This is a genomic window from Limnothrix sp. PR1529 (assembly GCF_002742025.1).
In the GTDB taxonomy this organism is placed as follows: domain Bacteria; phylum Cyanobacteriota; class Cyanobacteriia; order CACIAM-69d; family CACIAM-69d; genus CACIAM-69d.
This window is the reverse complement of sequence record NZ_LIRO01000091.1, coordinates 1-115,343: the sequence shown is the minus strand read 5'-3', so window position 1 is coordinate 115,343 and position 115,343 is coordinate 1. Positions and strand designations below refer to the sequence as shown.

Sequence of the window (115,343 nt, the reverse complement as noted above, 5' to 3'; positions counted from 1 at the left end):
AAGGGGTGATGGGCTTGATTGCCACCATTGTCGGCTCCTTAACGGGCGGTGCAATTCTCAGCCAAATTGGCATTGGGCGATCGCTCTGGGTCTTTGGTGGATTACAAGCCCTGAGCAATGTTGCCTATTTAATTTTGGCTTGGGTGGGGAAAAATGCTACCGCCATGGTGTTAGCAATTAATGTGGAAAATTTCTGTGGTGGATTAGCAACAGCAGGATTTACAGCATTTTTGATGAGTCTTTGTAATGCTCGTTTTTCCGCCACCCAATATGCTTTGCTGTCCAGTTTGATGGCTGTGAGTCGTGATTTGTTTTCGGCTCCTTCTGGTGCTTTAGCCCAACAGTTGGGTTGGCCTGGCTTCTTTTTGCTCACGATCGGGGCGGCGCTGCCGGGGTTGGCATTGTTGCCCTGGTTTGCTCCTTGGCATCAATCGAATTCCCCATCGGAGCTTAACCAATAGAATGCAGCCCCGGTCAACTTCAGCCTGAATGATTGGGCAGCCTTCCGCTAGGGCACGGTGCTGGCCAGGCGATCGACCAAATTCGCCACATAATCTAGCGCTTGGGAAATGGTCGCCGGATCTTCCAAATCCACACCCACATAATGCTTAAGGGCGGCCATTTGGTTTTCGCTGCCCCCACTGGCCAGCAGTTGTAAATAGCCGGGTACAAAATCTCGGCCTCGTTGGCGATATTGTTGATAGCAAGCCAGGCTCACGATGTCCGAAGCGGCATATTGATAGCAGTAAAAGGGCTTGAAGAAAATGTGACCAATTCGGGCCCAGTCGTATTGGTGCTCTGGCAGAATTTCAACCGCATCGCCACACAAATCTCGGTAGAGACTATCCCAAACTTCATTCAAAAATTCAGCATCAAATCGCCCCTTTTCGGCTCGATCGTGCAGGGCCAATTCTAAGCGGCTGATGGTGGTTTGTCGGAAAAGCAAACTCAGTTGAGCTTCTAGCTGGCGCGTAATTAAACTGCGCTGCATATTCGGATCGGAATGGCGATCGAGCAAATAATCCAACAGCAGCAGTTCATTAAAGGTGGAAGCCACTTCCGCCAACACCAAAGGTGGATTGCTGTTGAAATAGCGTTGATGATCGTCAATCCAGGCAAAGTGCAAGCCATGACCCATCTCATGGGCCAAGGTGAATAGAGAGCTGTAATCGTCGGTGTAGGACAAAAACAAATAGCTATGTTTGCCGTGGGTGTAGTTGCAAAATGCGCCGCCTCGTTTGCCCGGCCGCACGGCAGCATCAACCCAACGGTTTAGGAAAAACTCTTCGGCCCGGCGGGCATAGGTTGTGTCGAATTGTTCCAGGGCCGCCAGCAGGATTTGAGTGCCTTCTGAGAACGGGAGCGGGGCGATCGGTTCGGTGCTCCAGGGAGCATAAACATCACAGGTGCGAATGGCGGCTCCGGTGGCTTTTGCTTTGATGCGGTAATAGTTTTGCCAAATTTCGGTGCGATCGCGCGTGCCATTCATCACGGCCCAAAACACCCCTTCGGGCACTTCGTCGCTAATTAACTGTTTTTCCAGGGTCGATCGATAGCCGCGCATTTGGTTTTCGATCGCGTGATCCTGGGCGATCGTGCTCAGGATGTAGGCATAGAGGGTGTTGTGCTGTTGGCTGACGACTCGCACCGAGTGATAGGCCTGTTCGCGCACGGTGCGATCGCCCTGAAACAACAGAGCCGCAAGTTCGGCTTCCGTGGTGGCGGTTTTGCCATCGGCCGTGGTGACGGGGGTGTAGGTCTGTTCGCCCAAGTGGATCGATCGCAACTGAATAAAGGCCTGCCGCCCGGTCAGGCTGTCTCGGTTGCGCGTTTGTTCCACCACTTCCGGCAACCGAAACGGCGCAAATCGCCCCACGGATTCCAGGTAATGGGCATAAAGCCGCAGCTCTGGGGCCTGTCGCAACTCCGCCAAGTGGTCGGCACTCATGGCCTGAAGTTCCAAGTCAAAAAAGACCAGCTCGTTATTCACGGTGGTCAAGGCCGTTTGGATTCGATCGACCTCCCCTTGGGCGGTGGTGTCTCGGGTGTTGGCCGCAAAGGTGAGTGAGGGAAAGCTCCAAAGATAGCCCACCGCTTGGTAGATGCCTTCTAGTTCTTCCAAAGCCTGGGCCAACTCCTGCGCTGTCAGCAGGGCCACGCGATCGCGGTAGGTGATCCGAAAATTCTCTGCTCGATCGCTCACCCAGTGCAAATCAGCCTCATAGCGGGGATCATCAAATCCCGCATATAAATCGGCTAAATTCCAGGTTAATGGGTCGTTTTTGTCGGTGGTTTGGGCCGTCCCGATCGCACTTGCTACCATAGCTCCAACCTTCGCCTCAACCTTGGGTTCACGCAGCACTTTCAGACAGTCACATTCAATTCAAGCCGGTTCAATTCAAGCCGGTTCAATCAAGCCAGTTCAAGCAAGCCAGTTCAATCAGGCCGGTTCGAGTGAGCCAGCTCGATCGATTTGGCTTGATCAAGTCGGTTCGATCGTAAAACAATCCAGGGTACAGGAGTTGAACCTGTCTGAGGCGAATTATGAGTTCGCTGCCTAAACCGCTCGGCCAACCCTGGAAAATGTCGGAGACTCAATGCTCAGCGATAGGTTGTGGGGGCGGTCTATCGCTTTTGGAGAGTCGTGTGAGTTGACACTCGTCATTAATTTTGCCATTGGCCGCTAGTTTGGGCAATATTCTTGGATAGAGTTTGAATGGCTTGAGTGATCAGCCAGCCGCCATCTGTTCTGGATCTCTCAACCTCTCTCAAGTAATCTTCATCAACTGCCGTGAATCCCAGCGCTGGTTTGACCATTCTGTTGTTGTTGTTGATGGCGGGCACGGGCATCGCCAGCACCTCCTGGGGCTATAACCTCGGACGGGAGGCGCTGAAGGGCATTGTGCAACCGGACTTTCGCCCCACGGCGGACTCCTCAGGACGAGGCGGCAAGCGACCGGAACCGGCTCCCCTGAAACTGCTGAATGAGCAACAGTTGCTGGCCAAAACCAAGGCCATCACCCAAACGGCTCCCGTGGGCAATGCGCCGCCCAAGCCGGTGGATCCGGCCTTGACCCAAACCCAACCTCAGGCCAAGCCTTTGTCACAAACGGCGGTGGCCAAGTTGCCCATTTCGGCCAAGGCGGAAGGTGTGACCCTGACGGTGGTGGGAGCCAGCCGGGTGGGCGATTCGTTGGTGCTGGAGTTGACGCTGCGCAATCAGGGCGATCGGGCGGTGCAGTTTCTCTATAGCTTTTTGGAAATGGCGGACGATCGGGGCGATCCCCTGAGCGCGATCGTGGAAGATTTGCCCAGTGAGCTACCGGCCGACGGAGCCACCGTTCGGGGCAAGGCGATCGTGCCGACGGTGTTGCTGGATGGCGTGAAGTCGTTGCAACTGTCCCTGACCGATTATCCCGATCAGCAATTACAGCTTCAAATTCAGGGCATTCCCGTGCGTTAGGGCCGATCGCCCTTGGCCACAGCTTCATCAGCCATTGATTTCAAGATCGGATTGATAGATTTGATTGAGAAATTCCTTTTGAAAAATCCCCGCCAGCAAGATGGCCGAGTCTTGGTTTCTGAATAGAACCCAGCAAAATTCCGCAAAATCCAGCAAACTTAACCAGGATCAAGCAAACTCAATCAAACTCAATTAAACGGAATCTAGTAGCGGTGGATAGTCAAGGCTGGACGTTGAGCTTGTGGGTGCTGCTGTTGCCCATCACGCTGAATGCGTTTTTTGTGGCGGCAGAGTTTTCCATGGTGGCTGTGCGGCGATCGCGCATTGATCAACTCGTTGCAGGCGGGGATCCGGCGGCTCGCAGCGTCCAGTATTTGCAACAACATGTCGATCGGTTGCTGTCCACAACCCAGTTGGGGATCACCCTGGCGGCCCTCACCCTGGGTTGGTTGGGTCAGTCGGTTTTGGCCGCGCCCCTGGTCAGCGGTGCAATTCACTACTGGCCCGCTGCGGCCGATCGCCCTTTGGTGCAGGCGGTGGCCGTGGGAACCGCGTTCCTGTTGGTGGCCTATCTGCAAATCGTGTTTGGGGAATTGGGCCCCAAGTCGATCGCCCTGCGTCATGCGGAACAGGTGGCCTTGGTGTTGGGGCCGCCCAGCGTCACGATCGGGCGATTTTTACAGCCGATCGTTTGGTTTTTGGAACGCTCCACGCGGTGGGTGTTGCGGGCCTTGGGGTTGCGGCCCAGCGATCGCCATTGGGCCAGCCCGATCGCCCTTTCGGAGTTGCAACAAATTGTTGGGAATTCCACAGAGTCCCCGGACTTGGAAGCCGATGAGCGCCGCCTGCTGCAAAATGTTCTGACCTTTCGAGCCGTGACGGCCCGGGATGTGATGATTCCCCGCACCCAGATGGTGGTGCTGGAGCAGTCGGATTCCGTGACGGACTTGCTGGCGGCCGTGGGCCAAACCGGCCACCTGCGTTACCCGGTGATGGGTGACTCGATCGATGACATTGTGGGAATGGTGCGGTTTAAAGACTTAGCCACGCCCCTGGCCGCTGGGGAATTGAGCCTGGATACGCCCCTGAGCGCTTGGATTCAGCCCGCCTGTTTTGTGCCGGAATTTGCCAATACGGCGGACTTGCTGCGATCGCTCCGGCGATCGGGACAACCCATGGCGATCGTGGTGGATGAATTTGGCAACACGGCGGGTTTGGTCACGCTCACCGATGTGGCGGAGGAAATTGTGGGGCCCCTGGCCGCCGACGACAGCTCGATCGAGGCGATCGACGAACAAACCGCCTGCGTGCCCGCCCAAATCACGATCGACGAGGTGAATGGCCGTCTGGGGCTAACCCTGCCGGAAGCCGACGATTACCAAACCTTGGCCGGGTTTGTGCTCTGCCACCTGCAACGAATTCCCCAAGTGGGCGAAAGCTTTCGTTACAACGGTTTGGAATTTGAAATTGAAGCGGCCAATGGGGCCCGACTCGATCGGATCCGCATTCGCCGCCTTCACTAGATCCTGACTAGATCCTTAAAAATCCTTCGTCAGTTCTTCAGATTCCCCACTGGAGAATCTTGCAGCCGTGACCCAAATCAGGCCCTAAACACCTACCAAGTGGTGGTGATAGGCTGCCCCAAGACCGGCCGCCATTTCAGCGGGGGTGATTTTGCCATCTCGATTGGAATCTAGGGCATCAAAAACCGCATCGCTCCCAGCCCATTCTTCACGGGTAATGAAGCCATCCCCATCCAAGTCGTAGACATGGAAAATGTCATCGGCCGCATGGCTGAGGGCTTCTTGGCCTTCCAATTGAGCCAGACGATTTTTTAACAGCAACTCCAGAGATTCCAGCGCTTTCGAGAAGCCTTCAATCCCCTCCGTGAGCTTTTCGGAAGCCATTGGATCGTCTTGGTGCATTTGATCGAAAACTTCGCGATTCATCTCGATTTTTTCGATCGGCTCTGCACCGGCCAAGTCAGGACTCAGCTTTCGCACTAGCTCGCCCTGATTGCTTTCCAGCTCGTCCAAAAGGGCCGGCGAAATGGTCAGCAAATCACAACCGGCCAGTTCCACAATTTCGCCCATGTTGCGGAAACTCGCCCCCATCACCTCCGTTTTGTGGCCGAAGGTTTTGTAGTAGTTGTAAATCCGCGTGACGGACAACACACCGGGATCCTCTGGGGCTGGAAACGAATCGCGACCGGTCTTTTTCTTGTACCAATCCAAAATTCGACCCACGAAGGGCGAAATGAGGGTCACGCCCGCCTCTGCACAGGCGATCGCCTGGTGCAACCCAAACAACAGGGTGAGATTACAGTGAATGCCTTCCTTTTCCAACACTTCGGCGGCGCGAATGCCTTCCCAAGTGGCGGCAATTTTGATCAGAATTCGATCGCGTGAAACACCGGCTTTTTCGTACTCCGAAATCAGATAGCGACCCTTGGCGATCGTCGCTTCCGTGTCATAGGACAGGCGCGCATCGACCTCCGTGGAGACCCGACCGGGAATAATTTGCAAAATCTTTTTACCAAAGGCCACTGCCAAGCGCTCAAAGGCCAGGGAAGCCACCTCCTCCGCGCTGGCTTGCTTGCCCTTTTCGGTGCGGGCCTCCAGCAGGGTTTGATCCACAATTTCCTGGTATTGCGGCATTTGGGCCGCGGCGGTGATCAATGAAGGGTTCGTTGTGGCATCGCGGGGCTTGAGTCGTTCGATCGCCTGAATGTCGCCGGTATCGGCCACCACGATCGTCATTGTGCGTAATTGTTCAAGCAAGGTCTGAGCCATGATCACTTCTCGCTGAGAGCGTTGCGAGTGTCCCGCCCTCTCGGTTGGGCCGGGAAATGTGCTTCCAGTGTGGCCGATCCCACCGGGAATGGTGACGCTCCCGATGAGAACTTCAACAAAATCACAGAAAAGTTCAAAGAGAGCGGGAGTTCCTGGTAAGTGTTCAATCAGCGATCGATAAGAAACCTCATCACTTGATCACAATTGCTTATCAGGCTCCCTGGCCTTCTCTAGAGTATTAGCAGGGCTGGTGGCTGCTTCCTGTATGCCGGCCCAAGGCGATGCAGGCGACATGACTGGACTAATCGCAACATCTCGGTTGTTGTTGGATGATCTGGCTCGACAAGGAGCGCGATCGGGCATCAGTGGCTACTTGCCAGACTACGTGCCCGCTTTGGCCAAGGCCAATCCGCAAGAGTTTGCGGCCGCCGTGCAGGCCGTGGATGGCCGCAGTTGGGATCGATCGCCCCCGGGGCGGCGGGTGGTGTTGATGAGTGTGATGAAACCCCTGCTGTTGTTTTATGCCCTTGCGCTTCTGGGCCCCGAGGTTGTGAGCGGCTTGGTGGGCTGTCAACCATCCGCCAAGGCCTATAACGACTTGGATCAACTGCTGGAAGATGCGGGCCATCCCCGCAATCCCATGCTCAACAGTGGGGCCCTGGCCCTGGCGGGGGCCCTGCCTGGAACCACCGCACGCGATCGGGTGCGGCGGTTCCAAGCTTGGTTATATCGGGAAACGGGCTGCCTCATGCCTGTGAATGAGACGGTGCTGGCTTCGGTGCAAAGCCTGCCCAACGGCCGCAATCGTGCTTTGGTGCAAACCTTGGTGGATTCTGGCCGGGTGGCAGAGCCGGAAATTGCCCTGGAGATTTACAACCGGCTTTGTTGCTTGGGGATCACGATGCCTGAGTTGGCGGCTTTGGGCTGTTGGTTTGCCAACCCGCCGTCCCAATGGGCTGAATTGGTGCAGCAAACCCTAGCGGCGATCGCTGTGGGGGGTCTCTACCAAGATTCGGAAACCTGGATGGCGCACGTGGGCTGGCCCACCAAGTCCGGCGTGAGCGGCGTGGTTTGGTCAATCCAGCCCGGCCAAGGATCGATCGCCTGTTACAGTCCTCTGCTGAATCCCCAAGGCCATTCGATTTTGGGGTTGGACTTTGTGGAAGGGGCTATTCGCTGGTTTTGATTCACCCTGAACCCAATAGCCTGAATCCAATCAATCACTTCAAATAATCCAATAATCACTTCAAATCCCGTTGAAAGGTTATTGAAGGGTTGTTGATTGTCAAGATTGTGATTGTCAAGATTATTGATTGGGCCATGGTTCAGGAGGCAGACTCGGGGCGATCGGCTTGATTTTTGCGGCGACGACAGCGATCGGAGCAGTATTTCACTTCGTCCCAGCAGTCTGCCCATTTTTTGCGCCAGGTAAAGGACAGGCCACAAACGACACAAACTTTGGTGGGAAAGTCGGCTTTCTTGCGTTGTTTGGGCATGGAATCTTCAGGCGGATGGGGCGCACAATTCAATATTCAATTGGCGCAAGCATTCTAACGAATTTTCACCCCGAATTCTTGGCAGGTTCCCAAAGGCCTTTGGTCTCCAAGACCTCTGGCATCAAAGGCTTCTGGTATCAAAGGCCGCGGGCATCAGGTGAATTCTTGCCTCCGGCGGGAAACCAAAGGTGTCGATCGGCATCAATCTCGATTCGGCCTTGGGCTTGAAACAGTTGCAACAGCCGAGTCACGGTGACCCGGGTGGTTTGGGCGGCGCTGGCCAATTGCCGATGGGTGAGGCGCAAGTTCAAACGACGCGCTGAGCCAAGGGGTTGCCCAAATTCCCGATCGAGCAGTTGCAGCAATTGCCAAAGACGCTCATCGGCGCGCTTCAGGGTGAGCAAGGATTTCAAATCGCTGGCCTGATCCAAACGGCGCAGAGCATGGAACAGCAGGTTGCGGGCCAGGATCGGGGATCGTTGCACCTGGTCGATCGAGAGGGGCAACAGATCCGTGGGAGCCAAGGCCGAGGCCCGGTAAGGATTCACCGCGCTCAGAACCTGTCCAAAAAATGTCCCCGTGCTCGCAAAGCCCAAAATTGCTTCGGAACCGTCCGGCAGCAGGGTTTCGAGGGCCACGGCCCCGCGATAGACAACCCAGAGGCGATCGGGTTGGAGGGGAATGGTTTGGTTGGTGCGAAAAGATTCGAGGTTTTGGCTGCGGTATTGGGCTTCGAGCAACCGGCGCAGTTCCAGGTCGGTGCTACTGGCCAGGGGCGATCGGATCATTTTGGGCATGGGAGGGGAAGCAGAGGGCGATGGGGTGCGATCCCAGGACGCAAATTGCGGGTGCTGAGTCTTGGGAGTTGGGACTTGAATGATCTGTGCTCGATGACTGCCAACTGAGATCGTATCAGTTTTTGATCAATTGACAGTAATTTTCAATAAGCAATAACCAAATCATCGGCAAAACCCTAGTGATTGCGAGGCTGGAGGTCTCAGCTTGTCAATAGCCTCTGCAATAACTGGGTCAAAACTGTAGTGCCCCACACCAACTCAGGCTAATGGTGACCGTTTAACCCCTTGCCAAGGGAATGTTAACGATCCATGAAGATTGTGCCGCAGCGCTTAGGGATGATCCCCCCTCTCCGAGGATGTCTGAGCAGCATCTTTCAGTATGGGCCAAGCATCAATTGCCGTGGGGACAAGGGGCTTAAGCCCCTTGTCTGCGTCGATCGCTGGAGCTTACAGGGTGGCAATTTTGGCTTTTCAGACATCCTCTCACGGCAGGCGGGCCAGTTCCGTTTGCAGGATTTGGCAGAGTTCCCGATGGTTGGGGCCGTTGCTGGCAATGCGGCCGCCCCACTGGTTCAGATCGCCCGTGGCATAGCGCAGGGGTTGGCCGTCAAAGTGGGTGAACTGGCCGCCCGCTTCCGTCAAGATCAATTCCGGGGCCGCCATGTCCCAATCCTTGGGGGCCGATTTGCCCGAAAGGGAGAGGTATAAATCTGCTTTTTGCTCCACGATCGCGGCAATTTTGCCACCAACGCTGCCCACGGCGTGCTGATTTTGGCAGGGCAGGGCGGCCAGCAATTGGTTAAACCGCTGGTCTCGGTGCGATCGACTGACCACCACGGTCAGCTCCGACAGTTGGGCACAGGCCGACACCCGGGGCGATCGGGTTTGGCCAGCGCGATCGAACGCCACCGTTCCCGACCCTTTCACGGCCGCATACAACCGTTCCGCCTCTGGACAAGCCACGATCGCCAGTTCCGGCCGTCCTTGATAAACCAGCGCCAGGTGAATGGCATATTCGCCGGTTTTTTGAATAAAGTCCTTGGTTCCATCCAGGGGATCGATGATCCAAATCCAATCCCGATCGGCTGGAATGCCTTCTGATTTATAGGTTTCTTCGCTGAGGTAGCCAAATTCGGCGTTCCCCAATTCCTGCTGCAAATGACTGAGGATGGTTTGATTGGCGGCCAGGTCGGCGGCCGTGACGGGCCCGTCGCCTTGGTCTTCAATCGCCAACTGATCGCCTCGGTAATAGGCCCGCAGCACGTCGCTGGCGGCCCAGGCGGCTTGACGGGCGATCGCGCACAAATCCTCAAGGGGTCGCATGGTGGCTTAAATGCAGGATGGGAGCCTTGATGGTATCAGTTGATTAGGCTATTGGGGGATTAGGCTATTGGGTGACCAAAATTCAGGTCGCTTTCGGGCGATCGGGTAACTCGGGTTAACTGTCGATCGATTCCAAATTCAAACACCCAATCGGCAACCCCGGCAGCTAGCAACGGATCAACAAATAGCTTCGGGTGCAAAGCTTTCCAAAAGTAATCCACAAAATCAGAAATTTCCGCCTCACTCAGCCCCTGCCCTCCGGCGGCAATTCGATCGCGCTCGGCATGTTGTCGCCACTGTTTTGAAAAGTGGTAATCGGTGGGTTTCAAAATCAAGAGCCGATCGCACCATTCCCAAAGGGGTAAATAGTCCCGTAATCGTTGATTGCAATCCTGGGCGAAGGCGCGATCGGCTTCCGAAAAAATGGGTGCTGGCCAATCAACAAGGGTCGTGAAATCAATTGGCTTCACGCCCACAAACCATCCTTCAAACAACACAATATCGACCGGCTGAATCATCTCCGCCGCCACGCGATCGCCCTGTCCCCCATGGCAGGATTTATCGAATCGCGGAATGGCGATGGTGGAAGACTGGGGCGATCGCAAGGCCCGTAACGTTTCCAGCCCCAGATCAACATCATGGGTTCCCGGCGGCCCCCGCCAAATGAGCCGAGGATCTTGTGTTTGCAACCGTTGCCGATCGGCGTAGGTTTTGTAAAGGTCATCGATTGACCAACTGAGGGTTCGCCACCCCAACAGTTCCAAAGCCACCGCCATCGCTTCACAAAGGGTGGTCTTTCCTGCGCCTTGCACACCCAAAATTCCCAACACGATCGGGCGATCGCTCTGGGCGCGTAATTGCCCTAACTCCAAGGCCAAAGGCCACCAAGCTTGCTCAATCATGGCCCGATTGCTGGGGTGATTAAGCAAAAAGGCCAAGCGCGATCGCTGGCCCAAGGCGACACAAAATGCTTCAAAATCCGGCATGAATTCCAAAGTTTTTAGGAGCAATTTTCCCGTAAGCAATCAGTTGATAACAGCCCCTAAGCAACCAACATTGTTTCTAGGGTGTGTTGATTCCAAAGGTCACGATATAGCCCCGGACGCGAGAGCAATTCATCGTGGGTTCCCATATCCACAATGGAGCCTTGATCCATTACTAAAATCCGATCTGCAGTGGCGGCGGCGGACATTTGATGGGAAATAAAAATCACGGTTTTCTTGGCGGTTCCGTCCGTCAGATTGCGCAAAATTTCTGTGGCGGTTTTGTTATCCACGCTCGACAGGGCATCATCCAAAATCAAAATTGGGGAACTGATCAACAGGGCGCGGGCCAGGGCGGTGCGCTGGCGTTGGCCGCCGGAAAGGGTGATGCCCCGTTCGCCCACCACCGTTTCGTATTGCTGGGGGAAGGTGAGGATTTCGTTGCGAATTTGGCTGGTGTCGGCGGCGGCTTCCACGGCCCCCAGGTCGATCGCGGGATTGCCGTAGCGAATGTTGTTGGCGATCGAGGTGCTGAACAGAAAACTATCTTGGGGCACATAGGCGATCGCCCCGCGCAGGTCTTGGATTCGCAGTTGGGTAATGTCAATTCCATCCAGCCACAGTTGCCCCGGCTTCAGATCCAGCAGGCGCGGCAGGGCATTGGCCAGCGTGGACTTGCCGCAACCCACGGGGCCCACGATCGCCACCATTTCCCCCGGTTTAATCTCGAAGTTCAGATCGTTCAAGGCCAGCCGATCGCTCCCCGGATAGCCATAGCTGAGGTGGGTGGCTTTGAGGTGGCCCACCACTTGATCCAGCGGCAGGGCGATCGATTCGCTGTTGTCGATAATCTTCGGCTCCGTTTGCAAAATCGCTTCCACACGATTGATGCTGACTTCGCCCCGTTGATAGGTGCTGATCGTGAAACCCAAAAGCGCCGTGGGGAAAACCAATCGCTCCACATAAATCAGCAGCGCCACAAAATTCCCGATCGACAATTCCCCTTGGGCGATCGCATCGGAACCAAACCACAACAGCACCAGCAAGCTGACACTCGCCAGCCCACCCAGCAATGGAAACAGCACACTGCGGGTTTTGGCAAAACTCAAATTCACCCGCAGCAACTGATCATTAACCCGCCGAAAAGCTTGCCGCTCATTCTCCTCTTGGGCATAGATTTTGATCGGAGAAATGCCGCTCATATCCTCTTGAATGAGGTCGCTCATTTCCGAGAGCCGTTCTTGCACTTCCAACTGTTGGGTTCGCAATTGATTGGCAAACAACTGCACCAACACCAACATCAAGGGATAAACCAACAGAGCCAACAGCGTTAACCGCACGTTGATACTGAGCATAATGGGCAGGGTTAACGCATAGGCAAATAGGGTATTGGCCAAGCTTAAAACGGCGAACCCCATTAACCGACGAATGTTGTCCACGTCGCTGGTGGTGCGGTTAATGAGATCTCCAGCCGTGTTCACCGCAAAATAGGCCGGCTCCAGGGTCAATAGATGTTGAAAAATGCGTTGTTTCAGGTCAAATTCCACCTGACGACCTACCCCAAACACCAGCACCCGCGACACCATCCGAATCACCCACATCACCGAGGCCAAAACCATCACGGTCACGGCAAAGGCAAAGACGCGATCGAACGAAAAGCTCGCTTGCAATTCATCAATTCCATTCCGAATCAGCAGGGGAATATAAACCCCCAACACATTCACCAGCAGTAATGTGCCAATCCCGATCGAGGTTTTTTTCCAATAGGGTCGTAAATAACTGCCTAAAATTTTCAGGTTCGATCGATTGGAGCCAGCCATAAATTAGACCATCCTGATATAGGAATTCTTTGGAGGAATTTGTTGAACCAATCAGCTTCGCCCGCAAATTGTCCCCCAGGTTTTCACCTCGGAGTTTTGGTTCTTTTTGGGCCTTGATTCTTGAATCTTGAGCCTTGAATCTTGAGCTTTGAATCTTGAGCCTTGAATTTTGAGCCTTGAGCCTTAGAGGCCGTTTGAAAAGCCAAAATTGCTACTCAGTAAACCCTAGCGATCGACACAAACAAGGGGCTTAAGCCCCTTGCCCCCACAACTATCGGTGCTTGACCCGTGCCACAAGATGCTTGTTAGACACCCTCTTAGGTTTTCAGAATCCTGCGCTTTAGTCTTGAGTTGAGCGCCGTTGGTTCAGAGTCTTAATTTAAGGCCGTTTCCGCTTCTCCTGCGCCGGGCCCATCAAAGGATTCACCCAAATAAATCGCCCGAATATCCGGCGGCAAGGCTGATTCCAAGGCGCGGTAACTTTGGCGCAACTTGGCCCGAACAGCGGCCGGCGACAAGGATTCCCCTTCCGCTTGCAAATAGGCGGCGATCCGTGGCTCGCTCCAATGCAGGGTTTGGGCCATCAACACCATCAGACGTGCCGTGGGATCTTGCCGATCGAGCGCCGATTGCAGGTAGCACCAAAGGGGCGGCGGGGCGGCCGTCAAGGAATAGTGAATGGATTCCACAGGGGGCAATTCCGCCTGATTCACCATCAAAGCGGTCATGTTAATGAGCCAGTTTTGCAAGGTAAATTCATCAGCGCGATCGATGCGAGTTGCCCGGGCCCGCTCCAAATCTAAAGTGGGTAATTCGCGAAAAATTCGGAACCAAATTTGGGCAAATAAATAATCCGCCTGGGCATCAGACGGAGCAGAATGTTGTACCAGGGAATAGACGATCGGGCTATAGCGACAAAACAAGGCTACAAAATAGCGGCCGGAGTCGGGATAGCGTTTAAATAAGTCCAATAATTCTGAATCACTGTATTGATTGAGTGATTGAACGATCGGATGGCGACATTCATGAAAACTGGGTGCATCCATGGGCAATCAAGCAATATCCGTTGCGGTGGCAAAATTCGGCCAAGAGGCTTCATCCCCTCGTTGGGATTAGGCATAGGCACTGGCCGAAACCATCAGCCTACCTTCGGGGGCTAATCATCCCCCAAGGAAGCCACATCATGCAGGGCATCTTCCATCTGCATTCGCTGTTCCATTTGCCGTAAAAAATAGCCCGTCATCATGGCCGAGGCCAACAATCCGGCCAGGTTTTCTCGATCGGTCACGATTTGGATGCTGAAATGTTCACCGGGCAAGGAACCGACCAAGCCTTGAACATTTTGGGAAACAATTTGCTTCACATCAGGGGTCACCGCCCGGGCCACACGGGCCAACACTTCCGGCGATTGACGCTGGAGGTATTGCAGCAGCGGATTGACGCGATCGTCATTCGATGCGTCATCAAACCAGTCAGCCGTTTCGGGGTTAAAAACCATAGCGTCGATTCAGTCGGAAGGACGATCGGACTCTTGGAGAATCCTACAGAAATGCTGGTTAGCGTTCTGGTTGGCGTTAACGATGTTGTTGAGTTCACCTGCAACCTTATGCAACAACGATCTGCCGCACATTGCAACGGTTGGTGATTCAAGAATTACCCAGAACGGGACTGGAAAGGTGCAAAGGGCAGTTGAGGGGACGGTGAATGAATTTGCACGCATTCCCGATCGAGTGGGATAGCACCAACGGAAGCACAAATAGAAGCACTAACGGAAATTAACGAACATTGCTCAACAATCTGGCCCTATTGTGACATTTTTGTTCAAGTCTGCAACGGAAGTTGATGGGCGGTGATTTTTCTTGCCGAATCCTTTTCCCACTGATCCTAAGTTGAGGATGCCCGGTTCAGGTGTCGATCGAGCAGGCGATCGAGCCAGTGCAACAAGCCCAACACCAGTCCCACACTCAACACGGGCCAAATCCAGAACCCCCGGGCGATCGCTGGGGTGGCATCCAGGGCCAACCCACCCAACGGCGGCCCCACCGCATAGCCCACGGCCCAACAGAGGGAATTAATCGAAAGGTAAGTGCCGCGCAGGGATTCCGGAGCCAAATCCACCACCAGGGCCGAGCCAGAGGGCGTATAGGCCACCATGGCCAGGGACAACAGGGCCAAGGCCCCGATCGCCCCGGCCAAGGCCCAGGCTCCGGGCTGAATCCACCAAACGGCGACAAAGCCCGCCCCAAATAGCCCAGCGGCGATCGCCAGCGATCGGGCATGGCCATAGGGGCGCAGCAGCCGGGACATGGGCAGTTGGGTCACGGCGGCCAAAATAATATGCCCCGAGAACAGCACGCCAATTTGCGCGGGAGCCAAGCCCACGATCCGTTTGAGATAAAGGGGCAAGGTGGCTTCCACCTGGGCCAAATAGGTGGTGAACAAAATATTAGCAATCACAAACAGGCCGAGGAGTCGATCGCTCAGGGTTTTGCGCCAGCCGGCCCAATGGCCGATCGCCGTTTGGACTGCGGGCCGGCGATCGGGAACCAAGGCCACCACCGCCACCGCAAACAGCACAAAAGACAGGGCATCGCCCAAAAACAGCAATCGATAGAGACCCGTTTGGCCCACCAGCAATCCCCCGATCGCCGTACCCAAGCCCAACCCCACCACATCCGCCAGCCGCGTGACCGCAAAGGCTTCCCGCCGATGTTCTTCCGGGGTAAAGTCCGCCACCAATGCTTCCATGGCCGGCCAATATAGCCCTACGCCCAAGCCCATCAGCAGATTGCCCACAATCAGCAACGGAAACCCCGCCGCAAACCCCAACACCCCATCTCCCAGGGCCGAAGCCACCGCCGACAACAGCAACACATTGCGCCGGCCCACCCGGGGTGAATCAGACCAAGAACCGCTGGCCACCCGGCCCAGCACCCCCGACAACTGACCCAACCCCAGCGCCGTGCCCACGGCGGTGGCCGACAGGCCCACCTGTTCCACAAAGTAGATTGCTCCGTAGAACATGACCAAGCCAGTGCCCAGGTGCAGCAAAACGCGCCCCAGGGTCAAAATCCAAACCACGCCGGACAAGGGGGGTAACCACTGTTGGCCAGTGGATTGAGTTGTGACTTGATTTGTGGATTGGACTGCGGCTTGAATCGTGGATTGGACTGTGGAACGGAGCGATCGGCCTTTGGGAAACAGCCACTGTTTCAGTCGTTTTTTGGTGTGACGCAACGCGGCCATGAACAAACCCCACCCCGCAAGGATTTAATCGACCGTTTCCGAAACCGGGAAGCGATCGAGCAGGGCCCGCGCTTCGCTGGCCCGATCCTTCAAGTCTCCCGCCAAATAGGGCACATGAATCACCTGGGAGAGCAAATCCAGCGTTCGGCGCACCATCCGCACCACATCCCCATCATCCAAGCTGGTGCGGGCCGACAAGTCCGACCACTCCGCCCCCAAGGCCCACTGCTCCACCAAACCGATCAGCTCGTCTTCCAGCAAAATCGGCAACATTACCCGATAGCGCCGCTGAATCTTGAACAGTTCTCGCCGCTGATCGCTCAGATCTTCCAGGGTGGCCAACACGCCATCCGTGGGGAGTGCGTCCGTCCAAGTGTCCGGGCGGGGTTCTTCAATCAGCAGGGCAGCACAGGCAGCGGCCAGTTGCGGCGGCTCCAGGCGATCGAACTCGCCAGACATCAGAGCCAACCCCAGCCACAGTTCATTTTCCCCGCGCAACGTGGCGATCGCCTGGCCCAATTCTGTGGGCTTGTGGTTTTCGTCCAAACACTCGAAATATTGCAGGATTTCAATCAGATTCACGAACTCCTGCCAATAGCGCTCAGACATGCGCCCCAACTGGCCGCGTTTTTCCGCCAGGGTGGCCGCCAACGCATCCAAGTTGTGCAACGCCTTGAACAGGTACTTGCGATTAGTCCATTGGGAAACGGGATGCTCCTCCAATTGGGCCGCCACCGCTTCCACCCGTTCTCGCTGCTCAATCACTTCCGGCGCATCCTCCGGATCGGGCAGCACAGGAATTCGATGGATGATGGCCAGGGTTTCTTCGTCGCCGGCCAGGTGCTGGCCGGGTCGCAGGGGCAAAGCCACCGGGGGTTCCAGGCGATCGACCGCTGAAATGCGCGGAAATTCACCGTAAAGGCCCGCCACATCCTCGGTTTTCACCACATGCCAAGCATTGTCAATCCCCAAACAAACCAGATAGGGGAATCGACCGGAGCCAGCCACCTTCAGCACCAACACCGCTGGCAAAGGTTCCTTCACCGGCATTGACGGCCCCTTAAGGGCCAGGACAGTCCCCGCCACGGCAAATTGCAAAGCGGGAGCCAAGTCCTTGCCGCGCACCACCTCCGCTTGTTCTTGCAAGGTTCGCAGCAACCGTTCTTCGGCCTTGAGACGCTGATTGAGCTTTTCGTATTGGGCCACTTGGGCCAAGTCTACCTCGGCCGTTTGGGCTTGCAGTTGCTCCAGCTCGGTCGCCAGTTCCTCCACTTCCTCTTGGTAGGGAATCAGATGAATGGTGGAGAGATATTGGCCAAAGCTGCGTTCCACCAGGCTGCGTGCTTCCTCTAGGGAGTGGGTTTGCAGCAGGTTCAGCACCATGCCATAGGTGGGGGTGAACTGGCTAACGAGGGGATCCGGTTGGGAGGTGGCCAGGTGGGCCGCTTCCTTGGCTCCTTCAAAGGGCGTTTGCAGGGTCACCACATAGCCTTGAATGTCTTTGCCCCGGCGACCGGCTCGGCCAGCCATTTGCAAAAACTCGGAGGCGTTTAACAGGCGATGTCCCCGATCGGTTCGCTTAGACAGGCTGGAAATTACCGTGGTGCGGGCGGGCATGTTGATGCCAGCGGCCAGGGTTTCCGTGGCAAACACCACCTTAATCAGGCCGTCTTGGAACAGTTCTTCAACGAGGCTTTTCCAGGCGGGCAAAATTCCCGCATGGTGAGCAGCAATCCCCCGATAGAGGGCGGCCAGTTGGCCATCGCGGGCCGCGCCGGGATTTTTGACCAAAAAACTATCGATGCGGGTTTTCAGCAGCGCGGCTTCGCGATCAGACACCAAGGAGAGGCCGGCCGCATTGGCCACGGCTCGATCGCACCCTCGGCGGCTGAAGATGAAATAAATGGCCGGGAGCATGTCCCGCTGCTGGAGTTGGGCCAGCACAAAGGCAATATCCGGCGTTTCGGCCCGCAGATCCCGCTTCACCTGGTCACGGGGCTTGCGACGGTTGCGGCGCTCCGACTTGAACTGAGGATGCAGCCGTTTGCCTTCGTCATCCAGCAGTGGAAACAGTCCTTTGTAGTTGCCAAAGCTGAACCGCAAGGGCACTGGGCGGAAGTCAGAATAAATTAACTCTGTGGGCCCATGGACATAATTCAGCCAATCCGTGAGCTGTTGGCTGTTGGCCACGGTGGCCGACAGGGCCACCAGTTGAATTTCAAAGGGGCAATAGATGATCGACTCTTCCCAAACGGTTCCCCGCTGGGAGTCGTTCATGTAGTGACATTCATCGAGCACCACCGTTTGCACATCGGTCATGGAAGTGCCGATTTGCCCGATCGGGGTGCCATAGAGCATGTTGCGAAAAATCTCCGTGGTCATCACCACCACGGGGGCATCGCGGTTAATGGACACATCCCCGGTCAATAACCCCGCTCGATCTTCGCCAAACTGCTCTTTAAAGTCGCGGAATTTCTGATTGGAAAGGGCCTTGAGGGGCGTGGTGTAAAACACCCGTTTGCCTTGGCTGAGGGCGCGATAGATCGCATATTCACCCACCAGGGTTTTGCCGGAACCGGTGGGGGCACAAACCACCACGGACTTGTTGGCATTCAACGCCTCGATCGCTTCCAATTGAAAGCGATCGAGGTCAAAGGCAAAAACATCGGCAGGAGGCGGCCCTTGAGCGATCGAAACTGAGCCGGCCTGGGGCGAAATGGGGGAAACAGTCACGCGCGGCAGTTACTCAAACGGGGTGAAGGGGCGATCGACCCTAACCTGTTGGATGGGTGATGCACAGGCTAGAACCGTCTTCAATAGTAGAGCGAATTGGAAAACCCGTGCCACCACACCCCCATCCCCCAACCGGCTCCACGGTCATTCCTAGGCGGGTACTTCCGCCACCAACTTGTGGCCACTGAGGGCAGACTTGCGGCTGTCAAAGAGCTTGCCCAGCCCTTCCGTCACGTCCGCCACAATCTTTTGGGGACATTCCGCAATGAAGGCCTCGGCGGATAGTTCACCGGCAAAGAAGGCCTTGCCCCGATCGCGCAGTCGTGACATTTCGTCATAGCCCATGGCCTTCACCATGTAGGTCGTGAGGGGCGAGTTTTTGATGTCGTAGTCAAAATCCTGCAACCGGCCCACTTCCACCAGGGTCAACACCTCCTCTTCAATGGTGTTGCGGGGGTAATAGACATGATCCAGCGCGGGCAAAAAGTCCGCCAAGGAGGAAACATTGAACCCTTCGCTTGGCATTTCACCCATCAACATTGACAGGGGAATATCCTTGCCAAAGCGCATGGACAGGGCCTCTAGAAAGGCGATCGTAAATAATTTTGTGCCCAGATAAAGGCGACCAATTTCCAAGTTGCTGCGGGCCTGTTCCACCAAAGCATTAAAGGTGGCATCATCTGGCTCATCGCGAAACTGATGAAAAATGCGCTCCGGTTGCAGGGAATTCATGAAGCCTTCCATTTTTTGGAGGGCAACTCGGTATTGATAGACCGTGTAGGAGGTGGAAAACTTCAGATTGTGGTTGGTTTCCGGCAACAGGCTCCAGGTGTTGTCCAAGAACCGAGCGGCGCTGGGGTTGGCAAAGCTGCCCACATCCCGATTGGCCAAGCGCACCGATCGCTTGACGGTTTTTTCAATTAACGCCTCATCTAGCCCCAAATCATATTTTTCATTGACCGAGTTCAGGCGCTGATACAGAACATCACAGTTACTGAACCCCTCGGCACTCTTGGGCCGAAATGGAATCGTTCCCTCAATGCAGGCGGTGATTTGGGCAATCAGGGCAGCGGGGGCATAGTCTTCTAAAATTTTGCCGGCGGCCAGGGCACTGAGATACTCATTCATCCCGGCATAGGGAGAGAGGGTTTGCCCCGGTTCAAAGCCAAAAATATCGGTGACCAACGCAAAGGTTTGGTCTTTTTCCAAGAGTTCAGATTGATCGCGAATAATTAAAGCTTCGCCCTCTTCGCGCACAAAGGGGGTGATGAAGTAGCTGAGGTTGAAGTTAACGCTGCGATCGACCTGGACATAAACCAAGTCATGGAACAGGGCCGAGAGCACCTCGATCGGGTCTTCATGGCCCCCCACTTCAAAGATGTGCTCCGGCGTGTGGAAATAGCGCCACGGGCCGGTCATGGTTTGCACGATCGTGGCGGCAATCTTATCGAGCGGGGCCCGATCAATCGACAGCCCCGATGCCTGAGTCGCCCACACAAGCTTCTCAAGGCATTCTTCTCGATCGCGTTCTCGGCTCATCGCGTTGCCCCCGATAGGTTTGCCTGATGGTGATTAGACAGCCTCCCCACCGTTGGCGGTTGGGAATCTCAATGTCTAGGTTGGTTGAGGTTGAATCTTCCGAATCTTAACCGACATTCTGAGCGAGGCGGTCGGAATCATCACTTTTGAGCTGTTTGGCTCCCCGCCCAGCGGTCTGGCTCTGTCCGATGAGCTAAACACCAGTCCATGGCATCTAGTCAATGGCATCCAGCGACATTCCTCTCAATGGCATTTATAGCGCATGGGATGGGGTCTAGGCGTGATTTTTGACACCAGTACCCATGAGGTCGATCGGTCAGAAGTGACGCTTCGGGGCCAGCGCTGGGGGAAATCGGCGGGGAAAACCAATGATATTTGCCCTAAGGGCATTCTAGCGATTCTCGAGTATCTGCGCCGGTTTGGGGATTGGTGCCGGCCGCATATTCACAGAGCCGGGCCGCTTGCAGGCGATCGAGCGCTGCGTAGGTAAAATCGGCCCCCTGTACCTTGGCCCCTTTGAAGGTCGATCGCAGCAGCATCGCATCGGACAGCACCGCATCGGTTAAATCCGCGCCGTTGAAATTGCTCAGGTAGCCAATTCCGTTGCTGAAATCCACGCCTTGCAGGTTTGCGCCGCTGAGATTGCTGCCATTGAAAACGGCTCCTCGCAAGTTGGCCCCATGGAAGTCGGCTTGCTCCAGGTTTTCGCTGGCAAATTCAGCCCGCTCCAGGTTTTGGCCGGCGAAGTTGCGGTTGCTCACTTCCGCATCGTCAATGGCCCGGATGGCGGCAGAGCTGGCAGCCCAAGCGGGAGCAGCGATCCCCAGCCCACTCACCATTAGCAGGGCCGTGAGCGCGATCGCCCCCACGGCGGCCCGCAGCCGGGAAAACACGAAACCACGAGGCAAAAAAACCAAAGACAGAAAACCGCAGGACAGGATCGATCGAGCTGATCGTGAGAGTTGGGAAGAATGGTGGGAAAAAACGATCATGACGGCGATCCCCGAAAGACAGCTTGAGAAACGGCTTGAGGCTATAGGCATTTTGCCATGAGCCTTTTCGAGCCGATCCGTCGGTGGTGATTTTTCCAGTGGTGATTTTTTCGGTGGTAATTGTCGAAGAAGGACTTTAGGGAAAAAATGCTTGGGGAATGACTCTTGGGGAATGATTCTTGGAGAGTGATGCTTGAGGAAATTTTGAGAATCATCACCGTTGATTACCCCTAGGGCAGCACGATCGCCTCACGGGCCCGGCGATCGCGTTGTCGTCGGTAAGCCCACAGGCTCGATCGCAACAGTAACCCCAAGGAAGCCAACTCCCCGGGCGATTCCCGAGACTGCCACTGGCCCGGCTGGCAATAGAGCCATTCCACCAGTTGCCGTTGTTGGGTCGGGGTCAGGGGTTCCCAGGCCACTTCCAAAAGCGCTTCCTCGGTTTGGGGATCGCGATCGGGCTGCTGGAGCAATCGCACCGGCAAAACCAAGGGCTGACCAAAGGCGCGATCGATGAGGTGTAATTGCCCCTGCTCCGGGTTCTCGGGGGTGATACTCAGCGGCGAGCAATCCGCAAGCATCGAAGCGGTCTGGGTCACTGGGGATGGTTGCGCTTCTCCCAACAGGATCCGGCGCACCGTTGCCCAACGGGCCCCAATCCCCGATTTCGGCGTGGGTTGGGGCGACCGGGTGAGGGCCACAATGGCTCCCGATTCGGAAGCCAGACGCAGCGTCACTCCCATGGGCCAGGGGCGATCGGCTAGTTGCAGCAACCCCGGGCGATCGCGCCGGAACCACTCATGCCGATTTGGCTTCGGAGCATCCACGGAAGCCAACACCGCCGCTCCCACCAACAGCAAGTTATAGGTCAACCAAGCCAAATTCAGCTCACCGCCGCTTTGGCCCGCTGGCAAGGGCAACCACCCCAACACCTGCGCCAAAGACCAGCCCCAAGCCATGGCCGTCAATCCCCAAATGCCAAGCAGCGGCAGCCCCGGCATGGGGTTGAACACCGCCCGATCGCGGGCAATGCCCTTGGGAGTGACCCGAAAGGCGCGGCCAAAGGGCCGCCAAAGCGTGTGCAACACCGTGAGGGCGATCGGGAAGCAATTCACAATCGCATAGACATCGCCCAAGGTGGCCGAACACGATCGCCGGTTCAACCAATTGCAGGTGGCCAAATGGGCCACATAAAGCGGCAAAAACCACAGTAACCACTCCATCACATCCGCCTGCATTGGCGAAATGCCCAGCAGGGCGATCGGCAACGGAGCCATCAAAAACAACAGCCGAATGAGCGACAAGCCCCAGTAAAACCAACCTTGGGCATAGTGCAACCGCTGCACCAACGTCAGCCCCCGAATGGTCAGCGGATTTTCCGGAATGAAAAAGCCCTGCATGGTTCCCGCCGCCCATCGCTGTTGTTGGGCAATGTAAGCCGACATGCTCTCAGGCGACAGCCCCGCACTCAAGGCCTCATTCAAGTAGCGAATTTGGTAGCCACTGGACATCAAGGCAATTCCCGTGAAGTAGTCTTCGCAAAGACTGCTGGTGACAAAGCCGCCCACCTGCTCTAGGGCACTGCGACGCACCACAAAGGACGAGCCATAGCAAATGCTTGCGCCCACACCGTCCCGCACCGATTGGATATAGCGGCTGAACACGTCACGGTTTGTGGTGAAGCGATCGCCCAGCCCCAGGTTATAAACGATCGGATCTGGGTTAAAGAAATGCTGGCGAGTTTGCACCAGACCCACCGAGGGATCATGGAAAAACCCAACCGTTCGTTGCAAAAAGTTGCGAGTGGGTACAAAGTCCGCATCAAAACAAACGATTAATTCCCCCTGGGTGCAACCCAAGGCATGGTTTAAATTACCGGCCTTGGCATGGGTGTTATTCGCCCGCGTCAGGTAATGACAGCCCAGGGTTTGGGCCAGGTCACGCACTTCAGGCCGCCGTCCGTCATCTAATAAATAGATTTGCTTGGGGCCGTAGTTCAGCGCTTGGCAGCCAATGACCGTGCGGCGCAACACGTCCACCGGCTCGCCATAGGTGGGGATCCAAATATCCACGGTGGGTTGATAGCCCGTGGCGACCAACGCGGCGGCTCGGGCCGCTTCGGCCCGGCGATCGCCCGATCGCAACATCAGCGCCAAATCCAAACCACTATTCACCCAAAGGGCAATTTCACAAACCAACAGCAAGCCACTGGCCAGCCCATCGGCCACCGTGCTGAAATTCAGCGTCATGGTGACCCGCCACACGATATAGCGCAGGGTCAAAGCACCCACGATCGCCACCACCAAGGCGCGCGATCGTTGGCTGGGCATTCGTCGCCAGCGAGGTACGAGGGCCACCGTCGCCACCAACCCCACCACCATCGCCACTAACCAACTGCGATATTCGGGCTGGTCGGGCGTTTGTCCCAACAGTTCCAACCCCCAAAGGGGCAGCATCAAAGACGACTGGGCAAATTCCGTTAGGCCAGTGCAACGAGCCAGGGATTCCGCCAGCAGCAGCATTAGTCCGATCGCCCCAGCCAAAATGCCCAGCCAACGCCCCGTCAATCGCCGTGGTTTTGAACCATGCGCCCGGGCCGGCGAGGTACGACGTAACCAAGAAAGAGTCATAGGTTCAGAATCGTTACAACCGTCAAAACGCCATTCCGTTTCGCTATTTCATGTCACCGTCAGGACTCGATCGGATCTAACTCGATCGCTGGTCACTTGGTCGCCTCTGCCGTGCTCATCCCCAAGTCCAAGCTCACTCAGCCATTCCAGCCTATGGACTCCGGATTGATTCGGCGGTGACCCCCGATCGAGCAAGATGCGTCGTTCATCACTCCCTCTGCCAGAGTAACAATTCTTTGTAAAAATATCTTTACAAAATAACGGGCACTAATGGGCGCTATCAGCAAAAGCGATCGCCATCTTCAACAGGGCTGAAATATAGGGTTACAACGGCGATCGCCCCGATCCATCACAATTCACCAACGGCATCGGGGCGATCAAGCTATATTCTGATCAGAATTTTGATCAGGGGTTACGGGGCTTGAATCAGTGCTTGGATCGGCCACCTAAAGGCGATCTAAAAGCCGCCCAAAATCGGACTTCCTCGATCGTGCTTGAGCATCCTTCAATCAGCCCGAATACCTAGAGAGACCCATGACAGCCGTAGACATTTTGGGGATTTTGCATCCAGGGCTAGCCGTTGTCCTTGTCTTCCCAATGATTGGCATTGTGTCGCGGGCCGCTTGGCAGGTTCGCCAACGTCGGCTTGCCAACGCCGCCGGTCAAAAATCAAAGATCCCGCCCAGCGTTGGCCTCGAACATGTGGAGATTGGGCGCTGGCTGACGGGATCCATTGTTGGCATTATTTTGGTTGCATTTGCCTACATTTTATTTGCAGACAAAACCAACCTGTTGGATGCGGCTAATTGGAGCCAAAAGGGTGGGCTATTGGCAACCCAGTTAGCATTTTTTGGCGTAACGATCGGCTCATTAATTTGTTTATATCGCTCCAGCAGCAAACAGTGGCGAGCCACATTTGCCACCCTGTCCGGCATGGGTCTAACCATCATTGCAGCCCAAGAAGGAATCTATCGCCGCGATCATGAATGGTGGGTTTCCCATTTTTACTATGGAACCCTGGCTGGCCTATTAATGATTTTTGCCCTGGCAATTTTGCCGGAAATTTACCGCAACAAGACCTGGCGCAAAGCCCATATTGTGGCCAATGTGGTTGCCCTGTTGCTGTTCTTAGGTCTGGGATTTACCGGCGCAAGGGATTTGTTGGAGTTGCCCCTCAGTTGGCAGAAGAGCTTTGTGTATGGTGGCTGCAATGCCGAAACTCAAACCTGCCAAGCGCCTGCCCCGCCAGCTCCATAGTTTGTAAGGGTGATCGTCCAAGCGATCGAGCCAAGGTCAGATATTGGGGTTACAACCCAATCGACTGTAGCCAAATCGACTGCAACCGAATTAACCGCAAGGAATTAGCCACGCGATCGGGTAATTTCCACCGCAATTGTGCCTGCAAATTCTGGAATCGGCGCGGCTGGCTTCGTTACCCGCACCACCACCCGCTCCACCCCCTTCAGGGTCAACAGCCCATCAGCAATGTTTTGGGCCACCCGTTCAATTAAGTCCACCTTGGATTGGGAAACGGTTTGGCGGATATGCTCGATCGCCGCGCGGTAGTCCAACGTATCTTCAATGCGATCGCTCTGGCCCGATGGAGCCAAGTCAATATCCAGCGTCGCATCCACTTCAAACCATTGCCCCAGAACTTTTTCCTCTGGCAAAAGTCCCGTGTAGCCGTAGCATCGCACTTGCGAGATATAGATCCGATCCAAACTCTGAGCCAAGTTTTTTCTCCCTACCATTTCAATTCAGCAGCGATTAAGCGGCATTGTTGGCAGTTTCAAATTTCCGCAGCTCCGATGCTTACGGCACGGAGACACCAGGGGCTATAACTTTGCCCCTTGCCTAGACCTATCTAGACCTGCCTAGAACTGCGTTGAGTCACTGCGTTGAGTGGCGGAAACTTAGTTGCTGAGGGTGCTGGGTTCCAACCGCTGACAGGCTGATAACCCCAAGCCGGGATCCGTTCGGTAGGCATCCGTTGGCACCCACACTGTCACCGAGCGATCGCCCATCACTTGGTAAAGATATTGCACCGTGGCATCAAACAACGGCCCCACCCGCAAGTTGGAAAAATCATCTTCGGCGCTTTCAAACCCAAACCGCACTACGATTTGTGCCAACAGGCAACCGGGAGTGTCGATCGACTCGCCTGAAATTTCCCGTTCCTGCCAAAACTTGTCTAGAAATGGCTCCAAAACCGGCAAAACCTTTTGAGGTTGACCATTCCGACTGGAATAGACAACTGCGGAATTGCCCTCAACAAGAATGTGACACGCCGTACCCATAACCGCGCCCAAAGACTGGTGAAAAGACCCAAATGCTTGCGACACATCCATCAAACCATCAAAACCGTCTTCATCTCGAAAAATTTTGAGTAGGATAGTCTGCGAGACCGCCCCAGCCCCGATCGCCCCGTGGATGTTGGCTGAAGCTTATGACCGAAGAAGGCCCCTAGCCTCCTTTCCTGAATTTGGCTCTTGGGCTAAACCGTTCAGGAAAGGGCCCGGCAACCCGGTTAGGAGATAACTAAGCGTTGCGGTAACACCATGACCGCCGCCACAATCCCCTAGACTTGGAAGCCAATGGGTTCCTCGCCCCAGCCCCCAGCCACCGTACAGGGTGCAACGGTGCGATGCAGTCCAACCGGCCGCCGATTTTCGTCGGGCCACCCTGGCCGTTGGCACGATCGTCCGTGGGGTGCTGAAGTCGCGCGAACGCAGAGTTAACCTCGTTAGATTTTTTCGATGGCAACGACGAACCCGCAACTGGAACGCGCCAAACAAGGCGACCCGGAGGCGATTGCTGCCTTGATGCGGCGATCGCTGGAACCCAAAGGCATCAACGTCCAAGCCGAAAGTGGTGGCGATGTGCTGCGTGTGGTGTTGGAAGGCTCCCAGCCTGTCAACCGCGAAGCACTGCTGGCCTTCATCCGTAAGGGGATGCTCCAGTTGGGGGTGAAGGGTCTCCGCTCGATCGCCGTGGAATGGCGGCAGCCGGGCAGCTTGCTAACCGATTGGACTGATTCGATTTCCCTCGACGACGACGAACCCTACGGCCTCGATGCGCTGAGCATGTCGCAAATCGAAGCGCCCAACACGCCTCCCGTGGATATGGATGCGCTATCGGATGACGACAGCTACGGCGGCGGCTATGGCGCGCAGTACGGCATGGAAGATGACTCACTGCCCATGGATGACGATGAGTCCTTGGAGTCGGAAGACAGTTCCGAGCCGGCCAAGCCTGCCAAAAAGGGCGGTGGCGGCGGCCTGATTGGGTTGCTGCTGGGGTTGATTGCCATTGGGGGCGGGTTGTATTACCTCTACACCAAAGGGCATCTCAACGAGGTGGTGGCCAGTTTGCCGCCGGAAGTGCAAGTTTATTTGCCACCCGTCACCCCAGAATCAGCGGAACCGGCGATTACGGCCGATGGCACTGAGGCTCCGGCGACCAGTCCGGCCCCGGCGGCCGAATCTCCCGCCGCCAGCCCGGCCCCGGCGGAAGCGCCCGCTGCTAGCCCTGCGCCGGCCAGTCCGGCCCCGGCGGCCGAGTCCCCCGCCGCTGAAGCTCCGGCAGCGGTTCCCGCCAGCCCTGCGCCGGCCAGCCCCGCCGCCGAAGCCCCAGCAGCGGCTCCGGCGGCCAGCCCCGCTCCGGCCGCTTCGCCCGCAGCCAATCAACCGAATCCGGATTTTGCGGAAGCGGTGCGCAAGGCCACCAGCGCGGCCAAGTTAGCCCAAACGGCCAAGACCAAGGCGGAATGGACAACGGTGGCGGCAGAGTGGCAGGCGGCTTCGGCTCTGATGCAGAAAGTGCCGGCCGACAGCCCGAATGCTTCCATTGCTCAAAATCGGGCCCCGCAATATGCCCAAAACGCGGCGATCGCCCGGGCCAATGCCCAGGCAGCACCGCAGTAGCATGGCGGGCTGATTTCGATTCCGAATCAGCTTCGATTCAGAATCAGCACAACGAATTCCCCCTGCCTAACGATCCTTCCTGGGTCGCTTGGGTGGGGGGAATTGATTTGGAGCCTGTCAATCTTGGGCTTGGGGATTGGGCGGCTGGCGCTTGCGCTAGGGGGTCGATTGTTGCGCGATCGCCCAAGTTTCTAACGCTTCCGCCAATCCATCGAGGGTATATTCCCGCGCTTCCGCATCGACACGATCGAACAGATCACGGCAAGTTTGGGAGGTTTGCGGCCCGATCGAGGCTAAGCAAGCCCCCGCCACCTGATCAATTTCAAAGCCTGCTCGTTGCAGCAGGATCAGGAAGTTTTTGACGGTTTTGGAGCTGGCAAAGGTGATGGCATCCACCCGCTTGGCCCGCAGCAGGGCGATCGCCTCGGGGGTGAGGGCCGCCGGACAACGGGACTCGTAGGCGGGCACTTCCCAGAGGGTGGCTCCTTGGTCGCTGAGTTCCTTGACCAGCACATCGCGCCCGCCGGTTTCCACGCGCGGAAACAGCACGGTGCGATCGCGCAGGGATTCGGGAAAATGGCTCACCAGCGCATCGGCGATGAAATCCGGGGGGATGAAATCCGGCACGATGCCGAACTGCTGAAGACATTGGGCGGTTTTTTGACCCACCACGGCCACTTTGCAATGGGCCAGGGCGCGGCTGTCTTTGCCAGCGGCCTGGAGGCGGCTAAAAAATGCCTCAACACCGTTGGTGGAGGTCAAAATTAGCCAATGACAACGTTGGAGGTCGGCAATGGCCTGATCGAGCGGTTCCCAGGTGCTGGGCGGGCCAATTTCCAGGGCGGGCACTTCCAGCACTTGGGCCCCGGCGGCCTGAAGCCGGCCGGTGAAGCTGCCTGCCTGGTTGAGCGATCGGGTCACGAGCACGGTTTTGCCCACTAAGGGTTGGGCGATCGAGGGTTGGGGCATCGAGGGCTGGAGCATGAACGGTTGAACCAAGGGAGGATGATCCACCGGGTCGATCGCCCCGGCTGGCCCCAACTCATGCAGCTCAGGCAGTTGGGGTAGCACAAACCCTTGGCCCCAAGGAGCCAGAAAATCCCGCAGTCGCACCACTTCCCCCACCACCACCACGGCCGGCGAGAGGGAAACGCGCTCCGTTTGCAGGGCGATCGATTCCAGCGTGCCCGTCCAAACTTGTTGCTGGGGAGTGGCGGCGGCGCGAATGACGGCCACGGGAGTGACGGACGATCGACCGTGGCGAATCAGTTGGCGGGTAATTTCCGGGAGCGATCGGCCCGCCATCAAAAACACGAGGGTTTCCAGTTGGGCCAGGGCTTCCCAGTGCAACTCATCGGGTTCATGGGCACTGGCCACCGCGAAGCAACGACTCAGCACCGCATCGGTGAGGGGAATGCCCGCCAGCAGCGGCCCCGCCAGGGCACTGGACAGACCGGGAATCAGTTCAAAGGTTGCCCCCGCCGCTTGCAGGGCTTGGATTTCGCTGCTGGCACGCCCAAACACAAAGGGATCGCCCGCCTTGAGACGCACCACCCGCTTTCCCGATCGCCACTGTGCCACCAGCAAGCGATCGATCTCCGGTTGACTGGGGGAGGGCTGGCCGCCCCGTTTGCCCACGTCGATTCGTTCACAGGTGGCGGGAATCCAGTCCAACAGCGCCCGATCGACTAGGGCATCATGCACCAACACCTCCGCTTGGCGCAGCACCTGAGCCGCTTGCAAGGTGAGATAGGCCCCATGGCCGGGCCCGGCCCCCACCAAGGCCACGGGCGGGTTCACAACGGACGGGTCGATCGGATTGGGCGAGGCGGTGGCCATGGTTGGCTCCTATACGCAACGTTATTTCCAACTTCGCATATCTGCGGCCCGAGGCCGCCGACCCCCAGGGCTGCACCACTGCCTCCCGCCGAGTAGCCCAACCGATCGCCCCACCGATCCGGGTTGAGATACCTTTTGAGCGATCGATGGAGTGAATCGATCGGTTAGATTGATTCAACCTGCTGCATCCCCGGTCTTGGTTATGGCCAAAGTTCGCCACACAGTTTCGCCCGCTGCACCCTGGAAACGGGCGGCTTCCCTGTCCCTGTCTGTGGCGGCGCTGTTGACCCTGGGCGGGGCGATCGCCCTGGTAACGACGGGCTTTGCGGTGGGAGTTCGCTCAATTGTTGATCCCGAGGCGGCTGCTTGGTTGGATCAATGGTTGCCCGCCACCGGAGGCATCACGCCCCGCGACCTGAAAACCGTGGCCCAACTGCGGGCGGAATTGACCAAGGGCAACCAACGGATGGGGGAAATTGTGCCGCTGGGTCGTCAATGGTTGGTGGCCACCGTGCGGCAACAGCAACCCAACTGCACGGCGGGGCCCCAATGTTGGCCGATCGTCCAGTTGCGGGCCTACCAGGCCCCGAACCCGGAACCCCAGGGCGATCGCCCCTTGGCCTATCGGCTCACCACGACGCTCGACTTGGAGGGGCCGCCGGAATCCTTGGTGCTGGCTCCCCTGGTCAAGGCCGGCGTGGCCACCAGCGGTTCCACGGATCCCTTGCCGCTCATGGCGGTGCAAGGCCTGAAAGGCGGCCCAGCGGGCGGCGGTTGGTTAACGGTGAGCGGGCAATTGCCCCGATCGAACCAGCAACTTCGCTACGGCGTGATTGTGCATTTGAACATTAGCCGTTTGGGGCGACCGGGCCACCTGAGCGTCCAAGGCCAGTGGAGCAGCCCCAAGGATCGATCGCCCGTTTGGGAATCGATCACCGGCAATCGGGAACCGGAATTAATTGTCGATCAATCAGCCACCGATGCACCGGACTTAGCAATTTACCGAGCGATCCCCTCCGGGTTTGCGCCGGATCCCGTTTCCTTGGAACCGATCGTGCTGACGGAACCGTTGCTGCGATCGACCGATTTAACCGACTTGGCCCAATACCAAGAGGCCCTGAAGCTGGTCAAGCTGGAACTTTGGTCGCCGGCCTTAAGCAAATTGCAGCCCCTGCGCGATCGGCTGGTGAATCGATCGCTGGTTTGGGACGATCGGGTACAGGCCCAATACGATGCCCTGCGCTACCACGCGGATCTGGCCCGGGTGCGAGCCGACTCACCCCAAAAAGATATCCCCAGCCAGATTTTGGCCGACCTAGGCGACAGCCGTTGGCAACGGGCACTCGATCGCTTTGCACAAGCCTCCCTGGGGGATCAGACAACGGTGGTGCGGTGGTTGCGTTCCGCTGAAGGGGAAAAACTGGAGCGACAGGTTAATTTGGTGCTGCAATTTGCCCCAAACCAAGCCTCTGTGATGTTTTGGAAAGCCACCACCCTGGCGGCGCGGCAAGGTCGTCCGGCGGCGATCGCCTGGTATCGCTCCCAGCCGGGCCAGTCCGTGGAGTGGGATCAACGGATCGATCGCTGGTTAGCCCAGGTTGCCACCGTCCCGCGTTAGGGCCACGGCCAGCCGGCCGCCCCCATTTCCGATAAGCTAGTAGACTGCAATTCAGTCCCAGCCACCCCGCCCGATCGACCCATGCTCCGAGCCGGAATCGTCGGACTGCCCAACGTGGGCAAGTCCACCCTGTTTAATGCCCTGGTTGCCAACGCCAAAGCGGAAGCCGCCAACTTTCCCTTCTGCACCATTGAACCCAACGTCGGCGTGGTTTCCGTGCCCGATGAACGGTTGCAAGTGCTCAGTGATTTGGCCAAGTCCAAGCAAATCGTCCCCACGCGGGTGGAATTTGTGGACATTGCCGGCCTGGTGAAGGGAGCCAGCAAGGGCGAAGGGCTGGGGAACCAGTTTTTGGCCAACATTCGGGAAGTGGATGCGATCGTCCATGTGGTGCGCTGTTTTGAGAATGACGACATCATCCACGTGTCCGGCTCGATCGACCCGATCCGCGACATTGAAGTAATCAATCTGGAATTGATCCTCTCGGACTTAGCCCAGGTGGAGCGCCGAGCCGATCGCGTCCGCAAACAAGCCCGCGCCAACAAAGAGGCTCAAGCGGAGCTGGTCGTGCTCGAAAAGATCCTGGCCGTCCTTGAAGATGGTCGCCCCGCCCGCCAAGTCAGCCTGACCGAAGAAGAGGAACCCCTGATCGCCACCTTGGGCCTGCTGACCCGCAAGCGGATGATCTACGCCACCAACGTTTCGGAAGATGACCTGGCCACCGGCAACCCATGGGTGGAGCAGGTGCGGGAGCTGGCCAAGACCGAAAACGCCCAAACGGTGATTATTTCCGCCCAAGTGGAAGCGGAATTGATTGAACTATCCGATGAGGAACGGGCGGACTTCCTCGATTCATTGGGCGTGACCGAAGGGGGGCTGAAGTCCCTAATTCGCGCCACCTACGACCTGTTAGGCTTGCGCACCTACTTCACTTCTGGCGAAAAGGAAACCCGCGCCTGGACGATCCATGCGGGCATGACGGCCCCCCAAGCGGCTGGCGTGATTCACTCGGACTTTGAGCGGGGCTTCATTCGCGCCGAAACCGTGGCCTACGCGGATTTGGTGGCGACCGGCTCGCTTTCTTCCGCCAAAGAAAAGGGACTCGTCCGCAGTGAAGGCAAAGAATATGTGGTGCAAGAGGGCGATGTTATGCTGTTTAGATTTAACGTCTAGCCCTGCCCCGAATCGCCGTAGCGCGGGCATCTTGCCCGCCGGTCGCCCGGTTATTTGGCCCGTTTGATCCCATCGAATCGCAATTCCGCAGCAACCCGCCATGCACCAAAATTTCATGCCGATCGCCTACTACAAAGGCGAATTTATTCCCTTCGAGAATGCCAACCTGTCGATCGCAACCCACGCGCTGCACTACGGCACGGGGGCCTTTGGCGGGTTGCGCGGGATTCCTGACCCGGCGGATCCGAACACGATTTTGCTGTTCCGGCTCGATCGCCACAGCAAGCGTCTTAGCCAAAGCGCCAAATTCCTGCATTACGATTTGCCCGCCGACAAAATTCTTTGGGCGATCGAAGAATTTGTCCGCCAAAACAAACCAACCAAATCGTTTTATATTCGCCCCTTTGTTTACACCTCCGATTTAGGCATCGCGCCCCGGTTGCACAGCGTCGAAAAGAGCTTCTTTATCTACGGTTTGGAAATGGGCGATTACCTGTCCCAAGAAGGGGTGGCTTGCCGGATTAGCTCCTGGGTGCGCCAAGAAGATCGCAGCCTGCCGTTGCGCGGCAAAATCGCGGGTGCTTACATCACCTCATCCCTAGCCAAAACCGAAGCGGTAGAGTCGGGTTTTGATGAGGCAATCATGATGAATTCCCAAGGCAAGGTGAGCGAAGCCTCGGGGATGAACGTGTTTTTGGTGCGCAATGGCACGTTGATTACACCTGGTTTTGAGCAAGACATCCTGGAAGGGATCACCCGCGACAGCATTTTGACGATCGCCCGCGATCGGGGGATTCCCGTTGAAATTCGTCCGGTGGATAAAACCGAATTGTTCATCGCGGATGAGGTGTTCCTCAGCGGCACGGCGGCCAAAATCGCCCCGGTGAGCAAGATCGAAAACTACACATTGGGGAGCGATCGCCCCGTCACCCATCTGTTGCGAGACACCCTCACGGCGATCGTCGAAAATCGCGAACCGGCCTACGCCGATTGGGTTCACAAAATCGCGCTGTAATTTCCCACAATCTCGACAGAATTGGTCAATCTCGTAAGGGCGTACGGCCGTACGCCCCTACCTGGAATCTCGACTATAAACCACTGGACTATAAGCCAACGGCATCAGCAGCTTGGCTTTCTTGGCGCAAATAGCTTTCGATGAATTGCCCCAAATCACCATTCATCACCGACTGAATATCGGTGGTTTCTAATTCCGTGCGCAGGTCTTTCACCAACTGATAGGGGTGAAACACATAGTTACGGATTTGGGTTCCCCAGGCCGCTTCCACCATGTCGCCGCGAATATCCGCGATTTCTTTGGCCCGCTGTTCTTGGGCAATCACCAACAGTTTGGCCTTCAACAGAACCATCGCTTTTTCTTTGTTTTGCAGTTGCGATCGCTCCTCGGTACAACGCACGGCCAACCCCGTGGGTAAGTGGGTAATCCGCACGGCCGTTTCCACTTTGTTCACGTTCTGGCCGCCTTTGCCGCCGGCCCGCGAAGTGGTAATTTCTAAATCTTTGTCTGGGATATCCAGTTGAATGGAATGATCCAAAATTGGCATCACTTCCACGCCCGCAAAGCTGGTTTGGCGCTTGCCATTGGCATTAAAGGGCGAAATTCGTACGAGACGATGGGTACCCTTTTCCGATCGCAAATAGCCATAGGCGTAGCGACCTTGAATTTCTAAGGTAACGGATTTAATCCCCGCTTCGTCACCTTCAGAAAGCTCGCTGATCGCTACTTTATATTGTTGTTTTTCTGCCCAGCGGGTATACATCCGCATCAACTGCTCGGCCCAATCTTGGGCATCGGTTCCCCCAGCCCCAGCGTTAATGCTTAAAACGGCTCCTTTGCTGTCGTAGGGGCCAGATAATAAGCGTTGCAGTTCCCAGGCATCCAGTTCCGCTGCCAATTGATTTAAGGAGGTGAAAGCTTCCTGAAGGAGACCATCATCGGGTTCTAATTCCAGTAGCTCCAGGGCGGCGCGGCTGTCGTTGAGGGTGTTTTGCCAGCGATCGATCTGTTGTAGATCTCCCTTGGCATCATTTAAATCTTGCAAAACTTGCTGGGCCTGGCTTTGGTCGTCCCAAAAGTCTGGCTGGGCGGCTAGGTTTTCCAAGTCGGCCACTTTGGCATTCAAAGCAGCTTGGTCAAAGACAGTCCTGAGCGTTGCCCAGGCGATCGCACAGCAAATCAATTTGGCGTTTCAGGTCTGAGGCATCAAGCATAGGGTCAAATTAGCAATTAAGGCGATGAAACAAGGTAATGAAACGGGCTAAGCGCTGGGATTTGCGCTACTCATTTCTGTACATTTTCGTACAGGTTTGTGCGTTTTCGTTGGTCTTGGATCGGTCTTGGATCGGTCTTTGTGCGTGCTTACACATCTTGTTTTGCATATCTTTGCAGGCCGCTGTCATTAGCACGATCAGCAAAGGGTGATTAGCAAACAGGATCAGTAAACAGTTGGCAAGGTCACAGCCTAAAGACTATAGCAATCCTGTGGCATTCTACCTGCCTGCTTTTGCTGATGCGGAAGTGGAAGTGCGATCAAATTGCGATCGACCGGGCTGGGCTGGGCTGCGGCGACAATCGAGCCACCCCTGTAAGTTCTAGGCGAGCTGTGGGCACAATAAGGCTGAGTCGTGGCCGTTTCAGAGGAGATGATCTCCAAAATTGATGCTGCGCCGCGACCGATTGCAGGGACTCTATAACCACCGAGCGATCGCTCACTGATGGGTTTCATCCCCTGTGGGGTGCTCGGGTGTTTCTGATAAGCTATCTGCCCAAATGGGTTTGTTTCTGAATGGCGATCTTTTTGAGTTCCATGCTTCAGAAAGGTGGCAGACTCGATCGCCAAATCTTAGAGGATGTCTGAACAGCGCCCTTAGGGACTTGCCGAATCCCGATGAGGACGAGGGTAAGGGGCTTAAACCTCTGATTTCGTTGATCGGCAGGGCAAGGACGTCTCAATTTTGGCTTTTCAGACATCCTCTCAGGAGACAGCGACAGGTTCAAAGTTGCAATTCAGTGTGGTTGGTGCGCGATCGCTCCTAGGAGCTTGCAAACGCACTTTTCTGACCCAACGTATAATGAAACCGTTTAGGAATCATCAGTGGGCGTTGGCCAAACTTGCTCCTGATATGGCCTAATGGGTGGGCTGATTAATGGTTCAAGGGTAACGACCGAGCGGTTATTCCTAACGAGGCGATCGGGAACTTGAGAGATATGGAAGTGCAAATCCAAGATCGTGGTTGGTTTGCTAACCGTCATTTCTCGACATCGCCTATGTCGAATCCTGCCGGAGACTCTGGGGACGATATGGATTCGGATGAAACAATCACGACCAATGCCGACTTGCGAGAAGCGGAAACCACCATGGCCAAGCTGCTCCATGACGGTTTTGAGGCCTATCGAGAACGGCAGTTCAATCAGGCAGAACAGTTATTTGAGGCGTTGTTGACCTTGGCGATCTCGGTGAAGGATCACCATCGCGAGGAACGGGCCTATAACGGTCTGTTTTTGGGCTACTATGCCCGCCATCAGTATGAGCAAGCCCTGGACTGTGCGCGTCGCTGGCTGGCCACCACCCGGGCCCATGGCAATTGGCAAGGCCAAACCCACGCCTTGGCCCATTGGGGCAATGCTTGCCGTCACTTGGGCCAGTTCGATCGCGCCATTGTGTATCAACAGGAGGCCCTGGCGATCGCCCGAGACATGGGGGAGCTAGATAGCCAAATTGCCATCCTGAATAATTTAGGTCTGACCTACAAAGCCGCCGGGGACTATCCCAACGCGATCGTATATCAGCGCCAAAGCCTGGATGCAGTGCGACAGGTGGGCGATCGGGAAGCCGAGCGGCAAGTGCTCAAGAATTTGGGCAATAGTTACTATGCCTGCGGCGACTACATCAGCGCGGTGGAATATTATGACCAACTGCTGCGGCTGTCCTACGCCAATGATGACTATGCAACGGCGAACCAGGTTTTACGCAGTTTGGCGAGTGCCTGTCGGCATCTGGGCAATATGCAACAGGCCATTAATTACTGCAAGCAGCGGCTAACGGTGACGCGGGCCCTCAAGGATTTGCGAGGTGAAGAGCAAACCCTAGGAGCGTTGGGTGTGGCCTACGATGCCCAGGCTGACTATGGCACGGCGATCGAGTATTACCAGCAACGGTTGACCGTTTCGCGCCTGATTCCTGACTTGGATGTGGAATTACAGGCGCTAGCGAGTTTGCGAGTGGCCTATTACTCGTTGGGAAATTATGCCAAAGCCAATGAGTATGCTCGGCAGCGGGAGGCGCTGGTGGGTCACTCGCCCGATGACTCGGAGGTGGATAGCAGTGCGGTGGAAACCACGATCGGGATGCTGAGTGATGAGGCGAAGAGCTAGGGTCGATCGTCATTTCCCGGAATCAATCGCCTGAAACCCTGATGACCTCGTTCTGCAAACCAATCAGCCGTAGGGGCAAGGTCTCCTCGCCCATTCCCGTGATCCCTGGTTGTTCCCAGGGGTGGACAGGGTTGTAGCGATCGCCCGGGTTAGGGGTGGGAGACCCAACCCCTACGGCGATGGCAATGACGACAGCCCCTAAGCCGTCTGATCGCCGGTTTGCAATCGCCACAATTCAGCATAGATTCCGTTGCGATCGAGCAGGTTTTCATGGCGGCCCGATTCCACTAATTGCCCCTGATCCATCACATAGATACAGTCCGCATTGCGGATGGTGGAGAGGCGATGGGCGATCGCGATCGTGGTGCGATTTTGGGTGATTTTATCGAGCGATCGTTGAATCGCCGCTTCGGTTTCGTTGTCCACCGCCGACGTAGCCTCATCCAAAATGAGGATGGGGGGATTTTTCAGAACCGCCCGGGCGATCGCGATCCGTTGCCGCTGCCCACCCGACAGCTTTTGACCCCGCTCACCGACAATGGTTTCGTAGCCCTGGGGAAGTTGCTGAATGAAATCATCAGCTTCCGCAATTTTGGCCGCCGCTAGAATTTCATCCGGGGTAGCGTGAAATGTGCCATAGGCGATGTTTTCAGCCACCGTTCCATGGAACAGAAAAACATCTTGACTCACCAAACCAATGGCTCCACGTAAGCTTTCTAGGTCGATTTCACGGGTATCAATCCCATCAAGCAAAATAGCGCCATCGTTAATTTCATAAAGACGCAGCAGCAGCTTCACCAAGGTGCTTTTGCCGGAGCCAGTGGCCCCCACAATTGCAATCGTTTGACCAGCGGGGATCGTGAGGGAGAGATTTTGCACCACGGGCGATCGACCTCGATAGGCAAAGGCCACGCGATCGAGCACAATTTCACCGCGAATCTCCGAAGGGGCAAAGGTTTTGGTTCCTGAATGGGCATCAATGGGCGTATCCAACAAATTAAAAATTCGCCGAATAGAAGCCATGGCTCGCTGATAGTTATCCAGGGTTTGACCCAAAGTGGTGAGGGGCCACAAAAGCCGCTGAATAATGAAAATTGAGGTGCTGTAAACCCCGATCGACATGCGCCCCGCCGCCGCTTCCAAACCGCCCACCACCAAAGTGGCCGTGAACCCACAAAGGATCACCATCCGAATCAAGGGCACAAAGGCAGCGCTATAGGCGATCGCCCTTCGGTTAGAACGACGGTAGGCATTGCTATCGATCATTACCCGATCGTGTTCATAGCGCTCCGCCGTGAAACTTTTGATGGTTAAAATGCCACCCAAATTATTCGCCAACCGGGCACTGAGCAAGCCCACAGTTTCTCGCATTTCGGAATAGCGAGGGGCCAAATTTTTCTGAAAGGCGATCGATCCCCACAAAATAAATGGCATGGGCAACATCGACAGCCAGGCCACCTGAGGCGCAACCGCAAAAAAGCTACCCCCAATGATCAAAACGGTCGTGGTCACCTGCAAAACATCATTTGCACCCGTGTCTAAAAAACGCTCCAACTGATTGACATCATCATTTAAAATCGAGAGCAATTCTCCGGTGCTGCGCTCTTCAAAATAAGCCAGCTCCAGGGATTGCAAATGGTCATAGACCTCCAATCGCAAATCATGCTGAATAGATTGGGCTAAATTGCGCCAAACGCGCTTGTAGGCATATTCAAAAACAGACTCCAAAATCCAAATTAGCCAGGTTAAAACCGCCAGCACCAGGAATTGCTCTGTGATTCCCTGAAGCCCCCAGGAAGCCAACCAGGAATCCTGCCGCTGCACCAATGTGTCAACGGCTAAACCCAGCAAAGCTGGTGGAGCCAGGTCAAAAATTTTATTCAAAACCGAATAGGCTGTCGCTTGCCAAAGCTGACTGCGATATTGCGGCAGGTAAAGAAATAAACGACGAAGGGGATGCAAAGCCTGAGTCATGGGAAGGGGCAACGTAAAAACAGTAATTAATTAACTCATCTTTTTTTCAGAGCGCGATCGAGAACTCCAAACTTCCGCAATGATGATAATTGCAGAAGCCATTAGGGTGCTGCCAAATAACCCTAGGGCTAAAACCTTGACCTTGCCACCAGAAGATGGCTTACGAGGCACAGTCGCTGGCTCCAAAATTCTGGTGCTGTTGTTGCGCTGTTCTTCCTTGACCAGGAGTGTTTGCAAATTGGAAAGTAGGGTTTCATAGGTTCCTTGGGCGGCCTTTAGCTTGCGTTCCAAATAACGCTGCTCTTGTTCAATTTTGGGCAAGCTACGGCTCCGTCGGAGATATGTCGATCGGCTGTCTTCAAAGGACCTGAGTTTATTGACTGCGCTCACTCGCTCCGTTTCGGAGTTGAGGTATTGCTGAATTAAAGTCACCCGCAATTCCCCAGCCTGCAAGAAGCTGGGCGGAACCGCTTGCCGATCGCCCAAAGTTTCTTGAATTCGCTTTTGCAAAATGTCTTGCAACTGCCGCTCCCGTTCCATCAACCGGGAAACCGTGGGGCTGCTGTCCGTAAAGCGCGATCGTTGCTCTGCGAGTTCTTTTTGGGTGTCTTGCAGATCTACCAAAACTTTCTGAACACTGGGGGACTGGCTGACGGCTGCCACCACCACAGCTTCCTGGGGAGAAAGATTGAGTTGACGGCGCAAGACTGTGGCTTTGGCCGCCGCTTCCATTGCTGCGGCTTCTGTGTTGGTAATTTGCTCATCGAGCAACCGCAGAGCCAGCACCGAAGTTCGCGCTTCCTCTTCTAAATTAATCACCTGATTTTGTTCTTTGAATCGCTGAAGTCTCAGTTCTAAATTTCGCAGTTGCTTTTCCACCTGTGGCAACTCACGAGACAGAAAAATGCGAGCCTGAACGGTGTCTTCTCGGGCGATCGCCACGTTGTTATTGCGATAGACCTCAATCACGGAATTCACAACCGCCGCCGCCAACTCTGGAGACTCATTGACATACGTAATGCTGACCACATCCGTTGCGCCAATGATCTTGACTTCCAGCGCTGTCTTCAGCTCCCCTGGCCCTAAGGGTTCGCCTTTTTTATCTCGCAAGTCCAGCTTTTTGATGGTGCGCTCTAGTAATGGTTCCGAGAGCAAAATTTCCATCTGATTACTGATGGGACTCTGGTCAACCAACAGCGATCGCAGCGGATTATCCGACTCATCCCGTGCAAGACCCGTCAGCTCTTGAGTGGAGTCAATTCTGAAGAGAATCTTGGCTCCAGCCTCATACACAGGCTTCACGCGCCGAGCCGCCAACACAGAACCACCCATGCCCAAAATAAAAACACAAGCAGCCGGTAGCCAGGCCCGTTGACAAGCCTTAAGGATAAGCCCTAGGGGATTGAAGTCGATCGCCTCGCGGGATGTCTGGGACTGCATAGGGTTCAGGTAATGAAATCGAAGGCCGAGGGCTAGGCAGTTTATTGAATTACTGAAAATCGGGAACGCTGGGGGCCAACAGGCGACGCAGGTTCGAGAGATTATCCACAGGCGACAGCAACACCCGCAGGAAGTCCGTAATCCGGGTCACGCCATTGGTGTTAATCACCACGATGTCGTTGTTCAGCAACAGGGGATTGGTTTCCTCATTCAGGCCGGCTTGCAGGTCAATGGGGATGCGGCGGGCGGTGGCTGACCCATCGGGATTAATCCGAATCAGGTCAACTTGGCTGGAGACGGCGCGGGGGCGCAGGAATCCGCCGGCCGCCAAGACGGCCTGATTGAGGGTGGCGTTGGGTGGCAGCTTGATGAGGCCGGGGGCTTTCACTTCGCCAACCACGTTCACCCCGATCGTTTCGGGGGCAAAGCTAGCCCGGGCCACGCGCGAAACCTCCTCAGAAGAAAAGGTGCTGGCCTTTGGAATCATCAGCATGTCTCCATCCCGCAGCAGGATATTTTGGCTGAGGTCGCCACTTTCCAGCAGTTGCCAAAGGTTAAGGGTTTGGTCTTGGGGAGTGCCGCTGGGATCTGAGCGCCGGAGGCGGATGTTACGAATATCGGCGAGGGGGGTGATGCCGCCGGCCGCCACGATCGCCCGGGTCACGTCTGGCCATTGAAGGGGTAACTGATTGGGCGCTACGTCCCGATTGCTGACCTCGATCGCGTAGGAGCCGGGCCGATTCACTTCCCCAGAAACGCCAATCCGAACCGGGCGGGGCGTTAAAACATTGACGGTGATGATCGGGGTCTTGACGAAGGGGCGATAGGCCTGGCTGAGGGCACTGGCCAATTGCTGAGGAGTTAAGCCTCGGGCCCGCACAGAACCAATCCAGGGCACGGAAATCGTGCCATCAACCAGCACCAGGTAGATACGGTTGCTGAATTCGGGCACATCAAAAATTTCCACCTGTAGCCGATCGCCCGTATCCAGTTGATATCCATCGATCGGGGGCTGAAGCGTTGGATCAAGCACGGAACCCGCCGAGGTGGACGTGGGAGCCAGCAGCAACCGGGGCAAAGGCTGAAGGGTTGCAGAATTCGGCGCGGAGTTTGGCGCGGAATCTGGCGTGGAATTGCCGGAGGTGGAGTTAGCCGATGGATTAAGGGTGGAATCGGGTGCTGCAACGCTGGAGGGGCCGTCGGGCGCACTGAGGGCCGGTTCATCAAAAGGGCCAAGGGGTTGGGCCGCCACGGGCTGGGCGATCGATCCCCAACAGCAACCACCCAAAATGCTAACAAGCAGTGCAGTTATTCGACTCGACGGCCGAGGGCTTTGAAGCAGGGCTGACATAGACAGCAGAGGATTGAGCAAATGCGCGGGCAAGGGTTTAAGTGACCATAGAACGGTAACTGCGCTGCAATGCACCCGATTCTTGAATGAGTTGCGTCAATGGAGCGATCGCACTGGTTGAGGGGTCTTGGTGGGTGACCTGCGCCCCAATCCCAGTCACGATCGGGAATTGGGGCATTTTGAGGAATTTCCCAAGATTTGCCCAAGATTTGCCCAAGAAGTGATCGTTTCCAGGGAATCAACTACCATCGCGACCATCATAATCTGACCGATAGCGAGGATGGTGCTCAGGTTAACTCATCCATTACTCCCCCTGGGGATCGGCTGCAAGGAAACTTGCCCATCGCAGAATCCGGTTATTCTTCACGGGGCGATCGGGATCAATCGCAATCAATCCCCAAAAATTCAAGGGTTTCAGGGTTACTGCAAGGGAAACCGAGGGGGGTTGCGATCGGGATCCCTCGGCAACGGCTCGATCGATGGCGGGTCAGATGCCCCTTTAGATTGCACTAGTGATGATCAAGATTTGGTAGCAATTTTCACGAGATTCCCCGTAATCTTGCAGGGTTGACTCAAAATTCATCTTGCATAAAACTTCTCGCCCGAAATTGACTAAATTTTCGGCCTTTTCCTATTTTTCCATCAATTCTTAATGTTGCCAGATTTGTTGTGACTTGGTGAATATTTGACCAAGATTTCGAGAAATACTTTGGCAAATACTTGGCGAACACCATAGGGCAAACATCACCGGTCAACCCCTTCCGAACACCCTCCTGGAAAATGTACCCATGGTGCTTCCCTGACCGAACGGCGATCGAGGAAATCGATTAACACCGATCCCAGAACCGATCGCCCCGATCGCAACCAAACCCAATCCGCCACAGCCCCATCACAGCTTTAGAAGATGGCTCGGTGATCTCTTGAGACACTCACCAATCACCACCCGATTTGCGGGTCAAGCGGCTTCAGCTTCCTGTTTTCGTCGGTTGGTGCGCTGAATTAGGCATCCGTTTTGGCCTTTCAAACCCCCTATCGGGTTGAGCAAACCGGGAAAAGAGTCTTGAAAAAAAGCCAAGAACCGTCACCCCTTGCCTGAATCCGGTTTAGGGTCGTGAGAGATTGATCCGCGTTGGGATTGATTCCCTCACCCCTTGGGTCAAAATAACTGCCGGGGCTGACCCTGTGGGTTCAAGCCCGTTTGATTCATGACTTCGCAAGCAGGAGAGTTTTGATCATGGCCCCGATTAAGGTTGCCATTAACGGTTTCGGACGCATTGGCCGATTGGTGTTTCGCGGTGCGATCGCCAATCCCGACATTGAAGTTTGCGCAATTAACGACCTGTTCCCCCCCGAGAGCCTCGCGTACTTGCTGAAATATGACTCCACCCACGGCCGGTTCAAGGGCACGGTGGAAGCGGCCGAAGGCGGCCTGGTGGTGAACGGCAAACTGATTCCCTGTTTTGCTTGTCGCAACCCGGAGGAGTTGCCCTGGGGTGACCACAATGTGGACTTTGTGGTGGAAGCCACCGGAATTTTCATTGACCATGCGGGAGCCAGCAAGCACCTGGCCGCTGGGGCGAAGCGGGTGATTATCTCCGCACCCACGAAGGATCCCGATCGCGTGCCGACCCTGGTGGTGGGCGTGAACCACAGCAGCTTTGACCCGGCCAAAGATTTCATCGTGTCCAACGCCAGTTGCACCACCAACTGTTTGGCCCCGATCGCCAAGGTGATTCATGACAACTTCGGTCTTGCTGAAGGGTTGATGACCACCGTCCATGCCGCCACCGCCACCCAGCCCACCGTGGACGGCCCCAGCCGCAAGGATTTGCGCGGCGGCCGCAGTGCCATGCAAAACATCATCCCCGCCTCTACCGGAGCCGCCAAGGCCGTGACCCTGGCTCTGCCGGCCCTGAAGGGGCGCTTGACTGGCATGGCGTTCCGCGTGCCCACGGCCGATGTGTCGGTGGTGGATTTGACCTTCCGCACTGAGCAAGCCACCAGCTACCAAGCCATTTGTGCCGCCATGAAGGCCGCCGCTGAAGGAGAGCTGAAGGGGGTATTGGGCTACACGGAAGATCCGGTGGTTTCTACGGACTTCACGAGCGATGCCCATTCGAGCATCTTTGACGCAACGGCGGGCATTGAGCTGAACTCGAATTTCTTCAAGATTGTGTCTTGGTATGACAACGAGTGGGGCTACTCGATGCGGATGGTTGATTCGATCGTGGCGATGGCTGCCAAAATTAGCTAATCATTCGCTAGTCACTGGCTAATTGATTGACGCAGTAGACAAGGGGCTTAAGCCCCTTGCTCTCGCACTTTCGTAATGGTGGAAGGCTTGATTCGACCCATCACTTTTAGCCTGTGATGCTGTTATGAAATTGCATCCCAAAACACTCTGAAGGCACTGTGGAGGAAAAAATGGAAAAACCCTACAGCACCGATGAGTTACTACAAATTTTGGCGGAAGAACAGCGGGCCTGTATGCAAGGCCAACGCCTACATTTGACGGCGAAAGTATCAGGAATTGCGCCGCTCGATCGCCTGATTGACCCCAAAGGGATTCAAAAATTTACGGCTTATCAAAACTTCCGGGCCCAAATTCATGCCTACCAGCGTGAACAGGGGGTGTCGGGCTTGGTGTGGCGATCGATTGCCCTGGGCCCCCACCGGCTGAACTATCCCGAATTACATGATCAATTAGTTGCGCTGCCGGAGGATATCCATACCCTTCAGCGCTTTAAGGATGATGCGATCGAATTTTGGCGATCGGTCACGGTGGGGTTCGATCGCCACTTGAGCGTGGCCGGGGGGCGAGACTTTTGCACCCTCACCCCCAGTGATGAGCAGCGCTTGATTGATCGCGCTGAGTGGGTCAGTTTGGATCCGCGCGGCCAAGCATTGCCCTGCGAGGTGGTGTTGCAGTTGGGTTGGGGCGATCCGGCCGGCGCACGCTACCGGCGCGACTGGCCCCAATCGGGCAGCGAGTTGGTTCATGCCGTGCCGCCCGGGGGTTGCCCCATGCCCTAGCCGCCGGCCGCAAAAATGCCCATCACAATGGCCGACAGCAACAGCCCGGGACTCAGCAGCAATACCAACGTGCCTAGATCATGCCAATTCATAGTCTTAATCCTCGTTTCAGTCCTCGATCGCGACGATCCTTCAAAACAACCCTTCAAAAACCGAACCATTCCAGAATGGCTTGACAGTTTTTGGGGCTTTGGAAGTTTTTGGGGCCAAACCGTGGCCTGCTCCCGATCGTAGCGGCTCTTTTTGATCCCGTCCCGGAAGATCAGCTTTGACTTCAGGTTTCACAGCCAATTGCCCACCAGGATATAGGGGGCCCAAAAGAAGGGATGGCGAAAGTTGGGGTTTTTGAGCAAGGCAAGCTGAGCCTGGCGCAGGGATTCGGCCTTGGTGGCTCCGGTGCGCAGGCTTTGGTAAAAATCTCCCATCAGCAAAGCGGTGGATTCGTCGCTAACCTGCCACAGGGTTCCCAACACGCTGCGAGTGCCGGCCTGGATGGCAATGCCCGTGAGACCCAGGGTGGCGCGATCGTCCCCTCGGGCTGTTTCGCAGGCACTCAACACCAAGAGTTCGATCGGGGGGCGGCTGGCCGGTCGGCGCAACAGTTGGTCAAAATCTGCCAACTCAATGCGGCGATCCCAAGCCAACAGAAAGGTGCGATCGGCTCGGGAACTGAACTGGGCATGGGTTGCCACATGGACGATCGGGGCGTTGTTTTGTTGCAACGCTTGGCGCAGGGCCTGCTCCGTCAGGGCCTGATCGCGCAAGACGGCCGCCGGTAACTCCTGGGCCAAAATATCTAGCTCATCGGCCACAAAGGGCAAGGCTCCCAATTTTTCCGCCTGGAAACTGGGGGCCACTTCCGAAACACCCGCCGCCAAGACGTTGAGCGATCGCGGGTTCAGGGCTTTGGGGGCAAAAAGCTGCAAACCCAAGGCCCTGGTGGTGTTGTAGCGCTCCAAGAGATATTGCTCTCCGTCATGGAGGGCGGCGATCGGGATATTCGCCAAGGGCCCATCCAGCACAAACACCAGGGTTTTGACTCCCGATTGGGCTAATTCTGGGGCAATCGGAGCCACTAGCCAGTCATAAACCTGCTTGGACAGGCGCAAGCGCTCCCGGTTGGGAATAGTCGGGTCTTGGACGGCCTGTTGCACCCGTTGCAGGGTTTGGAGAACGGTGGCTCGGGGCACAGGAACCACGGCATAGCGCAACGGTTGGCCCGGTAATTTGGTGAGGGTGGCCACGCGATCGCTTAAAACAATGGCCTCCACGGCGGCCGTGTCCGATCGCCCGTCAATGGCCCGATCGAGCGGTTCCGGTTTGGCATCCAAACAAGCTTGGCGAAAGAAGTTTTCCAATTCCACCAACTGCAAAGCTTCGATCGCCGATCGGGCCGCTTGCAAGTCTTCCTGGCTGGGGTTGCCCCGCAGCAACTGATCCACAAACTCCCGATAGACCGGCTCCACCCGATCGCGGAAGGAAAACTGCACCACGGAATCCATCCCGGCCAGATCATTGCGCAATTGCCCGATCGCTTGGGTGGCCAGGCGATAGGCCGCCAGGGAACCGGTGCGATCGCCCCCTTGGGCCCGCAACTGCCCGAGGGAACGGGCCGTGCGATAGGTCACCTCCGGAGCCGCCAACCCTTCCACCAGCGCCAGGGATTGCTCCAGCCAACGCGCCGCCAGGGCAGTTTCCCCCCGTTGCCGATAGGTTTCGCCCAACTGACCCCAAACCGCCGCCGTCAAACGGTGATCGCCCAGGGCTTGGGCCGCTTGGGCCGCCTGTTGCAACCCTGCCAGGGCCAAGGCCGGTTCATTCACGGTTGACCACCAGCGAGCCAGGCGCATTTGGGCCGCAATCCGATCGCGCCCGATCGGGAGCTGTGCCACCTGGGTGGCCAACGCTTGCAGTTGAGCCTTGCTGACGGTTTCTCCGGGTGAGCTGCCCGTTTCCAAACCCAGAAACACCATCTCCCAGCGCTCCAACTGACCCCACAGCCGATCGCGATCGCTCCCGGCTGCCGCTGCCGCCACCCTTGCTCGATCGAACGATGCCATGGCCTGTTGTCGAAGAGTCGTCCATTGGGGATCATTGCGATCTAACCCTTGGCGAGCCAACAGGGCCCGGGTGCGGGCCAGGGCCAGGGCGGCGGTGCTGCGATCGGCCGGGGTTCCCGACTGTTCCAACACCGTTGCCGCTTGACTCAACCAAGTTTCTGCTCGGGCCAATTGCCCCAGCGATCGCAAGGCCTCCCCAGCCGACAGCAGGCCCAACCCTTGCAAGCGCGTGGGTTCGCGGGGGGCCTCCGGGGCAGTGCCAATTTGCCCTTCAATCACCATCAGAGCACGCCCGTAGAGTCCCAGGGCTTGCAGGGCCTGGGCCCGATTCAGGCTGGCTCCCAATTGCCCATCCCGATCGCCCGCCGATCGATACAGGGATTCCGCCTGCTCCAAAAGTTGAATCGCTCGGGCCGCCTGCCCTGCGGTCAGCTCCAACCGGGCTTGCTGATTCAAGGCCGCCGCCCGCAACCGCACGACTCCCTCGCCGCGCAACGCCGCCAACAGGCCCAAACTCTGTTGCACTGCCTTCAAGGCCGCTGTTCGATCGCCCAATTGCCCCCAAGCCAAGCTGATACCATGCCAGGCGGCTCCTTGGGCCGCGCGATCGTCCCGTTGGGCCGCCTGTTGGGCCGCCCGCTGCCAATGGTCGATCGCCTCCGTAAACCGGCCCGCTTCGTAGGCCTGGCGTGCTTGTTCAAACTCCGGAGCGCCGGCCGGGGCGGCCAGGGGGGCTGGGGCTGGCCCTTGGGCGATCGCGGGGAACGCAGCGAAGGAAACCGTTCCCAACACCAACCCACAACCCACCCAACCCAACCATCGGAGCGATCGGCCCCATTGCCCCCACGCCCGCTCGTTACCTTGCCCCATGCCCATCAATCACGCTCGCTGTTGTGGATCAATTTCCTTTCTCCACTATCACCGACCAATCCAGAATTCCCGGTCTCTTCCCGGGTCTTTTAACGGTGCTTTGAGCGTGATTTCGATTGTTTTGACCGGTTTTTGACTGGTCTTTAACTGGTTTGATGGCCAGTCATTAGACCTCTTGCGTCAATCAAGACCCTCACCCTAAATCCCTCTCCCAAGTCGGGAGAGGGACTTGATCACCAGCTACGAGATCGCTGTAACGCAATGGTTCTGGCCCCCCTTCGCCCCCCTTGGGAGAAGGGGTTGGGGGATGAGGGCTTCTGGTCGATTCGCGTAAGAGGTCTATTCAAAACCGATAGCGATGGTGCTCCTCTAGCCAGCTCCGGAGTTCCCGCTCAGCCGGGCTAGAGAATCGATCGCCCGTGCGTGGATCCCAACCGTAAAAAATTTCCTCACCGGTTGGCAATGTCCGCGACCAAATTCGGATCTGATCAGGCGTGCTGAGCCGCATCACTGCTTGATGACCCCAATGGGCCAGCCGTTGCCCAAAATTGCCTAGGATGGTGTTTTCAGCACAGCAGTCCGCCAACCACCGCAGGGGCGATCGGGTTGCAGAGGTAAAGTGCATGACTCGGTTCTCCTGAAGAAACAAATCTCCTGGCCATCGTTGTGGAAGGCGGTAGCCAGGAGATTTGCTGTGCCTTCACCCTATCAAGGGTCGGCGGTTCGATCGACCGATGGCTTGCATGGGAGGTATGAATGAAATCGATGGATGTCTTGGTTGATCCTCCAAAGTGCCGGTATAGCATGGAGAGCAATTCGGCGAGCGCAATTCGGCTCCGGGTTCTGACGGCACTTTTCTCAATTTGCCGGATTTGGCCTGTCAAATTTAATCTGCTGAATTTGCTGAATTTGCTGAATTTGCCGAATCATTTGCTGAATCTTTAGATCGCTTTCCAGTCGATTCAACATCGACTCAGCTATGGGCGAAATTGCTGCAAAACTCAAGTTGTCTCAACTACGAACCCTGGTGGCGATCGCCGATCGGGGAAATTTCAGCCAAGCCGCCCTGGATCTCGACATTTCCCAATCCGCCGTTAGCCACGCGATCGCCACCCTCGAAGACGAACTGGGGGCCATTTTGCTGAATCGCGGCCGCCACGGCGCAACCCTCACCGACACCGGGCGCGAAATTGCCGACAGTGCCCGCAAAATTTTGGAACTGCTCAACGACATTGAGCGCCAGGCCAAAAGCGCCCGCGGCCTCGATTCGGGCCATGTGCGCGTGGCCTGTTTTCGCAGCGTGGCCACCCACCTGTTGCCTAAGGCGATCGAGCATTTGCGCCACCGCTACCCCGGCATCGCGATCGCCATTGATGAATACGACACCAGCCAGGATATTGAGGAAGAACTCCGCGCCGGCCGGGCAGATGTTGGTTTTGTTCTGTTGCCCGCAGGCAGTGAGTTTGAAACCTGGAACGTGATGATGGATGAATATTGGGCGATCGTCCCCAGCAGCGATCGGTACGCCACGGAGGTGATTGCCTGGGAAGATTTATTTTCTCGCCCGCTGATTTTGCCGCCCCGGCGATTTTTGTGTGCGCAAATTGTGCTCGATCGCTTCGCCAAGCTGGGCTTGAATGTGGAACCCAGCTACGAAGTCCGGGAAGATTCCACCATCCTGAGCATGGTGGCCCAAGGATTGGGCGCAACGGTCATGGCCCGGCTGGCCGCAGAACCGATCCCAGCCCAGGTGCGGGCCTATCGGCTGCCCGTGCCCTTTCACCGACACATCGGTCTGGCCATCTTGGCCAATGCGCTGCATTTGCCGCCCGTGTTTGCGGTGCGTGATGCGCTGAAGGAAACGATCGCCCATTTAACGCTGCCGGGCCAACCCCGACCAGAACAGCCCTGGCCCAATCTCAGGAGATCGGGACGGCCTGCCTAATCGGTGTTCCATTGATACGGCCCGACACACCAGCCCAATACACCAAACCAATACACCAGACTAATAAAATAGCCCCCCGATCACACCAGGGCGATCGGGGGGCTATTTGTTGATGTGTTGATGTTGCTAACCACCAGGTGGCCCTAACCCCAAGCTCAAGGATTCAGCTTGAAATTAAAAACCACCGGAGATTAAAAACTGATTGAAATTACTTGTTGGGCTGGGGAGTCAGGCGCAGGTAAGGCTTGATTTCCGTCACGCCCTTGGGGAATTTCTGGCGAGCTTCCTCGGTGGGGATCGAGGGAACCACCACGCAATCGCCGCCATCTGTCCAGTCAGCGGGCGTAGCCACACTGTAGTTATCGGTCAGTTGCAGCGAGTCAATCACGCGCAACAGCTCATCAAAGTTGCGGCCGGTGCTGGCGGGATAGGTGATCGTCAAACGCAGCTTTTTGTTGGGATCGATGATGAAGACCGATCGCACCGTCAGGGTGTTACCGGTGCTGGAATTGGGGTGAATCATCCCGTACAGCTCCGACACTTTCTTATCTTCGTCGGCCAGAATCGGGTAATTCAGCGTCGTGCTTTGGGTTTCTTCAATGTCGGCCGTCCAGCCATGGTGCGAATCCACGCTGTCAACGCTCAGGGCCAGCGCCTTCACATTGCGCTTGTCAAATTCACCCTTCAGTTGGGCAACGCGGCCCAGCTCGGTGGTGCACACGGGGGTATAGTCCGCCGGGTGCGAAAACAGCACCACCCAGCTATCACCAGCCCAAGTGTAGAAGTCGATCGAGCCGTGGGTGGAAGCCTGCGTGAAATCGGGGACGGTATCGCCAAGTCTGAGAGTCATGATTCTTCGTTGGTCAATGATTAATTGATTGACATCCTCCTCGCCCCAAAGGGTGAGGATTCCTCACCGCGCCTGAACCCAGCGAATCGGGCCGAGGTCGCTGAATGGGGTTGACGCTTCACAGGCCACCACTGGCGAACCAGTCTGACGCTGGCCTCCACGTCCGTTTAAAGTCTCGGACTGCCCGCCCGCGACGATGCATCAAACCAGTCAGGAGTGAATTTGCGGGCTGATGGGTCTGGGGGGCTAGAGGGGAGAGCGCCCGCAGATCATGATGCCACGAAACCCCAGTTTTCCGACCGGATTTTCGATCTTTTTCACCCAACAGGCCCGCCAGCGGAATTCCAGGCGACAAATGCGGTTGATTCGGCTTGGCAGTTCCGCTGTAGCTGGGGCTTGTACTGCTGGAAAAATTTAATGAAGCGCTTTAACGATTAGGCGTTCAGGTCATCCTAATCACGGCCCGGAGTAACGATCAGGCGTTCAGGTCATCCTAATCACGGCCCGGGATGCGAATCTTGCGATCTGGATGTTCAGAATAGCAGGACTCTGTAGCGAAATTATCAGTCTTCGTGAATCTGCAATCCTTCTGGGGACAAACCGTAAAGTTCCGCAATGATCCTGAAAGGTTCGTCATGCGGTCTTGAATCCTCAGCAATGCTGGATTGTCAGCAATGCTGGATTGAACGATCCGCCGTGCTTGCTTAAACCATCATTTCGGACAGGATGCTGAAATGCAGGCGAGGGAGAAGGTGCGCAGGGCGGAAATTTGGCTCATTTGGATTTCATGGCCCCCATCGAGTTCCAAATAGGTGACGGTGGCATCGCGGGCTTGGAGATCGTCGCGCACTTGCCAGGCGGCTTGGATTGGAACGACGAGATCTTGGCGGCCGTGGGTCACCAGCACTTGGGGCCCCTGTTTGAGGGAGCTGACTTGCGGCAGGGTGTGAAAATAGCCACTGAGGGAAGCAACGCCGGCCAGGGGTAGCGCTAACCCCACGTCTAGGGCCATGGCTCCACCTTGGGAAAATCCACAAAGGATGGTTCGATCGAGCGGGATGCCCGATCGCTCCGTGGTGGCCAACAGCCAGTTTTGGAGCTGGTCTCGGCTGGCCTGCAAGCCTGGATAATCGGACGATTCCAAGTCGTACCACATGCGCCCTTCATTGGAGTAGGGATAGGCCATGGGGGCTTGGGGAAATTCCATGTGCCAATCTGGCAAGTTCAGCAACGGAGCCAACGCGGCCACATCATTTGCATTTGCCCCCCAACCATGAAGCGCGACCAGCATTGCCGCTGGTGTGCGGTTCGCCTCGGGGGAAATCGCGATCGCCTCTAATAAAGCCACGCGACAACTCCTCGGTAGAATGAACCCGTTAAGCCTCAATCCTAACGGACTCTTCCATGACGCGGACAGCCCTGCTTAGTGTTTCTGACAAAACTGGTCTAATCGAACTGGCTCGCCAACTGGTGGAACGGTTCGGCTTTACCCTGGTCAGCAGCGGTGGCACGGCTAATGCCATCAAAGCCGCAGGACTCCCCGTGACCAAGGTTTCGGACTATACAGGCTTCCCGGAAATTTTGGGCGGCCGGGTCAAGACACTCCACCCGCTTGTGCATGGGGGAATTTTGGCCCGCACCGATTTGGAGGGCGATCGCGCTGATTTAGCTGCCAATGAGATCCCCGCGATCGATTTGGTGGTGGTGAATCTTTATCCCTTTGAGCAGACGATCGCCCGGGAAGGGGTGACGCTGCCGGAGGCGATCGAACAAATTGATATCGGTGGCCCCGCCATGATCCGCGCCGCTGCCAAAAACCACAGCCGCGTAACGGTGCTGTGCAACCCAGCTCAATACGATCGCTACTTACATGAGCTGAGCAGCAATGGCACACCATCCCTGGAATTCCGGTTGCAGTGCGCCCGCGAAGCCTTTTGGCACACCTCCACCTATGACAGCGCGATCGCCACTTACCTGAGCCAACAGGCCGACAATCCCGCCGATTTGGATCGACCCGCCTTAGCAACGCCAGTGGAATGGGCGATCGCGGGTAAGCGGGTGCAAAGCCTGCGCTATGGCGAAAATCCCCATCAAAGCGCCGCTTGGTATCGCAGCGGCTCCACCCCCAGCGGTTGGGCGGCTGCGGAACAACTCCAGGGCAAAGAACTGAGTTACAACAACTTGGTGGATCTGGAGTCGGCCCGGAGTCTGATTGCGGAATTTGTGGCCGCCGATGCTCCTCCGGCGGCGGCTATTCTGAAGCACAACAATCCCTGTGGTGTGGCCCTGGGATCGTCGGCTGATGCGCCCCTGTTGGAGGCCTATCGCAAGGCCCTGGAAGCGGATTCGGTGTCAGCATTTGGCGGCATCGTGGCCCTGAACCGCCCGATCGACGCAGAAACGGCCGCCGCGCTCACGGAAACCTTCCTGGAATGCATTGTGGCTCCTGGCTGTGATGAAGCAGCTCGCGCCTTGTTGCAGAAAAAACAAAACCTGCGAGTCTTGGTGCTGCCGGATCTGTTAGCGGGGCCGGCGGCCACGGTGAAGACGATCGCGGGCGGCTTTTTGCTCCAGGCGGCCGACGACGAACCCAGCGACCCGAACACCTGGCGCGTGGTGACGGAAAAGCAACCAACGGCGGATCAGCTCGCAGAGTTGGCCTTTGCCTGGCGGGTTGTGAAGCATGTGAAGTCCAATGCGATCGTGGTGACCAGCAACCGATCGACCCTGGGGATCGGTGCGGGCCAAATGAATCGCGTGGGTTCCGTGGCAATCGCCCTCAACCAAGCGGGCGACCAAGCCCCGGGCGCTGTTTTGGCCAGCGATGGGTTCTTTCCCTTTGATGACTCGGTGCGGACGGCGGCGGCGGCGGGCATCGGGGCGATCGTCCAGCCCGGTGGCAGCGTGCGCGATGAAGACTCGATCAAGGCGGCCAATGAACTGGGTTTGGTGATGCTGATGACCGATCGCCGCCACTTCCTGCACTAACGATTGTGCAGTTTGCTCTGAAGCCATCCCCACGTCCGGCCGATCGCTGACTGCACTGATCGCTGACTGCATGATCGGAGGCAAGGGGCTTAAGCCCCTTGTCTAGCCATGGTTAGCGTTGATTGACGGGTTCAGGTTGGGGATATTTTGTCCCTACTGAGTTGGTTCCTACTGAGGTAGCGGGGCCACATTGTTATTGGCCGCGATCCGATTCCGAAGCATGGTCACAGCCCGTGTGTATTGGGGATCGCTCTCGGTGGCCAACAGCCGCCCGCCATTGGAGAACAGATAATATTCCTGCTCATCCGATAGCTTGATTTCCACATCGGGGCTGATACCGGTTTTGTTAATGTCCGTGCCAGCGGGGGTGTAGTAATGGGCGATCGTGACGGCTAAACCCGAACCATCACCCAAGCTATGCACCGATTGAACCAGGGCCTTGCCAAAGGTTTGGCTTCCCACCACGAGCGCCCGGCGGTTATCCTTCAGCGCCCCGGTCAAAATTTCGCTGGCACTGGCGGAATTGCCATCCACCAACACCGCCAGCGGCAAGTTCGTGAGGGATGTGCGGTTAGCCCGGGCGGCTTGGCTGTTTCCTGCGCGATCGGTCGTGCTGACAATGCTGCCGGCATCGAGCCACATGCGCGCAATCTCAATGCTGGCGTTCAAGAGACCGCCCGGATTGCCGCGCAGATCCAAGACAAACGCTTCGGCCTGCTTGCCTTTCAAATCCTCGATCGCCCGCTCCATCTGTTCGGCCGCATGGGCGCTGAACTCATTAAGGCGGATATAGCCTACCCGAATGCCCGATTCCGTTTGCAGGCTCGATCGAACGATCGGCACTTCAATTCGGGCGCGGGTTAAGGACACCGAAAACGGCGCACCGCCTGCCCGCTGAATTTCCAGCTTCACCGCCGTGCCTGCCTGGCCCCGAATCAAGCTGGAAGCCTTGTCGGGAGACATGTCCTTGGTGGCTTGCCCATCGATCGACAGGATCAGATCTCCCGTCTTCAAACCGGCCCGCGCAGCCGGTGAGTTGGGCATTGGCTCCACCACTTGCAAGTGCTTCGTCTTGTCATCTACCCCCATCCGAATCCCAATCCCAGACAGTTCGCCGGCCGTTTGGTTGGTCAGCTCCTCAAACTGCTCAGGAGTCATGAAGCGCGTGTAGGGATCGTTCAGCAGCTTAATCGCCTTGCGCAGGGCTTCGTAGGCTTCATCCCGCGACGTATATTGGCGGCTCAGGAGGTCTTGGCGGATGGCTTGCCAATCATTTTGGTTAAACTGCCCATCCACATATTCACGGTTGATGATTTGCCAAGCTTCATCCACGATTTGCTTGGGGCTGTCCTGGAATTGGCCGGGTTCCGGGGCGGGCGGTTCCCGGTCTTGGCTGAAGGCCGGCAAACTCAGGGCTGGATGAAGCAGGGCAACGCTGGCCGCCGCGATCGCCACCTTTACGCCCAGGCTCTTGGGCGATCGCCGCCAATCAAACCAATGACGCGAAACCGACGAGACAGCGGGCATAGATTTGGGATCAACCTGGGGCATACGGCCAACGTTTTTGAATGAAATCAAGGGAATGCAAAACTAGCACCCAACCAGCACCCAGCAATTTTGGGAGTTATGGCAGGATGGCTGATAGATGATTGCTATTCATCATAGAGCGCCGATCGGGAACCGTGGGTGACTCCAGACACCGATCGAATCGCCACATTCAATCCCGAATGGATCTCTAACGGGCAGTTGACCATGATTTGGAAACGTACTCAGCCCCCCGAATCGCCATCCCCCCAGGTTGCTCGATCGACCCCATCCCCTTCATCGTCCCTATCCAGTTCGCCCGCATCAACCACAACATCAACAACATCAACCGAAACATCAACCGCAGCCCTGAGCCGATCGCTCCGGCGGCTGCAATGGTTAGGCCACTTCACCAATGGGGCGATCGCCCTGATCGCGATCGGGGGAATCGTCCTCCTGCAACAAGCCACCATCAAACGCGCTCCCCAGGGATTGGAAGATCCCGTTTTGGCTCAGGATCGCACCCGCACACAATTGCAATTGGCGGCCCGAATGCCCAGCCTTGGGTTTGATAATTTGCTGGCCAATTGGGCGTTTTTAAGCTATTTGCAATATTTCGGAGACACGGAAGTTCGCCAGGCCACGGGCTACACGGCCAATGAAGATTACTTTGAGCTGATGACCCTGCGGGATCCCCGATTCACCACGCTGGCTCCTTTCATTTCGGCAGGTGTGGCGTACTATGCGGGCAAGCCGGAAAAATCCGTGGCCCTCATGACCCGCATGACCGATGTGCTGGATCCCAAGCACCAACCCGATGCCTTTTGGGTTTGGCGCTTCAAGGCGTTTGATCAATACCTGTTGCTGAATGACATTCCGGCCACCGTGGCTTCCCTGGAAATGGCGGGTCGCTGGGCAGCCATGACTTCAAAATATCGGCGGGTGGCTCCGTTTTTCCAAGAAACAGCGGACTTTTTGCGCCGGGATCCCAACACGTTAGCGGTGCGGTTTTACTCCTGGAATGAGGTGTATCAAGCGGCAGTCGATCGCCTAGTGATTCAGCGGGCTGAACAGGAATTGTTAGCCATGGGAGCCAAGCGGGGCCCACGGCTGCCCAATGGTCGATCGCAGTTTTTGCCGCCGCCCGGTGTCGCTGCGCGTTGAATCGAGTGTTAATCAGTTCATCGTTTCAGTCGCCTCAGTCGCCTCAATCATTAGATTCCCCTCAATCACCCTATGCAGCCATTTCATCGAAAAATTGGGCTGATGACCGCTGGTCTGCTGGCCTTGGGGGGCCTGTGGTGGGGCGGACGGTTGATGGTGGCGGCTTCGGGCCCGCCGGAAGTGCTGTGGGTCTTGGGGGGCAGCATTCGGCGCGAAATGGCGGCGGTTCAGTGGGCGGCGGCCCATCCCCAACAGCGGGTGCTGATTTCCGGGGGTTCCAAGCCTCCCTGTGTCAAGGCGTTGTTCGATCGCGCTGGTGTGAAGGGCGATCGCGTTTGGCTGGAGCAATGCGCCCAATCCACGTTTGGGAACTGTTATTGGAGTCTGCCGATCTTGCAGCGTTGGGGTGCAAAACGGGTGATTTTGATGACTTCCGGTTCCCACCAATGGCGAGCCGGGGCCATGGCTCGGCTCATTCTGGGCAGTCACGGTATTTGGGTTGATGTGGTGACCGTGCCGGAAACGGGTGTGCCTGCTAATCAAGAAAACCCGCTGAAAACCGTTTTGGATGTGGGGCGTGCGGGCGCTTGGGCGATCGGCAGCCAGTGGAATAGTCCCCAATGCCAACAGGTGGGGCGTTTAGAGCAGGTGAATATGGCCACTTGGTGTCAGCGAGCGTTTCGCTGTGAATATCAAGCGGGGCTATCTAAAATTTGTGCGCGATCGAGCCAGGGATTGCCCCAGCCCGATCGCGCACCTTCAGCGACTTCTCAAGCACCATCAACCCGCTAGGGATCCGCACGGCTCAACAACCGATCGATTGAGGCTTGTTGAGGCTTGCTGAATCCAGCCGATCGGGATCGGATCGAGATCGGCTGGAGATTAGCTAGAGATCGACAGCTAGTTGGACTGCTGATTCAGGTAAGCGGCGATCGCCTCATTGATCAGCGCAGTGGCCGACTGTCCCCGATCGGCAGCCAGGGCCTGCACCGACTTGTACAGCTCATCGCGAATGCCAATGCGATGGCGGGGAGCAGCGCTGCCGTTGCTGGCTCGCTGGCCGTCCTTCTCCGCCTTGGCATCGATCGGGCGATAGGCCTGCATAAAGTGCCGCAGCGTATCAAACCCGACCCGATGGCAGAAATCGCCAAAGCTTTCGCCCGGTTCGCGCGATCGCTTGAAGTAAACCAAAATCGGTTCCAGGAACGATTCCAGATCCGTATCCTTCATCCGTTCCGTAAACGTTTGGGCCAAGCGGGTTTGGCTAGGAGAACCCCCGAGCCAGACTTGGTAGGCATTGGGCGCGCTGCCCACAAAACCCAACTCAGCCATGTAGGGCCGAGCACAACCGTTGGGGCAACCGGTCATCCGAATCACGAAGGATTCATCACCCAAGCCCAAGCGCTCCATCAGCGATCGAATGCGCTCCACAAAGCCCGGCAGGGCCCGCTCCGATTCGGTGATCGCCAAGCCGCAGGTGGGCATGGCCGGGCAAGCCATCGCCAGCCGCTCCAGGGGATCAATTTGCTCGATCGCCCAAACCCCGCAGTCGGTCAGGATTTTTTCAATGGCGGCTCGATCGCCCGGCTTGATGTCATAGAACAGCACGTTCTGATGGGGAGTCAGCAGCATTGGCAACTGGAACCGTTCCACAATTTGCCGCAGAGCCGATCGCAGCTTGAAATCACCCTGGTCACGCACCCGCCCATTTTGGATCGACAGGCCCAAGAACAAATGGCCATCGCCCTGTTCGTGCCAGCCCAAGAAGTCCTCATAGCGCCAAGCGGGCAGGGGGCGCGCTGGTTCCAGCTTTTTGCCCAAGTAATCTTCCACATGGTCGCGGAACTTGGCCACCCCCCAATCATGCAGCAGGTACTTCATCCGGGAGTGACGACGATCGAAGCGATCGCCATAGTCCCGTTGCACCGCCACGATCGCCTTCACCAGTCCATAGACATCCGCCGCCGCCACAAAGCCAATTTCGTCGGCAATGCGGGCGAAGGTTTCTTCCTTGTTGTGGGTACGGCCCAAACCGCCACCGGCATAGACATTGAACCCTTCCAACTCCCCTTGCTCATTGGTGATCACCACCAAGCTCAAGTCCTGGGAAAACAGATCCACGGAGTTGTCTCCCGGAACCGTCACCGCGCATTTGAACTTGCGGGGCATGTAGGTTGCGCCATAGACCGGCTCTTCCGTGTCCAGGCGCATGGGCGTGGAGCCGTTGCTTTGGCGGGCCGCCTTCACGGCCGGGTCTTCTTCGGCGGAAATGGCCTTTTCCCCATCCAGCCAAATTTCGTAGTAGGCCCCCGTTTGCGGCGTGAGCAAGTCCGCAATGTTGTTGGCATAGGCCAGCGCCAGTTGATACTCGGGGCGGTTTTTGTAGGGCGCTGGTGGGGCCATCACGTTGCGGTTCAGGTCGCCGCAAGCGCCGAGGGTTGACCCCATGCTGTTGACGATCGCGGCGATCGTGGCTTTCAGGTTCTTTTTCAGAATCCCGTGCAACTGAAAGCCCTGACGGGTTGTGGCGCGCAGGGTTTCGTTGCCATATTCACTGGCCAGGCGATCGAGCGTCAGGTATAGTTGCGGCGGGATGAACCCTCCCGGACTGCGGGTGCGCAACATCATCTGATAGGGCTTCTCCTGGCCCGGCTTTTGCAGGTCTCGATCGACCTGTTGATAGGAGCCGTGGAATTTCAGGATTTGAATCGCATCATTGGAAAAATAATTGGTGTCCAGCAACAGTTCCGACGCAACGGGTTCCCGGAGAAAGTTGCTTCGTTCTTTGAGTCCTTCAACTTTCGAGAGACGAGTTTCGGTGGGTGCAGCAACCGGCGAGCTAGCAGATTTGGCCATGAGTCCAGCAGTGGCAAATAAGGGGGGGATTGAATGCCCCGTAAGTCGATCGAGATATCGGAGAATTGATACTCCATCCTACCATTGGCTCGGTAGGATCCACGATTCATCACTATTCACTGTAGGGCTTAGGCGGGTTGAGTTGCGCGGATGTTAACGGAAAAACTCAGTTGGGGTCTGTCGATCGCGCTGAAACTCCTGCCAACACCAGTTCACAAACCCAAAGTAACGATCGCGAAACACATCGGGACTGAAGGACTGGGCATGGCGGTGAATCGCCTCAGCACTCAGGCGCGATCGATAGTCTTCAAAGGCCGTCACCGCCGCCGCGATCGCCTCGCTGGTTTGTTGCTCAAACAGCAGCCCCGTGCCCGTTTTGGGATCCTGGCGACAGTCGCGCACCGTTTCGCCGGTTCCCCCCTGAGCAAAGGCAATTACGGGCGTACCGCAGGCCTGGGCTTCCACGGGCGCAATCCCAAAATCTTCAAACGCCGCATAGACAAAGGCCCGGGCCTGGGCCATGGCTTGGGCCACCACTGCGTCCGGCTGCTCGCCCAACAGTTGCACGTTGGCCCCAGCCTGTTCGCGCAAGGATTCCAGCATTGGCCCGCCCCCAATCACCATCAGGGGCAATCCCAACTGATTGAACGCCTCCACAATCAAGTCCACCCGCTTGTAGGGCACTAGCCTGGTAACGCAGAGGTAATAGTCATCCTTGGTGGTTTGCAGGGGGAATCGATCGACCTGTACCGGCGGGTAAATCACCTCCGCCCGCCGTCGATAGCAGCGCCAAATTCGATTGGCCGTGGTGCGGGAGTTGGCCGCAAAAAAATCGACCCGATTCGCCGCCAGCACATCCCACAACCGCAACCGATGCAGCAAATAGCGGGTGAGCCAGCCGATCGGGCCACGACCCGATCGACTGCCCGCCAAATAATCATGGGTCAAGTCCCAGGCATAGCGCATGGGCGCATGGCAATAGCAAACATGCAACTGATGGGCCGCCACCAGCACCCCCTTCGCCACCGCATGGGAAGAGGACAGAATGATGTCATAGGCTCGCAGGTCTAATTGCTCGATCGCCAAGGGCCAAAGGGGTAAATAGCGCTGCACTCCACGAATGGCTCCCGGAAAGCGCTGCAAAAAGGTATGGCCGATCGCTCGGCCATACAAGTAACTTTCAGAATTGCTAGACTCGAAATCGATCAGCGCGTGCAAAGCCACCGGTTCCGGCAACCAGCGATCGAGCTGGGTCACCATTTCCCGCACCACCAACTCAGACCCCCCCGTGGCCAGCGGAGTTAACCATTCATGCACCAGGGCATAGCGGCGATCGCATGGAATCATGGGGTGATGCATCCTGACAGAGGCTGAGTTAATGGGTTGACGGGGCGGGAATCATGCCCGTTGCTGCCTAGGGGCGCTGGCTTTGGTTGAATTGATCACACCGATCAAACGCCGCTCAAGAGCCGATCGAATGCCGATTCAACACTGATCGATCAAGCCTTGGCCCCGTGGCGCGAAGCCCCGCAACAGGCGATCGCGTCAACACCCACTCAAGGGCGCTGGGGCGGTGCTGGCCAGTGAAAAGCAGTACCAGACAGCGTTAAACGGCGCAAAATGGCCCCAACATCCGCACCTCCGGCTCCAGAAGCACATCCCAACGGCTGTACACCTCATTTCGGACACAATCAATCAGATTAAAAATGTCCGCAGCTGTGGCGTTATCGCGGTTCAAGATGAAGTTCGCGTGCATTTGGGCCACTTCCGCGCCCCCAATGCGATGCCCCTTCAAGCCCGACTGCTCAATCAGCCAGCCGGCCTTACGGGGTTCCGGATTGCGGAACACGCTGCCGCAACTGGGCAGATGGTAGGGCTGGGTAGCGTGGCGGCGCTCCAGGTGCTCGCGAGTTTGGGCTTGCAGGGCTAGGGAGTCGTGGCCGGGCTGGAGTTGGAAGGTGGCTTCCGTGACCAGTTGGCTGTCTCCTTGCAGGCTGGAAGTGCGATAGCTGTAGCCCAAATCCGCTGCCGATCGGTGTTGGATTTGACCCGTTTGGGGAGCCAAAACGGTGGCTTGCAACAACACGTCACGAATTTCGCTGCCATGGGCCCCAGCGTTCATGACGATGCTGCCGCCGATGCTGCCGGGAATGCCCACCGACCATTCCAGACCGCCCCAGCCCAGATAGGCCGCTTTCCAGGCCAAGGCAGCCATGGATACGCCAGCGCCGGCCGTGATCCTGGCGTTTTCTCGATCGATCTGAATCCGCCGTAGATAGCGTGTGCCGATGGTTAAACCCGAAATGCCCCGATCGCTGATCAAAAGGTTGGATCCCGCCCCCAAAAGGGTCACGGGAACACTATTGCGATCGGCCCACTCAAAGCACTCGTATAAATCATCAAGGGTTTTGGGAGCGGCATACCATTCGGCTGGCCCCCCAACCCGAAAAGAGGTAAACCGCGCTAGGGAGACATTGGACTGAATCAGGCTACCCGTCTTTGTGGCGGGTGAGTGCAGTTGAGTCACCATAGGTTCAAAATTGCAACAAACAGATTGCGACAAGGGATTGCAACAAACGAATTGCGAATTGCGATTAGAAACTGCAACTAGGGAGGATGCAGTGAACTGGTGCAAGGAAGCCGAGAGGCGGAACCGAACCAGGGAACTAGGAGCTGCAACCAAGACCCGCAACCCAGATCCAAAATCGAAATCCAGAATCAAGATCCAAAATCAAGATCCAGAATCGAAATTCAAAATCAAGCTCCAGAGCCTAGATGAGCCTAGATATAGAGAACTGGAATGCGATGGAGCGCATCCAAACTCTAAAGGTCGATTCAAAACGGTTCAGTCAGCGAAGTAGCAACAGCACCCGATCGGGCAATGCACCCGCAGATTAGAGAGCGCTGCTGGTTTTGCAATCATCTGTGGCCCGATCGGCCCGGGCTGCCAAATCCTTCAGCACCGAAGGCACGATTTGATTGAGATTTCCCGCACCCAAAAAGAGGGCCAGGTCACCCGGTTGAAGAGCCGCAGACAGAAATTGGTGTGTGTTGTCGAGCGAGCCGCAATAGGACACTTCGGGATGGTAGGCCGCCACCCGATCGGCCAAGGTTTGGCCGCTGAGTCCTGGAACCTGTTTCTCACCAGCGGCATAAATATCCGCAATGGCCACTAAATCTGCATCCTGAAATGATTGGGCAAACTCCTCAAGAAAGGTTTGGGTGCGACTGTAGCGGTGGGGCTGAAAAATTGCCACTACTCGCGATTGCCCTGCTTGGGCGCTCAACCGTTGGCGAGCCGCGGCCAAGGTGGCGCGAATTTCGCTCGGATGGTGTGCGTAGTCGTCATACAGGGCGATTCCCCCCTCGGTGCCCCGATGCTCGAAGCGACGCTGGGCCCCCTGAAAGCCCGCCAATCCTTCGGCAATTTGGGCAAAGTCCAACCCCAAGTCCCGACCCACGGCCACGGCAGCCAGGGCATTGCTGAGATTGTGTTGGCCCATCAGTTGCAGTTGGATTTCCCCGAGCACCTCCCCACGTTCTAGCACTGTGGCTGTCACACCCTGGGCCGTATATTGGGGGTTCAGCACGGTGTAATCGGCCACGCGATCAGGATCAAGGCTGTAGGAAATATCGGGTTTGAGGCGATCGCGCAGCGTGGGACAGTCCAAACACCCCACCCAGCGTTGGCAATTGTGGGTAAACTGCTCAAAGATTTCGACCACCCCATCAAGCGACTGGTAGTGATCGGGGTGGTCGAGTTCAATGTTGGTGATAACGCCGAGTTCCGCAGAAAGCTTAATCAGTGAGCCATCGGACTCATCCGCCTCCGCCACCAGGTAAGGGCCCTGACCTAAGCGTGCATTGCCCTCCCAAGCGCCCACCTCGCCGCCCACAATGATGGTGGGATCAATGCCTGCCTGGAGCAGCATGTAACCAATCAGGCTGCTGGTGGTGGTTTTGCCGTGGGTTCCGGCAACGGCGATCCCCCGCGATCGGCTGATCAACGCCGCCAGCAGGTCTGAACGATGCAAAATTGGACAACCCAGCTCCACAGCCGCTTGATATTCCGGGTTTTCTGCCTGAATCGCCGTTGAACAGACAACCTGCGGCAGGGCTTGCGGTGCGGTGGAGTGCGCTTCGGTCTCGGGAACCGTGGCTAGGGCCGTTGCCGCCAGGGGAACATCCGAGGCCAGCGCGGGAGGAGTTGCAAAAGGCACACCGGAACGAAAGGCATCAAAGTTCGTTGCGGATTGTTGCCAAAAGATCTGAGCACCTAGTTGTTCCAGGCGTTGGGTAATATGGCTCGATCGCGCGTCCGATCCAGAAACGGGGATCTTCTGCTTGACCAGAATATACGCGAGAGCCGACATGCCGATGCCACCGATGCCAATAAAGTGGAAAGGCCTTCCGCTAAAATCCACAAGATTCGGCATTGCCGCTCCTCAAAACACCACACCAACAATCACGCCATATCATATCAGCAACGGTCAAATTGCCGCAGAGAAGCGTTGATCCTCCTGAAACCAGCCTGGGCTGTGGGTTTCGGCGAACGATTGCGGCCTGAAATCTGACGAATTTCTTGCGAATTTGACCCATTTTGATGGGGAACAGCCCAATTGGCCTGATCGACCCAGAAGGGTGTTTGAGGGGTCTTAGCCAAGCCTCCAGCAGACCTCCATCAGACCTTAACCAAGCCCAAACCCAGTGTTTTGCGATCGCCCCACCGGGTCTCATTCCCAGCGGCCATCACTCACTTCGAGGCCAAACAGCAACCAGCGATCATGATCCCCGCAAAAATTCTGCAAAATCCGTTGCGATTAGTTTGGGATTGGGCCGGGATCGATGGTTAAATGTGGGCACATTGCTGGCATGATGGCTTGGCACTTGTCAGGCGATCGCTTGGGGCAGCTTTTCGTGTGCTCGCCCTCTGTTTTGGGGGGATCGATCGACCCGATCAACCCCGCCTCAGTTCCCAGAATCAGATCGTGCAGTTAGCCTGTAACATATGATTTTGGGTACAATCAACGCCTTCAAGTCGCGGGCGGGCAGTCCGAGACTCGAAACAGACGCAGAGGTCAGCGCCAGCCTGGTTCGCCAGCGTGCCGCCGACGAAGCGTCAACCCGTGGTCTAGTTGAGCAACTTCAGTGGTTGCTGAATTAGGGCTGGCAATCCCGCTCCGAAAATGTGGGAAAAACGTCAACTATTTCCTTAATACACCCTAAAGCACGCGAGGGCATAGCATAGTGATTAGAGTCGCCATTAACGGTTTTGGCCGAATCGGTCGTAACTTCTTAAGATGCTGGTTGACCCGCCAAGATAGCCAGCTCGAACTGGTGGGCATTAACGATACGTCCGACCCCAAGACGAATGCCCATTTGCTCAAGTACGACACGATGCTCGGCAAGCTAAATGCCGACATTCAGGCTGACGAAAATTCCATTACCGTCAACGGCAAAACGATCAAATGCGTGTCCGATCGGGATCCGCTCAAGTTGCCCTGGGCCGAGTGGGGCATTGACCTGATCATTGAATCGACAGGCGTATTTGTTAGCGAAGAAGGCGCTTCTAAGCACATCCAAGCCGGTGCTAAGAAAGTCCTGATCACCGCTCCGGGCAAGGGTGACGGTGTTGGCACGTTCGTGATGGGCGTGAACGACAGCGACTACGACCACGACAAATTCAACATCGTTAGTAACGCGAGCTGCACCACCAACTGCTTGGCTCCCGTGGTGAAGGTGTTGCATGAGAACTTTGGCATCATCAAAGGCACCATGACCACCACCCACAGCTACACTGGCGACCAACGGTTGCTGGATGCCAGCCACCGGGATGTGCGTCGGGCCCGTGCTGCGGCCATGAACATTGTGCCCACCTCCACGGGTGCTGCCAAGGCTGTGGCCCTGGTGTTGCCGGAAATGAAGGGCAAACTGAACGGGATCGCCATGCGCGTGCCGACCCCGAACGTTTCGGTGGTGGACTTTGTGGCCCAAGTGGAAAAGAGCACGATCGCCGAGCAGGTGAACGAAGTGCTGAAGGCCGCTGCTGAAAACGGCCTGAAGGGCATTTTGGAATACAGCGATCTGCCCTTGGTTTCGTCGGACTACAAGGGAACCGATGCTTCCTCGATCGTGGATGCTAGCCTGACCTTGGTGCTGGGCGGCGACATGGTGAAGGTCATCGCTTGGTATGACAACGAGTGGGGCTATAGCCAGCGCGTTGTGGACTTGGCAGAACTGGTTGCCCGCAAGTGGAAGTAGTTTCCCAAGGCTTCAGCTAGCTACTCGATCTTGCAATGTTCTGTAGCTAGTCTTTGCTAGTAGTTTTTTGAATCATGCGGGAGGCAGGATGTTATATTCTGCCTCCCTTTTTTGATTGTTGATGGATCTATTTTGGAGTCTTGACTTAGAAGAGGTCTGAAAAGCATTTTTTGGCACAGGTCAAGCAATAATCATCATTTAGCCCAAAACCCTAGATCTGCTGTTAGTGGATCGTGGGGAGCAAGATGCTCAAGCTCCTTGTTACGACGACTGGGGCACGGAACCTAAGCCCCTTGTCTTTGCTGGCTTGCAAGATCTGAAAGGTTAGCCATTTAGGCTTTTCAGAGATCCTCTAAAATGTCACGACTTAGCCTGAAGAATACCCAGCAAAATGGCGATCAGGTCGTCTAGATTTCCAGGAATTGTATAGGCATTCAGGTCTTTATAAATCGCTTGGCTAGCGCGATCGAGTTGGCCAAAAACCCAAACATTCCCGATCGTCACGGCTCCGTATAACCAGGGTTGGCCAGGGGCGATCGCCCGATCTAAGGCAATTAATTCAACGGCTAATTGGTTAAAACCGCGCTCTAAATCGCCCTTTTTCGCTTCAATAATCAGCATTTGATCCGCTGCCTTGAGGCAATAGTCTACGGTTCCACTGAGGTTTTCACCACCATTGAGGCTATATTCCACTTCAATTTCGATCGGGGCGTAGTCGAGTAATTCCAACAACAGGGGTGCAATATAAAATTCTCGTTTGGCCGTTTCCGAAGTCAACGAAATGAAGGGCAGTTTTTGAGTATAGGTGGCACGGAGGCGAGATTGCTCCGTCAGGCTTACGCCATCACTCGGCCGGAGGGTTTGCGTCGCAGTCGCACCGCTGGATTGCGGCCAGCGGGGGAGATTGAGGGGCTGAAGATGGTAGGAACAACCAAAATATTCAACCAGCTCGCGGGTAGAAATATTGAGGTCGAAGTAGTCGGAAAAGGTATATCGACGATCGGGGTTTAAGAGGGGGGCTAGGCGATTGGGCATGGTGTTTTGGCAACCAAGTTAGGAGTGATCCAATAGCCCGATCGTCGCACGACCGACGAAGGACAATTACTGTTCAACCATTGAGGTTTCATTGGATTGGGGTTGGGGAATATTCAGCAAGGGCAACCGATCGCCCCGAAAGATTTCTTCCGCTAATTCTCCTAATTCTGCCGTTGCCGTTGCCAACATCCGAATCCCCACAAAACCAGTCAAAACGGGCAAGACGGCCATACTCAACATCCATTCCGGTGTCGGTAAACAACGGCTCAGGGCCTGGCTGCTCCAAGTGGGGCGATCGGGTGTTGGTTGAGAACCGGGGGAATTGGGATTGGTTGCAGGCATAGGACAATATCTAGGACAATATTTCTGAGTTATCTCTGAGTTCAAATCAACCGTCAGACAAGCCAGAAACGCTGAAAATCGAGCAATTTCCAACGAAAGCGCTAGGGCGTGACCCGTTCATACACCAGCCATCGCAGAGAAACTGGGGGCCGTTGTTGATCTCCCAGGGGGAAGAGTCGATCGCCCGTGGCCCAGGGATCCAACCACTCTCGGGCCGCCAAGGCTTCCGGGGGCAAGTGTTCCCGCTCATAGGCCAAGGCCGGCTCATCGGACACCACCCGCAGGGGCAACGAGGCGATCGCTCGGGTTAGCTCCGTTGGCTGCAACAGAAAACTATCAGTCACGTAGGATAGTTGCCGCGCCAGCGGCGTGGGGTCATAGCCATCGGTGGTGACAAAGCAATCCATCACAATTTTCCCGCCGGGCCGCAACGCCGGAGTCAGCTTGGCCAACAGATGCGCCAGTTGGGCCGGATCGCTGAAATATTGCACCACACCGGTCAGAACAATCAGACCGTAGCGATCGGGCTTGGGGGTAAAGGCAGGATCGCGAATATCTTGCTCAATCAGGTCGATCGCCACACCCGCATCCTTAGCCAGTTGGCGAATGGTGTCGAGCATTTCGGGGGTGAACTCGATCGCATCCACCAGGTGGCCTTGTTGGGCCAGGGCGATCGCGTTGCGCCCCGTCCCGGCTCCCACATCCAACACCGGAATTGTGGCGGCGGGGGCTTGGGCCCTGAGGGCCGCCGCCAAATCCAACACCTTGGCATCGGGATAGCGATCACTATCCTTAGGCGGGCGATATTGCAAAAACAATTTGGCGCGATCGCTGTAAGAAATAGCCACCGGTCGGATGTCCCAAACCAGACCCCGATGGGGAGGCGGAGCTGGCGAATAGCGCACCAGCAGTTGCGAATAGGGAGAAGCCGCAAACCCTTCCTGCACGTTTTGGGTCACCGTGGCTCGCACCCGTGCCATTTCCTCCGGTGAAAAGGGATAGCCCAACACGGCGGCCAACATCTCCAGCCGCCGCACATGCAAATCGATCATCCCCGGCACACAAAGCAGGGCCAGCTCCCCACGGGAGGCCTCCCAGGCGTGGGCCCCTTGCAGCAGGGCGCGATCGAGCCGATCGGGATCCGTAACCACAGTCGGCTCGAGCAGCCCTTCAGGAGCGCTGGTTTCTGCCGAATTCGGGAGCAAGGGTGAGTTAGGAGATGAATCAATCACGCAGCCAGATTCCAAAAATTGTGCAAACGCAACCCGTCGGTTCCCAAGGTGTCCTGATTTTCCCAACCAGATCAACAGAACTCGGCTGAATTGGGTTGCCGTAGCTGTTGAGGAACCTCGGTTGATTGCGATTGTACTGTTGATCAACCCTTGTCAGGAAAGCTGATGGGGCAATCTTTTGGCGCAATCTTGGGGGAGCGATCGGGCCAGGGCAACCGGAAAGCAATTGGCTTGCGATCGCGATCGCACCACTCACCCCCACTCGATCGCATCTCGCCTAGGGCAATTTCACAACTGGCTACGGATGGCGATCGCCGCAAAACCATCTGAAAACCACGATTCTTTAGACGAACCAGTCGCGACAATTGCTAACCCCGATGCACATGGGGTGAATTTCGCGGCTCGGTGAAATGATTTTTGGTTGCATCACACAGGTTGGAGTTGTCGTCATGACTGAAGTTCGCATGGGTAAACGCATTCAGTACACTTTGACTGAAGTGGAACGAGAAATTTTGGCCCTGGTGCAAATGCTGGCCCACAACTCCACCGCCATCAGCTCCGCCACCATTTCCGCCTGCTCTCGATACACACGCCCGGAAGTGGAACAGGCCCTGTCTAGCTTGATGGCCGCTGGCTTGATTTGTCAGCGTTAGGGAAAGTTACCGGTTCAGCCTATATGTCTTGGGCTAGGGTGGGCATCGGGGCCAGGCCAGGGGCGATCGCCGTCAGCAAACCCAGCCCAAAATTCAGCCAAAGTTGGCAACGGCTTATCCGTTTGGTTGGGGAGGTGATGGGTTGGGCATGGGGGCGCTCATTATAAGTTGCTTAAGTGCCAGAAAAGAAGGCAAAGAATGGGGACTGAAACACGCTTGGCGATCGGGGTTTAAGACGGGTGATAGGCGGTTCTGCATGGCATTTTGGCAGCTAGGTGGAGATCAACTAGCACGATCCTAAGTAAAAACCTTGCATATCGTTCCCATGCTCCGCGTGGGAATGGTGGAGGGATGTTCTGCGTCCCGTGGGTATGGGAAAGTTAACAGGACGCAGAGCGTCTGAAACATATTCCCACGCTCTGCCTGGGAACGATGGAATCGCCATCAGCAAACCTGACAAGCCGCCGAATCATACGACACAACACCACACAGCGCCGCCGCCACAACCCGCTGTCCCCAAGCTCCGGGTGCAAAAAAGTTACCCAGGAACGCTGAGAAGAAACCAATTAAAGCAAGAATTGCTAGACGGAGGGGGCGCATAGCATAGACCCAAAAGTGAGATAAAAGCGAGACAAGTGATGAGATGCCAACGAAGAACCAACCTTAAAAAGGCAATCTTGGGAGATTCAACCGGGGAATTACTTCATCTCGAATGATATTGTCAATGATTTGACCTGCACCTGGACTACAGGTTAGCTCCAGTGATGCTTGTGAACTCCTCCCTGCGTTACTAGAATTGCGCGACAAAGATGCAGTCATTCTAGAAGTGGTGGTAGAAGAGCATTGACTACCACTCCCAGTACATACACATTTGACAGGTGCTTCAATTTTTCCTGTTGGAGCAGGATTAGACACTACACCATTTGCTTCAGGACTACCGATTGTATATCCATACACAGTCCATTTTAAGTCATAGCTGCTGGGACTCTCATATTCAATTATGAGTTTAATAGATTCTCCAATGTTGGCTTGACATGAGGTAGATCCATTTTCACAGTAAAACTTTGTGATTTTTGGATCTCCTCCAGAGTTAATAGCGTTTGCAGCTTCGTTAGCTGCTTGATTAGCAGCGTTGTAGTACGGACCAAAGGGAACCCATGAACCACGGTGATCCAAGGTGTCTGCTCGGGCCTGATCCCATTCAGCAGAGCAAGGCATTGTAGCTTCAGTTGAAAACGGATTGATGCGTGACAAGTCTTGGCCAGGAGCATAGCCACTACATGCAAATCCACTGGGATAATCTAAGCAACATCTATCATGTGCCATACTACCTGGTGAGACTCGCACATGAACCATACAACTTTCCCAGTCATACTTGGGCTGTGAATCAGTTAAGGCCAAAATCGTCCAGCCCATAAAACTGTTCCCCGCTCCTACGCATTGATTGCCAGTACCTTGGTAGCATTTTTGATCTTGTGGGCGTTGTCCAATCGTCGAAAAATCACATTTATCAGAAATAAGAGAAGTTCCTGGCAAAGGAGAACTTGAAGTATTGCCGGGCCGATTGTTATCAAAACCTTCCCAAGCATCAGGCCCAATACGATTATCGATTGTTGGGTTAGGGGGAGGGCTGTTGGGAGAGCTAAATTCTGGGCGCACCGGAAAGTTTGGCCCAGGGTCATTTGGGAAAGCAGGGGCTTGGGGGTTGGGGCCAGAAGGCGATGGGTCATCAAATTCGTTTGTTCTCGCAAGTAAAACAGAAGAACTATCGAGCGCAACAGCCTGATTCGAGAGCAAAGGCAAATTGACCTGACAAGCCGCCGAATCATACGACAAAACACCACACAGCGCCGCCGCCACAACCCGCTGTCCCCAAGCCCCAGGGCCAAAGAAATTCGCCAAAAACGCCACCGCAAAACCCAGTAACGCCAACAGCCCCAAGTAAAAACGCTTGATCATTTCTTTAACCCCAGTTCCCTAATCATTCACAACCCATCAAACCCCTTCCCAACACCCTACCAAGGCAACAAACGCCGCAGAAGGCGTTCACCCAAACCACGAATCAAATTGCTCGCAAATTCATTAAACCAACCCTTCGCTTCCCCCGGCTTCACCTCATCCGCATCCTCATTCGCAGGCGGCTTGTCATCCACCGATAACTGTTCCTTCTTCACACCCATCTCTTCCGCCCGCGCCAAAAACACATTCACCGGAATCGCATTGTTAAACCCCGTCTTCAGCGAAACCTGCCCCTGCACACCGCCCGACTCCACCGACACCGCACCATCCCCCTCACCCCGGCCATGCACCCCCACAATCCGCCCACTCACATCAAACACCGGTCCACCACTCATCCCCTTCCGCGTCACCGCGTCATAACGAAGGTTATAGCCCTCCGGGTCACTCGTCCGCACATTGTTCACCACACCATTCGTAAAAGCATACTCCGCCTCCGTTTGCCCCTGCGACGGCGCAGCATAGCCTGACACATAGACCCCCGAACCAATCCCCGTCTCATCTGAATTGGCCAACGGCGCGATCGACAACTCATCCTTCGTCTCAAACGTCACGATCGCTAGATCCGTTCCCGTCTCGCCTTGCCGAAACCGCTTTACCTCCTTCACCTCATAGGTCACTTTCTTTGAAGTGACAATTTGGTAGGCCGTGTTCGGATTCTGCACCACATGATCCGCCGTCAAGACAAAATAGGTTTCCCCATCCTGGCTAATAATGGCCCCCGAGCCACTCGAACTTGGCTCCAAAACATTCACAATTTGAACTGTCGTGGGAACCGCAACCTTGGCCACATCACGGGCGCTCGCTGCCTGAACAGGTTGAGCTGCCGCCATCACCACCAAAGCAGCCGGTGCGGCCGCCAACCCTGACCAACCCGAAAAACGATCCTGCCACATGGTTCCCAGTCTCCTAACGTTCCAAGCTCAAAGAAAAGATTGCTATTAAGCGACGTGTAATGGGGATGCCCCAACTTGATCGCTCCATGGTAATTAACAACTCTGGATCTGGATCGGTTCCGTCCGCAAACGTGTATACCCCAAAGTCCGCTTCACGACCCATTGATCGGCCATTCACCCCCACCACAGCCCCCCAACGATCCAGCACGGGGCCGCCGCTCATCCCCACTTCCACCGGACTGGTATAGCCCAACTGGTAGCCCTCTGGCATGGGCTTTGGCAAAATCAGCGAGACCCAACCAGACAACAGCCGAAACGGACGCAAACCTTGATTAAGTGTTGGCTCATAGGTTCTGCGATCGTACATGGCATAGCCAACCGCAAAGACTGGATCTCCCACTTGCACCCGCTCCTCGCTCAAAATCGCCAGAGGGTAGCTAGTTGAGGCACGAAACCCCACTAAGGCCAAATCGTTCTCGCCCAAACGCTGACGGCTCAGAACCCGGTAGCGCTGACCATCGGGAGCCAACACCGTCATAAATCGCCCCTCTGCCACCACGTGCCAATTGGTCAGTACCCAGTAGTCCCGACCCGATCGCCCCACTAACGTCCCCGAACCTGCCCGATCAGACGACATCAAACGAACGACGGTTGATCGGGCAACCCCACTGACCTGACGGGGAATGTCACGAAAGATGATCGACTGTTCCGAGAGCCGAGGCTGACCTGAAAGCGGTGCTGGATATGACCCAGACGAGACGGTAGCGGTCGCTATAGGTGTGAGATTCCAGCCTAAGCCGCCGCCCAATAACAACGCTGCTATACCCATGACTTGCGGTAGAGCGCCCAAGGGCGATCGTGTTCTAGGCCAGCCCCAGCCCAACAGCCTTGGCATCCACCTACAGCTCCCGCATTTCACCCGGACTTGCCGGAGCCGCAGGCTGACCACTCGGCGCAGCATAACTCGGCTGAGAACGAGACGGAGCCGTGGCCGGGTTAGCTGGGCCGTCTTCGCCCAAACGAGCACTCACGTCAATGTAGGGCGTATAACTTGGATCTGTTTCGCGCAGGGAAGGCGTGGCAGCCTGACCTTCCCGCCAAGCCAACAAATTATTCAGCGTCCGCACCGCATTTTGCCCTGGTTTTAGCGTGAAGACCAAATTCTCACAGCGACCATTCACTTGACTTGCAGTACAAACCACCGGCTGACCGTTCATGACTCCCACCGTCAAATACTTCAACTGACGGTTTTGGCGGTAGGTTTCCAGGCGACCACTCACCTCTTGGCAGCGCGTCAAAGGATCATATCCTGCACTGCGAAAGACATTAGAGACCCACTGAATCCAAGGCTCACGATTTCCTTGGGCATTTTGGTACATGGTTGTTGGTGCGCCTCCCGACGTATGACACCAGAAGCCCCGCTGGCCGGGAGCAGGTTGACTCTGGGCAGGACTGGGCATTAAAGCAACGCTGCCAGCCGCTAAGGTGGCCGCTAACGAGAGGGCGATGGGCGATCGAACGTTCATAGGACTTCTCCAAGGGGGTGAGCAGGGAAGACTAAATACGCACGGCGTAAGCGACAGCACCTCAGAACAACTAGGATTGCTTATCACAAAATCCAGGTTGTCAGAAATATACCAAACTTGATTTCCAACTTGACTCTGTCGGCAGATTACTCCACACCTAACCCTGTGTGCAACTTATTTTATCAATAATTTACTAGACAGCTTCTGTGAGGTCATTGCGGACTATAAAACTATCGACAATGAGACGTTATAGTAAAGTTCGTGGTGGCTAAGTTGGGCTTTGCATAACTCGACTTACCAAAAAACTGGAGCTTCCTTTCAGAGCAAGCGAAGATCATTCCCTAAAAATAATGCTCAACAAAAACAAGGGGCTTAAGCCCCTTGTCTCTACAGCTTGGGATCACTTCAAAATAATCGCCAGGCTGATCCCCTTCATTCGTTCTCTAAACTGCCTTTGAGAAACCGTTATAGGTCTGGGCACGCAGATAGCGATCGAACACAGAAGCAATATTGCGCACTAACAGGCGACCGATCGGGGTGATGGTGATCCGGTTGGGCATCAGGGTTAACAGACCATCGGCTTCCAGATTCCGTAAATCCAAATATTCCTGCGGAAAATGGGCTTCCAAACTGTGCTTAAAGGACAGCCCATATTTTTGGGCCAGCGCATCCCGATCGACCTGGAATTGACACATCAGTTCCATGATGATTGAACGCCGCAAAATATCATCAGCGTCTAAGGTCACCCCACGCTCGATCGGGAGCGTTTGATAGTCAATAGCTCGGTAATAATCCCGCAGACGCTTTTGATTTTGGGTATAAACATCATTCAGCATTCCGATAGAAGTCATGCCAAACCCAATCAGATCAGAATCGGGCTGTGTTGTATAGCCTTGGAAGTTGCGGTGAAGCTGGCCCTGGCGCTGGGCGATCGCCAATTCATCATCGGGTTTTGCAAAGTGATCCATGCCAATGAAGGTGTAGCCCGCTTCCGTGAGGGTGGCGATCGTCATCTGTAAAATGTCTAGTTTTTCTTCCGCCGATGGCAATGCATCGTAGGGAATCCGCCGCTGAATTGGTTTCATCCAAGGCACATAGGCAAAGTTAAACACTGCAATTCGATCGGGATTCAGGGCTAGGGTTTTATGCAGCGTTTCTCGGAAGGTGTTGAGATCCTGGAAAGGCAACCCATAAATCAAATCGACATTGATGCTTTCAAACTCAGCCGCCCGCATCCAATCCATCGCTTGGAAGAGCATTTCTTCTGGCTGGATGCGATTAATGGCTTCTTGAACAACAGGATTGAAGTCTTGAATGCCAAAGCTAATGCGATTGAAGCCGAGCGATCGCAAGGCCGAAACATAGCTTTCCGTGAGCGGTCGCGGATTCACCTCGATCGACAGTTCTGCATCGTCAGTGAATTGAAAATGTTGGTGCAGAATTTTCCAGAGATGCTGCACCTGCTCGATCGATAAATAATTCGGAGTGCCGCCTCCCCAATGCATCTGATTGACCAGTCGGTCATCTGATAAATACCTTGAGACTTGCTCAATGTGACGTTGCAGATAATCCAAATAGGTTTCTGTGACGGCCTTGTGTTGAGTAATGACCGTGTTGCAACCACAAAAATAGCAAGCCGATTCGCAAAAGGGGATGTGGCAATATAAGGAAAGGGGCGTTTTGCGATCGTTGCCACGCTGAATGGATTGGATCCAGTCTTGTTCTGGAAACTGAGTCGAAAGTTCCGTGGCTGGCGGATAGCTGGTATAGCGAGGCAAAGAGCAATTATATTTTTGAATCAAATCTGCATCAAAGGCCAAATTTAAAGCTTGATCTAAAACTTGCATGGGTGAAATTCCTGGCGGGATTCAAAAACACCAAAAGGCAAAATGCGAACAGACAAAGAAAGCAGCGATCGCCCAGAAAATCAATAAATTAATTCACCGAGCGATCGCCCGAGCAATGGTTGTTGTGGGATGGACAGTTGATTGGCTAAGAATTCACCAGATTCACCAGCAATTGCGAGTGAACGGCAGAGGAATGGCGAATATGGCGGGTGATCGCTAACTCACACTCACCAATTCGGTGCTGCCCTTACGAGACTGCAAAACCACTTCTTCAAAAATCGCGGGATTCACGGCCGCTTGAATCACCGGTTCCAAACTTTCCACTAACTGGCGATTCAAACTAAAGGCGAGGTTCGCCTCTTCAACGATGCCCGCCACTTGTGATTCATTCAAGGGCAGTGCGTTCAAAAGATCCCGATAGCGCATCTTGAAATCTCGTTTGGCTTCGGGCGTTGGCAATGAGTCAAATTCATGCAAACGGGTTCCCTGATCGGCTGGCAAATTCAAAGCTGATCGGGCGATCATTCGCAGACCTTGACCGCCGGACAAATCACCCAAATAGCGCACATAGGCATGGGCGATTAACCGTTCTGGCTGCTCTGAAGCCGCCCAATGAATTCGCATCAAATAGTTGAGCGCGACTGGGCTAGGGCTAATTTGGGTTGGCCAATCTTCCCCGTAATAAAAGGCGAGATCGCGGGCGAGTTGATCCCGCCGTAGCAACTCTGGAAAGTAGATTTGTCCAACGATCGGGTGATTTTTCAGGCGATCGAGTTCCGTTTCCAGGGCATCATAAACCCAATACAAATTCGCCAAAAGTTTCTGGAAGGCCTCGCGCACCACAATGCCCTTCAGAAAGCACTTCATGTAGGCCGTGTTCTCGGCGCTGGTGTGGGATTGCTGGGTTCCCTCCCGCAGGCGTGCGGCGAGCTGGTGGCCGGGGGCGAGGGGTTGGGTACTGTGGCTCAGGTCGTGGCTCATGGTGGCCCGCTCCTAGGCTGCGTAAAATTCTGTTAACGATAAATAACCATATAGCGATTAAATGATTCAATAGTAGGAAATTCTCATAACTTAACAAACCAGCCCCCGGCAGGCGGTCATCCCCAACGATCCGGCTCATCCAGTCCCGCCAGCAAGCCCAATTCCTGCCCTGTCCCATGGCTCAGTGCTGACGGTTGGGGTTTTCCGAACGCTAGCGCAGGCGCAAGTTGAGTTTTTGTTTAGTCTTCGTTCCGTTTTGGTCTAGTCCTTAATTTCTGATCTTTGATCTTTGACCATGGTTGATTCATTGGCAAAACCCGCGATCGCCAAGCAGGTCGCAATTCAAGAAAATCTCCTGACACCGCGCTTTTACACCACAAATTTTGAGGTGGCTGCGGGCCTGGACTTGTCAGCCCAAGCCACGGAATTGGAAGCGATGTTGGCGGAAATGCGCGCGGACTATAATCGCGACCACTTTGTGCGCGATCAATCGTTTAATCAGTCCTGGGATCATATTACGGGCGAGGCTCGGCAAGCGTTTATTGATTACCTGGAGCGATCGTGCGTTTCTGAGTTTTCGGGATTTTTGCTCTTTAAGGAACTGTCGCGCCGTGTGAAGCAGCGCAGCCCTTTGTTGGCGGAAATGTTCCAATTAATGGCGCGGGATGAGGCTCGCCATGCGGGATTTTTGAACAAGGCCATGGGAGATTTTGGGCGTACTCTGGATTTGGGACATTTAACCAAGAATCGTCAGTACACCTTCTTCCCGATCGAGTGGGTGATTTACACGGTTTATTTGTCTGAAAAAATTGGCTATTGGCGCTATATTCTGATTCATCGTCACCTGGCCGCCCATCCCGAAAATCAGTTTTATCCCCTGTTCAAATACTTTGAACCTTGGTGTCAGGATGAAAATCGCCATGGCGATATTTTCAAGGCCCTCCTGCGATCGCAGCCCGGCCTGTGGCAAACCTGGCAATCGCGCCTCTGGAGCCGTTTTTTCCTGCTGACGGTGTTTGCAACCCACACCTTGACGGTTCACGAGCGCGCGAATTTCTATCACACCCTTGGCATCAATCCCACGGATTTTGATGCGGAAGTGATTCGCAAAACCAACGAAACGGCAGCGCGGGCTTTCCCGTCTGTTTTAAATGTGGATCATCCAGAATTTCTCGATCGACTCCATCAATGTTCTGATCTGAATCAGCAGATGAGCGCGATCGAGAAATCACCACAGCCCAAGTGGTTGAAATCCCTGAAGAAGCTCCCGATTCAGGTGCAAATTTTTGGGCATTTGCTGCGTCTGTTCCTGTTGCCAGGGGTGGATGCGGAAGCGCTACGGGGAACCGTTCGCTAACTGAGGTGCTAGCTGAGTTGGTAACTAGGTTGTTAACTCAGTGACCCAGGCTGAATTGTCTGTAATTGAGTGCTTTCCTCATCCGGTGATGCGATCGACTCTGATGCTTGATGGTTAGTTCTAAATTTAGTGCTAAATCATGAAGCATGAGGGCGATCGTTAACTGGTCAAGTTCTCTAAAGCTTTGGTGGAATTTTGGTGGTTGAGGGGCTTCGGCCCCTTTTTTTATGGAAGAATTTAAAATTTCTGCCCGAGAATAGTAAATAAAACAATTAATTTAGGGCGCACTGATGTGCGCCCCTACCTTAGATTTGTTGGGTTAGCGTGCCTGAGTTCTTGTCGATTGGGATTGATTGCCCAAACACGATCCCAGTTGCCTAGGCCGTAACAGCCGATCGATTGCGGCGGGCATCTTGCATCGATCGCACGAATTTTTCAAACAAATAATCGGCATCGTGGGGGCCGGGGCTGGCTTCTGGGTGATATTGCACCGAAAACAGCGGCAGTTGGCGGTGGCGCAACCCCGCGATCGTTCGATCGTTCAGGTTCAAATGCGTCACTTCCACCTCTCCTTCCGTCAAGGAACCGTCAGAAATGGCAAAACTGTGGTTTTGGCTGGTGATTTCCACCTGTTGCCCCGCAAAGCCAGCCGGCTGGTTCAGGCCGCGGTGGCCAAACTTGAGTTTGAAGGTTTCGGCTCCCAGGGCCAAGCCCAAAATTTGGTGACCCATGCAAATGCCAAACATGGGCTTGTTGGCATTCACCAGTTGTTGCACGGTTTCAATGCCCTCGGTGACAGCGGACGGATCGCCGGGGCCGTTCGAGAGGAAAATCCCATCGGGATTGAATCCCAAGATGGTGTCGATCGGGGTGCTGGCGGGCACAACAATGATGCGACAACCAAAACTCGCCAACCGGCGCAGAATATTCCGCTTCACGCCAAAGTCCAGCGCCACCACCGTCAACGGCTGATCGCCCGTGGTGGCCTTGGCCGCCTCCGTCGCCGGGTTAAATTCCCATTCCGGTTGGGTTCCTTCCGTCCACTCGTAAATTTCTGCCGTGGTGACTTCCTTCACCAGGTTCAAGCCCGCCATGCTCGGGGTTTGTTGCACCAACCGCAGCAAATCTGCCGGATCCAAGATTTCTGTGGAAATTGCTCCGTTCATGGCCCCCACGGCCCGAATTTTGCGGACGATCGCCCGAGTATCAACCCCGTAGATGCCTGGAATATCATGGCGGCCCATGTAGTCGGGCAGGGCCTCGGTCGATCGCCAGTTGCTCGGCCGGCGAGACACGTTGCGGGCGATCGCCCCGCACACATAGGGGCGATCGGACTCTTCATCTTCCGGGTTGATGCCAACGTTGCCCAACTCCGGATAGGTGAACAGCACAATCTGGCCGCAGTAGCTCGGATCGGTCAGCACCTCCTGATAGCCAGTCATGCCGGTGTTAAAGACGACTTCGCCAACGGTTGTGCCGGTGGCTCCGAAGCTGCGACCCAAATAGGCGCTGCCATCAGCCAAGACTAAAAGCGCTGGGCGATCGGAAGTTGAAGACATGGTGAGCAATGCCTGTGCAGCAGTCGATGAAGTGAGCATAAAATCAAGTCTATATACAATCATTTCTGGCCCGCGAGTGCTATCAAATTCGACAGTTTTCTATAGGATTTTGGGAAACCTAGGAAAAAACATTGGGGCAAGGTCGGTTTCAGGGGTTGTCGCCCGTTCGATCAACTTCGATCGATCAAGATGCCAAGGGCTGATTTTTCCGACCCACCCCCCAAATAAGGGGCTTCTTTACAGTCAACGTTGCAGTTAACCTTCAAGCCAAAAATCAAAGCCATGTGGAAGCAACTGTGGGCAACCTGGATTGGGCTAGGGGCGATCGCCCTGGCCGGTTCCCCGGCGGCCCCAGCCAGTGCCGTGGAAGCCGTGCCCTGCTACCGGCCCGTTTGGCAAGAAACTCCTTGGCCAGAGCCGATCGCTCCCGGATCCGGGGCGGTGTTAATGGTTTATGCACCGGGCGATCGGCCCTTGGCAGCGGCCTTGCAAGCACAGCACCCCTCGGCTCCGACCTATCAAGTGCAGCTTGCGGGATCCCGCCAATCCCTGGGCCCGAACCATTGGCAAGTGGGCGCGGCGGCCAGCGATTGGGAGCCGATTTGGTCACAACTCCCCCCCTTGGAAACGATCTATTTCCTGGCGGCGGGGAGTCGAATCGCGCCCGCCAGCCTTGCAGAACTGACGGCGCTGCAAGATCAAGGGGTGGTCAGCCTGTTTCATCTGATCCAAGGTCTCGATCGGCATCGACTGTGGCGATCAGGAGCGCGGCTGCGGGTGATCACCCAAGATGCCCAAGCCGTGGGAGTCGGGCCGATTCAGCCCTGGCAAGCCACGGTAATTGGCTTCACCAAGGCCCTGTCCCGGGAATTCACGGATTTGGCGGTGACCTGTTTGGATCTCAGCCGGGTGGATTTGGAACTGGTTGAGCCACTCGATCGCCTTGATCTCACTGATCTAACGAACCCATTCGCCCATCTGGCCCGCCGAATTGCCACGGAACCAGCGGCGGAACCGGGGTTGGAGCTGGCCTATCGGGGAACACGTCGGCTGCGGCGGGCGATTCAGCCCATGGCCTTGCCGCCGGATCCGCGGCCCTTGCCGATTCATCCCGGTGGCTGCTACCTGATCGTGGGTGGCATGACTGGCATTGGCTACGAAGCGGCCAAATGTCTGGCGGCAATCACCGGGGTCAAATTGATTTTGACGGGTCGCCGCCCTCTCACCGAAGGGCGAGCCGCTCAACTGCGGGAACTCACGGCTTTGGGGGCGATCGCCCAATACCGAGCGGTTGATGTGGCGGATCCCGTCGCCATGGCCGACCTGATCCAAGAGATTCAGCAAACCTGGGGGCCCCTGCGAGGGGTGATTCATTCTGCCCTGGTGTTGCAAGATGCCAGTCTGCGCACCATGACCCCGGCGGCCCTGCAAGCGGCCCTGGCTCCCAAGGTGGCGGGCAGTTGGCTGCTGGTGGAACTGACTCGCCAACAACCCCTGGATTTTCTGATCTTCTTCTCGTCGGCCAATGCCTTGATGGGGAATGCGGGGCAAAGTAACTACGCGGCCGGTTGCACCTTCCAAGATGCCTTTGCCTTGGCGCTGCCGCCCACGGGGCCCCGGATCCAGATCATTAACTGGGGCTACTGGCGTGAAACGGGCATTGTGGCCACGGAGTTCTATAGCCGACGCATTGAAAAGCAGGGCATTTTGGGCATCAACACCGCCGAAGGGGTGGAAACCCTGGCGCGGTTGTTGCGTTGGGAAGTGCGCCAATGTTTGCCCATGCTGGTTGCGCCGGAAATTTTGGATCAGTTGCAGCTAACGGGCTGGACCACGGAACCGGCAGGGGCGATCGCCCCGCCCATGCTCCCGGCGGCGGCCCAGGCCATGGCCCGGTTTGTGCAGGAACGCCCGATCGCGCCTGAGTCGATCGAGGCCTTCCAGCAGCTTGAGGCCCATGCCCATGGACGACTGCTGGCTACCCTGCGCCAACTGGGGGTGCTGCGATCGGCGGCCGATCGCTGGTCTGTGCGATCGGTGATGACGCAACTGGCGGTGCAGCCCCGTTATGAACGCCTGCTCTGGGCCTTGGATGACTTGCTGATCCGGGCCGGATTTTTGGCGGAACAGGGTGATGGGTTGGGCTTAACGCCCCTGTGCCTCACGCCGGAGATGGATCGCCGGATTGCCAACAGCTCCGCCGAAGCCGATCGACTGCGATCGCGCTACGTGGGCATTGATCCTTGTCTGACTCTGCTCGATCGCTGCTTAGAACGCTATGGCGACATCCTGCGCGGGGCCTGCGATCCCCTCGAGATTCTCTTTCCTCGCGGATCCGCTGCCCAGGTGGAAGGGATCTATCGCGGCAATCCCCTGATGGATTACTACAACGACTTGACCGCCGCCACCGTGGCCGCGGCGGTGGTGGCCGCCCAGCCCACGCCCCAACAGCCCTTCCGCATTTTGGAGATTGGTGGCGGCACGGGGGGAACCAGTTTTGCGGTGCTGAAAGCCTTGGATCCCCATGCAGCCAGCGTTCATTACACCTTCACCGATATTTCGCCCACCCTGGTACACCAAGCCCAGCAGACCTTGGCCCAAGGCCGCTCCTTCTGTGAATTTCGGGTGTTGAATATTGCCCAAGATGTGGCGGCCCAGTCCTTTGCACCCGGTAGCTATGACCTGGTGTTGGCGGCCAATGTGCTCCATGCCACGGAGAGCGTGACCGCTTCCGTGCGCGAAGCGAAACGGCTGCTGAAGCGCCACGGCCTGTTGGTGCTCAATGAAGGAACCCGGGTTCAAGACTTTGTTACCTTGACCTTTGGACTTACGGAGGGCTGGTGGCTGTTTGGGGATGGGGATTGGCGCTTGCCCCACGCGCCGCTCCTGAGTCCCGCCCAGTGGGAAGCCCTGTTGCGGGCGGCCGGGTTCCAATCCATTCACCTGGCGAGTCCTGCCCGGCCCGATGCGGGCTTGCCGATCGAGACGATCATTCTGGGGGCGAGCGATGGTTGGATTGAGTGCCCCACGGCGGCGACGGCTCCCCAAGGGGCCCCCATGGTTCCCGATCAGCCGGTTCCGCCATCAGCTCCGTCCGCTGCACCCTCATCGGCGGTGGCGGCTCCCACCCTGGCCGAAGGGGATTCCCGAACGGTGGTGTTGGCCCATTTACGGCAGGTGTTTGGGCAAGTGTTGCGCCTAGAGGGCACAACCCTATCGCGCCAAGCCAACTTCGAGACCTATGGGGTGGACTCGTTGGTGACCTTGGAATTGATTCGCGCCTTAGAGCAAACCTTTGGCCTGCTGCCCCAAACGCTGCTGTTCCAATGCCCTTCGCTGGATGCGTTGACCCAATGGCTGGAGGCGAATAAGCCTGAGGCGATCGCTGCTTTGGTGGCGGCGGCTCGGCCGGCGGCTCCGTCGGTTGTGGCTGCCCCTGGGTCTTCTGGGGAACTGCCAGCGCCCTCCCCAGGGTTGCCGCCCGCACCGGTTCCATCACCACTGACATCTGCGCCCCGATCGACCACTTCAGCCTCAACTTCAACTTCAACTATCTCAGCCCCAACAACATTGCTGACCCCCACCCCACCCGCACCGGGATTGGCGGGCGGTGACCAGCCGGTTGCGGAGCCGATCGCCCCAGGGCCCACGAGCCGATCGAGCCAGGGCCCCAGTCAAGATCGATCGATGGCCCCGACGAATCTGGCTGTGGATGATGGGGCGATCGCCATTGTGGGGTTAGCGGGTCGTTACCCGGGCAGTCCGGACTTGGCGGCCTTTTGGGAAACCCTGATCACTGGACGCGATGCGATTAGTGAACCGCCGCCCGGTCGTGAATTTGAGTCGCCTGAATTTGAATTGGCCGGGCATCCCACGGCGCGGCGGGCGGGCTGGTTAGGGGCGATCGATACCTTTGACCCACGCTTTTTTGGCATTTCGCCCGTGGAAGCGGCCGGGATTGATCCCCAAGAGCGGTTGTTTATGGAAGTGGCCTGGGCCGCGCTGGAAGACGCGGGCTTAACCCCCAGTACCCTGGTGCGATCGCCCGATCCGGCCGCCCAGCGAGCCGTTGGGGTGTTTGCGGGGGTGATGTATGGCGAATATCAGCTTCTGGCCGCCGAGGCTGCGCTGCAAGGCGATTTTGTGCTGACCGGTGCGTCCCCGTCCTCGATCGCCAATCGCTTTTCCTACTTTTGCAATTTCCAAGGCCCCAGCTTGGCCGTGGATACGGCTTGCTCTTCTTCTCTAGTGGCCATTCATCTGGCGGTGCAAAGTCTGCGGCGGGGAGAATGCCGGGCGGCCTTGGCCGGTGGGGTGAATCTGATTTTACATCCTCGGCATCTGCTGGCCCTGCATCGGCTGAAGATGTTGGCGAATGATGGGGTTTGCCGTCCCTTTGGGGCCGGAGCATCGGGCATGGTTCCCGGCGAAGGGGTGGGCGTGGTGGTGCTCAAATCCCTGGCCGACGCAGAGCGGGATGGCGATCGAATCTGGGGAGTCATTCGCGGTTCGGCGGTCAACAGTGGCGGCAAGGTGTCGGGCTACACCGTGCCCAACCCCACGGCCCAGGCGGCGGTGATTCGATCGGCGCTTCAGGATGCAATGGTGGATCCGCATAGCTTGTCCTACATCGAAGCCCACGGCACGGGCACGACCTTGGGAGACCCGATCGAGGTGGCGGGGCTAACCGAAGCCCTCGGGACCCATGACCAGCCCTACTGCGCGATCGGGTCGTTGAAGGCCAACATTGGCCACCTGGAGGCGGCGGCGGGCATTGCGGGACTCACCAAAGTGCTGCTCCAGATGCGCCATGGCCAGTTGGCTCCCTCGTTGTATGCCACCGATCCGAATCCCCATATTGCCTTTGACCAAGCCCCGGTGCGGGTGCAAACCCAGGCCACGCCTTGGCAAGCTTGGCCCGGCCTGCCTCGGCGGGCGGGTATCAGCTCCTTTGGGGCCGGTGGGGTGAATGCGCACCTGATTGTGGAGGAATATCGATCGGAATCGGGGCGATCGGGATCGAATCCCGACCCGGCCAGGGCCCAAACCCTGTGGGATCGCCCAGGGATCGATCGCAACGGATCGAGTGCGGGAGACTTGCATTACGGGGGAACTGAACGCAACGGCTTCGATCGCCCTGCCGTTGATCCATTGAATCCAGCGGTGGCCCCGGTCACTGCGGGCGGCCTGAGGGTGTCGGAGGAGGAATATGTGGTGCCGGTTTCGGCCCTCGATCGGGAACGACTTGCAGCTTGGGTGCGCCAACTGCGATCGGTGCTGATTCAAGCTCAAAACTCCCCCCAGCCAGACTCCACCACTGACCCAGCCCCAGGACTCTTCGCAACGGAAGCCCCGATCGATTGGGTGGCGCTGGTTTGGACGCTGCAAACCGGGCGCGTTGCCCTGCCCTATCGCTTGGCCGTGGTGGCCAAAAATCTCAATGACCTGTTGAGCCAATGGGAGTCCTTTTTGGCCGACGGGCCGATCGCCCAAGGATTGGTGGGGCGTTGTGGGCCAGACGATCGAGTGATTCGCACCCGGCCCGATTCCCCCCTTGCCCTGGCCACCGCCTGGGTTCAAGGGGCCGAGGTAGATTGGGAAGCCCTGTGGCTGGGGCCCAAACCCCGCCGCGTCACCCTGCCGCCCTATCCGTTTGAGTTGCGCCCCTGTTGGTTTCCCCGGCCGGCCCAATCCGTGACCGCTTCGCTCAACACCGGCCGAGCGGAGCCGCTCCCGGCGAGTTCCCCAGCCCGTTCTGCCGATTTACCCTCGGCAAAAAAGCCGCCCTCGTCCCAGGGAGCGGTAGGGGTTTTGATTCCCGATTGGCGGGCGATCGCCCCGGAAACCGCTCCGGGAACTGTGGCCGCTCCCGTGGTTGGTGAAGTGCTCCTCTGGATTGGCCCCGAAGCCGAGGGAGCAGCCATGGCCGCAGCGGTGCAGGCCCATCCCGATTGCTGCCGGTTCCAGCGGGTGATTCAGGTGCTCCCGGGCCTGGCCTTTGAACCGCTACCGGGCGATCGCTACCGATTGAACAGCTCGCGGGAATCGGACTTTGGCGAACTGCTGGCTCACTTGGCCCATCAAGGCCTCGCGCCTACCCATGTGCTGATCCGGGGGGTGGCAACGGTGGCCCCGGACGATGCGCCCCCGCAGGCGATCCGCCAGGGCCTAACCCAAACGCTCTATCCCCTGTTCTACGGATGCCGGGCCCTGTTGCGATCGCCCGAAACCATCCCTAGTCCGGTGTCCTGGATTTATTTGGGAGATGACCCGGCCGCTCCCTGGACTTTGGCGGCGGCGGCCTTCTGTGCCGCCGTGGGCCAGGAAAGCACCCGATTGCGGCCGGCGGTGCTGTCGGGGGTGACGGAGCTGAACCATCCTTCCCGAGACCTGCTGCGGGCGATCGCCCTGCTGTGGCAGCGTCCAGAACTGAACCATCTTCAGTTCCAAGCAACGGGATCTCAGGTGCGCACCTGGCAGTTGTTGGATCCCGCGATCGCGCCAGGGAACCCGTCCCCGTCCGGCCTCTGGCAAGGGGGCGGCTGCTATATCCTCACTGGCGGTTTGGGGGCCATTGGCCAACAGTTGGTGGAAGACGCGATCGGCTCGGCTCCGGTGTCGTTGGTGCTGGTGGGTCGATCGCCCCTAGACGATCACAAAACCGCGCGCCTGGAAGCTTGGCGGGCCCAAGGGGCCCAAATCACCTACGTGGCGGCCGATGTGGGCGACTGGGACGGGGCGATCGCCGTGGTCAACGCTGCTCGCCAAACGGGCCGGCCCCTGCGTGGCGTGATCCATGCCGCCGGCCTGATTGAAGATGCGCTTCTGATCCACAAAGACCGGCCCACCTTCGGGCAAGTCTTGCGGCCCAAGGTGCAAGGAACCGTTTATCTCGATTACCTCACGCGCCAGGATCCGCTGGACTTCTTCCTGTGCTTGTCTTCCCTCAGTGCCCTGATGGGGGCCCCGGGTCAGGGCGATTATGCCGCCGCCAATGCGTTCTTGGATGCTTGGATTCAGCAACGGGAAACCCAGCGGCAACGGCAACAGCGATCGGGCGTGAGTCGCACCCTCAATCTGCCCTTCTGGCAAGGGGGCGGCATGGCCTTGACAGAGGTTTCCCAGGCTTGGATGGCGGACATGGCGGGACTGCAACCCCTAACCCCGGCTCAGGGACTGGAACTGATCCATTGGGCCATCCGCCAACCCCATCCCCAAGTGGCGATCGCCCCGGGGGAGCCGGAAAAATTCCAAGCGTTTCTTCAAGGCCGCTGCCAAAGCAGCTCCCCAGCCCCCTCCGCAACACCCGTTCAGGCAGCTCGGCCCCTGACCGCCAATCCGATGCCTGCGGCTCCCCAGGCGGCTCCGGCCGCGGCTCCGGATACCCTGCCCATTGTGCGATCGATCATTTCTGACCTGCTGGGTTTGCGGCCCGAAGAAATTGACCCCCAAGCCCGACTGGGAGAATTGGGGTTTGATTCGCTGCAATTGGCGCGCCTGGGTGAAGCCATTCAAAAGCAGCCCTCAGACCGGGTTTTCAATTCAGCCCTGCTGTTTGAAAATCCCACCGTGGCCGCCCTGACCCCGTATTTGCGATCGAACCAAGCGGCGGAACCCCCAGAACCCGCACCCCAACCGACACCGGAACCAACCGATTCCCTGGTGTCCCCCTTGGGGTTGGTGGAGGTTCCTGGGAAGCAATCCCCCGGGGCGGAAATCTCGGCGGTGGAACCAACCTGCGCCCCACCCCTGTCCGATCGCTCGGGAGATTTAGCCCAAACCCCCCGATCGCGCCGCTTCAATCCCCAGGAACCGATCGCCATCATTGGCATGGCCGGACGCTTCCCCGGAGCCAACACCCTGGAGGACTTTTGGGACAATCTGGCGGCGGGCGCAGATTGCATTACCGAAGTGCCCGCCAGCCGCTGGAATCCTGACCAATACGCTAGCCAATGCGTCTGCCGTTGGGGCGGATTCCTGGATGGGGTTGATCAATTCGATCCCCTGTTTTTCCGGATTTCTCCCCGAGAAGCGGTTTCCATGGATCCCCAAGAGCGGCTGTTTCTGCAAACCGCCTGGCACACCCTTGAAAATGCGGGCTACACCCCCGATCGCCTGCGTCAGGCGGCCGATGGCTCCCCTCGTCGGGTGGGCGTTTTTGTGGGCATCACCTGGGGCAGTTATCAGTTGCTCTCGGCCCAGGAATGGTTGCGCAGTAACCAAATTCTCGGATCCTCCTCCTATTGGTCCGTGGCCAACCGGGTGTCCTGGTTTTTGGATTGCAAGGGCCCCAGCTTGGCGGTGGATACGGCCTGCTCTTCGTCCTTGGCGGCCATTCACTTGGCTGTCCAGTCCTTGCGGCGGGGTGAATGTGCCGTGGCGATCGCCGGCGGGGTGAATCTGCTGTTGCATCCTTCCAAATACATTGCCCTGAGCGGTTTGGGCTTCCTGGCGGCTGATGGTCGCTGCCATAGCTTTGGCCAGGGGGCCAATGGGTTTGTGCCCGGCGAAGGGGTGGGAGCGGTGTTGCTGAAGCCCCTGTCGTTGGCGGAGGCCGACGGCGATCGAATTGAGGCGGTGATTCTCGGTAGCGCCATCAATCAAGATGGCCTGACCACGGGCTACACGGTTCCCAATCCTGAGGCCCAAGCGGAACTGATTGAGCTGGCCCTACAGGATGCGGGCATTTCTCCGGCCACCTTGAGCTATTTGGAAGCCCATGGCACGGGAACGACCGTGGGGGATCCTTTGGAATTGCGGGGCCTAGATAAGGCCTTTCGCCGCTACACGGATCAATCGCACTTCTGTGCGTTGGGATCGGTGAAGTCCAACATTGGCCATTTGGAAGCCGCTGCGGGGGTGGCGGGGGTGATCAAAGTGGCGTTGCAGATGCGTCACCAAACCCTCGTGCCCACGCTCCATTGCACACCGCCTAACCCAGTCCTGGACTTCAGCCACAGTCCCTTTGTGTTGCAAACGGCGCGATCGCCCTGGGTGGGTGAGCGTCGGGCCGGCATCAGTTCCTTTGGGGCAGGGGGCACGAATGTGCATGTGATTTTGGCCAGCTATGAGCCAACCCCTGCCACCGTGGCTCCTGCCTCGGGCGATCGGCCCCAGGTTCCCTTGCTGTTGCCCCTGTCGGCCCGTCATCCTGCCGCCTTGGAACGACAAGTGCGGAACCTGGCTCAGTATCTGGAAACCCATGGTGCAACGCTGGCCTTGGCGGATGTGGCGGCCACGCTTCACCGGGGCCGTGTGCCCATGGAGTGCCGGGCGGCGGTCATGGCCGATTCGGTGCCAGCGGCAATCCAAGCCCTGAAACGATGGTCGATCGGTGCGCTTGCCAATGCCCTTCCCGCCGCGGCCCAAGCTTGGTTGGCCGGCGGCCCGCTGCCCCCTTGGGAGGGATTGGGGAATCCTGTTCCCCTGCCGGGTTATTCCTTTGAGCCGGAGCGGCACTGGCTGGCCCTGCCAGCGGAGCCAACTCCCGCGCCCTTGACCCCACCGCCCCACCGGTTTTATCCCATTTGGCGATCGGCTCCCTTGGAGCGTTGTGCCTCGGCGGCGGCGGTGCTGTTCTTTGCCCCCAACCCAGAGGTGTTGCAAGCGGTGCGCGATCGCCTGGCTCCCCGGGTGGTGATTGGGGTGTTGCCAGGGTCAGGGCCCTTTGAGCCGTTGGCTGCCGACCCCTTGCCCATGGATTTTCGGATCGATCCCCATGCGGCCGAGCACTATACCCGGCTGTTGGCGGCCTGTCCGCCTGTGCAATGCCTGATCCAAGCCTGGGATCTTACGGAGTTGGCTGCGGATTCCCGATCGAACCGGGATTTACAGCAAACGCCTTTGCACCGCATGTTCTTGCTCAGTCAAGCCCTGCTGCAAACCCAATCTGAACCCTTGGATATTCACTATGTGTTTTCCGGGGCGGGGGGCGATGTGCCGGGCCGTGTGGCGGTGGGTGGCTTCCGGCGATCGCTCACGGCCGCCTGTGCTCGCCTGCGGTTGCGCACCATTCGTGTGGAAGCGGCGGTCAAGGATTGGGCTGGGATTCTGACCGATGAGGTGCAGACCCCCTGGATGGATGCGGACATTCTCTATCGTCTGGGGAAACGCTACGGCGAAGACTGGGTGGCCTGGGAGGCTGCCGCTACGCCTGCGGTGACCTTGCGTCCTCGCAGCGTCATTTTGGTGACCGGCGGGGCCGGGGCCCTGGGATCTCAGGTGGCGCTGTATTTAGCCAGACACCATCAAGCGCGATTGGTGCTGACTGGGCGATCGCCCCTCTCTCCGGCGATCGAGGCGCAGTTGGCCGCCATTCGTCGGGCCGGCGGTGAAGCACGCTACTACGCGGTGGATCTCACGGATCTGATCAGCATGGAAGTGATGGTGGCCCATGTGACCACGGAATGGGGGGCGATCGAGGGCTTGGTTCACTGTGCGGGTCTTCAGGGGCAGGCGGCCTTGGGATCCCTCAGTTGGCCGGAGTTTGCGGCGGCGTTGCGTCCCAAAATCCTGGGCACTCAGGTGCTCCAAACCGTTCTGGATTGGTCGTCGCTCTCGTTGCGGATTCTGTTTTCATCCCTGGCGGCGGTGGCAGGGGACTTGGGCAGTTGTAACTATGCCTGCGCCAATCGCTATCTTGATGCGATCGCGGAGGCCAACGGCGGCGTGGCGATCGCTTGGCCCCTGTGGGCCGAAGGTGGTATGACCCTCGATCCCCAGTCCCAAGATCTCTACCTCGCGGCCACGGGGCTGCGGCTCCTGCAAACATCCGCTGCCCTGCAAGTCTTGGCGGGGTTATTGGCCTCGGAACATACCCGGGTGGTGATTTGCGATGGGGATCCGCCCGCCCTGGAACGGTTGTTGCGTCCTTGGTTGCCCGGGGTGGTTCCGGCAGCGACCACACCACCCCCGATCGCGGCAACGATCGCCGAGCAGAAGACCCCGGCGATCGCTCCACCCACGGCTGCTCGGGTCACCCGTGATTTAACCGATTCATTAACCACCAACCCATTAATCACCGAGCCATTAACCCAAGAATTGGCCGAGATGGCGGGAGCTGTTTTGGCGATCGCTCCCCACAAACTCCAGCCCCAGACTCCCTTCAGTGAATACGGGTTTGATTCGATGCTGCTGCGGGAATTTGCCACGCGCATTAACCGGCGCTACGCGATCGATCTGAGTCCTTCCCTCTTCTTCCGGGTGGGAACCTTGGCTACCTTGGCTGAACATCTGCAAACAGACTATGCCAGCGCGATCGCGGCGGTTTTGGTTCCCCCCGAGGTTGATGGGGCGGCGCTGAGTGATGAAAATGCCGTGGTCGCCACGCCCCCAGCGCCCGCCGGGCCCGTCACGTCGGCCTTGCCCGATCAAGATTCCGGCGTGGCCATCATTGGCATCAGCGGCCTGTTTCCCGGTTCTCCCAGCTTGCAGGACTTTTGGCAAAACCTGGCAGCGGGCAAGGATCTGATTGTGGAAACCCCGCCGGAGCGTTGGGATTGGCGGGACTGCGCTGCCCAACTGACCGGGACTGGCCGGGAAGAGGCTGCCCGCTGGGGTGGGTTTCTGACGGAGGTGGCCACCTTCGACCCGCTATTCTTTGGGATTTCTCCCCGGGAAGCGGAGCAGATGGATCCCCAACATCGGCTGTTTTTGCAGCAGGCCTGGCACGCCTTGGAAGATGCGGGCATTCGGCCCTCTTCCCTGGCCGGCAGCCGTACCGCCGTGTTTGTGGGGGTGCAGATGAATGAATATGTGGAGCGGTTTGGCCCCGACGCGGGCCCCCAAGTGGCCACGGGTAACGCCCACGCCATGATTGCCAACCGGCTGTCCTATCTGCTGGATCTGCGCGGCCCCAGCGAAATTATTGACACCGCTTGCTCTAGCTCCCTGGTGGCTGTGCATCGGGCGGTGCAGGCCATCCGCTCCGGCGAGGCCCCCTTGGCGATTGCGGGGGGTGTGCATTTACTCCTGTCTCCCACCGCCGTGATGATGGCGGCGCGGATGGGGGTTTTGTCGCCGGAGGGACGCTGCTACACCTTTGATGCGCGGGCCAATGGTTATGTGAAGGGCGAAGGCGTGGGCGTGGTCTGCCTCAAATCGTTAGCCCAAGCTCGGGCCGATCGCGATCATATCTACGGCGTGATTCGGGCTTCTGGGGTGAACCATGGTGGCCATGGCATGTCCCTGACGGCTCCGAACCCTCAGGCCCAGGCTGACTTGATCGCCCAGGTGTATCAGCAAGCGGCGGTGGATCCGGCTTCCATTACCTTGATTGAAACCCACGGCACGGGGACGGCCCTGGGAGACCCGATCGAGGTGGATGCCCTTACGGAGGCCTTTGGTCGGCTGACGGGCCCCACCACGCCCGAGGGAGCCGATCGACCAGCTCCCCGCCGTTGGTTGGGATCGGTCAAGACCAATATTGGCCACCTGGAACCGGCTTCCGGCATTGCGGGGCTGCTGAAGGTGGTGCTGGCGATGCAACACCGCCAAATTCCGCCCACGCTCCATCAACAATCCCTGAATCCGTTGCTGCATCTGGAGCGTGGCGGGTTCCAAATCCCGATCGCCCCGCAGCCCTGGGAACCGGCGATCGACCCCTCCGGGCAAGCGGTGTTGCGGGCTGGGGTCAGTAGCTTTGGCTTTGGTGGTGCCAATTGCCATCTGTTGCTAGAGCGCGTCTTGGATTCGGCGGCCACCCCCGCGCCGGCCCCGGCCGAGCCGCAGCCGGAAGTGATTCCCCTGTCTGCCAAAACACCCCAAGCCCTCCGGACTGCGGTGGCGGCCCTGCGCGATGCCTTGCAAACCGAAGGCGAGCGCTATGCTTTGGCGGATGTCGCCCATACGCTGCAAACCGGCCGGGAGGCCTTGGCCCAGCGGGTGGCCTTTGTGGCCCCCGATTACCCGACCCTGTTTGAGCAGATGCAAACCTGGCTGGCACAGGGGCAATGGCCGATCGGGGAGCTGATTGAAACATCGCCCCTCGCGCAATTGGCCCAAGCCTGGCAAGCCGGTCAGGCGGAACTCAGCGCGATCGCCCAGGCCAGCGATCGCCCCATTCCTCCCCAAAAAGTCTCCCTCCCCGGCTATCCCTTTAGCCAAACCCGCCATTGGATTCCCCGATCGCCCAGTGCGGTTGCAGCAACGGGGGCTGAAGCGGTTTCGGAGGCAGTTTCGGAGGTGGTCTCGGCAGCGGTTTCCACGGCGTTGTCCGCTGGCCTGGTGACCCCCGCCGGTTTGGCCACTCCCGCTCCCACTGCCATGGCTACCCTTCGATCGCTCCTCAGCCAGACCCTGGGCCTGGATCCGGTGTTGCTCACCGAAGACACCGATCTGAGCACCGTGGGGGTCGATTCTTTGGTGCAAGCGGATTTGCGGCGATCCCTTGAGCGGCTATGGGGGCGATCGTTGCCCGCCAATCTGTTCTTGGCGCACCCCACCTTGGCGCAACTGCAAGTGGCCCTTGGCTCCCCACCTGCGCCGGTCGCGCCCGTCGGAGCCAGCCCCCTGATGGTGTTCCACGACCAAGGTTCCCAGCCCGCTTCCTTCTGGATCCACGGTGCGCCGGGAGATACCAACTGGCTCCAGTCCCTCAGCCAATCCCTGGGGCCAGATTTCCCCCTGATGGGCATTGAAGCTAATGAATCCGTGCCCCAAGAGAGCATCACGGCGATGGCCGCACATTACCTGTCACTGATTGAAACCTTTCACCCCGCGATCGACTATCGCTTGGGGGGATACTCATTCGGTGGAACGGTAGCCGTGGAAATGTGTCGCCTACTGGAGCAGCGGGGCCAGTCCGTCACCGATCTGATCCTGCTGGATACCTATGCGCCCGACTCCGAAGACTTGCGATCGATCAAGGAGCACCCCGCGATCGTCGATCCGGCCTTTGCTCCCCTGTTGATCACCAACCTGCTGGTTCACCGCTGGCGTGGTTCTCGCCCCCTGAGTCTCGACGATTTCCAAACCGTCGCCCCAGCGGATTACACGAGCCTGATGACCGATCACCTGGCGGCCTGTTCGCCCCTGCGCCCAGAGCAACTGCGGCGACTCTTGGATAAAAATCTGCGGTTGGCCGCTCGGCACGATCGCCTCCTCAGCGCCTATCACCCCGAACCCTTTGCCTGTCGGGCGCGGGTCACCCTGTTCCGCAGCACCTTGGGCTTCACGGCGGCCGACAATCCCCTCGCCCTGCCGGCCATTCAGGTAGACCTGGCCGACTCCCCCGCCATCTGGCAAACCCTGCTCCAAACCCCCATCACCACCCACGACATTGCGAGCGATCACTTCGGGTTGCTCGCGGGCGCGGCTGGCCAATCGGTGGCTAATCAGCTCAAGATCCTGCTCGGCCACCGCCCGATCGCCACGGGTTTTGCGGAAACCGCGCTGCCAAAATCCAGCTAAAACACCAATCCTTCACCATCAATCCTCCAGCGCCACCACTGAAAAGCAAGCCCAAATGCTCGTCATCCGTGAAGTCGAAAATCGTTGTACTGAAGCCTGAATCTGAAGCCTAAATCTGAATCTGGACTTTGAACTTTCAATCTTGAATTTTGAATTCTAAATTCAGATCATGAATTGTCAATAACCCGTTGATCAACTAGCCATGACAGCAGTGATGAAAATCGCGACGGCTACCCTGCCAAATCAGGTGCAGTTGCAATGTCCGAATGCGGCAGAGGCCCTGGCAATTTATGAAGATTGCCAATGGTATTTCAAGCATGGAATTAAGCTGGAACCGGGCGCAACGGTCGTGGATGTTGGTGCGCATGTGGGCATTTTTACGAGCATGGCTGCTGAACTTTGCCAGCGAAAAATGACTGCCTATGTGTTTGAACCTATCCCACAGCTCGCCTCATTGCTGACACAAAATATGGCTCAGTTGGAGCCGGTTGATGTGCAGATTTATAACTGCGCTTTGGGAAGTGAAACGGGAACGGCGGAGTTCGCTTTTCATCCCGAAACGCCCATGCTGTCCAGTGCTTTTCCCGATGAAACCGATCGGGAATATATGGACTTTCGGGAAACCCTGATTCGCAATTCCAGTGGCCCTGATGTGCCGGAGCGATTGCAGGCGCTCAGCAAAATTCCTCGGTTTCTGCGGGGCTTTTTGCTAGACCAAACCCTGAAGAAGCATTTTCGTCATGAGCGCTTAAGCTGTCCTGTCTATCGCCTCGATCAAATTCCTTCAATGCAGTCCATTCCTAGAATTGACCTCCTCAAAATTAATGCGGAAAAGTCAGAGGAAATGATTTTTCAGGGGTTGGAGCAACTTTGGAGCGTGATTCAACAGGTTGTGGTGGAGGTGCATGATTTGGACGGGCGACTAGACCGACTGTGCAACCACCTCACCTCCCAGGGGTTTGCGCAGGTTGATTGTGACCAGATGGATATCCTGAAAGGATCTCAGGTTTATTTGCTTTACGCGACTCGATCTAGCGCGGCGTAATGGTGGCCAAGATCACCGGATTGAGGGGCGACCAGCGACAGAGCGGCCCGATCGGGACGGCTTGGGCGAGGCTGACCTGAAGCCAGCGCACTTGCCAACCGGTTTGGTGCGACACCCAATCGAGGAGGGTGGCTTGGTTGTCGAGGGTGGCCAGGGCCACCACCATGCGCCCGTTAACGGCCATGCGGGGAGCACACCAGTCGAGGATTGAGCCAAGGCGGCCGTCGCTGCCACCAATGAAGACCCGATCGGGGGCGGGCAGGGGCCGCAGGGCTTCCGGGGCTTTGCCTTTGATGGCGGTGAGGTTGCTGGTTTGGAACCGTTCAATGTTGCGCTCAATGAGGCTGATGCCGGCGGGGGTTTGTTCGATCGCGTAGATGCGGGAGTTGGGGCAAAGCCGCGCCATCTCGATCGACACGGAACCGGTTCCCGCGCCAATGTCCCAAACGGTTTGGTTCGGTTGCAGGGCCAATTCCGCCAAAATTTGCACCCGCACTTCTCGCTTGGTCATCAGTCCGGGGCGATCGGGAAAGCTGCAAAAGTCGCCGTCGGCAATGCCCAAGAGGGGCAGAGCGGCGCGATCGATCCCCTCGGCATTGGGGATTCGCTCCAAAATCACCACGTTGAGGTTGGCAAACAGTTCGCCGCTAATTTCCGTGAGGGCCGCTTCGTCCAAAACCCATGATTGGGTGCGTTCTTCGGGTGCTCCCAGATTTTCACAAACCCAAAGCCGATAGCGCACGGGCAGCCGCAAACTCAGCACCAATCGGGCGATCGCCCCTGGATGACTGACCCCATCGGTCAAAACCGCCAGTTTTTCCACCCCCTGGCGCAACAGGCGCACGGCCCCATCGAGCGATCGGCCATGGGCACTGAACACGACTGCATCTTGCCAAGGGAGCTTGACCCGGGCAAATGCGAGCTGCACGGAACTGGGGTGGGGAGTGAAGTCCAGCCAGTGGGCGGGCAGTTTTTCCAACAGAAACCGACCAATCCCAAAAAAAAGCGGATCGCCGGAAGCCAAAACCACCACTAACCGAGGCTCCGATGCCGTTGCTTGGGTGATCATGTGGGCCCGAATGACGGCCACCACATCATCCAAATCTCCCAGCACAACGGTTTCGGCGGTGGCTTGGGGAAACAGGGCTAATTGCCGGGTGCTGCCCACCAGCAGGGTGGCTTCCGCAATGAGCGATCGGGCCTGTTCACTCAGACCGGCGGCCCCGTCCAAGCCAATGCCCACCACCTGCACGGGCGCGGGCGGCCCGATCGGGCGTTCACCGCGCACCGAACCATTCAGGGGGGTGGTCATGGGATTGCCTCCAGGACGATAAGAACCAGCACGAGGACAGATGGCGAGGATGGAGGGTCAGGACAGGGCCGCCACGGTGGCCGCCTGGCCTGCCGTTCGATAGACATCTTCCAGGTATTGGGTCACCACTTTTTGGGTCGATCGATTGTCCGTGGTGCCGTCCGTTGGCAAGGGCAAGGGCCCCAAGAGGCTGAGGGGGGTGTCACCATCGGCCGGCGGCGTAATCACCACTAGGGATGGTTCCAAGGGTTGGTTATAGTCCCAAAACTGCTGGAGGTTCACGGGGACGGTGGCCGGGGCGATCGGAGTTTGCGGGTCGATCGGCTCCAGGGCGATCGGCTCACTGGTGACAACGGGTTCCGGCAGTTCCGCCACCAGGCGCGATCGCACCTCCCGCAATGCTTTGAGCAACTGTTGCTGAGTGCGGCCCCGCAGTTGAAACAACACAAAGGGATCATCACTGAACCGATCGCCCAGCAGGTAATAGACCGCGCCGATGTGTTTGCAGGGGTTCGCCTTGTCCGGACAGGTGCATTGGCTGTGGATGTCGCCCAAGGCAAAGGGAAACAGGGACAGGCCGTTGGTGGCAAAGGCCCGCTCGATCGACTGGGGCATTTCACCCGCCAACAGCTTGGCCGCAAAACCCGCCTGTTGGGCCAGGGTTTCCGCCACCGCCGCCCAATCCTCATCGGTGAACGGGTCGATCGACAGGGACACGCGATAGGGTTCCGGTTCCGTGCCCTGAACGCGGGCAATCACCTTGGCATTTTTAAAATCAATACTGAGCACATGGCCTTGGCGAGCATAGTCCCGGGCCCGTTCCAGCCGCTTCTTGAAACGATAGCCATTGAGCAGATCTAGCCAACGCTCGACCCACCATTCTCGGGCGATCGAGGAGTCTGCCTCGGTGGTGAGGGTGGCCGGCGAGGAGCTGAAGTGACGGCCGGCTGAGTCTTGCTCAAAATCCTTCAAGGGCATAGCAAACAAGGGGCAAAGAAGGCTGTCCGATGGTATCACCATCGGCCCATAGATCCTTTGAGAATGCCCGTTGATTGATTGCAGGGGGTATTTGACATCCTTCCCGTCCTAAAGGAGCGGGGATTCCGGCCCTAGGCAAACAACCGCAGTTGCTCGACTAGACCACGGGTTGACGCTTCATCGGCTGCTACCAGCGAACTGGATTTACGCTGGCCTCCACGTCCGTTTTGAGTCTCGGACTGCCCGCCCGCGACTTGGATATTGATGGCGGCATTCACATCGCGATCGTGAATTGCCCCGCATTGCATACAGACCCACTCGCGTACATCAAGGGGTTTCTTGCCGCCCAATTGACCACAAGATGAACAACGCTGGCTAGTCGGTTCCCATCGACTGATCACCTGGAAATCCCGCCCGTAGCGGATCGATTTGCCCTCGATCATTTGGCGGAAGCTGTACCAGCCAGCATCAGAAATTGCCCGCGCCAACTTGCGATTTTTCACCATGCCCGACACATTCAAATCTTCCAAAACTATCGCTTGGTTCTCGCGAACGATTCGGGTTGATAACTTGTGCAGGAAATCAGTTCGTTGATCCTTGATGCGGGCGTGAATTCGAGCCACCTTGCGTCGGGCTAGATATCGGCGCTTGCTGCCCTTAACCTTGCGGCTGAGGGATTTTTGAGCACGGCGCAATCGCTTGAGGGATTTGGCTAAAGGCTTGGGACTTCGTACCTTTTCACCCGTGGACAAAGTGGCAAAGGTGGTCAATCCTAAGTCGATGCCAACTCCATTGTTGATAGCCTTCAGAGCGATCGGATCCACTTCACAGACAAACGACGCAAAGTAGCGATCGGCTGCATCCTTGATGATCGTCACTGATGATGGATCGGATGGCAGCTCCCGTGACCACTTGACTCGGACACAGCCGATCTTGGCTAGGTAAACCGAGTTGGGCTTAACCGAAAAACCGTTAGTTGTGAATCGAATGGATTGAGTTGAGTGTTTCTTTTTAAACTTCGGAAACCCAATCTTGCGACCTTTGCGCTCACCCTTCAAGCTTTTGAAGAAATTACGAAAAGCCAGATGAACATCTTGCAAGGATTGAACTAACGGCACAGATGCAACTTCCGATAGCCATTCACGTTCAACGGTTAGCTTGGCTTGGGTAATCACCCGTTTCTGAATTTCAGTATCGCTAACTTTCTCCCCTTGCTGATAGAGGTCTTGACGCAACCGAATTGCATCGTTGTAGACCACACGAGCGCAACCGAACGTCTTCACCAGCATTAATCTTTGCAGGCGATTGGGATAAATTCGGTAGCGAAATCGTGCTTTCACAACTAACATCATAAGCGGGGTTGATCGAAAAAGCCGCCCTAGAAGGGCGGGGCTTGTACCCTTTCTTTTGGTCAAAGCTGGTCGGGGTCAATTCCTTGGGCCCGAAGCAGGGCCGCCAGGCGATCGGCCCGTTGGCGTTCTTGCTCTGCCCGTTGGCGTTCTTGTTCTGCTCGCTGGCGTTCCTGTTCCGTCCGTTGGCGTTCCTGTTCTGCCCGTTGGCGTTCTTGGCTGGCCAAGTCCACCGCCGCCTGACGCTCCTGGTCGAGTTCCACAAAACTTAAAAATGGCCGGCCATCGGGTCGAATCAAAGCCAACCGATCGGCGCTCAGGTGGAATTGCACCGCTGTGCGGGGACTGGTCCAGGTTTGCCCAAACTCCACTTCTGCCAGTTGGCTGGTTTCGGGCGATCGCACCCAAACGGTTAACTCATTGCGGCCATAGTCGTAGAGGTAATATTCCTCAACGCCAAAGCGATCATAAAACTGAAATTTTTTGAGCATTTCGCCAAACCGATTGCCCGGCGACAAAATTTCCACCACCACCTGCGGCGCAATTCCCGCTTCTCGCCATTGCAAATAGGAACTGCGCGGGCCCTTGGGCCGCCCAAACACAACCATAGTGTCGGGGGCTTGCCGCTGTTTGGGGTCGCTTTCCACGGGATACCAAAGCAAGTCGCCGGCCACAAACACCTGTGGATCTTGCGCAAACAGCAGTTCTAGGTTGGCTTTGAACTTGGCAATCCAGTCAAAATGCTCAGTGTTCTCGGCCATGGGCTGTCCATCACAGGAAGGGTACTGCTGTTCGATCGCTCGGTGCTCGGCGGGGCTTGGGTTGAGGGCTGGATCTGGACGATCGCCCGGCCGATGAGCGGAGGAAGCCTGGGAAACCTCAGTGCTGATAACCATGCTGATGGCGACCTCTGGGAGATAGGCACAGATTGACTTCATTTTAGCGAGGGGCGAAGCCGGGGGCGATCGCCTTATGATGGGCAGGTTCTGCCGATCGCTTGCCCATGCCCGCTGCTGCCATTGACCTTGACCGTTTGACCCCGACCGATCGCCAGGCTTTGATCGATCATCTCTGCACCTTTGTCACGCCCGATCGCTGGGGGCGAATTCAGTCGGTCATTGCCCAGCGCACCCGCCAAATCACCGTGGTGCTGGAGGATCTTTATCAACCTCACAACGCCAGTGCTGTGCTGCGCAGTTGCGATGGCTTTGGCATTCAAGATGTGCATGTGATTGAAACGCGCAATCAGTTTGCACCGAACCGGGGGGTGAGCATTGGGGCCGATCGCTGGTTAACCCTGCGGCACTACCGAGAAGCCGCGCCGGCCCCTGGCCCCTCGAACACGGCCCGCTGTTTGCAAGATCTCAAAGCCAAGGGCTATACGCTGGTGGCCACCACGCCCCACGAACGCAGCACCACCATTCAGGCTGTGCCGATCGATCGGCCCTTGGCCATTTTGTTTGGCACAGAGCTGACGGGCCTCACGCCAGAAGCCTTGGAACTGGCGGATCACTATGCGGTGATTCCGATGTTTGGCTTCAGCGAAAGTTTCAACATCTCCGTGAGCGTGGCCCTGTGTCTCTATGACCTGACCACGCGGTTGCGGGCCGATCGCCCCGATTGGGCCTTGGATGCGGCAGCCCAGGCCCAATTGCAACTGGATTGGCTCGTGAAGTCCCTGAAGGCGGGCGATCAATTGGTGATGCAATTTGGGCGCGATCGGGGATGGATTTAGGGGAGGTCGATCGGTCGCGGCCAATCTTGCTCCTGTACCATTGACGATCGAGCGGGGCGGTGACCCCAATGGCCACCCGCAACGCCACTCGATTCAATCCCTTCGCAATCCGCAAGCTTTTCCAGAGTTTTTCCATGGCTCCCGAAACCGAAACGCCCCCCAACCTTTCCCCCTCGGAACCACCGCCCAGCTATGTGAAGTTGGCCATGCGGAACATGGTGCGCAAGGGGGGCAAATCCCTCCAGCACTTTGCCCTCACCACGATCGTCCTGTTGGGGGCGTTGGTGGGTTTGGCTTATCTCACCCGCTAGGATCCGCTCTCCCGAGGCCCAAAACCATGCGCGAATTTGAAATGGAGCTGGCGGAAGTGGACGACGACGCACCGATTTACGTCTGTGTGCAGGATGAGCCAACGGGCTACAGTCCCCTAACCGTGGCGATCGCGGACAGCACTTGGCAAGGTTGGTTTGAAACCTGGTTAGCTCAGCTAGATGCCCGATCGGCCCAGGATATGCCCTACTTGGTGGATCAGGCGGATGAGGCGGGCCAACTGCCGCCGCTGGAACTGAGCTTGCGGTTAACGGGCGATCGGGAAATCCATCAACTGAATTCGGAGTTTCGCCAGGTCGATCGACCCACGGATGTGCTGGCCTTTGCGGCCTTGGAGTGGGAAGCGCCCGAGGTGGATTTTGCCGATCTCGAAGAGGTGGACGATGCAGAATTAGGGGACTGGGCGATCGAGCTGGGCGATGTGGTGATTTCCGTGGAAACGGCCCAACGCCAAGCCACCGAAGCGGGCCATGACCTAACCACGGAGTTAGCCTGGTTGGCGGCCCATGGATTCTTGCACCTGTTGGGTTGGGATCACCCCACGGAGCCAGAACTCAACCAAATGCTCGATCGGCAAACGGCCCTGCTCCAAGCGGTTGGATTGACCCCGCAGGTCGATCGCGCCAAGCTATTGGCTGGATAACAATCCATGGGCCAGGTTCCGGGCAAATTCCGCCTCTGGACTGGTTGATGGGTGGCTCGCCGACCGGTTGCTCCTGTTAATTTTTGATCTTGTTGAGATTCCGCCGACTCCTGCTGTCTGTTTTCCGTCGCGCCGCCTTGGATGTTCCGTCGCGTGCCCGTCGGTTTCCCCGTCATCCGTCGTCAGCCTTGATGAACGATTCACAGAAACCCCAAAAACCTTCACCATCCGCCACCCGCCGCGACCAAGCTTGGAAAATTGCCCCCAATCTGCTGATTAGCTTTCGCTATGCCGGTGCGGGGTTGGTGCATACGTTTTTGACCCAACGCAATTTCCGTCTCCATACGGTGGTAGCGGTGGTGGCGATCGGGCTGGGCGTGGGGTTGCAGCGGCCCCCGGTTGAGCTGGCCTTGGTGGGTTTAACGATCGGGTTGGTGTTGGCGCTGGAGTTGTTAAATACGGCGATCGAGTCGGTGGTGGATCTGACCGTGGGCAAGAACTACCACGACTTGGCCAAGGTCGCCAAGGACTGTGCAGCGGCGGCCGTGTTGATGGCGGCGATCGTGGCGGTGTTGGTGGGAGTGGTGTTGTTGGTGCCGCCGCTGCTGGTCACCCTGGGCTGGTGGGGAGTCTGAAAACCAGTCTCACCCTCAAAGCGCCACGATCAGACTCTGAATTTCAGACTATGAATCTATTCGGCCCTGGTTAATTTCCAAAACCAGCGGCTAACCGTTGGCTGGCCGAACAACTAGCAATCGGCCGCCGCCAGCAGCGCATCCACATGGTCGATCGAGAGGCCCTGGTCAAGATAGCGCGGCTCCGTGGGCTTGAAAGGGGCCATGGCCCGATCGACCGCTGTAATCGTGGCATCGGGCGGCAAAACCGGCACATCCGGATCAAAAGCCGTGGGGCGCATCAGGGAGCTAGAAAAGCCCTTAAACACCATCACCTGATCCGGCTCTCCATCCACGATCGCATGGACAATCCAAACTTCGGTCGATCGCCCTTGGGTGTAGCGTTCCAGTCGTTGCAACAGGGTCATAGGGGGTCTCCTGTGAATGGATCTTCTGGAGAAGCATTTCAAGAGCGGCAACCCACATCAGCAATCCTCAATCAATCAGTCAATCAATGAAGTGCTTGTGAATTGCTCGAGCCCATGAAGTCTTGAGATTGGGAAGTCTTGAGATTGGCCCTAGCCACCAATGCCCAACCGCCCGGCCAGACTGGGGGTGAGGGGCAACAGGGTCGCCACCATCAAAAACAACATCAACAGTCCCAACGCAGCGCGGGCATCGTCCGGCTCCGACAGTTCTTCCAAGGCGGGCCGCTCCAAGTCGCGCACCAAAAAGGCAATCACCAAGGCCCAATAGAGCGCCAACGGTGTGGCTAACGAAGCCAAAGCCAACACCACCACTGTCCCGATCGTGGTGCGGCGGGCGGTTTTGCGACCGTAGATTGCTTGGACAATGCGGCCCCCATCCAATTGGCCTGCGGGCATGAGGTTAATGGCCGTAATCACCAACCCTAACCACCCGATCGCCACGAGGGGGTGAATATCCACCAAGGAATCCTGGAGCTTGGCCCCCAGCACCAGCTTGGCCAGGGTTCCGACCAGAATGGAGCCTTGGAAAAATTCCGAGGGAATTTGGAAAGGGCTGCCCGGCCCCGACAGCTCCAACCCCACCAACAACAGCAACAGGGACAGGGCCCCACCCGCCACCGGCCCCGCCAAGGCAATATCACAAAGGCTTTGGCGGTTGGGCAGCAAAGATTCAAACCGGTTAAAGGCCCCAAAGGAGCCAATCTGCCAAACGGGGAGGAAGTAGGGCAAGCTGAGTTTGACGTTCAGTTTGCGGGCCAGGATTTGGTGACCCAGTTCATGAACGCCCAAAATTGACAGCAGCCCCAGGGCGATCGGGAGGCTATCCATCACCCGATCGGGCGTGGAGAACAGGTCAAACCCTTGCAGCAACCCAGCCGACTCCAGACAGGTGGCGATCGTGGCGATCATCAGGGCCACCGCAAACAACTTTTGTCCCAAGGAAGCGGGTTTGGGATCCGTGCTGCTGGGCAACACCACAAAGGTTGGCCGCTCGTCGGGCCCTTCCACCAAAAACAGCCGGTAGCGATCGCCCAGGCGTTCTGTCAGTTTTTGGCTTAAGTTGGCATGAACTTTCGCCGGTTCCCCGCGTAGGTTGCCCTTCAGGATTGCACCTTCCTGGTAGGGCACGGTTTCGGTGATGAAAAAGGTGTCAATGCCAAAGATGCCTTGAATGGTTTTCAGGTCTTCAGCGGGGATGGGAACCACCTCCGACATTCCGGGCAGGGGCGGCGTGGGCGGTTTGGGGGCGGCGGCCCCTTCGATCGCGGCCGATTCCGCATCGGGGGTGGTTTCCGGATGGGCCAAGGCCGAGAGGTTCGGGGGCGGTAACTCCTTCGCTGCGGCCCGCAATCGGTTGCCCAGGAAGATATACAACCCCGTGGACAGGGCCAACACCAACAAAATGCCCGCCAGGTTGAGATAAACGCCGGCCGCAAACAGCGCAAAGAAGGCCAACCAGGGCAACATCAGCGCCACCGATTGCAGCCAAGCCAGGATGCCCAGCTTGCCGAAGGGGCGGGCCCGGTAAAACCCCCAGCCGAGAATGACAAGGGCGGCGAGGGCGATCGCGCTGGTTGCCAAATTTTCGGAGGCAAGGGGCATGGCGGTTTCCGGTCTCAGTTCAGGAATGCAGTACGCCCCATCCTATCGCAGTTGCTTGGCCGGGGCGGATCGGGATTGCCGAACCGTTACGCGGGGCTGCTGGCGCTTTGGGCTAAGGTCAAGGCTTGCCGCAGTTGGCCGCCCCCTTGGGTGAGGAACTGTTCTGCTTGGGGCCGATCGACTCCGGCCCAATGCATCAACAGGGCGGTTTTGACGCGGTTGCCCGATCGATCCAGCAGATCTTCCGCCTCGGCACGGTTCAGGTTGGCCAAGTCGCGCACCATGCGCACCGCCCGATCGCGGAGCTTGCTGTTGGTGACTGACACATCCACCATCCGATTGCCATAGACCTTGCCCAGCTTGACCATGGCCCCGGTGGACAGGATATTCAGGGCCATTTTGGTCACGGTTCCCGATTTCAGCCGGGTGGAACCGGCCAAGATTTCTGGCCCCACCAGCAATCGCAAATCCACATCCACCGAGCCACCGGGCGGCGGCACTTGGTCGATCGGGACGCAGGCCAAAAAGACCGTTTTCGCTCCCCGGTGGGCCGCTTCGATCAACGCGCCTTGGACGTAGGGGGTTGTGCCGCCGGCCGTGATTCCCACCACCAGATCCCGATCGCCCACCGATCGCTCGGCCATGGCTGCGGCCCCATCTTCTGCTCGATCTTCCAAGGCTTCGGAACTGCGCAACAGGGCTGGCGGCCCCCCGGCAATGATGCCCTGCACCAGTTCGGGATCCGTGCAAAAGGTGGGTGGACATTCCGACGCATCCAGCACCCCCAGCCGGCCGCTGGTGCCTGCGCCGATATAAAACAGTCGCCCGCCCTGGGCCAAGGCCGCTGCCGCGAGGTCGATTGCTCGGGCCAGGGGTTCCCGCGCCTGGGCGATCGCCGCCAGGGTTTTGGCATCTTCCTGGTTAAACAAATCCACCAGTTCCAGGGAAGACAGTTGATCTAGTGCCTCGCTGTTGGGGTTAGCCTGTTCCGTCAGCAAATGGCCTCGGTCGATCGCAGCAGCACACATGGCAAATTTCCACCCAATTCTAAATATCCCGCAATCATATGGAGTGAGCGGCCCAGCGGGGAATGCTCAGGGGTTAATCAACGGCTGAAGAGGCCAGCCCATGGGCGATTGTTTCGCCCCAAGCATTCACAATCGCCAGGGCTGCCAACGGAGCCGTCACGGCCCGCAAAACCCGCCCACCCAAGGAAACCACCTGCCAACCGGCCGCTAAGGCCTGGTCTACCTCCGCTGGAGTCCAGCCTCCCTCTGGCCCCACGGCCAGGGCGATCGTCCGTGGAGACTGGGATTGCGCTGAAGCGGGGGCTGAAGTTGGGTTGGGCACAGGATCAGCCAGCAATTGCAAAGCCTGCCAAAGGTGGGGAGCCGATCGCCGGGCCACGCAAAGAAACCGCCCGTCATGTGCGACCATCTGGGCGATCGCGGCGGGCCAAGCCAGCGGCTCGGTCACCGTCGGAATTGCGGCCCGCTCGGATTGCTCGGCGGCCTCTCGGGCAATGCGTCGCCACCGTTCCAGCCGGTTGCCATTGGGTTGCATCAGCGTGCGATCGCTCAGTACCGGCACAATCTCCGTGACACCCAACTCCGTCGCCTGCCGCACCACCTCATCAAACCCCGATCCCTTGGGCAAAGCCGCCAACAGTGTGAGGGTTTGGATGGGTTCGATCGGCTCCGGCAGGGGTTTCAGGGCGGTGGCTCCCGTGGGTTCGAGACCAACCAACCACCAACGGCTGTCCCCGATCGGCTCCGGCAACAGGGCCACAAGTCGATCGCCCGGCTCCAACCGCAACACCCGCCGCAGATAGCGATCTTGGTCGGCGGTGAACTGAATTTGGCCCCCATGCCATTGGGTCGGGTCGATCGCCAAGCGTTGGAGTTCCTTCATGCTGAAAAAGGGTTAATTGGGCGTTGTCTTGCAGGTGGGTTGAACGTTGATTGCGCGTCGGTTGGATCTTGGTTGCCAGGGAATTGAAAAAGGATTGAATCGCCAGAAAATGCGTGAAAAGGAGTTAATTAAAAAAGGATCGATGGAAAAGGGATTGAAAATGATTGCTAACTCAATCTGGGACTGACCCCAACAGCCGATCGGGGAGCGGTTATGCTTCAACTCGTCGCGCTATTATGCGCAACATCGCCTCAACCCACTGTCTGATCCCGCTAGAACTGTCCCGCTAAGATTTCCTGTTGGTCTTTTAAGGAGTAGCAACCGTGTGCGGTATTGTCGGCTATATCGGAACCCAACCTGCGGTCAGCATTCTGCTTGAAGGGCTGCGCAAACTGGAATATCGCGGCTATGATTCAGCGGGAATTGCCACCGTTTGGGAAGGGCAACTACACACCGTTCGGGCCCAAGGCAAACTCTACAACCTCCAAGCCAAGCTGGAAGGCTGGGAAATGCCCGCCCGCTTGGGCATTGGGCACACCCGCTGGGCCACCCACGGCAAGCCCGAGGAGCGCAACGCCCACCCGCACATGGATCCAACCCAAACCATTGCGGTGGTGCAGAACGGAATTATTGAAAACTACCGTGAACTGCAAGAGTTGCTGATTGCCGAAGGAGCCAGCTTCAGTTCTGAGACGGACACGGAAGTGGTTCCCCATCTGATCGCCCGTTGTTGGCGGGAGTTGGCGCAGGAGTCGGCCAGTGGTTGGTTGAGTGGGTCGCGCCTGATGGAGGCCACACGCCGGGCGATCGGGCAGTTGAAAGGGGCTTTTGCGCTGGCAATTGTGGCGGCCGATGCACCCGACGAGTTGATTGTGGTGCGGCAACAGGCTCCCATCTCGATCGGGTTTGGACAGGGGGAATTTTTCTGTGCATCGGACACCCCGGCGATCGTGCCCTACACCCGCGCTGTTTTGCACCTGGACAATGGTGAAATCGCCCGTTTAACGCCGCTGGGGGTTGAAATTTACGGCTTTGAGGGCGATCGCCGGGTGAAATATCCCCATTTGCTCAACTGGAGTTCCACCCAAGTTGAAAAAGGCGGCTATCGCCACTACATGCTCAAGGAAATCTTTGAGCAACCGGGCGTGGTGCGCGATTGTCTCGCGGCTTATTTTGGCGGCATCACTCCCACCCCGAACTGTTCCGCCGACGGGTCGCCGGTCACCTTGGGGCTGCCCGCAGAATGGCTGCAGGATGTGCAGCAAATCCAAATCCTGGCCTGTGGCACCAGTTGGCACGCCAGCTTGGTGGGTAAGTATCTGCTGGAAGGGCTGGCCGGTGTGCCCACCTCAGTGCAATATGCCTCGGAGTTTCGATCGGCTCCATCCCCAGCGGGCCCTTGCACCCTGACGATCGGGGTGACCCAATCGGGCGAAACGGCCGACACCTTGGCAGCCCTGGAGGTCGATCGCGAGCGTCGGGCCCAGTTGGCCCCGGAATTCCAGGCGCGATTGATTGGGATCAGCAACCGACCGGAAAACACGATCGGGCGGATTGCCGATTACGTGATTCCGACCCACGCGGGCATTGAAATCGGTGTGGCCGCCACCAAAACCTTTGTCACGCAGTTGCTCGCCTTCTATGCCCTGGCCATTGATTTGGGCGTGCGGCGGGGAACCCTGGCGGTCGATCGCGCCAATGTCCTGATTGAAGGGCTGCACCAACTGCCCCGCCACATTGAACATATCCTGGACAAACAAAACGCCAAAATTGAAGCCCTGGCCCACGAATTCAGCGAAACTCGCGACTTTATTTTCATTGGGCGCGGTCTCAACTTCCCGATCGCCCTGGAAGGGGCCCTCAAGCTGAAGGAAATCAGCTACATTCACGCGGAAGGCTACCCGGCCGGCGAACTGAAACACGGCCCGATCGCCCTGTTGGATGACAAAGTGCCCGTCGTGGCGATCGCGACCCCTGGCAATGTTTACGACAAAGTGATGTCCAACGCCCAGGAGGCCCGGGCCCGCGATGCTCGGCTCATTGGCGTGGTGGCGGAAGGGGATGCCCTCGCGGCCGATCTGTTCAACCCGTCCATTTCGGTTCCCGTCACCGATGAGTGGCTGTTCCCAGTCTTGAACGTTGTGCCCCTGCAACTGCTGTCCTACTACATCGCCGCCCGTCGGGGCTTGGATGTGGATCAACCGCGCAATTTGGCCAAATCCGTCACGGTGGAATAGTCCCGATCGCTGATCGAAACCCGTCAACTCTTGTAGGGGCGTACGGTCGTACGCCCCTACCCGGATTTTCTCGGTCTTAAGTTGAAGCCAATAGTAGCGGTGCGCCCCTACCCAATCACCTGTGACGCAGATCGATGGTGCATGGGCAACAAACTAAGTGGTGCTCCTCGAATCTAAAAACAGCCCTATAAGAAATCTTAAAATTTTTGGCTGATATAAACTTCCGAATCGTTATTACGAGTTTTTACTCATTTTTCTGCATTATATCTTCCTACACGACTAGGACTGAAGGATCAGAAACTTGAGCTTGCGATTGCCACTGCGGGTCATTTTAGTTGTGCCCTTTGTGCTGCAAATTCTGACGGCCGTGGGACTTGTTGCCTTCTTTTCCTTTAAAAATGGTCAGCAGGCAGTGCGCAGCCTAGCCAGCCAGCTCATGGATAGTACCACTCAGCGAGTTGACTCAGAACTCAAGTCTTATCTGAAACTGCCCAAGCAATTGCTGGATGCAACCGCCAAAGCCGTCCTGACCAATCAATTGGATCTGTCTAATCCACGAGCAAAGGAACTCTATTTTTGGAAGCAATCCTCCGCATTTGAATCTATTAGCTATATTGGCTATTTGTTGCCAGATGGTTCAGCAACTGGGGCTGGAAGATGGATTAATCCCAAGGAAGTTACTTTGTATGAGCATCACGCCAGAAACAATCTATCTCAAGAATATAGTAGCGATCAGTATGGTCGCCGTTCTCAAGAATTACAGCGTTATTTTGCTGATCCTCTTGATATTAATCAATCCTATGCAGAAGTCAAATATAGACGGGGATTCTCTTGGGGAGCAGTTTATGAATATGCAGGAAAAAACCTGACTATTAATCCGAATTTATCTTCTGAGGTTGCTCAGGCGATCACTGATTCTAATTATTACGTTGCTCTTGGCGCGATTTATCCGCTATTTGATAAAAACAATAAAATCTCAGGGATGTTGTCAGTTGACCTGCAATTAGATCATATCAGCAAATTTTTGCAGAATCTAAAAATCAGTCCATCTGGTTATATCTTTATTGTTGAGCGCAATGGCCAATTAATTGCTAGCTCTGGTCAGCAACTGGTATTTGCAAAGTTAGGCGATCAAAAAACACTTCGCTATAACGTTAGTAATATTCCCGATTCAATAATTCGGAATACGGCTCAAAAAGTTCAACAAAAATTTGGCAACTTTCAATCCATCTATCAGGGTCATACATTCATGGCCTCAATTAACCAGCGCCAGCAATTTGTGCAAGTAACCCCCTGGCAGGATCCAGATGGCATCGATTGGCTCATCATTATCACAGTGCCAGAGTCAGATTTCATGGAGGCCATTGATGCCAACACACGCATGAGCCTGTGGCTCTGTTTTGGGACGGCTGTGATCGTCACTGTCTTGAGCATCTGCACGGCAAATTGGATCACCAATCCTGTTTTTAGCTTGCAGAGGGCAAGTAACGCGATCGCCAGTGGCAATCTTAATTTACTGATTAAGGAGAGTAAGATTGTTGAGCTTCAAGGCTTGGCGCAATCTTTTAATCAAATGGCAACTCAGCTAAAGCATTCCTTTGAAATTTTAGAGGATCGCGTGGCGGAAAGAACTGCGGAATTAGAAGCTGCAAAAATTGCGGCCGATGCAGCCAATCATGCCAAGAGTGAATTTCTGGCAAATATGAGCCATGAACTGCGAACCCCACTGAATGGCATCTTAGGCTATGCCCAAATTTTGGCGCGATCGAAAGCGCTTACCGATAAAGATCTCCATGGTATTGATGTTATTTATCAATGTGGTTCGCATCTGCTGACCCTCATTGAGGACATTCTGGATCTGGCCAAAATTGAAGCTCGAAAGCTGGAACTTGACCCAAAACCAGTTCACCTGGAAACTTTCCTCCAGGGGGTGATTGAAATTTGTCGGGTTCGTGCAGATCAAAAAAATATCGAATTTTACTATCAACCAGATCCTAATCTGCCAACAGGAATTTTAGTAGATGAAAAACGCTTAAGACAGGTACTCATTAATCTAATGGGTAATGCCATTAAATTTACTGACTATGGTTCCGTTACCTTAATGATTAATCGAGTGGTTTCTGACTCATCCCATCAGTCTCAGCTTGATTTAACCACTCAAGATCACTGCTGTCTGGAATTTAAAGTTATTGATACAGGAATTGGTATTGCACCAAAAGATATCCAGAAGTTATTCCGATCCTTTGAGCAAGTAGGTGAATCAGGGCGAAAAGCAGCAGGCACCGGTTTGGGCTTAGCCATTAGCCAAAAAATTGTCTCCCTGATGGGTGGAATGATTCAAATCAAGAGCCAACTGGGTGCAGGAAGTCAGTTTTTCTTTCAACTGAATGTTCCCCTAGCAACAGATTGGTTGCAGGAGTCGGTGAAATCCATGGGTGAAGTGGTGGGTTATCAAGGTCTGAAACGCTCTATTTTGATTGTTGATGATGTTCCAGATAATCGAGCGGTTTTGCGGAATTTATTAGAGTCAGTTGGCTTTTTAGTCATAGAAGCGGATCAAGGGCAACAGGCTTTAGGAGAATTGGAACGCCAACTACCCGACTTGATCATTACGGATTTGTCAATGCCTGTGATGGATGGGTTTGAACTGATTCGACAGATCCGTCGTCATCAACAATGGGCCAGCTTAAAGGTCATTGTTTCGTCGGCTTCCGTGTCCCAGCTCGATCGACAAATGAGTCTAGATGTTGGTGGCGATGATTTTCTGGAAAAGCCAGTCAAGGCCGATCGCCTCTTTAGTCTTCTGGCTCAACATTTGGGCGTGATGTGGCAACTGGAAAAGCAAGACTCGGTGCAGCCCGCTTCATTCGACAACCCACAAGACCGAATCGCTCCCCCCCTCACAGAACTACAATCCTGGTTGTATTTGGTGCAGGTCGGCCGTCTTCAAAAGTTGGTTACGGCGGTGGAGTCACTGCTGCAAGAAGCTGCCACAACCCCAGATGAGCATCTGGAGTCCGGTTCCTATGAGCCTTTTGCACGAGATGTGTTGCACTTAGCCAAGCAGTTTAAATTAGAAGAGCTTGAGGAAATGATTCAGGCTGCGATTGTTAATTCCTAGGGTTGATCCCTCGATTCTCGCTAATCATAGAAATTAGTGAGAATTATGGATGGTGCTGTAATTCAGTAATGATGAGCTGGTGAAAGTCTTGCGGTGTAGGCGATCAGTCACCAAAAATCATCACCTCACAGGCACTGCCAGAACTTTGAATTAAGGCTTTGAAAGCCTCAGAATATAATGAATGGGTAACAATCCGTTAATTGATCAAAAGCTTCGAGCAATTAAAGCTATGATCAATGAGCCAAAAATTCATACGTTGGCGTTTAATGTATCAAAGATAACGTTTGGTGTCAAAAGTTATACTTGATCAAATGTGAATTTGATCAAATTGATATTCGATTAAAACAATATAAATTGTAAATTAGTTGCGAATTGATGCGTTGACTAATTATTTTTAGCTGAAAGATTGCTGTTGACTTGCTGAGTGACCTAACGCTAACTATGACGGATCTTGTGCTGATTGTTGATGACACCCCTACTAATTTAGATGTGTTGTCTTTGACCTTGAGTAATTCAGGATTTGAGGTGGCGATCGCAACGAGTGGTGAACGTGCTTTGCAGCAAGTTGCCAGGTGTTTGCCCAGCCTGATTTTGTTGGATGTCATGATGCCAGGACTGGATGGATTTGAAACCTGTCTGCGGTTAAAAGAAAATCCTGAAACTGCTCAAGTGCCGGTTATTTTTATGACCGCGCTCACGGATATTAAAAGTAAGATGCGCGGGCTGGAAGTTGGAGCCGTTGACTATATTACAAAACCGTTTCACACCAAAGAAGTGCTGGCTCGAATTAGAACCCATTTAAGGCTTTATCATTTAACAGAGAAATTAGCCCAAGAAGTTGAAAACGCGACCACTGAGCTACGAGCTTCGCAGATGCAGCTTGTGCAGAGTGAAAAAATGTCTGCCCTGGGAAGCCTCATTGCTGGTGTGGCCCATGAAATCAATAATCCTGTGGGCTGCATTCTCGGAAATATTCAGTTGGCAGAAGATGCGTTAGGCGACTTATTCAAAGTCATTAGGGGTTATCAACAGGAACTGAAGGAACCGAGTCCTGAGCTATTGAAACTGCTGGCTCAAATTGACTTGGATTATTTACAGGAAGATTTGCCGAAGTTGCTGAATTCGATTAAAGGCAGTGGTGAAAGAATTACGACAATTAGTCGTAGTCTGCGAACTTTTTCTAGAATGGGAAGCGATCGCCCACAGCTTTTCAATGTGCATGATGGCATTGACAGCACATTGATGATTTTGCGCCATCGACTAATTTATAAAAAAGGCCGTCCGGTCATCGAAGTGGTGACAGATTATGGCGAAATTCCAGATATTTTGTGTTTTCCAGATCAGTTAAATCAAGTTTTTATGAATATTTTAGCGAATGCCATTGATGCGCTGGATGAAATGGTCAGTGATTGGCAAGAGGCTAACCCGCTGCCAGATGTGCTGAAAATTACAATTCGGACTCGGGTTGATGGCGAATTTTTGTCTATCAAGATTGGTGACAACGGCAAGGGAATTCCGGAGCAGATTAAGCCCCGAATTTTTGAGCATTTGTTTACGACGAAGCAAATTGGCAAAGGAACGGGTTTGGGACTGGCGATCGCCCATCAAATTGTGACCGAAAAGCACTTGGGTACTTTGACGGTGGAGTCTCAGGTGGGGCAAGGTACTGAGTTTGAAATTCGCTTGCCCACTCAGCTAGACGTTGAATCTGGGCCTGCTTGATGGCTGGGTTACTGGCAATTTGAGGGATTGTTGAGCACCAGATGCGTGGTTTGGGGGTTTTCCCCAGGCATAGGCAACCGGTGCTCAGATTTAGTTTTTGGTGAGACCATGCTCCAGGGCAAAGCGGACTAATTCGGTGCGGCTGTTGGTACCGGTTTTGCTGAATAGGCGGCTGACGTACTTTTCCACATTGCGCACGCTGGTATCTAACCGGCGGGCAATTTCCTTGTTCATTAGCCCCTCGGCGACCAAATTCAAAACACTTTGTTCACGGGGAGTCAAATCCACGGCGATCGGGGGCGGGGTGGGGGTGATGCCGCCGCGTTGGGTCAAGATGGCTTTGATTTCCGCAATTTGCCGAGCCAAATCGGCGATGTCATGTTCGCCATCACCCGTCGGGGCGGTCACTTCATCCCGTCGGCGCAGTAGGTTTTCGACGATCGCCACCAGTTCATCGGGGTCAAAGGGTTTGGATAAATAGGCATCGCAACCGGCGCTATAGCCTTGGATGCGATCGCCCGTCATGCCCTTGGCGGTCAGAAAAACCACGGGAATCGATCGAAACCGGGCATCATCCCGCAACTGCTGCAAAAACTGGTAGCCATCCACCTTGGGCATCATCACATCGGAAATGACGAGATCCGGGGCAAATTGCTGCACCATTTCCCATCCTTCGGTGGCATCGCGGGCAACACGCACCGTGAAACCACTGTCTTCTAGGTAGGCTTGCACCGCTTCCCGGAGACTGGGTTCATCATCAACTAACAGCAATTGAGCAGACATGGGACTGAGAAGAAAGGAAGGAGGAACGGAAAAGGCGGGATGGCAACCAGCCCCAGGGGCCGATCGGTCGGTTTGGAAATCCTGAATCCTAGCCTAGCGGTTGTGGGTGCAGGGCTATCGATCGCGCGGTGGTGTTCGTGGCTGGGTTGCGCTGGGCCAGGGCGGCCCAGGTGGTGGCATCGGCCTGGCCGGTGGGGGCCAAACCCCGATCGCCCTGGAACTGGTGCAGGGCGGTGGTGGTGGTTGCGTCAAAGTGGCCGGTGATTCGGTGGTCAAAGTAGCCTCGGCAGCGGAGCCGGGCTTGCAGTTCGGCCACCCAAGGCCCCCGATCGCCCGTTTGCAGAGGCCGATCGGGCCGGATCGGCGCAACGGTTGGTCTGGGGGGTGGGCTGGGCCGTTGGGGGTTGCCTTCCACCCAACGCCAAACCCTGGCATCGGCAATGCCGGTGGTCGGCACGCCCCAGGCCCGCTGCAATTTGCGAACGGCTCGATCGGTCAGAGGGCCGTAATACCCCGGTTGATAGGGCGCGCGCAACAGGCCCTGGCGTTGGAGGGCGGCTTGCAGAACGGCCACGCGATCGCCCCGCTGACCGGGATAGAGGGTCGATCGGCTGGGAGGCGCTTGCCCTTGGGGCCAAGGATCGGCCGGCAAAGGACGCGCGGGAGTTGCTTGGCGATCGCGGCTAATGGTTTTGGCCAGGCGATCAACGGCGTGATTGGCGCTGTGGGCGGCGTTGGGCTGGGCGCTGGTGGGCGTTGCGTCCGGCGGCAAGGGGCGATCTGCGCCGGGCCCGTAGGCCAAGCCGCGATATTTCAACACCATCGATCGGGGCCAGGGCCAAGCCGCCAACCCTGCCGCCAGCATCGATTGCCCCGCTTGCAGCACAAACTCACAGCCCCGGTATTTGCCGAGATATGGGCCGATCGTCACGGAATCGCTGACCCTGGATGGGGACATCGAGGGGCGATCGGGATTGTCCTGGGCAATGCTGGGGGCCGGGCGTTGATAGGCCAGACCGCGATATTTCAACTCCATGCCTTGATTTAATCCGATGGCGAAACGGGATGCCAATTAACGCTTGGCTCCGCTGACTTCTGGCCGGCCGTACTGGCGCAAAATGTCCGCCAGGGTGGGATAGGCCGTTTCCAGGCCAAAGCTGGCCGGCGACCAAACTTGGTCATAGGTAAAGTGCCGGTAGGCCATGCAGAACCGATCCCAGGGGCCCATTTGGATGTTGAACCAGTCAATTAGCCGATCGGCCAAGCCCACCGACAGGGGAATTTTCAGCCGCGCCGGTCGTCCCTTCAGCACCGTGGAAGCAATATCCACCAATTCATTAGCGGTCAGGGCCGGCTGACCCAACACAAAATGGCGCGGCCCGGGTTCCGACGGTGGATTGAGGGCCAAGTGGGCCACCACCCGGGCAATGTCCGCCGCATGGACAAAGTGAAAGCTGCCATCCACCTTCAGCCGCCGGATCAAGCTGATGTAGCGCAGGGCTTCCGGCAGGCCTTTGGTGGGTTCTGAGTAGGGTTTATCGCGATCGCCCCCCAAGACGATCGTCGGATAGATGGCGGTGATTCGATCAGCCAGCGGGCGATCGGTCAATTGCTGGGTGCATTCGGCCTTGCTGCGAATGTAGTCCGTGCCGAGTTGCAGGGCTTCCGAAAGCAAATGTCCATTCCGCCCCAACACGCTGGCCGTGGAGAAATACAGAATCTGATCGCAGCGATCGGGATCCAGCCCATCCATCAGCGCTTGGTTTTGACCCACGTTCACCGCAAAGGTTTCCGGCCCGCCCCAGCAGGTGGCCGCCAGGATGGCCGTTTGCACCTGCTTCAGGCGATCGGCAAAGCGATCAAGCTCGCGCAAATCGCCCGCCAGTACCTCAATTTGCGGGTGATTTTGCCAATCAAATTGCAATTTTTCGGGACTGCGCACCAACAACCACAGGGGGCGATCGGTCAATTGCAACAGGCGATCAACCAGATAGTGGCCCACACAGCCGCTCGCCCCCGTGATCAAAATCGGCCCCATATGGCTTGGTTGCTCCCCGCCCCGATCGGCTTGTCTGAGTGCAGCCGGGCAATCTTAACAAACCGGCGTGCTTGTGATCTAGATGGCAACACCAACCGATGAGGCGAATGGAAGGGCCACGAGGTTGCTAGGGTGCGACGGGGGTAATCAACTTAAATGGCGGTTTAAATGGCGGTTGGATGTTGTTCCCGAGTCACAAAAATGCATTGCACCGTTTCCCGATCGAGGGCGGCTCGGGTGCGACCAATGCTGACGATATAGGACGGAAACCGCTGCTCGATCGCAATTTGATTTCCCGGCAAAATGCCCAGCGCCGTGAGCTTGCGGAGCATGGCATCATCCTGGGTTTCCAAATGGGCAATCCAATGGGGATCGCTCGATCGAATCGTGGACAACGCATTCATGGCAATCAGTCTCCAGAGGTAAAAAACGGGCTAGGACGAATCCCCAACCTTTTATCATCGCCGGGGCGATCGCAGCAACTTGATCGGTGGGCCTTCACTGCT

The 115,343-nt window shown here is 56.7% G+C and carries 82 protein-coding genes and 1 tRNA gene (1 of these 83 running past the window's edge); 30 read left to right on the top strand and 53 right to left on the bottom strand.

The window, feature by feature from the left end; all coding sequences use genetic code 11:
* On the top strand, positions 1–461 hold the final stretch of the coding sequence (locus tag AMR42_RS13280; RefSeq protein ID WP_099534154.1) for an AmpG family muropeptide MFS transporter. It extends 754 nt beyond the left edge of the window; the window shows 461 of its 1,215 coding nt (coding positions 755–1,215); its start codon lies beyond the left edge, outside the window; the stop codon is at positions 459–461.
* A gap of 47 nt (positions 462–508) precedes the next feature.
* On the opposite strand, the gene AMR42_RS13275 is transcribed toward AMR42_RS13280, so the two are convergent.
* Positions 509–2,323, bottom strand: a complete 1,815-nt coding sequence (locus AMR42_RS13275) for a M3 family oligoendopeptidase (protein ID WP_099534153.1) — start codon at positions 2,321–2,323, stop codon at positions 509–511.
* 184 nt (positions 2,324–2,507) lie between these two features.
* Positions 2,508–2,580, bottom strand: a tRNA-Ile gene (locus tag AMR42_RS13270).
* A gap of 211 nt (positions 2,581–2,791) precedes the next feature.
* Here AMR42_RS13270 and AMR42_RS13265 point away from each other — a divergent pair.
* A complete protein-coding gene (locus tag AMR42_RS13265; RefSeq protein WP_099534138.1) occupies positions 2,792–3,463 on the top strand; it encodes a hypothetical protein in 672 nt (223 codons plus the stop codon).
* 212 nt (positions 3,464–3,675) lie between these two features.
* Positions 3,676–4,986: a hemolysin family protein gene (locus tag AMR42_RS13260; protein ID WP_099534137.1), complete on the top strand. Its 1,311-nt coding sequence runs from the start codon at positions 3,676–3,678 to the stop codon at positions 4,984–4,986.
* 84 nt (positions 4,987–5,070) lie between these two features.
* On the opposite strand, the gene AMR42_RS13255 is transcribed toward AMR42_RS13260, so the two are convergent.
* The gene (locus AMR42_RS13255) at positions 5,071–6,255 is read right to left on the bottom strand and encodes a transaldolase (RefSeq protein ID WP_099534136.1); all 1,185 of its coding nucleotides are present in this window, start codon (positions 6,253–6,255) and stop codon (positions 5,071–5,073) included.
* 250 nt (positions 6,256–6,505) lie between these two features.
* On the opposite strand from AMR42_RS13255, the gene AMR42_RS13250 reads away from it, so the two are divergent.
* Positions 6,506–7,441 (top strand): glutaminase, encoded by a 936-nt coding sequence (locus AMR42_RS13250; protein WP_143473081.1) that lies wholly within the window; start codon positions 6,506–6,508, stop codon positions 7,439–7,441.
* Between the two features lie 139 nt (positions 7,442–7,580).
* Here the strand turns inward: AMR42_RS13250 and AMR42_RS13245 are convergent, their stop codons facing one another.
* From AMR42_RS13245 to AMR42_RS13190, 12 genes are all read right to left on the bottom strand, one after another.
* Positions 7,581–7,751 (bottom strand): DUF2256 domain-containing protein, encoded by a 171-nt coding sequence (locus AMR42_RS13245; protein ID WP_099534134.1) that lies wholly within the window; start codon positions 7,749–7,751, stop codon positions 7,581–7,583.
* Between the two features lie 137 nt (positions 7,752–7,888).
* Positions 7,889–8,548: a Crp/Fnr family transcriptional regulator gene (locus AMR42_RS13240; protein WP_099534133.1), complete on the bottom strand. Its 660-nt coding sequence runs from the start codon at positions 8,546–8,548 to the stop codon at positions 7,889–7,891.
* 483 nt (positions 8,549–9,031) lie between these two features.
* Positions 9,032–9,871 carry a 3'(2'),5'-bisphosphate nucleotidase CysQ gene (locus tag AMR42_RS13235; protein WP_099534132.1) on the bottom strand — a complete coding sequence of 280 codons (840 nt, stop codon included), beginning with the start codon at positions 9,869–9,871 and terminating at the stop codon, positions 9,032–9,034.
* A 59-nt stretch (positions 9,872–9,930) separates the two neighbouring features.
* Positions 9,931–10,857: a glycerate kinase gene (locus tag AMR42_RS13230; RefSeq protein ID WP_099534131.1), complete on the bottom strand. Its 927-nt coding sequence runs from the start codon at positions 10,855–10,857 to the stop codon at positions 9,931–9,933.
* Positions 10,858–10,913: 56 nt separating this feature from the next.
* Entirely contained in the window at positions 10,914–12,674 is a 1,761-nt protein-coding gene (locus AMR42_RS13225; protein ID WP_099534130.1) for an ABC transporter ATP-binding protein, read from the bottom strand.
* Positions 12,675–13,048: 374 nt separating this feature from the next.
* The gene (locus tag AMR42_RS13220; RefSeq protein WP_099534129.1) at positions 13,049–13,720 is read right to left on the bottom strand and encodes an RNA polymerase subunit sigma-70; all 672 of its coding nucleotides are present in this window, start codon (positions 13,718–13,720) and stop codon (positions 13,049–13,051) included.
* Between the two features lie 110 nt (positions 13,721–13,830).
* Complete coding sequence (locus AMR42_RS13215; RefSeq protein WP_099534128.1) at positions 13,831–14,172, bottom strand: DUF760 domain-containing protein; 342 nt, start codon at positions 14,170–14,172, stop codon at positions 13,831–13,833.
* Positions 14,173–14,558: 386 nt separating this feature from the next.
* The gene (locus AMR42_RS13210; protein WP_099534127.1) at positions 14,559–15,920 is read right to left on the bottom strand and encodes an MFS transporter; all 1,362 of its coding nucleotides are present in this window, start codon (positions 15,918–15,920) and stop codon (positions 14,559–14,561) included.
* 24 nt (positions 15,921–15,944) lie between these two features.
* Complete coding sequence (locus AMR42_RS13205) at positions 15,945–18,611, bottom strand: DEAD/DEAH box helicase (protein ID WP_099534152.1); 2,667 nt, start codon at positions 18,609–18,611, stop codon at positions 15,945–15,947.
* Positions 18,612–18,803: 192 nt separating this feature from the next.
* Entirely contained in the window at positions 18,804–20,192 is a 1,389-nt protein-coding gene (locus AMR42_RS13200; RefSeq protein WP_099534125.1) for a hypothetical protein, read from the bottom strand.
* Between the two features lie 380 nt (positions 20,193–20,572).
* Complete coding sequence (locus tag AMR42_RS13195) at positions 20,573–21,085, bottom strand: pentapeptide repeat-containing protein (protein WP_234406993.1); 513 nt, start codon at positions 21,083–21,085, stop codon at positions 20,573–20,575.
* 329 nt (positions 21,086–21,414) lie between these two features.
* Complete coding sequence (locus AMR42_RS13190) at positions 21,415–23,814, bottom strand: glycosyltransferase (protein WP_099534123.1); 2,400 nt, start codon at positions 23,812–23,814, stop codon at positions 21,415–21,417.
* Between the two features lie 534 nt (positions 23,815–24,348).
* On the opposite strand from AMR42_RS13190, the gene AMR42_RS13185 reads away from it, so the two are divergent.
* The gene (locus AMR42_RS13185; protein WP_099534122.1) at positions 24,349–25,071 is read left to right on the top strand and encodes a DUF4079 domain-containing protein; all 723 of its coding nucleotides are present in this window, start codon (positions 24,349–24,351) and stop codon (positions 25,069–25,071) included.
* Between the two features lie 104 nt (positions 25,072–25,175).
* Here AMR42_RS13185 and folB read toward each other — a convergent pair whose 3' ends face one another.
* Positions 25,176–25,535, bottom strand: a complete 360-nt coding sequence (folB, locus tag AMR42_RS13180) for a dihydroneopterin aldolase (protein WP_099534150.1) — start codon at positions 25,533–25,535, stop codon at positions 25,176–25,178.
* Positions 25,536–25,727: 192 nt separating this feature from the next.
* On the bottom strand, positions 25,728–26,111 hold the full coding sequence (locus AMR42_RS13175) for a histidine kinase (protein ID WP_099534149.1): 384 nt from the start codon (positions 26,109–26,111) through the stop codon (positions 25,728–25,730).
* A gap of 459 nt (positions 26,112–26,570) precedes the next feature.
* Here AMR42_RS13175 and AMR42_RS20885 point away from each other — a divergent pair, with 459 nt between their 5' ends.
* Positions 26,571–27,737 (top strand): hypothetical protein, encoded by a 1,167-nt coding sequence (locus AMR42_RS20885; protein ID WP_199858180.1) that lies wholly within the window; start codon positions 26,571–26,573, stop codon positions 27,735–27,737.
* 156 nt (positions 27,738–27,893) lie between these two features.
* Here the strand turns inward: AMR42_RS20885 and cobA are convergent, their stop codons facing one another.
* On the bottom strand, positions 27,894–29,576 hold the full coding sequence (gene cobA / locus AMR42_RS13165) for a uroporphyrinogen-III C-methyltransferase (RefSeq protein ID WP_099534120.1): 1,683 nt from the start codon (positions 29,574–29,576) through the stop codon (positions 27,894–27,896).
* Between the two features lie 202 nt (positions 29,577–29,778).
* Between cobA and AMR42_RS13160 the strand changes: the two genes are divergently transcribed.
* The 3 genes from AMR42_RS13160 (at position 29,779) to AMR42_RS13150 (ending at position 33,382) form a co-directional block, all read left to right on the top strand.
* Entirely contained in the window at positions 29,779–31,194 is a 1,416-nt protein-coding gene (locus tag AMR42_RS13160; protein WP_099534118.1) for a hypothetical protein, read from the top strand.
* An 81-nt stretch (positions 31,195–31,275) separates the two neighbouring features.
* On the top strand, positions 31,276–32,367 hold the full coding sequence (gene ychF / locus AMR42_RS13155; RefSeq protein ID WP_099534116.1) for a redox-regulated ATPase YchF: 1,092 nt from the start codon (positions 31,276–31,278) through the stop codon (positions 32,365–32,367).
* 100 nt (positions 32,368–32,467) lie between these two features.
* Positions 32,468–33,382, top strand: coding sequence for a branched-chain amino acid transaminase (locus tag AMR42_RS13150; protein ID WP_099534114.1), 915 nt, complete (start codon positions 32,468–32,470; stop codon positions 33,380–33,382).
* Between the two features lie 88 nt (positions 33,383–33,470).
* Here AMR42_RS13150 and prfB read toward each other — a convergent pair.
* A protein-coding gene (gene prfB, locus AMR42_RS13145; RefSeq protein WP_143473080.1) for a peptide chain release factor 2 occupies positions 33,471–34,596 on the bottom strand; the annotation gives its coding sequence in 2 pieces (ribosomal slippage) (positions 33,471–34,520 and positions 34,522–34,596; 1,125 coding nt in all).
* A 1,057-nt stretch (positions 34,597–35,653) separates the two neighbouring features.
* Between prfB and AMR42_RS13140 the strand changes: the two genes are divergently transcribed.
* Complete coding sequence (locus AMR42_RS13140) at positions 35,654–36,760, top strand: tetratricopeptide repeat protein (protein ID WP_158234476.1); 1,107 nt, start codon at positions 35,654–35,656, stop codon at positions 36,758–36,760.
* A 198-nt stretch (positions 36,761–36,958) separates the two neighbouring features.
* Here the strand turns inward: AMR42_RS13140 and AMR42_RS13135 are convergent, their stop codons facing one another.
* Genes AMR42_RS13135 through AMR42_RS13125 form a run of 3 tightly spaced genes read right to left on the bottom strand, consistent with a single transcriptional unit; the run spans position 36,959 to position 41,525 of the window.
* Positions 36,959–38,734: an ABC transporter ATP-binding protein gene (locus AMR42_RS13135; RefSeq protein WP_099534108.1), complete on the bottom strand. Its 1,776-nt coding sequence runs from the start codon at positions 38,732–38,734 to the stop codon at positions 36,959–36,961.
* A 30-nt stretch (positions 38,735–38,764) separates the two neighbouring features.
* Positions 38,765–40,174 carry a GNVR domain-containing protein gene (locus AMR42_RS13130; protein ID WP_099534106.1) on the bottom strand — a complete coding sequence of 470 codons (1,410 nt, stop codon included), beginning with the start codon at positions 40,172–40,174 and terminating at the stop codon, positions 38,765–38,767.
* A gap of 49 nt (positions 40,175–40,223) precedes the next feature.
* Positions 40,224–41,525: a polysaccharide biosynthesis/export family protein gene (locus tag AMR42_RS13125; RefSeq protein WP_099534104.1), complete on the bottom strand. Its 1,302-nt coding sequence runs from the start codon at positions 41,523–41,525 to the stop codon at positions 40,224–40,226.
* Positions 41,526–42,759: 1,234 nt separating this feature from the next.
* On the opposite strand from AMR42_RS13125, the gene gap reads away from it, so the two are divergent.
* Both gap and AMR42_RS13115 read left to right on the top strand, forming a co-directional pair.
* On the top strand, positions 42,760–43,779 hold the full coding sequence (gene gap, locus AMR42_RS13120; RefSeq protein WP_099534102.1) for a type I glyceraldehyde-3-phosphate dehydrogenase: 1,020 nt from the start codon (positions 42,760–42,762) through the stop codon (positions 43,777–43,779).
* A gap of 170 nt (positions 43,780–43,949) precedes the next feature.
* Positions 43,950–44,558, top strand: a complete 609-nt coding sequence (locus AMR42_RS13115) for a hypothetical protein (protein WP_099534148.1) — start codon at positions 43,950–43,952, stop codon at positions 44,556–44,558.
* Positions 44,559–44,839: 281 nt separating this feature from the next.
* Here AMR42_RS13115 and AMR42_RS13110 read toward each other — a convergent pair whose 3' ends face one another.
* Both AMR42_RS13110 and AMR42_RS13105 read right to left on the bottom strand, forming a co-directional pair.
* Positions 44,840–47,488: a CHAT domain-containing protein gene (locus AMR42_RS13110; protein ID WP_158234475.1), complete on the bottom strand. Its 2,649-nt coding sequence runs from the start codon at positions 47,486–47,488 to the stop codon at positions 44,840–44,842.
* A 343-nt stretch (positions 47,489–47,831) separates the two neighbouring features.
* Entirely contained in the window at positions 47,832–48,113 is a 282-nt protein-coding gene (locus tag AMR42_RS13105) for a hypothetical protein (protein ID WP_099534099.1), read from the bottom strand.
* A 354-nt stretch (positions 48,114–48,467) separates the two neighbouring features.
* Here AMR42_RS13105 and AMR42_RS13100 point away from each other — a divergent pair, with 354 nt between their 5' ends.
* Positions 48,468–49,433: a LysR family transcriptional regulator gene (locus AMR42_RS13100; RefSeq protein WP_099534097.1), complete on the top strand. Its 966-nt coding sequence runs from the start codon at positions 48,468–48,470 to the stop codon at positions 49,431–49,433.
* Between the two features lie 208 nt (positions 49,434–49,641).
* On the opposite strand, the gene AMR42_RS13095 is transcribed toward AMR42_RS13100, so the two are convergent.
* Both AMR42_RS13095 and AMR42_RS13090 read right to left on the bottom strand, forming a co-directional pair.
* Positions 49,642–50,283, bottom strand: a complete 642-nt coding sequence (locus AMR42_RS13095; protein WP_099534096.1) for a peroxiredoxin — start codon at positions 50,281–50,283, stop codon at positions 49,642–49,644.
* 712 nt (positions 50,284–50,995) lie between these two features.
* On the bottom strand, positions 50,996–51,631 hold the full coding sequence (locus tag AMR42_RS13090) for an alpha/beta hydrolase (RefSeq protein ID WP_234406991.1): 636 nt from the start codon (positions 51,629–51,631) through the stop codon (positions 50,996–50,998).
* 56 nt (positions 51,632–51,687) lie between these two features.
* Between AMR42_RS13090 and purH the strand changes: the two genes are divergently transcribed.
* Positions 51,688–53,271 (top strand): bifunctional phosphoribosylaminoimidazolecarboxamide formyltransferase/IMP cyclohydrolase, encoded by a 1,584-nt coding sequence (gene purH, locus AMR42_RS13085; protein ID WP_099534092.1) that lies wholly within the window; start codon positions 51,688–51,690, stop codon positions 53,269–53,271.
* 168 nt (positions 53,272–53,439) lie between these two features.
* Here purH and ctpB read toward each other — a convergent pair whose 3' ends face one another.
* Positions 53,440–54,798 (bottom strand): carboxyl-terminal processing protease CtpB, encoded by a 1,359-nt coding sequence (ctpB, locus tag AMR42_RS13080; protein WP_099534147.1) that lies wholly within the window; start codon positions 54,796–54,798, stop codon positions 53,440–53,442.
* Positions 54,799–55,023: 225 nt separating this feature from the next.
* On the opposite strand from ctpB, the gene AMR42_RS13075 reads away from it, so the two are divergent.
* Both AMR42_RS13075 and AMR42_RS13070 read left to right on the top strand, forming a co-directional pair.
* Positions 55,024–55,959, top strand: a complete 936-nt coding sequence (locus tag AMR42_RS13075; RefSeq protein WP_143473079.1) for a hypothetical protein — start codon at positions 55,024–55,026, stop codon at positions 55,957–55,959.
* A 102-nt stretch (positions 55,960–56,061) separates the two neighbouring features.
* A complete protein-coding gene (locus AMR42_RS13070) occupies positions 56,062–56,751 on the top strand; it encodes a YdcF family protein (protein WP_158234474.1) in 690 nt (229 codons plus the stop codon).
* A gap of 108 nt (positions 56,752–56,859) precedes the next feature.
* On the opposite strand, the gene sir is transcribed toward AMR42_RS13070, so the two are convergent.
* The 4 genes from sir to murC form a co-directional block, all read right to left on the bottom strand.
* A complete protein-coding gene (sir, locus tag AMR42_RS13065) occupies positions 56,860–58,815 on the bottom strand; it encodes a sulfite reductase, ferredoxin dependent (protein ID WP_099534088.1) in 1,956 nt (651 codons plus the stop codon).
* Between the two features lie 153 nt (positions 58,816–58,968).
* Positions 58,969–60,162, bottom strand: coding sequence for a glycosyltransferase (locus AMR42_RS13060; protein WP_099534086.1), 1,194 nt, complete (start codon positions 60,160–60,162; stop codon positions 58,969–58,971).
* Between the two features lie 259 nt (positions 60,163–60,421).
* A complete protein-coding gene (murB, locus tag AMR42_RS13055) occupies positions 60,422–61,345 on the bottom strand; it encodes a UDP-N-acetylmuramate dehydrogenase (protein ID WP_099534146.1) in 924 nt (307 codons plus the stop codon).
* A 364-nt stretch (positions 61,346–61,709) separates the two neighbouring features.
* Positions 61,710–63,251 carry a UDP-N-acetylmuramate--L-alanine ligase gene (gene murC / locus AMR42_RS13050; protein WP_099534085.1) on the bottom strand — a complete coding sequence of 514 codons (1,542 nt, stop codon included), beginning with the start codon at positions 63,249–63,251 and terminating at the stop codon, positions 61,710–61,712.
* Positions 63,252–64,062: 811 nt separating this feature from the next.
* Here murC and AMR42_RS13045 point away from each other — a divergent pair.
* On the top strand, positions 64,063–65,076 hold the full coding sequence (locus tag AMR42_RS13045; RefSeq protein ID WP_099534083.1) for a type I glyceraldehyde-3-phosphate dehydrogenase: 1,014 nt from the start codon (positions 64,063–64,065) through the stop codon (positions 65,074–65,076).
* A 360-nt stretch (positions 65,077–65,436) separates the two neighbouring features.
* On the opposite strand, the gene AMR42_RS13040 is transcribed toward AMR42_RS13045, so the two are convergent.
* From AMR42_RS13040 to AMR42_RS13030, 3 genes are all read right to left on the bottom strand, one after another.
* Positions 65,437–66,111: a hypothetical protein gene (locus AMR42_RS13040; RefSeq protein ID WP_099534081.1), complete on the bottom strand. Its 675-nt coding sequence runs from the start codon at positions 66,109–66,111 to the stop codon at positions 65,437–65,439.
* Between the two features lie 66 nt (positions 66,112–66,177).
* Positions 66,178–66,453, bottom strand: coding sequence for a hypothetical protein (locus AMR42_RS13035; RefSeq protein ID WP_099534080.1), 276 nt, complete (start codon positions 66,451–66,453; stop codon positions 66,178–66,180).
* 101 nt (positions 66,454–66,554) lie between these two features.
* Positions 66,555–67,658 (bottom strand): class I SAM-dependent methyltransferase, encoded by a 1,104-nt coding sequence (locus AMR42_RS13030; RefSeq protein ID WP_099534078.1) that lies wholly within the window; start codon positions 67,656–67,658, stop codon positions 66,555–66,557.
* A 192-nt stretch (positions 67,659–67,850) separates the two neighbouring features.
* On the opposite strand from AMR42_RS13030, the gene AMR42_RS20545 reads away from it, so the two are divergent.
* On the top strand, positions 67,851–68,015 hold the full coding sequence (locus AMR42_RS20545; protein ID WP_158234473.1) for a hypothetical protein: 165 nt from the start codon (positions 67,851–67,853) through the stop codon (positions 68,013–68,015).
* A 119-nt stretch (positions 68,016–68,134) separates the two neighbouring features.
* The gene (locus tag AMR42_RS13025) at positions 68,135–68,338 is read left to right on the top strand and encodes a hypothetical protein (protein WP_099534076.1); all 204 of its coding nucleotides are present in this window, start codon (positions 68,135–68,137) and stop codon (positions 68,336–68,338) included.
* 663 nt (positions 68,339–69,001) lie between these two features.
* Here AMR42_RS13025 and AMR42_RS19945 read toward each other — a convergent pair.
* The 6 genes from AMR42_RS19945 to AMR42_RS12985 form a co-directional block, all read right to left on the bottom strand.
* Positions 69,002–70,297, bottom strand: coding sequence for a hypothetical protein (locus AMR42_RS19945; protein WP_143473078.1), 1,296 nt, complete (start codon positions 70,295–70,297; stop codon positions 69,002–69,004).
* 56 nt (positions 70,298–70,353) lie between these two features.
* Positions 70,354–71,250, bottom strand: a complete 897-nt coding sequence (locus tag AMR42_RS13010; protein ID WP_099534071.1) for a serine protease — start codon at positions 71,248–71,250, stop codon at positions 70,354–70,356.
* 13 nt (positions 71,251–71,263) lie between these two features.
* Positions 71,264–71,887, bottom strand: coding sequence for a serine protease (locus AMR42_RS13005; protein WP_158234472.1), 624 nt, complete (start codon positions 71,885–71,887; stop codon positions 71,264–71,266).
* A 262-nt stretch (positions 71,888–72,149) separates the two neighbouring features.
* The gene (locus AMR42_RS13000) at positions 72,150–72,776 is read right to left on the bottom strand and encodes a COP23 domain-containing protein (protein ID WP_099534068.1); all 627 of its coding nucleotides are present in this window, start codon (positions 72,774–72,776) and stop codon (positions 72,150–72,152) included.
* A 443-nt stretch (positions 72,777–73,219) separates the two neighbouring features.
* Entirely contained in the window at positions 73,220–74,623 is a 1,404-nt protein-coding gene (hemN, locus tag AMR42_RS12995; protein ID WP_099534066.1) for an oxygen-independent coproporphyrinogen III oxidase, read from the bottom strand.
* Between the two features lie 216 nt (positions 74,624–74,839).
* Entirely contained in the window at positions 74,840–75,604 is a 765-nt protein-coding gene (locus tag AMR42_RS12985) for a heme oxygenase (biliverdin-producing) (protein ID WP_099534063.1), read from the bottom strand.
* A gap of 295 nt (positions 75,605–75,899) precedes the next feature.
* Between AMR42_RS12985 and acsF the strand changes: the two genes are divergently transcribed.
* Entirely contained in the window at positions 75,900–76,961 is a 1,062-nt protein-coding gene (gene acsF / locus AMR42_RS12980; protein ID WP_099534061.1) for a magnesium-protoporphyrin IX monomethyl ester (oxidative) cyclase, read from the top strand.
* 377 nt (positions 76,962–77,338) lie between these two features.
* Here acsF and carA read toward each other — a convergent pair whose 3' ends face one another.
* Entirely contained in the window at positions 77,339–78,520 is a 1,182-nt protein-coding gene (gene carA, locus AMR42_RS12975) for a glutamine-hydrolyzing carbamoyl-phosphate synthase small subunit (protein WP_099534145.1), read from the bottom strand.
* A 249-nt stretch (positions 78,521–78,769) separates the two neighbouring features.
* On the opposite strand from carA, the gene AMR42_RS12970 reads away from it, so the two are divergent.
* Together AMR42_RS12970 and AMR42_RS12965 are read left to right on the top strand one after the other, a co-directional pair.
* A complete protein-coding gene (locus AMR42_RS12970) occupies positions 78,770–92,929 on the top strand; it encodes an SDR family NAD(P)-dependent oxidoreductase (protein WP_143473077.1) in 14,160 nt (4,719 codons plus the stop codon).
* 202 nt (positions 92,930–93,131) lie between these two features.
* Positions 93,132–93,974, top strand: a complete 843-nt coding sequence (locus AMR42_RS12965; RefSeq protein WP_099534058.1) for an FkbM family methyltransferase — start codon at positions 93,132–93,134, stop codon at positions 93,972–93,974.
* Here the strand turns inward: AMR42_RS12965 and cbiE are convergent.
* The 4 genes from cbiE to AMR42_RS12945 all read right to left on the bottom strand — a co-directional run bounded on the left by cbiE (position 93,961) and on the right by AMR42_RS12945 (position 98,509).
* Entirely contained in the window at positions 93,961–95,286 is a 1,326-nt protein-coding gene (gene cbiE, locus AMR42_RS12960) for a precorrin-6y C5,15-methyltransferase (decarboxylating) subunit CbiE (protein WP_099534056.1), read from the bottom strand. The genes AMR42_RS12965 and cbiE overlap by 14 nt on opposite strands.
* A 57-nt stretch (positions 95,287–95,343) precedes the next feature.
* Entirely contained in the window at positions 95,344–96,264 is a 921-nt protein-coding gene (locus AMR42_RS12955) for an SWIM zinc finger family protein (RefSeq protein WP_099534055.1), read from the bottom strand.
* A 131-nt stretch (positions 96,265–96,395) separates the two neighbouring features.
* Complete coding sequence (locus tag AMR42_RS12950; protein ID WP_099534144.1) at positions 96,396–97,604, bottom strand: RNA-guided endonuclease TnpB family protein; 1,209 nt, start codon at positions 97,602–97,604, stop codon at positions 96,396–96,398.
* Positions 97,605–97,675: 71 nt separating this feature from the next.
* Positions 97,676–98,509, bottom strand: a complete 834-nt coding sequence (locus AMR42_RS12945) for a Uma2 family endonuclease (protein WP_099534143.1) — start codon at positions 98,507–98,509, stop codon at positions 97,676–97,678.
* A 107-nt stretch (positions 98,510–98,616) separates the two neighbouring features.
* Here AMR42_RS12945 and AMR42_RS12940 point away from each other — a divergent pair, with 107 nt between their 5' ends.
* The 4 genes from AMR42_RS12940 (at position 98,617) to AMR42_RS12925 (ending at position 100,956) form a co-directional block, all read left to right on the top strand.
* Positions 98,617–99,348 (top strand): RNA methyltransferase, encoded by a 732-nt coding sequence (locus tag AMR42_RS12940; RefSeq protein ID WP_099534053.1) that lies wholly within the window; start codon positions 98,617–98,619, stop codon positions 99,346–99,348.
* A 134-nt stretch (positions 99,349–99,482) separates the two neighbouring features.
* Entirely contained in the window at positions 99,483–99,659 is a 177-nt protein-coding gene (locus AMR42_RS12935; protein ID WP_099534142.1) for a DUF3285 domain-containing protein, read from the top strand.
* Between the two features lie 26 nt (positions 99,660–99,685).
* Positions 99,686–100,321 (top strand): rRNA maturation RNase YbeY, encoded by a 636-nt coding sequence (ybeY, locus tag AMR42_RS12930; RefSeq protein ID WP_234406990.1) that lies wholly within the window; start codon positions 99,686–99,688, stop codon positions 100,319–100,321.
* A gap of 191 nt (positions 100,322–100,512) precedes the next feature.
* Positions 100,513–100,956, top strand: a complete 444-nt coding sequence (locus tag AMR42_RS12925; RefSeq protein WP_099534051.1) for a diacylglycerol kinase family protein — start codon at positions 100,513–100,515, stop codon at positions 100,954–100,956.
* Between the two features lie 113 nt (positions 100,957–101,069).
* Here the strand turns inward: AMR42_RS12925 and AMR42_RS12920 are convergent, their stop codons facing one another.
* The 4 genes from AMR42_RS12920 to AMR42_RS12905 all read right to left on the bottom strand — a co-directional run bounded on the left by AMR42_RS12920 (position 101,070) and on the right by AMR42_RS12905 (position 104,936).
* Positions 101,070–101,363: a hypothetical protein gene (locus AMR42_RS12920; RefSeq protein WP_099534049.1), complete on the bottom strand. Its 294-nt coding sequence runs from the start codon at positions 101,361–101,363 to the stop codon at positions 101,070–101,072.
* Between the two features lie 150 nt (positions 101,364–101,513).
* On the bottom strand, positions 101,514–103,025 hold the full coding sequence (locus AMR42_RS12915) for a site-2 protease family protein (RefSeq protein ID WP_099534047.1): 1,512 nt from the start codon (positions 103,023–103,025) through the stop codon (positions 101,514–101,516).
* 86 nt (positions 103,026–103,111) lie between these two features.
* Positions 103,112–104,053 carry an N-acetylmuramic acid 6-phosphate etherase gene (gene murQ, locus AMR42_RS12910; protein ID WP_099534045.1) on the bottom strand — a complete coding sequence of 314 codons (942 nt, stop codon included), beginning with the start codon at positions 104,051–104,053 and terminating at the stop codon, positions 103,112–103,114.
* 73 nt (positions 104,054–104,126) lie between these two features.
* Positions 104,127–104,936: a 16S rRNA (uracil(1498)-N(3))-methyltransferase gene (locus tag AMR42_RS12905; RefSeq protein ID WP_099534043.1), complete on the bottom strand. Its 810-nt coding sequence runs from the start codon at positions 104,934–104,936 to the stop codon at positions 104,127–104,129.
* Between the two features lie 46 nt (positions 104,937–104,982).
* Between AMR42_RS12905 and AMR42_RS20540 the strand changes: the two genes are divergently transcribed.
* The 4 genes from AMR42_RS20540 (at position 104,983) to AMR42_RS12890 (ending at position 112,016) form a co-directional block, all read left to right on the top strand.
* Positions 104,983–105,123 (top strand): hypothetical protein, encoded by a 141-nt coding sequence (locus tag AMR42_RS20540; protein WP_158234471.1) that lies wholly within the window; start codon positions 104,983–104,985, stop codon positions 105,121–105,123.
* 136 nt (positions 105,124–105,259) lie between these two features.
* A complete protein-coding gene (gene glmS, locus AMR42_RS12900) occupies positions 105,260–107,173 on the top strand; it encodes a glutamine--fructose-6-phosphate transaminase (isomerizing) (protein ID WP_099534041.1) in 1,914 nt (637 codons plus the stop codon).
* A gap of 301 nt (positions 107,174–107,474) precedes the next feature.
* A complete protein-coding gene (locus AMR42_RS12895) occupies positions 107,475–110,294 on the top strand; it encodes a hybrid sensor histidine kinase/response regulator (RefSeq protein ID WP_099534039.1) in 2,820 nt (939 codons plus the stop codon).
* Positions 110,295–110,735: 441 nt separating this feature from the next.
* Positions 110,736–112,016, top strand: a complete 1,281-nt coding sequence (locus AMR42_RS12890; protein ID WP_099534038.1) for a sensor histidine kinase — start codon at positions 110,736–110,738, stop codon at positions 112,014–112,016.
* Positions 112,017–112,106: 90 nt separating this feature from the next.
* On the opposite strand, the gene AMR42_RS12885 is transcribed toward AMR42_RS12890, so the two are convergent.
* From AMR42_RS12885 to AMR42_RS12870, 4 genes are all read right to left on the bottom strand, one after another.
* A complete protein-coding gene (locus tag AMR42_RS12885) occupies positions 112,107–112,799 on the bottom strand; it encodes a response regulator transcription factor (RefSeq protein WP_099534036.1) in 693 nt (230 codons plus the stop codon).
* A gap of 88 nt (positions 112,800–112,887) precedes the next feature.
* Positions 112,888–113,835 carry a peptidoglycan-binding protein gene (locus AMR42_RS12880; RefSeq protein WP_099534035.1) on the bottom strand — a complete coding sequence of 316 codons (948 nt, stop codon included), beginning with the start codon at positions 113,833–113,835 and terminating at the stop codon, positions 112,888–112,890.
* Between the two features lie 36 nt (positions 113,836–113,871).
* Entirely contained in the window at positions 113,872–114,837 is a 966-nt protein-coding gene (locus AMR42_RS12875; protein WP_099534033.1) for an NAD(P)-dependent oxidoreductase, read from the bottom strand.
* A gap of 164 nt (positions 114,838–115,001) precedes the next feature.
* Positions 115,002–115,241 (bottom strand): FeoA family protein, encoded by a 240-nt coding sequence (locus tag AMR42_RS12870; RefSeq protein ID WP_099534029.1) that lies wholly within the window; start codon positions 115,239–115,241, stop codon positions 115,002–115,004.
* Positions 115,242–115,343 lie beyond the last annotated feature (102 nt).

What these genes read in the sequence shown, in the direction of transcription:
- AMR42_RS12885 (WP_099534036.1), bottom strand. Translation starts at nt 112,799, where the DNA reads ATGTCTGCTCAATTGCTGTTAGTTGATGATGAACCCAGTCTCCGGGAA.
- AMR42_RS12870 (WP_099534029.1), bottom strand. Translation starts at nt 115,241, where the DNA reads ATGAATGCGTTGTCCACGATTCGATCGAGCGATCCCCATTGGATTGCC.
- AMR42_RS13240 (WP_099534133.1), bottom strand. Translation starts at nt 8,548, where the DNA reads ATGCCCAAAATGATCCGATCGCCCCTGGCCAGTAGCACCGACCTGGAA.
- AMR42_RS13060 (WP_099534086.1), bottom strand. Translation starts at nt 60,162, where the DNA reads ATGATTCCATGCGATCGCCGCTATGCCCTGGTGCATGAATGGTTAACT.
- AMR42_RS13160 (WP_099534118.1), top strand. Translation starts at nt 29,779, where the DNA reads ATGGCCAAAGTTCGCCACACAGTTTCGCCCGCTGCACCCTGGAAACGG.
- AMR42_RS13235 (WP_099534132.1), bottom strand. Translation starts at nt 9,871, where the DNA reads ATGCGACCCCTTGAGGATTTGTGCGCGATCGCCCGTCAAGCCGCCTGG.
- AMR42_RS13040 (WP_099534081.1), bottom strand. Translation starts at nt 66,111, where the DNA reads ATGCCCAATCGCCTAGCCCCCCTCTTAAACCCCGATCGTCGATATACC.
- AMR42_RS13025 (WP_099534076.1), top strand. Translation starts at nt 68,135, where the DNA reads ATGACTGAAGTTCGCATGGGTAAACGCATTCAGTACACTTTGACTGAA.
- AMR42_RS13130 (WP_099534106.1), bottom strand. Translation starts at nt 40,174, where the DNA reads ATGCAGTCCCAGACATCCCGCGAGGCGATCGACTTCAATCCCCTAGGG.
- carA (WP_099534145.1), bottom strand. Translation starts at nt 78,520, where the DNA reads ATGTCTTCAACTTCCGATCGCCCAGCGCTTTTAGTCTTGGCTGATGGC.
- murQ (WP_099534045.1), bottom strand. Translation starts at nt 104,053, where the DNA reads ATGTGTGCTGCTGCGATCGACCGAGGCCATTTGCTGACGGAACAGGCT.
- AMR42_RS12875 (WP_099534033.1), bottom strand. Translation starts at nt 114,837, where the DNA reads ATGGGGCCGATTTTGATCACGGGGGCGAGCGGCTGTGTGGGCCACTAT.
- AMR42_RS13230 (WP_099534131.1), bottom strand. Translation starts at nt 10,857, where the DNA reads ATGCCGGATTTTGAAGCATTTTGTGTCGCCTTGGGCCAGCGATCGCGC.
- AMR42_RS13135 (WP_099534108.1), bottom strand. Translation starts at nt 38,734, where the DNA reads ATGACTCAGGCTTTGCATCCCCTTCGTCGTTTATTTCTTTACCTGCCG.
- AMR42_RS20885 (WP_199858180.1), top strand. Translation starts at nt 26,571, where the DNA reads ATGGCAACGACGAACCCGCAACTGGAACGCGCCAAACAAGGCGACCCG.
- AMR42_RS13035 (WP_099534080.1), bottom strand. Translation starts at nt 66,453, where the DNA reads ATGCCTGCAACCAATCCCAATTCCCCCGGTTCTCAACCAACACCCGAT.
- AMR42_RS13010 (WP_099534071.1), bottom strand. Translation starts at nt 71,250, where the DNA reads ATGTGGCAGGATCGTTTTTCGGGTTGGTCAGGGTTGGCGGCCGCACCG.
- ychF (WP_099534116.1), top strand. Translation starts at nt 31,276, where the DNA reads ATGCTCCGAGCCGGAATCGTCGGACTGCCCAACGTGGGCAAGTCCACC.
- AMR42_RS13070 (WP_158234474.1), top strand. Translation starts at nt 56,062, where the DNA reads ATGACCGCTGGTCTGCTGGCCTTGGGGGGCCTGTGGTGGGGCGGACGG.
- ybeY (WP_234406990.1), top strand. Translation starts at nt 99,686, where the DNA reads ATGCGCGAATTTGAAATGGAGCTGGCGGAAGTGGACGACGACGCACCG.
- AMR42_RS13220 (WP_099534129.1), bottom strand. Translation starts at nt 13,720, where the DNA reads ATGGATGCACCCAGTTTTCATGAATGTCGCCATCCGATCGTTCAATCA.
- AMR42_RS13105 (WP_099534099.1), bottom strand. Translation starts at nt 48,113, where the DNA reads ATGCACTTTACCTCTGCAACCCGATCGCCCCTGCGGTGGTTGGCGGAC.
- AMR42_RS13200 (WP_099534125.1), bottom strand. Translation starts at nt 20,192, where the DNA reads ATGAGCCGAGAACGCGATCGAGAAGAATGCCTTGAGAAGCTTGTGTGG.
- AMR42_RS12890 (WP_099534038.1), top strand. Translation starts at nt 110,736, where the DNA reads ATGACGGATCTTGTGCTGATTGTTGATGACACCCCTACTAATTTAGAT.
- AMR42_RS12880 (WP_099534035.1), bottom strand. Translation starts at nt 113,835, where the DNA reads ATGGAGTTGAAATATCGCGGTCTGGCCTATCAACGCCCGGCCCCCAGC.
- AMR42_RS13140 (WP_158234476.1), top strand. Translation starts at nt 35,654, where the DNA reads ATGTCGAATCCTGCCGGAGACTCTGGGGACGATATGGATTCGGATGAA.
- cbiE (WP_099534056.1), bottom strand. Translation starts at nt 95,286, where the DNA reads ATGACCACCCCCCTGAATGGTTCGGTGCGCGGTGAACGCCCGATCGGG.
- AMR42_RS12905 (WP_099534043.1), bottom strand. Translation starts at nt 104,936, where the DNA reads ATGAAGGAACTCCAACGCTTGGCGATCGACCCGACCCAATGGCATGGG.
- ctpB (WP_099534147.1), bottom strand. Translation starts at nt 54,798, where the DNA reads ATGCCCGCTGTCTCGTCGGTTTCGCGTCATTGGTTTGATTGGCGGCGA.
- AMR42_RS12955 (WP_099534055.1), bottom strand. Translation starts at nt 96,264, where the DNA reads ATGCCCTTGAAGGATTTTGAGCAAGACTCAGCCGGCCGTCACTTCAGC.
- murC (WP_099534085.1), bottom strand. Translation starts at nt 63,251, where the DNA reads ATGCCGAATCTTGTGGATTTTAGCGGAAGGCCTTTCCACTTTATTGGC.
- AMR42_RS13190 (WP_099534123.1), bottom strand. Translation starts at nt 23,814, where the DNA reads ATGACTCTTTCTTGGTTACGTCGTACCTCGCCGGCCCGGGCGCATGGT.
- AMR42_RS13175 (WP_099534149.1), bottom strand. Translation starts at nt 26,111, where the DNA reads ATGGGTACGGCGTGTCACATTCTTGTTGAGGGCAATTCCGCAGTTGTC.
- AMR42_RS12920 (WP_099534049.1), bottom strand. Translation starts at nt 101,363, where the DNA reads ATGACCCTGTTGCAACGACTGGAACGCTACACCCAAGGGCGATCGACC.
- AMR42_RS13255 (WP_099534136.1), bottom strand. Translation starts at nt 6,255, where the DNA reads ATGGCTCAGACCTTGCTTGAACAATTACGCACAATGACGATCGTGGTG.
- hemN (WP_099534066.1), bottom strand. Translation starts at nt 74,623, where the DNA reads ATGCAAGTTTTAGATCAAGCTTTAAATTTGGCCTTTGATGCAGATTTG.
- AMR42_RS12915 (WP_099534047.1), bottom strand. Translation starts at nt 103,025, where the DNA reads ATGCCCCTTGCCTCCGAAAATTTGGCAACCAGCGCGATCGCCCTCGCC.
- AMR42_RS13005 (WP_158234472.1), bottom strand. Translation starts at nt 71,887, where the DNA reads ATGTCGTCTGATCGGGCAGGTTCGGGGACGTTAGTGGGGCGATCGGGT.
- acsF (WP_099534061.1), top strand. Translation starts at nt 75,900, where the DNA reads ATGGTTGATTCATTGGCAAAACCCGCGATCGCCAAGCAGGTCGCAATT.
- AMR42_RS13210 (WP_099534127.1), bottom strand. Translation starts at nt 15,920, where the DNA reads ATGGCCGCGTTGCGTCACACCAAAAAACGACTGAAACAGTGGCTGTTT.
- AMR42_RS13185 (WP_099534122.1), top strand. Translation starts at nt 24,349, where the DNA reads ATGACAGCCGTAGACATTTTGGGGATTTTGCATCCAGGGCTAGCCGTT.
- AMR42_RS13225 (WP_099534130.1), bottom strand. Translation starts at nt 12,674, where the DNA reads ATGGCTGGCTCCAATCGATCGAACCTGAAAATTTTAGGCAGTTATTTA.
- AMR42_RS12945 (WP_099534143.1), bottom strand. Translation starts at nt 98,509, where the DNA reads ATGGTTATCAGCACTGAGGTTTCCCAGGCTTCCTCCGCTCATCGGCCG.
- AMR42_RS12925 (WP_099534051.1), top strand. Translation starts at nt 100,513, where the DNA reads ATGAACGATTCACAGAAACCCCAAAAACCTTCACCATCCGCCACCCGC.
- sir (WP_099534088.1), bottom strand. Translation starts at nt 58,815, where the DNA reads ATGGCCAAATCTGCTAGCTCGCCGGTTGCTGCACCCACCGAAACTCGT.
- cobA (WP_099534120.1), bottom strand. Translation starts at nt 29,576, where the DNA reads ATGGCCACCGCCTCGCCCAATCCGATCGACCCGTCCGTTGTGAACCCG.
- AMR42_RS13095 (WP_099534096.1), bottom strand. Translation starts at nt 50,283, where the DNA reads ATGACTCTCAGACTTGGCGATACCGTCCCCGATTTCACGCAGGCTTCC.
- AMR42_RS12965 (WP_099534058.1), top strand. Translation starts at nt 93,132, where the DNA reads ATGACAGCAGTGATGAAAATCGCGACGGCTACCCTGCCAAATCAGGTG.
- AMR42_RS12935 (WP_099534142.1), top strand. Translation starts at nt 99,483, where the DNA reads ATGGCTCCCGAAACCGAAACGCCCCCCAACCTTTCCCCCTCGGAACCA.
- gap (WP_099534102.1), top strand. Translation starts at nt 42,760, where the DNA reads ATGGCCCCGATTAAGGTTGCCATTAACGGTTTCGGACGCATTGGCCGA.
- AMR42_RS13215 (WP_099534128.1), bottom strand. Translation starts at nt 14,172, where the DNA reads ATGGTTTTTAACCCCGAAACGGCTGACTGGTTTGATGACGCATCGAAT.
- purH (WP_099534092.1), top strand. Translation starts at nt 51,688, where the DNA reads ATGACGCGGACAGCCCTGCTTAGTGTTTCTGACAAAACTGGTCTAATC.
- AMR42_RS13245 (WP_099534134.1), bottom strand. Translation starts at nt 7,751, where the DNA reads ATGCCCAAACAACGCAAGAAAGCCGACTTTCCCACCAAAGTTTGTGTC.
- AMR42_RS13100 (WP_099534097.1), top strand. Translation starts at nt 48,468, where the DNA reads ATGGGCGAAATTGCTGCAAAACTCAAGTTGTCTCAACTACGAACCCTG.
- AMR42_RS12985 (WP_099534063.1), bottom strand. Translation starts at nt 75,604, where the DNA reads ATGAGCCACGACCTGAGCCACAGTACCCAACCCCTCGCCCCCGGCCAC.
- AMR42_RS13075 (WP_143473079.1), top strand. Translation starts at nt 55,024, where the DNA reads ATGATTTGGAAACGTACTCAGCCCCCCGAATCGCCATCCCCCCAGGTT.
- AMR42_RS13125 (WP_099534104.1), bottom strand. Translation starts at nt 41,525, where the DNA reads ATGTCAGCCCTGCTTCAAAGCCCTCGGCCGTCGAGTCGAATAACTGCA.
- AMR42_RS13275 (WP_099534153.1), bottom strand. Translation starts at nt 2,323, where the DNA reads ATGGTAGCAAGTGCGATCGGGACGGCCCAAACCACCGACAAAAACGAC.
- murB (WP_099534146.1), bottom strand. Translation starts at nt 61,345, where the DNA reads ATGGTGACTCAACTGCACTCACCCGCCACAAAGACGGGTAGCCTGATT.
- AMR42_RS20545 (WP_158234473.1), top strand. Translation starts at nt 67,851, where the DNA reads ATGGGGCAATCTTTTGGCGCAATCTTGGGGGAGCGATCGGGCCAGGGC.
- AMR42_RS13110 (WP_158234475.1), bottom strand. Translation starts at nt 47,488, where the DNA reads ATGGGGCAAGGTAACGAGCGGGCGTGGGGGCAATGGGGCCGATCGCTC.
- AMR42_RS13115 (WP_099534148.1), top strand. Translation starts at nt 43,950, where the DNA reads ATGGAAAAACCCTACAGCACCGATGAGTTACTACAAATTTTGGCGGAA.
- AMR42_RS12940 (WP_099534053.1), top strand. Translation starts at nt 98,617, where the DNA reads ATGCCCGCTGCTGCCATTGACCTTGACCGTTTGACCCCGACCGATCGC.
- AMR42_RS13000 (WP_099534068.1), bottom strand. Translation starts at nt 72,776, where the DNA reads ATGAACGTTCGATCGCCCATCGCCCTCTCGTTAGCGGCCACCTTAGCG.
- AMR42_RS13150 (WP_099534114.1), top strand. Translation starts at nt 32,468, where the DNA reads ATGCACCAAAATTTCATGCCGATCGCCTACTACAAAGGCGAATTTATT.
- AMR42_RS19945 (WP_143473078.1), bottom strand. Translation starts at nt 70,297, where the DNA reads ATGATCAAGCGTTTTTACTTGGGGCTGTTGGCGTTACTGGGTTTTGCG.